99 protein-coding genes, 1 tRNA gene, 1 rRNA gene, 2 riboswitches and 2 other annotated features are annotated in these 106034 nt (G+C 48.4%); of the genes, 86 read left to right on the forward strand and 15 right to left on the reverse strand.

What is annotated here, in order from left to right:
- The 11 genes from BP95_RS0127790 to BP95_RS0127840 all read left to right on the forward strand — a co-directional run.
- Window positions 1-780, forward strand: a 780-nt coding sequence (locus BP95_RS0127790; RefSeq protein ID WP_028533767.1) for a WIAG-tail domain, incomplete at its 5' end; no start/stop codon positions are given.
- A 204-nt stretch (window positions 781-984) separates the two neighbouring features.
- On the forward strand, window positions 985-1815 hold the full coding sequence (locus BP95_RS0127795) for a glycosyltransferase family 2 protein (protein ID WP_231515216.1): 831 nt from the start codon (window positions 985-987) through the stop codon (window positions 1813-1815).
- A gap of 195 nt (window positions 1816-2010) precedes the next feature.
- A complete protein-coding gene (locus tag BP95_RS31555; protein WP_021252381.1) occupies window positions 2011-3000 on the forward strand; it encodes a glycosyltransferase family 2 protein in 990 nt (329 codons plus the stop codon).
- 122 nt (window positions 3001-3122) lie between these two features.
- Complete coding sequence (locus BP95_RS0127805; RefSeq protein WP_028533769.1) at window positions 3123-3854, forward strand: sugar phosphate nucleotidyltransferase; 732 nt, start codon at window positions 3123-3125, stop codon at window positions 3852-3854.
- Window positions 3851-4843 carry a dTDP-glucose 4,6-dehydratase gene (rfbB, locus tag BP95_RS0127810; protein ID WP_028533770.1) on the forward strand — a complete coding sequence of 331 codons (993 nt, stop codon included), beginning with the start codon at window positions 3851-3853 and terminating at the stop codon, window positions 4841-4843. Before BP95_RS0127805 ends, rfbB begins: the two co-directional genes overlap by 4 nt.
- Window positions 4844-4908: 65 nt before the next feature.
- Entirely contained in the window at window positions 4909-6018 is a 1110-nt protein-coding gene (locus BP95_RS31560) for a GT-D fold domain-containing protein (protein ID WP_231515217.1), read from the forward strand.
- 62 nt (window positions 6019-6080) lie between these two features.
- Window positions 6081-7463 (forward strand): glycosyltransferase family 2 protein, encoded by a 1383-nt coding sequence (locus BP95_RS0127820; protein WP_028533772.1) that lies wholly within the window; start codon window positions 6081-6083, stop codon window positions 7461-7463.
- A 47-nt stretch (window positions 7464-7510) separates the two neighbouring features.
- On the forward strand, window positions 7511-7798 hold the full coding sequence (locus BP95_RS0127825) for a hypothetical protein (RefSeq protein ID WP_021252376.1): 288 nt from the start codon (window positions 7511-7513) through the stop codon (window positions 7796-7798).
- Between the two features lie 23 nt (window positions 7799-7821).
- A complete protein-coding gene (locus BP95_RS0127830; RefSeq protein WP_021252375.1) occupies window positions 7822-8166 on the forward strand; it encodes an alpha-helical endospore appendage domain-containing protein in 345 nt (114 codons plus the stop codon).
- Entirely contained in the window at window positions 8166-8471 is a 306-nt protein-coding gene (locus BP95_RS0127835) for a hypothetical protein (protein WP_021259107.1), read from the forward strand. Before BP95_RS0127830 ends, BP95_RS0127835 begins: the two co-directional genes overlap by 1 nt.
- Entirely contained in the window at window positions 8464-8763 is a 300-nt protein-coding gene (locus BP95_RS0127840) for a hypothetical protein (protein WP_028533773.1), read from the forward strand. Before BP95_RS0127835 ends, BP95_RS0127840 begins: the two co-directional genes overlap by 8 nt.
- A gap of 193 nt (window positions 8764-8956) precedes the next feature.
- Here BP95_RS0127840 and BP95_RS0127845 read toward each other — a convergent pair whose 3' ends face one another.
- A complete protein-coding gene (locus tag BP95_RS0127845; RefSeq protein WP_028533774.1) occupies window positions 8957-9349 on the reverse strand; it encodes a hypothetical protein in 393 nt (130 codons plus the stop codon).
- 376 nt (window positions 9350-9725) lie between these two features.
- Window positions 9726-9915, forward strand: a riboswitch (cyclic di-AMP (ydaO/yuaA leader).
- A gap of 70 nt (window positions 9916-9985) precedes the next feature.
- On the opposite strand from BP95_RS0127845, the gene BP95_RS0127850 reads away from it, so the two are divergent.
- From BP95_RS0127850 to BP95_RS0127900, 10 genes are all read left to right on the forward strand, one after another.
- Window positions 9986-10393 (forward strand): hypothetical protein, encoded by a 408-nt coding sequence (locus BP95_RS0127850; protein WP_028533775.1) that lies wholly within the window; start codon window positions 9986-9988, stop codon window positions 10391-10393.
- A 14-nt stretch (window positions 10394-10407) separates the two neighbouring features.
- Window positions 10408-10585, forward strand: a riboswitch (cyclic di-AMP (ydaO/yuaA leader).
- Window positions 10586-10887: 302 nt separating this feature from the next.
- Window positions 10888-10965: a K(+)-transporting ATPase subunit F gene (gene kdpF, locus BP95_RS34670; protein ID WP_227775128.1), complete on the forward strand. Its 78-nt coding sequence runs from the start codon at window positions 10888-10890 to the stop codon at window positions 10963-10965.
- Window positions 10966-11019: 54 nt separating this feature from the next.
- Window positions 11020-12699, forward strand: coding sequence for a potassium-transporting ATPase subunit KdpA (gene kdpA, locus BP95_RS0127865; protein WP_090513570.1), 1680 nt, complete (start codon window positions 11020-11022; stop codon window positions 12697-12699).
- 94 nt (window positions 12700-12793) lie between these two features.
- On the forward strand, window positions 12794-14803 hold the full coding sequence (kdpB, locus tag BP95_RS0127870; RefSeq protein ID WP_227775126.1) for a potassium-transporting ATPase subunit KdpB: 2010 nt from the start codon (window positions 12794-12796) through the stop codon (window positions 14801-14803).
- Window positions 14804-14986: 183 nt separating this feature from the next.
- On the forward strand, window positions 14987-15571 hold the full coding sequence (gene kdpC / locus BP95_RS0127875; RefSeq protein WP_028533778.1) for a potassium-transporting ATPase subunit KdpC: 585 nt from the start codon (window positions 14987-14989) through the stop codon (window positions 15569-15571).
- A 9-nt stretch (window positions 15572-15580) separates the two neighbouring features.
- Window positions 15581-17950 (forward strand): histidine kinase, encoded by a 2370-nt coding sequence (locus BP95_RS0127880; RefSeq protein WP_028533779.1) that lies wholly within the window; start codon window positions 15581-15583, stop codon window positions 17948-17950.
- A 235-nt stretch (window positions 17951-18185) separates the two neighbouring features.
- A complete protein-coding gene (locus BP95_RS0127885) occupies window positions 18186-19136 on the forward strand; it encodes an ABC transporter ATP-binding protein (protein WP_021252366.1) in 951 nt (316 codons plus the stop codon).
- Window positions 19123-19830: an ABC transporter permease subunit gene (locus BP95_RS0127890; protein ID WP_021252365.1), complete on the forward strand. Its 708-nt coding sequence runs from the start codon at window positions 19123-19125 to the stop codon at window positions 19828-19830. The genes BP95_RS0127885 and BP95_RS0127890 overlap by 14 nt, the downstream gene beginning before the upstream one ends.
- Window positions 19831-19833: 3 nt before the next feature.
- Window positions 19834-21222 carry a GldG family protein gene (locus BP95_RS0127895; RefSeq protein WP_231515218.1) on the forward strand — a complete coding sequence of 463 codons (1389 nt, stop codon included), beginning with the start codon at window positions 19834-19836 and terminating at the stop codon, window positions 21220-21222.
- A gap of 5 nt (window positions 21223-21227) precedes the next feature.
- Window positions 21228-22256: a DUF4340 domain-containing protein gene (locus BP95_RS0127900; RefSeq protein WP_231515223.1), complete on the forward strand. Its 1029-nt coding sequence runs from the start codon at window positions 21228-21230 to the stop codon at window positions 22254-22256.
- Between the two features lie 224 nt (window positions 22257-22480).
- Here the strand turns inward: BP95_RS0127900 and BP95_RS0127905 are convergent, their stop codons facing one another.
- Window positions 22481-23491: a ketoacyl-ACP synthase III gene (locus BP95_RS0127905; RefSeq protein WP_021252362.1), complete on the reverse strand. Its 1011-nt coding sequence runs from the start codon at window positions 23489-23491 to the stop codon at window positions 22481-22483.
- Window positions 23492-23825: 334 nt separating this feature from the next.
- Here BP95_RS0127905 and BP95_RS0127910 point away from each other — a divergent pair, with 334 nt between their 5' ends.
- Together BP95_RS0127910 and BP95_RS0127915 are read left to right on the forward strand one after the other, a co-directional pair.
- A complete protein-coding gene (locus tag BP95_RS0127910) occupies window positions 23826-24731 on the forward strand; it encodes a YhcN/YlaJ family sporulation lipoprotein (RefSeq protein WP_021252361.1) in 906 nt (301 codons plus the stop codon).
- A gap of 240 nt (window positions 24732-24971) precedes the next feature.
- Window positions 24972-25196, forward strand: coding sequence for a helix-turn-helix domain-containing protein (locus tag BP95_RS0127915; RefSeq protein ID WP_005547175.1), 225 nt, complete (start codon window positions 24972-24974; stop codon window positions 25194-25196).
- Window positions 25197-25485: 289 nt separating this feature from the next.
- On the opposite strand, the gene nagA is transcribed toward BP95_RS0127915, so the two are convergent.
- The 4 genes from nagA to BP95_RS0127935 form a co-directional block, all read right to left on the reverse strand.
- Window positions 25486-26664 (reverse strand): N-acetylglucosamine-6-phosphate deacetylase, encoded by a 1179-nt coding sequence (gene nagA, locus BP95_RS0127920; RefSeq protein ID WP_021252360.1) that lies wholly within the window; start codon window positions 26662-26664, stop codon window positions 25486-25488.
- Window positions 26657-27385, reverse strand: a complete 729-nt coding sequence (gene nagB / locus BP95_RS0127925; protein ID WP_021252359.1) for a glucosamine-6-phosphate deaminase — start codon at window positions 27383-27385, stop codon at window positions 26657-26659. The genes nagA and nagB overlap by 8 nt, the downstream gene beginning before the upstream one ends.
- A gap of 8 nt (window positions 27386-27393) precedes the next feature.
- The gene (locus BP95_RS0127930) at window positions 27394-28251 is read right to left on the reverse strand and encodes a MurR/RpiR family transcriptional regulator (protein WP_021252358.1); all 858 of its coding nucleotides are present in this window, start codon (window positions 28249-28251) and stop codon (window positions 27394-27396) included.
- Between the two features lie 158 nt (window positions 28252-28409).
- Entirely contained in the window at window positions 28410-29279 is an 870-nt protein-coding gene (locus BP95_RS0127935; RefSeq protein WP_028533781.1) for a helix-turn-helix domain-containing protein, read from the reverse strand.
- A gap of 201 nt (window positions 29280-29480) precedes the next feature.
- On the opposite strand from BP95_RS0127935, the gene BP95_RS0127940 reads away from it, so the two are divergent.
- The 8 genes from BP95_RS0127940 (at window position 29481) to BP95_RS0127975 (ending at window position 38108) form a co-directional block, all read left to right on the forward strand.
- Window positions 29481-30248 (forward strand): sugar phosphate isomerase/epimerase family protein, encoded by a 768-nt coding sequence (locus BP95_RS0127940; protein WP_090513566.1) that lies wholly within the window; start codon window positions 29481-29483, stop codon window positions 30246-30248.
- A gap of 101 nt (window positions 30249-30349) precedes the next feature.
- The gene (locus BP95_RS0127945) at window positions 30350-31432 is read left to right on the forward strand and encodes a Gfo/Idh/MocA family protein (RefSeq protein WP_021252355.1); all 1083 of its coding nucleotides are present in this window, start codon (window positions 30350-30352) and stop codon (window positions 31430-31432) included.
- A gap of 56 nt (window positions 31433-31488) precedes the next feature.
- Complete coding sequence (locus tag BP95_RS0127950; RefSeq protein ID WP_021252354.1) at window positions 31489-32457, forward strand: sugar phosphate isomerase/epimerase family protein; 969 nt, start codon at window positions 31489-31491, stop codon at window positions 32455-32457.
- Window positions 32458-32615: 158 nt separating this feature from the next.
- Window positions 32616-33335 carry a ThuA domain-containing protein gene (locus tag BP95_RS0127955; RefSeq protein ID WP_021252353.1) on the forward strand — a complete coding sequence of 240 codons (720 nt, stop codon included), beginning with the start codon at window positions 32616-32618 and terminating at the stop codon, window positions 33333-33335.
- Between the two features lie 87 nt (window positions 33336-33422).
- Window positions 33423-34478: a Gfo/Idh/MocA family protein gene (locus tag BP95_RS0127960; protein ID WP_021252352.1), complete on the forward strand. Its 1056-nt coding sequence runs from the start codon at window positions 33423-33425 to the stop codon at window positions 34476-34478.
- 447 nt (window positions 34479-34925) lie between these two features.
- Window positions 34926-36086, forward strand: a complete 1161-nt coding sequence (locus BP95_RS0127965; protein ID WP_028533783.1) for a glycosyl hydrolase family 8 — start codon at window positions 34926-34928, stop codon at window positions 36084-36086.
- 212 nt (window positions 36087-36298) lie between these two features.
- Window positions 36299-37036, forward strand: a complete 738-nt coding sequence (locus tag BP95_RS0127970) for a class I SAM-dependent methyltransferase (RefSeq protein ID WP_028533784.1) — start codon at window positions 36299-36301, stop codon at window positions 37034-37036.
- Window positions 37037-37130: 94 nt separating this feature from the next.
- Window positions 37131-38108, forward strand: coding sequence for an MBL fold metallo-hydrolase (locus BP95_RS0127975; RefSeq protein ID WP_036667652.1), 978 nt, complete (start codon window positions 37131-37133; stop codon window positions 38106-38108).
- A 1-nt stretch (window position 38109) separates the two neighbouring features.
- Here BP95_RS0127975 and BP95_RS0127980 read toward each other — a convergent pair whose 3' ends face one another.
- Window positions 38110-38655 (reverse strand): phosphatidylglycerophosphatase A family protein, encoded by a 546-nt coding sequence (locus BP95_RS0127980; protein WP_021252348.1) that lies wholly within the window; start codon window positions 38653-38655, stop codon window positions 38110-38112.
- 272 nt (window positions 38656-38927) lie between these two features.
- Between BP95_RS0127980 and BP95_RS0127985 the strand changes: the two genes are divergently transcribed.
- The 4 genes from BP95_RS0127985 to BP95_RS0128000 all read left to right on the forward strand — a co-directional run bounded on the left by BP95_RS0127985 (window position 38928) and on the right by BP95_RS0128000 (window position 43078).
- The gene (locus tag BP95_RS0127985; protein ID WP_021252347.1) at window positions 38928-39986 is read left to right on the forward strand and encodes a GerMN domain-containing protein; all 1059 of its coding nucleotides are present in this window, start codon (window positions 38928-38930) and stop codon (window positions 39984-39986) included.
- A gap of 81 nt (window positions 39987-40067) precedes the next feature.
- Window positions 40068-40853, forward strand: a complete 786-nt coding sequence (gene rph, locus BP95_RS0127990; protein WP_021252346.1) for a ribonuclease PH — start codon at window positions 40068-40070, stop codon at window positions 40851-40853.
- On the forward strand, window positions 40837-41496 hold the full coding sequence (locus tag BP95_RS0127995) for an XTP/dITP diphosphatase (protein ID WP_028533786.1): 660 nt from the start codon (window positions 40837-40839) through the stop codon (window positions 41494-41496). Before rph ends, BP95_RS0127995 begins: the two co-directional genes overlap by 17 nt.
- Before the next feature lie 274 nt (window positions 41497-41770).
- Complete coding sequence (locus BP95_RS0128000) at window positions 41771-43078, forward strand: homocysteine synthase (RefSeq protein WP_028533787.1); 1308 nt, start codon at window positions 41771-41773, stop codon at window positions 43076-43078.
- A 99-nt stretch (window positions 43079-43177) separates the two neighbouring features.
- On the opposite strand, the gene asnB is transcribed toward BP95_RS0128000, so the two are convergent.
- Window positions 43178-45025: an asparagine synthase (glutamine-hydrolyzing) gene (asnB, locus tag BP95_RS0128005; protein WP_021252343.1), complete on the reverse strand. Its 1848-nt coding sequence runs from the start codon at window positions 45023-45025 to the stop codon at window positions 43178-43180.
- A gap of 205 nt (window positions 45026-45230) precedes the next feature.
- Here asnB and BP95_RS0128010 point away from each other — a divergent pair, with 205 nt between their 5' ends.
- The 3 genes from BP95_RS0128010 (at window position 45231) to BP95_RS34370 (ending at window position 46122) form a co-directional block, all read left to right on the forward strand.
- A complete protein-coding gene (locus tag BP95_RS0128010; RefSeq protein ID WP_021252342.1) occupies window positions 45231-45539 on the forward strand; it encodes a hypothetical protein in 309 nt (102 codons plus the stop codon).
- A 7-nt stretch (window positions 45540-45546) separates the two neighbouring features.
- Window positions 45547-45897 carry a hypothetical protein gene (locus tag BP95_RS0128015; protein ID WP_036667653.1) on the forward strand — a complete coding sequence of 117 codons (351 nt, stop codon included), beginning with the start codon at window positions 45547-45549 and terminating at the stop codon, window positions 45895-45897.
- A 96-nt stretch (window positions 45898-45993) separates the two neighbouring features.
- Complete coding sequence (locus BP95_RS34370) at window positions 45994-46122, forward strand: hypothetical protein (RefSeq protein ID WP_260612424.1); 129 nt, start codon at window positions 45994-45996, stop codon at window positions 46120-46122.
- A 180-nt stretch (window positions 46123-46302) separates the two neighbouring features.
- Here the strand turns inward: BP95_RS34370 and BP95_RS0128025 are convergent.
- Window positions 46303-46379: transfer RNA gene (locus BP95_RS0128025), tRNA-Arg, on the reverse strand.
- A 259-nt stretch (window positions 46380-46638) separates the two neighbouring features.
- On the opposite strand from BP95_RS0128025, the gene BP95_RS0128030 reads away from it, so the two are divergent.
- The 5 genes from BP95_RS0128030 to ispG all read left to right on the forward strand — a co-directional run bounded on the left by BP95_RS0128030 (window position 46639) and on the right by ispG (window position 52400).
- Window positions 46639-47589: a hypothetical protein gene (locus BP95_RS0128030; protein ID WP_021252340.1), complete on the forward strand. Its 951-nt coding sequence runs from the start codon at window positions 46639-46641 to the stop codon at window positions 47587-47589.
- Between the two features lie 172 nt (window positions 47590-47761).
- Window positions 47762-49048: a trigger factor gene (gene tig / locus BP95_RS0128035; protein WP_021252339.1), complete on the forward strand. Its 1287-nt coding sequence runs from the start codon at window positions 47762-47764 to the stop codon at window positions 49046-49048.
- Window positions 49049-49401: 353 nt separating this feature from the next.
- Entirely contained in the window at window positions 49402-49998 is a 597-nt protein-coding gene (gene clpP / locus BP95_RS0128040; RefSeq protein ID WP_021252338.1) for an ATP-dependent Clp endopeptidase proteolytic subunit ClpP, read from the forward strand.
- A 13-nt stretch (window positions 49999-50011) separates the two neighbouring features.
- Window positions 50012-51259, forward strand: a complete 1248-nt coding sequence (gene clpX, locus BP95_RS0128045) for an ATP-dependent protease ATP-binding subunit ClpX (RefSeq protein WP_021252337.1) — start codon at window positions 50012-50014, stop codon at window positions 51257-51259.
- Between the two features lie 43 nt (window positions 51260-51302).
- Complete coding sequence (gene ispG, locus BP95_RS0128050; RefSeq protein WP_021252336.1) at window positions 51303-52400, forward strand: flavodoxin-dependent (E)-4-hydroxy-3-methylbut-2-enyl-diphosphate synthase; 1098 nt, start codon at window positions 51303-51305, stop codon at window positions 52398-52400.
- A gap of 115 nt (window positions 52401-52515) precedes the next feature.
- On the opposite strand, the gene BP95_RS31565 is transcribed toward ispG, so the two are convergent.
- Together BP95_RS31565 and BP95_RS0128060 are read right to left on the reverse strand one after the other, a co-directional pair.
- Window positions 52516-52920 carry a bactofilin family protein gene (locus tag BP95_RS31565; protein WP_021252335.1) on the reverse strand — a complete coding sequence of 135 codons (405 nt, stop codon included), beginning with the start codon at window positions 52918-52920 and terminating at the stop codon, window positions 52516-52518.
- Between the two features lie 27 nt (window positions 52921-52947).
- Window positions 52948-54009, reverse strand: coding sequence for a M23 family metallopeptidase (locus BP95_RS0128060; RefSeq protein WP_028533789.1), 1062 nt, complete (start codon window positions 54007-54009; stop codon window positions 52948-52950).
- 341 nt (window positions 54010-54350) lie between these two features.
- On the opposite strand from BP95_RS0128060, the gene BP95_RS0128065 reads away from it, so the two are divergent.
- From BP95_RS0128065 to hemB, 13 genes are all read left to right on the forward strand, one after another.
- The gene (locus BP95_RS0128065; protein ID WP_051249836.1) at window positions 54351-55712 is read left to right on the forward strand and encodes an alanine/glycine:cation symporter family protein; all 1362 of its coding nucleotides are present in this window, start codon (window positions 54351-54353) and stop codon (window positions 55710-55712) included.
- A gap of 102 nt (window positions 55713-55814) precedes the next feature.
- Window positions 55815-57551: an ATP-dependent protease LonB gene (gene lonB / locus BP95_RS0128070; protein WP_021252332.1), complete on the forward strand. Its 1737-nt coding sequence runs from the start codon at window positions 55815-55817 to the stop codon at window positions 57549-57551.
- Between the two features lie 96 nt (window positions 57552-57647).
- A complete protein-coding gene (gene lon / locus BP95_RS0128075; protein ID WP_021252331.1) occupies window positions 57648-59984 on the forward strand; it encodes an endopeptidase La in 2337 nt (778 codons plus the stop codon).
- Between the two features lie 123 nt (window positions 59985-60107).
- Window positions 60108-60701: a ribosome biogenesis GTP-binding protein YihA/YsxC gene (gene yihA, locus BP95_RS0128080; protein ID WP_021252330.1), complete on the forward strand. Its 594-nt coding sequence runs from the start codon at window positions 60108-60110 to the stop codon at window positions 60699-60701.
- Between the two features lie 157 nt (window positions 60702-60858).
- Window positions 60859-61443: a hypothetical protein gene (locus BP95_RS0128085; RefSeq protein WP_021252329.1), complete on the forward strand. Its 585-nt coding sequence runs from the start codon at window positions 60859-60861 to the stop codon at window positions 61441-61443.
- 338 nt (window positions 61444-61781) lie between these two features.
- On the forward strand, window positions 61782-62180 hold the full coding sequence (speD, locus tag BP95_RS0128090) for an adenosylmethionine decarboxylase (protein WP_021252328.1): 399 nt from the start codon (window positions 61782-61784) through the stop codon (window positions 62178-62180).
- 151 nt (window positions 62181-62331) lie between these two features.
- A complete protein-coding gene (locus BP95_RS0128095) occupies window positions 62332-62871 on the forward strand; it encodes a hypothetical protein (RefSeq protein WP_028533791.1) in 540 nt (179 codons plus the stop codon).
- Between the two features lie 196 nt (window positions 62872-63067).
- On the forward strand, window positions 63068-64453 hold the full coding sequence (gene hemA, locus BP95_RS0128100) for a glutamyl-tRNA reductase (protein WP_021252326.1): 1386 nt from the start codon (window positions 63068-63070) through the stop codon (window positions 64451-64453).
- A 27-nt stretch (window positions 64454-64480) separates the two neighbouring features.
- Window positions 64481-65308, forward strand: coding sequence for a cytochrome c biogenesis protein CcsA (gene ccsA / locus BP95_RS0128105; RefSeq protein ID WP_021252325.1), 828 nt, complete (start codon window positions 64481-64483; stop codon window positions 65306-65308).
- 3 nt (window positions 65309-65311) lie between these two features.
- Window positions 65312-65956 carry a precorrin-2 dehydrogenase/sirohydrochlorin ferrochelatase family protein gene (locus BP95_RS31570; RefSeq protein WP_021252324.1) on the forward strand — a complete coding sequence of 215 codons (645 nt, stop codon included), beginning with the start codon at window positions 65312-65314 and terminating at the stop codon, window positions 65954-65956.
- Between the two features lie 38 nt (window positions 65957-65994).
- Window positions 65995-66927, forward strand: coding sequence for a hydroxymethylbilane synthase (gene hemC / locus BP95_RS0128115; protein WP_021252323.1), 933 nt, complete (start codon window positions 65995-65997; stop codon window positions 66925-66927).
- A 5-nt stretch (window positions 66928-66932) separates the two neighbouring features.
- Window positions 66933-68519: a uroporphyrinogen-III C-methyltransferase gene (gene cobA / locus BP95_RS0128120; RefSeq protein ID WP_021252322.1), complete on the forward strand. Its 1587-nt coding sequence runs from the start codon at window positions 66933-66935 to the stop codon at window positions 68517-68519.
- Window position 68520: 1 nt separating this feature from the next.
- Entirely contained in the window at window positions 68521-69525 is a 1005-nt protein-coding gene (gene hemB, locus BP95_RS0128125) for a porphobilinogen synthase (RefSeq protein ID WP_021252321.1), read from the forward strand.
- Between the two features lie 115 nt (window positions 69526-69640).
- On the opposite strand, the gene BP95_RS0128130 is transcribed toward hemB, so the two are convergent.
- The gene (locus tag BP95_RS0128130; protein ID WP_021252320.1) at window positions 69641-70318 is read right to left on the reverse strand and encodes a Crp/Fnr family transcriptional regulator; all 678 of its coding nucleotides are present in this window, start codon (window positions 70316-70318) and stop codon (window positions 69641-69643) included.
- A 78-nt stretch (window positions 70319-70396) separates the two neighbouring features.
- Here BP95_RS0128130 and hemL point away from each other — a divergent pair, with 78 nt between their 5' ends.
- The 3 genes from hemL to BP95_RS0128145 all read left to right on the forward strand — a co-directional run bounded on the left by hemL (window position 70397) and on the right by BP95_RS0128145 (window position 74418).
- On the forward strand, window positions 70397-71701 hold the full coding sequence (gene hemL, locus BP95_RS0128135) for a glutamate-1-semialdehyde 2,1-aminomutase (protein WP_021252319.1): 1305 nt from the start codon (window positions 70397-70399) through the stop codon (window positions 71699-71701).
- A 132-nt stretch (window positions 71702-71833) separates the two neighbouring features.
- A complete protein-coding gene (locus BP95_RS0128140; RefSeq protein WP_028533792.1) occupies window positions 71834-72721 on the forward strand; it encodes an RluA family pseudouridine synthase in 888 nt (295 codons plus the stop codon).
- Between the two features lie 143 nt (window positions 72722-72864).
- Window positions 72865-74418, forward strand: a complete 1554-nt coding sequence (locus BP95_RS0128145) for a LysM peptidoglycan-binding domain-containing protein (RefSeq protein ID WP_028533793.1) — start codon at window positions 72865-72867, stop codon at window positions 74416-74418.
- 98 nt (window positions 74419-74516) lie between these two features.
- Here the strand turns inward: BP95_RS0128145 and BP95_RS33660 are convergent, their stop codons facing one another.
- The gene (locus tag BP95_RS33660; RefSeq protein WP_162833933.1) at window positions 74517-74681 is read right to left on the reverse strand and encodes a hypothetical protein; all 165 of its coding nucleotides are present in this window, start codon (window positions 74679-74681) and stop codon (window positions 74517-74519) included.
- A gap of 423 nt (window positions 74682-75104) precedes the next feature.
- Window positions 75105-75397: a binding site (T-box leader), on the forward strand.
- Window positions 75398-75587: 190 nt separating this feature from the next.
- Here BP95_RS33660 and BP95_RS0128155 point away from each other — a divergent pair.
- From BP95_RS0128155 to murC, 3 genes are all read left to right on the forward strand, one after another.
- Window positions 75588-78224, forward strand: a complete 2637-nt coding sequence (locus BP95_RS0128155) for a valine--tRNA ligase (RefSeq protein ID WP_175460816.1) — start codon at window positions 75588-75590, stop codon at window positions 78222-78224.
- A 93-nt stretch (window positions 78225-78317) separates the two neighbouring features.
- Window positions 78318-79703, forward strand: coding sequence for a bifunctional folylpolyglutamate synthase/dihydrofolate synthase (locus BP95_RS0128160; RefSeq protein ID WP_028533795.1), 1386 nt, complete (start codon window positions 78318-78320; stop codon window positions 79701-79703).
- A gap of 7 nt (window positions 79704-79710) precedes the next feature.
- Window positions 79711-81081, forward strand: a complete 1371-nt coding sequence (murC, locus tag BP95_RS0128165; protein WP_036667654.1) for a UDP-N-acetylmuramate--L-alanine ligase — start codon at window positions 79711-79713, stop codon at window positions 81079-81081.
- A 150-nt stretch (window positions 81082-81231) separates the two neighbouring features.
- Here the strand turns inward: murC and BP95_RS0128170 are convergent, their stop codons facing one another.
- Window positions 81232-81477, reverse strand: coding sequence for a hypothetical protein (locus BP95_RS0128170; RefSeq protein WP_028533797.1), 246 nt, complete (start codon window positions 81475-81477; stop codon window positions 81232-81234).
- Window positions 81478-81654: 177 nt separating this feature from the next.
- On the opposite strand from BP95_RS0128170, the gene BP95_RS0128175 reads away from it, so the two are divergent.
- From BP95_RS0128175 to obgE, 17 genes are all read left to right on the forward strand, one after another.
- Window positions 81655-83019 (forward strand): SPOR domain-containing protein, encoded by a 1365-nt coding sequence (locus tag BP95_RS0128175; protein WP_028533798.1) that lies wholly within the window; start codon window positions 81655-81657, stop codon window positions 83017-83019.
- A gap of 280 nt (window positions 83020-83299) precedes the next feature.
- Window positions 83300-83908, forward strand: a complete 609-nt coding sequence (locus tag BP95_RS0128180) for a Maf family protein (protein ID WP_021254215.1) — start codon at window positions 83300-83302, stop codon at window positions 83906-83908.
- A gap of 166 nt (window positions 83909-84074) precedes the next feature.
- A complete protein-coding gene (gene radC / locus BP95_RS0128185) occupies window positions 84075-84761 on the forward strand; it encodes a RadC family protein (protein ID WP_021254216.1) in 687 nt (228 codons plus the stop codon).
- 43 nt (window positions 84762-84804) lie between these two features.
- Complete coding sequence (locus tag BP95_RS0128190; RefSeq protein ID WP_021254217.1) at window positions 84805-85839, forward strand: rod shape-determining protein; 1035 nt, start codon at window positions 84805-84807, stop codon at window positions 85837-85839.
- 188 nt (window positions 85840-86027) lie between these two features.
- Complete coding sequence (gene mreC / locus BP95_RS0128195) at window positions 86028-86930, forward strand: rod shape-determining protein MreC (protein ID WP_036591306.1); 903 nt, start codon at window positions 86028-86030, stop codon at window positions 86928-86930.
- Window positions 86927-87454 (forward strand): rod shape-determining protein MreD, encoded by a 528-nt coding sequence (gene mreD, locus BP95_RS0128200; RefSeq protein WP_021254219.1) that lies wholly within the window; start codon window positions 86927-86929, stop codon window positions 87452-87454. The genes mreC and mreD overlap by 4 nt, the downstream gene beginning before the upstream one ends.
- Before the next feature lie 128 nt (window positions 87455-87582).
- Window positions 87583-88239, forward strand: coding sequence for a septum site-determining protein MinC (locus tag BP95_RS0128205; RefSeq protein ID WP_021254220.1), 657 nt, complete (start codon window positions 87583-87585; stop codon window positions 88237-88239).
- Window positions 88240-88243: 4 nt separating this feature from the next.
- Window positions 88244-89041 (forward strand): septum site-determining protein MinD, encoded by a 798-nt coding sequence (minD, locus tag BP95_RS0128210; RefSeq protein WP_021254221.1) that lies wholly within the window; start codon window positions 88244-88246, stop codon window positions 89039-89041.
- Between the two features lie 7 nt (window positions 89042-89048).
- Window positions 89049-90206 carry an FtsW/RodA/SpoVE family cell cycle protein gene (locus BP95_RS0128215; RefSeq protein WP_021254222.1) on the forward strand — a complete coding sequence of 386 codons (1158 nt, stop codon included), beginning with the start codon at window positions 89049-89051 and terminating at the stop codon, window positions 90204-90206.
- A gap of 216 nt (window positions 90207-90422) precedes the next feature.
- Complete coding sequence (locus tag BP95_RS0128220) at window positions 90423-91355, forward strand: M23 family metallopeptidase (protein WP_021254223.1); 933 nt, start codon at window positions 90423-90425, stop codon at window positions 91353-91355.
- The gene (locus tag BP95_RS0128225) at window positions 91348-92217 is read left to right on the forward strand and encodes a site-2 protease family protein (RefSeq protein WP_028533800.1); all 870 of its coding nucleotides are present in this window, start codon (window positions 91348-91350) and stop codon (window positions 92215-92217) included. The genes BP95_RS0128220 and BP95_RS0128225 overlap by 8 nt, the downstream gene beginning before the upstream one ends.
- A 146-nt stretch (window positions 92218-92363) precedes the next feature.
- Window positions 92364-93629 carry an Rne/Rng family ribonuclease gene (locus BP95_RS0128230; RefSeq protein ID WP_021254225.1) on the forward strand — a complete coding sequence of 422 codons (1266 nt, stop codon included), beginning with the start codon at window positions 92364-92366 and terminating at the stop codon, window positions 93627-93629.
- A 53-nt stretch (window positions 93630-93682) separates the two neighbouring features.
- Window positions 93683-93763: a sequence feature (ribosomal protein L21 leader region), on the forward strand.
- Between the two features lie 13 nt (window positions 93764-93776).
- Complete coding sequence (gene rplU / locus BP95_RS0128235) at window positions 93777-94088, forward strand: 50S ribosomal protein L21 (protein ID WP_021254226.1); 312 nt, start codon at window positions 93777-93779, stop codon at window positions 94086-94088.
- A gap of 11 nt (window positions 94089-94099) precedes the next feature.
- The gene (locus BP95_RS0128240) at window positions 94100-94426 is read left to right on the forward strand and encodes a ribosomal-processing cysteine protease Prp (RefSeq protein WP_021254227.1); all 327 of its coding nucleotides are present in this window, start codon (window positions 94100-94102) and stop codon (window positions 94424-94426) included.
- A gap of 22 nt (window positions 94427-94448) precedes the next feature.
- Window positions 94449-94760 carry a 50S ribosomal protein L27 gene (rpmA, locus tag BP95_RS0128245; protein WP_021254228.1) on the forward strand — a complete coding sequence of 104 codons (312 nt, stop codon included), beginning with the start codon at window positions 94449-94451 and terminating at the stop codon, window positions 94758-94760.
- Window positions 94761-95192: 432 nt separating this feature from the next.
- Complete coding sequence (locus BP95_RS0128255; protein ID WP_021254229.1) at window positions 95193-95948, forward strand: Spo0B domain-containing protein; 756 nt, start codon at window positions 95193-95195, stop codon at window positions 95946-95948.
- A gap of 12 nt (window positions 95949-95960) precedes the next feature.
- A complete protein-coding gene (gene obgE / locus BP95_RS0128260; protein ID WP_021254230.1) occupies window positions 95961-97277 on the forward strand; it encodes a GTPase ObgE in 1317 nt (438 codons plus the stop codon).
- Window positions 97278-97368: 91 nt separating this feature from the next.
- Here the strand turns inward: obgE and BP95_RS0128265 are convergent, their stop codons facing one another.
- Window positions 97369-98238, reverse strand: coding sequence for an aldo/keto reductase (locus BP95_RS0128265; protein ID WP_021254231.1), 870 nt, complete (start codon window positions 98236-98238; stop codon window positions 97369-97371).
- A 308-nt stretch (window positions 98239-98546) separates the two neighbouring features.
- On the opposite strand from BP95_RS0128265, the gene BP95_RS0128270 reads away from it, so the two are divergent.
- The 7 genes from BP95_RS0128270 to BP95_RS0128300 form a co-directional block, all read left to right on the forward strand.
- Entirely contained in the window at window positions 98547-98984 is a 438-nt protein-coding gene (locus BP95_RS0128270) for an ACT domain-containing protein (protein WP_021254232.1), read from the forward strand.
- 83 nt (window positions 98985-99067) lie between these two features.
- Entirely contained in the window at window positions 99068-100354 is a 1287-nt protein-coding gene (locus BP95_RS0128275; RefSeq protein ID WP_021254233.1) for a homoserine dehydrogenase, read from the forward strand.
- 35 nt (window positions 100355-100389) lie between these two features.
- Window positions 100390-101457, forward strand: a complete 1068-nt coding sequence (gene thrC, locus BP95_RS0128280) for a threonine synthase (protein WP_028533801.1) — start codon at window positions 100390-100392, stop codon at window positions 101455-101457.
- Window positions 101457-102416, forward strand: coding sequence for a homoserine kinase (gene thrB, locus BP95_RS0128285; protein WP_021254235.1), 960 nt, complete (start codon window positions 101457-101459; stop codon window positions 102414-102416). Before thrC ends, thrB begins: the two co-directional genes overlap by 1 nt.
- A gap of 21 nt (window positions 102417-102437) precedes the next feature.
- Window positions 102438-103307, forward strand: a complete 870-nt coding sequence (pheA, locus tag BP95_RS0128290; protein WP_021254236.1) for a prephenate dehydratase — start codon at window positions 102438-102440, stop codon at window positions 103305-103307.
- Window positions 103308-103541: 234 nt separating this feature from the next.
- Window positions 103542-105497 (forward strand): LysM peptidoglycan-binding domain-containing protein, encoded by a 1956-nt coding sequence (locus tag BP95_RS32185; RefSeq protein WP_051614210.1) that lies wholly within the window; start codon window positions 103542-103544, stop codon window positions 105495-105497.
- Between the two features lie 357 nt (window positions 105498-105854).
- A 16S ribosomal RNA gene (locus BP95_RS0128300) occupies window positions 105855-106034 on the forward strand; the annotation flags it as partial.

Genomic DNA, 106034 nt, shown 5'->3' on the forward strand with positions numbered 1-106034 from the left:
ATAAGCTCAGAGCATGTGAGCCACGGGGCAATAACAGCGGAGCATGTGAGCCAAGGAGCAATAAGCTCAGAGCACGTGAGCCACGGGGCAATAACATCGGAGCACGTGAGCCAAGGAGCGATAAGCTCGGAGCATGTGAGTCAAGGGGCAATAACATCGGAGCACGTGAGTCAAGGGGCAATAACATCGGAGCACGTGAGCCACGGGGCAATAACATCGGAGCACGTGAGCCAAGGAGCGATAAGCTCGGAGCATGTGAGTCAAGGGGCAATAACATCGGAGCACGTGAGTCAAGGGGCAATAACATCGGAGCACGTGAGCCACGGGGCAATAACATCGGAGCACGTGAGCCAAGGAGCAATAAGCTCGGAGCATGTGAGCCAAGGAGCGATAAGCGCGGAGCACGTGAGCCAAGGAGCAATAACATCGGAGCACGTGAGCCACGGGGCAATAACATCGGAGCACGTAGGCCTTGGGGCAATAACGCCAGAACATTGTACGTTCTCGTCTATTCGTACTACATCGACGAGAACCTCTGCACTGCAGCAATTCGGGATGTCGTCTTTCGCTTTCCGTGAACTAGACGAGAAGATTGAGTTAACGATACAGTTCGAAGAATCCTATCCGCATGAAAACTATGTTTTCGTCGCAATGACCAATCATCCTTCTTGTTATGCAGTTCTGAAGTCGCAGTTCACGGATCATGTCGTCATTGAAATTATCCGTACACGCATTGGTCCGCAGCCGGAAGGATTCGTATCATGGATCGTGATCGGATAGAAAAGGATCACTTCGCGAATGCCGATTCGTGATTATGAGTGACCGTCAGCGTCAACATGGCTGCTGGCGGTTATTCACCCACATATTTCAGCCGTTTATCCCCGCTAATCCCTCGTGTATGTACAGATGCCGTTACAACTTATCAGGTAGGCACATACAATGTGGTGGTTACACAGGCATAACTGTCCTAGGGGGTGAAGCGAATTGCGGAGAGTGAAACTGCGTCGGCGTCGGATCCGTTCTACAAAAAAGCGTAAACGGAGAATGCGCAGATGGAGTCCCAAGCTAAAAATACCTGCACATTCTTATCCGGTCTTATCTGTGATCATTCCTGTCTTAAATGAACGCCGCACGCTGTCAAAAGTCATTGAACAGGCTGCCCGAGTCCATCCAAGGACAGAAGTTATCGTGGTATCTAACGGCAGTACAGACGGATCAGATCGGATTGCTGAGTCAATGGGAGCCCGGGTGCTCCGATATGATCAGCCATTAGGGCATGACATAGGTCGAACCGTCGGGGCACAGGCAGCTCGGGGGAATATTTTATTATTCTTGGATGGCGATATGGTGATCGCATCCTCGAAGCTCAGACCTTATATACGGAAGGTTGAAGAAGGCAAAGACATTGTACTTAATGACTATTCAGGACCTGTGAATCGCCACGAAGTGCATCAGGTCGTCTTGGCCAAGCATGCGCTTAACGCGCTGCTATCACGTCCTGACTTGAAGGGAGCATCAATGACAGCGGTGCCCCACGTCATTAGCCGTCGGGGATTGGAAGTTATCGGAGCGGATGCGTTGTCCGTACCGCCGCTCGCACAGGCCATGGCCATCAACAAAGGGCTCGCTGTCACGACCGCTCCTTCCATCGATGTAGGGAAATTGAACCGAATTCGCACCAAAGGGCACATAGCGGATCCATTAGAACAGCTCATCAATGACGATCATATGCGGGCAGTTTGCTGGCTGCTCGAACAGGCTGGAGATCGTGGTGGACATACTGACTTGACTAGACAACGATGGCGGGTGAATTAAGTGAAACTAAGGAGAAAGCGACAACGGCGCATCAAGATACGGCGTAGAACCCGGCAAGTATTCAGCGTGGCCAGTCGGCGGCGACGCAAAAAAATCCGCCAGCGGAAATCCCAACGGAGGACGAGGAGGAAGCCTCACCCAATTGCTCCGAAGGTTAGCATCACGGCTGTTCCCCGCGTCCCACGGGAAATGTGCATGGAGGCCTCAAGGGCTGGACAGGTGCAAGGCATCGAATACGCTATGCAACAAGAAGTGTCGACAGAAGTCCCGCGTCCAATCGTCAAGAATGAGATGCAGAGGCGGTTTGCATCGTTTATGGAGCCTTATCGCCCCATCCTGCGGCACTTTGAGTGGATAAGGGCTATGGCTGAATCGTTCCGAGACGGGTTCGTACAGAGTCGTTTCCCTCAGGCTGCAGATGCGGTGCTTGTGCCGACAACGAAGCGTGTAGACGTCGTGCTCAGCGCATGCAATGAGGAGAGAAGCATTGGAGCTGTTCTGCAGCAATTGCAGCAATTGTCGCTAAATGCTCTCTTTGTCATCATCAATGGTTCCAAAGACGGTACGCTGCAGGTCGCCAAAGAGCAGGCCCAGGAGGCAACCATTGTTCATTATACCGATCCGCTAGGGCACGATATAGGCCGCTCAATAGGGGCAAGGCTGTCGGACGCTGATATTGTATTGTTTATGGATGGGGACTTTCCAGTACCTGCTGATAATTTGGCTCCGTTCATATGGGCAATTGAGACGGGGGTCGATGTTGCACTGAATAATATTACTCCATTACTTCATCATTTCGGACAGCAGGATGGAATTACGCACTGCAAGCAATGGCTCAATCGCTGCTTGGGGAGAGAAGATCTGTATGCGAACTCAATGACAGCAGTTCCGCATGCCCTTAGCCGCCATGCCATCGAGACGGTGGGTGAAGAGGCGCTCTGTGTTCCACCTAAGGCGCAGGCACTTGCTATCGTACGGGGGCTCCATGTTCAGGCCGTACAGGTCGTGGACGTCATTCATAATAACCGAATTAGACAAACGAATGTCGGAGCAAGCAATCCGGTTGCCACATTAATTCTTGGCGATCACATGGAAGCCTTCCAGGCGCTAATGATGGAGAGGGATACAGTTCAAACAGACAACGTGGAGCGAGAGCGCATTGCAAGGGGAAGAAATGTTGGTTGAAGAAATCATATCCGTATCCACACACCAGTATGATCATTTCAACATATAATGCGCGCAAGTAACGGATAAATGTGCGAGATCAAGTATCGAACGCATATGTTCATGTAGGGAGGATGTACGTCATGAAGGGCATCATATTGGCTGGGGGGACTGGAACCCGTCTCTATCCACTGACCAAGCTAATGAATAAGCACTTAATACCTGTAGGCAAACATCCTATGGTTAGCTATGGGATAGAACGATTGCGCTCAGCGGGCATAACCGACATTTTCATGGTGATTGGTAAAATGTCTGCTTCGTTGTATACCGAGTATTACGGCAGCGGCCAGTCTATGGGGGTGCGCATAACGTATGCAATTCAGGAGGAAGCAGGGGGCATCGCGCAGGCGCTGTCGTTGGCAGAGCCCTATTTGACGCGGGATGAGAAGTTTGTTGTGTTGCTGGGCGACAACTTATTTTTGGACAATTTAACCCCTTATGTAGAAGCGTTTCATCAACAAGATGCTGGAGAGGCTCGTATTCTGCTCAAAAAAGTCAAGGATCCGCATCGATACGGCGTCCCTAAATTCGATAGAGAGCATCAAGATCGAATAGCATGCATTGTAGAAAAGCCAAAAAGCCCCCCATCATCCTATTGTGTCACAGGCATATACATGTACGATACTCAGGTGTTCGAACATATTCGCGCAATTGAGCCATCCGCGCGAGGGGAACTGGAAATTACCGACGTGAACAACTGCTATGCGCAAGCTGGCAAGCTGCAATACAATACGCTTCAGCAATGGTGGATCGATGCGGGGACATTTGATTCCTTATCAGAGGCTTCGCAGCAATTGTGGGAGGTGCGGTTGTGACGCATTTGCTCGTAACCGGCGGCATGGGATTTATCGGGAGCAACTTTATTTCATATATGCTCTCTCAATATGAGGGATTGCGCATTACGAATTTGGATGCACTCACTTACGCTGGCAACCCAGATAATGTGGGGGATGTTGTAACATCCGGTCGTTATCGTTTTATTAAAGCGGACATTACAGATCAGGCGCGTCTCGAACAGATCTTTGCGGAGACGGCGTATGATGCGGTAGTCCATTTCGCGGCCGAGTCCCATGTTGATCGCAGCATTTCTGATCCAGAGGCATTTGTCCGTACGAATGTATTCGGAACATTTCAGTTGCTTGAGGCTGCGAAGCGTCACCAGATCTCGAAGTTCATTCATGTATCTACGGATGAAGTATATGGATCGCTAGACAAGACAGGTTATTTCACAGAAGAGTCTCCATTGGCGCCGAACAGCCCCTATTCTGCATCGAAAGCGGGATCTGACTTGCTTGTGCGAGCTTATGCACATACGTATGGAATGCCTGTTGTAATTACTCGATGCTCCAATAATTATGGGCCAAGACAGTTCCCAGAGAAGCTTATTCCGACGATTATCCTGCGTGCATTGCATGATGAACCGATTCCTGTATATGGTGACGGGATGTACGTGCGGGATTGGCTGTATGTTACAGACCATTGTGCGGCAATTGATGCGGCATTGAGAGCGGGCAAGGCAGGGGAAGTCTATAACATTGGCGGGCATAATGAGCGTACGAATATTGACATCGTGAAGATGATTCTTCAAGTGCTGGATAAACCGGAATCACTCATTTCCTTTACCTCAGATCGTCCTGGACACGACAAGCGTTATGCCATCGACCCAGCAAAAAGTGAGCGTGAGTTGGGATGGCGCCCAACCGTCAATCTGGAGCAAGGGATGCAGGATACGATCGATTGGTACTTATTCAACCGAACTTGGTGGGAGAGGGTTCGCACCGGCGCTTATTTAGGCGCACACTGATTCAGGCTTCAGGCATATAGGCTTTGTAGGCAGATAACTGCATGATGATAAGGGAAGGTGAAGGCATGAGTACGACTGTGGGCCGCAAGAGGCCGCTGCTTATTCTAACTACAGCTTCTATTCGTACTCCACGCAAAAGAAAGCGTCGCCCGCTTGGCAAGCGATTGCGAACAAAGAATGGTCGAGCGGGCAGTCTGAGACGCAAAGGGGCGCGAAGAGGGTTATGGAAAAAGGGGGTTCTGAGATCGAGGCTATCGAAGCTATCGAAGCAGTCGAGGCTGCCGAAGCTAGGAAAAAGCGACCCTGTTATTCATCAATTCATTCCGACCATCCCCAATCTGGAGGATGAGAAGCGGCTTAGCTTTGAAGATGGATACCGTCATGGAAGGTATGAGGGAGGCGAGTTGATTCTGGCGAATTTATTGCCTGAGAATACGTATCTCCCTGATATATCCGTAGAAGACGTCATCACTGCAGGCTTCGAACAGTTCCGGCATCAGTTGCAGTCGTTCATAGAACCGGAGGCAGTATGCGCAGAGCTTCATAAGGCGCTGGAAGAGCGAAGACCGATGTCCCTTGTCCGACTTGGTGATGGAGAGATGTTCGCCTTGGCACATGATAAAGTCGTTTCGACTGAACTCGTGCGGAGACATGGCGATTTCCTGGCCTATGCAGGACTTGAAATTCCTGATCATAATTGTCGGGAACAATTGGCTGAAGCTGTGCGCAAAGCGTCATTTGTCGGTGTACCTACCTTCCGTTCTCCGAATTTCCATGGCCTCCTCTTGCCGGTGCTTCGTGCACATGGCTTACACATGGGTGATATGAGGCTGACCGTTTCGACAGTGAATTACGCTATTGCATTGCAGGGACACCTTTATGGCTTGCTTAGAAGGCGCCGCGTATTGACTGTGGGCAATGCCGCCGTGGGATTAGCATCCATGTTGAGGAAGCGAGGAATTACAGTAACCGGTACAATTGCTCCTGTTCGGGGGACAACGGATATCCCACGCATTCTAGATGAGGTGTCCCGATATGAATTTGATATCGCTTTGGTAGCGGCAGGAATTCCAGCGGTCATCCTGGCACAGCAAATAGCAGAGCGATACAACAAAGTGGCCATTGATTTCGGCCATTTAGCGAATAAGATCGCGGATGGAGTCATTGCAATATGAAGTTGAGATTGGATTCGGTAGTGTGAACTTGCATTAAGGGGAAGGGGAGGTGTGACACGTTTATGACTCGACATCGTCGGCCGGTACTGCAGAAGACGCGGAGGGCAGGAGCTCGAACATCAAACAGCACACACCAGCTATCAGGGAAGGGCAAGGGTGACCGGAGGCAAGACCGATTCGATCATGGTTATTCGTTAGGTTATGTCAGAGGCTTTCAGGCAGGTCAAGAACGGTATGGCACCCCATTCGACGGAACGAGCATCATTTTACCTGTTTATAATCAACGGAATCAGTTGGAGCAGTGCTTGGACAGTATTTTCTCGAATACGGACAGACCGATCGAAGTGATCGTTGTTGATGATGCCTCCACCGATGATACGCTGGCCTATCTGCAAAGGCTTAGCGGACAGATTAGATATCACAGCCATGAGACCAATCGAGGTCTGGCAAGTGCAATCAATACTGGATTGATGATGTCCAAAGGCAGCACGATATGCATATTGAACAGTGATACGCTCGTAACGCCGAAGTGGTTGTCCGGTATGCTGAATTGCTTACACAGCAACATAGAATTTGGTATGGTTGGATCAGTGTCGAACCGTGTTGACGGCGAACAGCAGATACCTGTGCCTTACGAACATGTCCAAGATATGTATGACTTTGCTGCTGAATATAATATCCCAGATGCAAGCCGGTGGCATAGCACAGATCGTTTGTTCCATGTGTGCCGCCTTATGCGCCGCAGCACATTTGAAGCGAATGGATACTTTGATGAGCGATTTGAGAATAGCGGATTTGCAGATGAAGATTATCATTTGCGCATGCGGCTGCTAGGGCTCAAGCTTATCGTATCGAGGGACGTATTTATCCATCGCTCGTTCCAAGCAAGCCTGCAGGAGCAGGGCGGTCACACTCAATCTAGTCAGGATAAGCATGCGGCTTTCTTTCAAGAGAAGTGGGGCAATGCTTATGATTGGCTTCAGCGTATTCGTACGCAGCATGGGATGCTTGCGGGCCGGCAATGTCAGGCATTTTATCCGTCTCAGGTGGCAGTTACTGGACTAAACGATGCAAATTATTGGATTGAAAATGGGGCAAAACGTCCTGTTCAAGGGGAGTTGCGTATCCCGATTGTAAGGGTAAGTCAGCTTGAATTGCGAGGCTGGCCAACAGGAGTACCAATTGAGGCTGCTGCGGTTGCGGAGAAATGGAGTAAACAGCATGCAACAGAGGGAAAGATTCCTGACGGTGCTGTATTTAAAACGGAACTAGGAAAGTATTATCGTCGTGAGGGTGAAGCATGCAGAGAGCTTGTTAGTGATCATGCGCTGAACCGCTGGGGATTCGCTGATAAGGTAGCAATCCGTACGGAACAAGAGAGAAGCAACCTTACGGAACAGTTGCCAATTATGGCGCACCCGGTCATTCATTCCTATCACATTTGAGGAATTGAAGAGTGGAAGTTAGGCCTTGTGCTTGGGAGGGGAGAATATTGCAACATTTCATCACGGACATGATTGGTCAAATGTCATATACACAGCGGCATATGGCGCGCGTGCTTGACGCAGAGCGGCAAGTAGCGGTTCGCATGGCGCAAATCGTGCATGCACTGCCGGATGTTGACCCTCAATTCGGGGGGGAGAACGATTATAAGGAATACTCCCAGGCATTAACGAAAAGTATCGTAGCTTATCTGAACGGAATCGCCGAGCTAGAGGAAGCGATGGCGGAACAGCTGCAGCATGTGTTGAAGGAGATTTCGGATGATACAGAGGAATAATGCGCATGCAAGGGGGGATCTGCATGAATAGAGAACAGTCCTATCACGTCATTCTGGAGGCTATGGCCAAGATGCAGGGCAATGTAGCGAAGATCCTAGAAGCTAAAGCAGTAGAGGCCGAGAAGATGCGCAACTGGACGTTGAATCATATGACAGAGCATTCGTTCACGAATCATCGGGAACAGATTGTCGAACCTCTTGACGTGCATGCGCAAGTGGTTGAAGTAATCGAGAGTTTGACGAAGCTGCAAGTCAGTCTGTCCCACAATATGAAGGTACTGCTCCGGCGTGAGGAATCCGAGGGTTACGGGGATAGCCTCGGAGGGGGCATGTTGAATGGGGAGTTCGGAATAGGAGACAAAATGTAATGGCTGCAGCGCACGAGGAGCAGCAGGTGCAGATTGAAATGATCAAGGCTATTGTGCAGAGCCAATCCGCATTGGCACGTATGTTGAATCAAATGGCTGACCTCACAGCACATTCAGAAGCTGCAACGAAATTGCTCAAGGACAATATTCGTCTGTTGTCCATGTATCAGCTTGCACTATGCGGCATGGTCACAGGTTTTCAGACCCGTATTCGCAAGACAGGCACAGCTGCGCCTCCATGGCTGCATCCGGATTGTCAATTCGAGGAGATGAGAGTGGAGGAGGGAGAAGTTGCAAGTGAATAAGCTGAAGCGAGCACGGAGATCCCGGCGGCAAATAGGACAGCAGAAGTTGGTTAGCGGCATTGGATCAACGGGAAGCGTAAGGAAAGCGGGCAAGCAGGTTCCGCAACGGAAATCGCAACGCCGTCTTCAGGTTGTGAAGCAGCCCGATCGTCGGCGTACAACGAAGCAATTTGCCTCAACACATTCGACTCATCATCGCATTCAGCATCCTGCATATCAAGATGGATATCGGGTGGGGTATGCGAAAGGATATGAAGATGCACATCAACTGTCCTATGCCAATCAAGCATAACGAAGTGAACAGTCTGACACTTGCATGGGCAAGAGGAGGGCTGTTTTTTAATGGCTATCGAGTGATAGGATTCGGGCAAGAAGGAACTTGAACAAGTATCACGTTTGGGTAAACGGGGTAGAACGATGCGCAGTTGTATGCCTGCGCATCGTCAGAAACTTGATTATCGATTACAGCTCTCTATAAATTGGTTTCAAGGGGAGAGACATAGCTTCCTGCTTGAATGTGGCTCCAGTTGTATGACGTCAAGCGTGGTTCCGCCTACCAGGGGTAGATCGAGCCACATGCGCATAACGCTTACTCCCCATGCACGAGGAATGATCGTATCCCACATGATTCCACGCTGCTGCACTTCCCATTGGGAGATCGCCTTGTGAGCTCGTAGACGAGTGCTGCCGCTATAGTTGTGTTCCGTACTGTCGAGTAGCTGTTCACGCGGTTGAAGTCGAATATAAACAAGGTCGGAAGCAAGATGAACGTCCATCTCTTCTGGTTGAAAGATTCTGTCTCCATGCTGCTCGCTCCATTTTCCCCAGTGTTCAGATAGCTTGTGACTTAGTAATTGTGCAAGTTCTAGGTCTTGCATATCGTGCCTCCTCTCGATGAGATGCAATATCTGCCGTGCAGATCGAAATCGATTGCAAGCAGCGTCTCAGTTGTTGTGCGTATCCTACCTTTTGGAATAGAGATTGTAAATAGAATCCAATCCAGGAAATCCAAACAAATGGTCAAACAAAGCGTTTACATACAGGTATTTATTTAAATTTCTTTGTTTTTCTCATGAAATCATCGCCGCATAAGCAAAGTTGAGAAATTGCGAGGTAATGATGCTGTAATGGGAGATAAGATGGGATTAGTTGATCACAATTGCCCGGAAATGGAGAAATTATGGTTTTCATTTCATTTACAGCAGGAGGGGGAAAGGCGTAAGATTCAGTTCAGCAACAACAACGTTATCCGTTGCGTCTCAATCGCTGAATTCCGCAGGAAGCGGAAGCGGGGGAACCAATCAAGTGAATGGAGCTGAGTGGACAGTCAGCAGCCACCGTTCGCATGGGGTGAATCCGGCACAGGATTACTGTCCTGGCTGGTAGGGCGACTCTTCGCGCCCGAATCCGTCAGCTAACCTCGTAAGCGTACGGGAGAGGCGCGCCTGATCATATGGCGACGCACCTCTTTCTTGCAAGTAGGGCTTCGGACAGATGAACAGGAGGAACTGGATATGTACGATGCGGACCGGGTCATTACAGTGTTCGCAGGCTGTGAGACGGGGATTGAATTCATACGTCAGTTGAAAGGAGCAGGATATTCGGTGGCGGGAATTGCCCATAATGGGCGATTGGCAAAGCGATTGGAAGGTATTGGCGTTCATTCCATATGCCGAATCAATACGACGGAGCCGAAGGCGTGGGCCGTCCCTCATGTCCCGATTGGCCGAATCTATGTGTTTGAACAGAGCTTTGCGCTTTCCTGCCGGCTGCTTCAAATATGCCGGCAATGGACGACGGATCCGATCACAATCGTGACGAAGCGTCATCATCCGCAGTCGATCTACCGATTGCTTGGTGCAAATTACGTCATTTATACGCAATCGGATCAAGTTTCATTTTTACTATCAGATATCATCTAATTTATCCATATAGGCAATGCTCACCGCTGAATCCCATTCATGGGAACGGGGGAACCAATGTTAGTGCGCCAGCTGTACATCTGCAGTTCGCGCAAGGGGTGAATCCGGCACAGGAATCCGTTCCTGGCTGGTAGGGCGACTCTTCGCGCCCGAATCCGTCAGCTAACCTCGTAAGCGTCCAAGGAGGCAGCCTTTATTTCGTCGTGGAACATTACGCGCACGTTTATTTGACGACGCGCGAAAAAAGCCACACGGAAAGGGTCCCTCTTTCCGTGTGGCTTTTTGTGTTGCCTGCGCGTTCCTACAGAGCGAGAAGTCTTGGTAGGTCGGGATCGCGGCAGCATTGCCTGGAGAGATGAGAACCTTATTCAGGAGGAGGAAGGGACTATGTTTGATGCAGTCATGATGATTCTTCTCGCACTGCTTGGACTAAGCGTAATGGGCATTCTCCATTGGTGCAAGGCGGAAGTGGATGAACGGGGTGATCGCTCATGATGATCGTGTTATTCACCTTGATTACGGCGCTGTTCATTTATTTGTTATATGCCTTAGTCAAGCCGGAACGATTTTAGTTTGGGCAGAGTGATTGTTGATATTTGTACATTAGAGAAGGGTGGAACGGAACAATGAGTGCAATCGAATGGATCGCCATTGGAATTACCTTATTGCTTGCCTTGGCGATAGCGCGTCCGATCGGAATATATATGGCAGGGGTGTTTGATAATAGCGGAGCTCCAAGACCGTTGGACCTTGTATTTGGTCCGATAGATCGTTTTTTATTTAAGTGTTTCGGCATTAAGGATCAATCGCAAAGCTGGAAGGCATACGCCTTTACAGCAGTTGCCACGAACGTGCTAATGATTGTGGTGACGTATGCAATATTCCGCCTTCAAGGGGTATTGCCGTTGAATCCGAATGGCATTCCTGGCATGGAACCGGGAGTAGCATTCAATACGGCGATCAGCTTCATGGCGAATACGAACTTGCAGCACTATAGCGGTGAAAGTGGACTGTCTCCGCTGTCACAAATGACGGGCATTATTTTCTTGATGTTTACGTCACCTGCTACTGCGCTTGCGGCAGTAATGGCGATTATTCGCGGTTTGACTGGCAAGCCGCTCGGCAACTTCTTGGCAGACCTTGTGCGTTCGATTACGCGCATTTTCCTGCCTATTGCGATCGCTGCCAGTGTACTGTTCATCTGGAATGGGGTTCCGCAATCCTTAAGTCCAATGGAAAGTGCAGTAACCGTTGAAGGAGCAGAGCAGCACATTCCGCTCGGCCCTGTAGGAGCTATGATGTCGATTAAGGAGCTTGGCAACAATGGCGGCGGCCACTTTGGAGCGAACTCCGCACATCCATACGAGAATCCGAACGGTGTGACGAATTTAATTCATATTTTACTCATGCTGATGCTGTGCACGGGGCTGCCGTTTGCCTACAGCCGCATGGTCGGCAACAAGAAGGAAGGGCGAGTGCTGTTCGTCTCCATGGCGATCTTGTTCCTCATTATGCTCGGATCATCGCTTACGGCCGAACATATGGGCAATCCTGTGCTGAACGCAGCAGGATTAAGTGGAACAGGCAGCATGGAAGGGAAGGAAGTGCGCATTGGCGTTGTGCAATCGTCACTGTATTCGGTCGTTACGACTGCATCGGAGACGGGCGGAGTCAATAATATGCATGACACGCTGACACCACTCGGTGGCTTGATCCCGATGGCGAATATGATGCTGAATACCGTATTCGGCGGCGTCGGTGCTGGATTTATGAACGTGCTGCTGTACGTCATGATCGCCGTATTCCTATCCGGTCTCATGGTCGGACGGACACCTGAATTTTTGGGCCGCAAGCTGGAAAGTAAGGAGATGAAACTGCTGGCGGTTACCTTGCTGGTGCATCCGATATTGATTCTAGTACCGACTGCAATTGCAGTTGCTACACAGGCGGACACCCTGTCCAATCCAGGATTCCACGGATTGTCGCAAGCATTATATGAGTTTACATCATCTGCGGCGAACAATGGATCCGGGTTTGAAGGGTTGGGAGATGCAACGCCGTTTTGGAACATTTCCACAGGTATTGTCATGTTCTTAGGGCGCTACGTATCGCTCGTTACGCTCCTTGCCGTAGCAGGATCGATGGCGAAGAAGCAGCCAATTCCGAACACAAGTGGTACGTTCCAGACGAATACGGCGCTGTTCGGTATCGTATTTGTCGGCACAGTACTTATTGTGGGTGCTCTGACGTTCTTCCCGGTAGTCGTGCTCGGTCCGGTCGCAGAACATCTGACGTTGTGGAAATAAGGGGGAACGGAAAATGAAGACGGAAAAACAGATGAAAACACCTGCGCCATTTGAACCGGCGCGTACGCATACACATCAAGACAAGGAACGGAGCATGTTCCAAGGCAGCTTAATGCGGGCAGCATCGATCGATGCGCTGCGGAAGTTCGATCCGCGTCAGATGGTTAAAAACCCGATGATGTTTATTTGCGAGGTTGGCTTCGTTATTACACTGCTGCTTACGTTCGTGCCGGATGCCTTTGGTTCGCCAATGCCACGTTGGTTCAACGGCGCGGTCAGCTTCATCTTATTCATTACGGTTTGGTTCGCGAACTTTGCTGAGGCTCTCGCTGAAGGTCGCGGCAAGGCACAGGCGGATTCGTTGAAGCAGGCGAAGCGGGATTTGTGGGCGAACAAGATAACTGAAGGTGGAACGGTTCGCGTATCCTCATCCGAGCTCCGTAAGGGTGATGTCGTAGTCGTTCGTGAAGGGGAGACGATTCCTGGCGATGGCGAGGTCATCTCCGGATTGGCCTCTGTGGATGAATCAGCGATTACTGGGGAGTCTGCGCCAGTATTGAAAGAAGCAGGCGGGGATTTCTGCTCGGTAACTGCTGGAACGAAGGTAATTAGTGATGAGATTCGTATTCGGATTACAAGCGATCCGGGAGAATCGTTCTTAGATCGAATGATTTCATTAGTTGAAGGCGCGCAGCGCAAGAAGACTCCGAATGAGCTTGCTCTTCATACTGTACTTGTCAGCTTGACGCTTATCTTCTTGGTTGTCGTTGTGACCTTGCCTGTATTCAGTCATTATTTGCAGGTCGAATTGAATGCGGCGGTGCTAATTGCCCTGCTGGTCTGCTTGATTCCTACTACGATTGGGGGGTTGCTGTCCGCGATCGGTATTGCAGGTATGGACCGCGTAACTCGGTTCAATGTCATTGCAACGTCAGGTAAGGCGGTTGAAGCCTGCGGGGATATTCATACAATTATTCTAGATAAGACGGGAACCATTACGTTCGGGAATCGCTTGGCTCATGAACTCATTCCGGTGCAAGGAACGAATGTAAACACATTGTCTCAGTGGGCAGCTGTTGCCTCTCATCATGATGAGACACCTGAAGGTCGCTCTGTCGTGGATTGGGTATCCAAGGCAGGAATTAAGTATGAAGCAGAACTTGCTATACAAGGGGAATTCATCCCGTTCAAAGCGGAAACACGCATGAGCGGTGTTGACCTGAAGGATGGGCGCAGCGTGCGCAAAGGGGCTGTTGATGCGGTGAAACGCTGGGTTATCGCCCAGGGAGGTACCGTTCCGCAGGATTTGGATGCCAATTCAGATGCGATTGCTTCTGCTGGCGGAACGCCGCTGGCTGTGGCCGTCGGACGCGATATTTATGGGCTGATCTACTTGAAGGATACGGTGAAGCCAGGCATGCGGGAACGGTTCGAACAGCTTCGCCGCATGGGCATTCGCACCGTCATGTGTACAGGGGATAATCCACTGACGGCAGCAACCATTGCTCGGGAAGCGGGGGTAGATGATTTCATCGCAGAGAGCAAGCCAGAAGATAAGCTGGCTCTGATTCGCAAGGAGCAGGCGGCAGGGAAGCTGGTAGCAATGACTGGAGACGGTACGAATGATGCTCCGGCACTGGCACAGGCGGATGTCGGCATCGCGATGAACAGCGGCACGGCAGCAGCGAAGGAAGCGGCAAATATGGTCGATCTCGATTCTGATCCGACGAAGGTCATTGAGGTGGTATCGATCGGCAAGCAGCTTCTCATGACGCGTGGCGCATTGACGACATTCAGTATTGCGAACGATGTGGCGAAATACTTTGCTATCATTCCAGCAATGTTCATGATTGCCATTCCGCAGATGTCAGCCCTGAATATTATGGGCTTGCATTCGCCCGTATCGGCCATTTTGTCGGCGCTTATTTTTAATGCCATCATCATTCCGTTATTAATTCCGCTGGCGGTCAAAGGCGTGGCGTATAAGCCGATGTCTTCGGCTAAGCTGCTGCAGCGCAACCTGTTCGTATACGGCTTGGGCGGATTAGTAGCTCCGTTCGTCGGCATTAAGCTGATCGATCTAATTGTGGGCATCTTAGTGTAACCTTGCAACAATTGTAACTGCAAATAGCCGAATAACAACTTTAACTGTAATAGCTGAGTAGCTGTCCCAAATTGTAATTAGCGGCAATAACTGAAATAACGCTAATGGTTGGTATGTAGATAGAGAAAATTGTTGAAATAATCATATCGGGTTCAAGCAAGGAAGAAGAGAGGATGAACGAACATGACAGAGCGTATGAATATTGGTGGAGCGATGGTGCGGACGACAATCGGCTTGCTGCTGCTGTGCGGCCTTGCTTATCCATTTGCGATGACGGGGCTTGCACAGGCGGTAATGCCGAATCAAGCGAACGGCAGCATGGTATACAATGAGAAGGGGCAGTTGCTGGGCTCGAAGTTGATCGGACAGACATTTACAGAACCGCAATATTTCCATGGGCGAATATCTAGCATCGGGAACGATGCTGCTGGCTCTGGTTCGCCGAACTACGCTCCTTCGAATCCAGCGCTTAAAGAGAGAGTTGAGAAGTCAGTTGAGGAATGGGGCAAGGAGAATCCAGATGCGGATGTGAAGCGGATTCCACAGGATTTGCTGACGAACTCTGCCTCGGGACTGGATCCGCACATTACACCGGAGGCGGCACGTGTACAGCTGCCTCGTGTAGCGAAGGCTAGCGGAATCTCGAAGGAACGACTTGAACAGTTGATTACGAAATATACAGAAAGAAGAGACTTGGGAGTATTCGGTCAACAGCGCATCAATGTATTGTTGCTGAACCTGGAAGTACAGCACGAAATGAAAGGTTAGGTGTCGGCTGTGAATGAAGGGGATGAGTACCGTAGGCAATCGCCGGAAATGATATTGCGAATGCTTGAGCAGATGAAGCGGGGAAGGCTGCGGATTCTTATGGCTGTTGCCAGTGGGGCGGGCAAGACGACACAGCTGCTGCTGGAAGGGGTGAATTGTACCAAGCAAGGGCTGGATGTGGTGTACGGCACAGTGCTGCCGACGCAGGAAATATGGAATGAGGCTGGGCTGCACGTTGGCATTGATTCTTCCCCCATTCAAGCCATTCCGATGATCGCATGGCAGAGGGATGGACAGGATCGTTACGACATCGATGTGGAGGCCATTACAGTTCGGATGCCGGATGTGGTGCTTATTGATGGACTTGCTCATCGTAATCGACCGGAAGCCTTACGTTCAACGAGGCTGGAAGACGTAAGAGAATTGTTGAAACGGGGCATGAACGTAATTGCGACGATGAATGCTTATGAAGAGGAAAGTGTTCAAGCTGCGGCAAAGAAAATGACCGGCGTCGTCAGCGAATGGACGATACCAAGTGAGGCACTGAAGGAGGCAGACGAAGTCCGCCTCCTTGATGTGTCTGCAGAGTCTTTAATGGAGCGTAGAATGCAGGGGCAGTTCAGTCGAGCTAAGCATTCGCGGAAGCATCGAGAGGAAGAGCGAAGCCGTATAAGTATATTGCGCGAGCTCGCGCTCCGCACGATGGCGGAGCATGTCAACGGCTCACTTGAGCAGCATCGGAATGAGATGGGCCTTACAGGCCCTTCGGGAGCTTCCGAACGGATTCTTGTTCTTGCACAATACGGCTGGAATGGATCGATTCATATTCGAAGAGGGCAGCAAATTGCGAAGCGGCTTAACGGTGAACTGTATATTGTGACCTTTGTTCAGCCAGATATGGAATTGACGACGGAGCAGGCTGCATTCCGCCGCTCGCTGAAGAAGATGGCGATGAAGACGGAAGCGGTATGGGAGGAGATTGCTTCCCGATCGCGCCGCGATATGGCATCTGCACTGGCTGAATATGCGAAGATGCATGGGATAACCCGCTTCGTACTCGGCCATTCTCGTCAGACGCGGTGGCAGGAGCTGTTGAAAGGTTCGCTGATTGGAGCTCTGCTGAAACGTATCGAGATGACGGACTTGTTCCTCATTGCCGATCACTCGATTGCAGAAGGGGAGCGGATACTGCCTGCCCGCCTATCCGGCGCAGCTGAGGCTGAGACGCCATTTAAGCGGGTGACGGAACAGCGGGTTCAAGAGAAGGCAGCCGGACTAAAGCGAGGGAAGCTGAAAGTGATTATTGGTGCGGCACCCGGGGTAGGGAAAACCTATCATATGCTTCAGGAAGGCAACCGCTTGCGGGAGCAGGGCGTTGACGTCGTCATTGGCTTGCTGGAAACGCACGGGAGAGCGGAGACAGCCGGTCAAGTAGGAGGGCTTCCGGTTATTCCTCGCAAGCGCATTGCGTATAATGGCAAGATGCTGGAGGAGATGGATACGGAGGAGCTGCTCCGCATTCATGCAGAGGTTGTACTTGTCGATGAGCTGGCGCATACGAATGTGCCGGGAAGTATTCGAGCCAAGCGATATGAAGATGTCTTATGTTTGCTTGAGGCGGGGATATCCGTTGTGACGACGGTCAATGTCCAGCATATTGAAAGCTTGAATGATGCAGTAGAGCATGTAACAGGAGTGCGCGTGCGTGAGACAGTTCCGGATATCGTGCTTCGGCAGGCGCGGGAGATTCAATTGATTGATGTAACGCCGCAGACGATCCAGGAACGAATGCGCGCTGGGTTGATCTACAAGGCGGATAAGGTAGATCAAGCCTTATCGAATTTCTTCCGTACGCCGAATCTGATTGGCCTGCGGGAGCTTGCACTGCGCGAGGTTGCTGACGATGTGGATGAGCGATTGGAGTCATGGGAACGAAGAGCACTGTTCCGTGGACCGTGGCGGAGGCAGGAAGTGATATTCGTATGTATCGACTCTGACGTGCGGCCCGAGAGATTGGTGCGCCATGGCTTCCGCATTGCCCATCGCTTGAAGGCACCTATGCATGTGGTACATCTGCCTATTGCTCCATGGAGAAGAAGAGGAAAGACGGCAGATATGGAGAAGGAGATGGCCGCTGTGCAGGCATTGACCGAACGGCTTGGCGGTACGTACCAAGAATATGAGGCAGTTGCACGCATAAGATGGGCCAGTACGGCTGTGTATGTAGCAGATCAACTGCGGGCAAGCCAAATCATCGTAGGGATGCCGAGTCGTGTACGCCGCTTGGGCAGGTTAGGAGCTATGAAGGCGTTGGTGCGTCATGCGAGGCATATGGATGTGCTAGTTCTCTCTGAATGGGAGGACTTGCGAGTGCGATAACCTATTATCTATCCCTCTATTTATCTATTTTTATATCAATGTCATGAATCATAGCCTTGCCGGGCTATGATTTTTTTGTTCACAAATTAGACACGGGTTTTTAAGTTACCTTTCAGCCTCTTTTCAGCTTGATTTAGAGTTGAATCGTTAACATGAGTATAGCGATTCATACAGACTTACTTAGTTAACATGGGTGAGGTATGTCTTGGATGAAGTCTGGACAAGGGGGATACAGATGTTAGAAGTGAAGGACGTTAGTAAGCTGTACAACGAGCGTCGTGGTGTTCAGCATATCGACTTCTCTATGGCGCGCGGCGAAGTTGTGGGCTTTCTAGGCCCTAACGGTGCGGGGAAGACGACGACGATGCGGATGATTACGGGATATTTGCATCCGACAAGCGGGAGCATCTCCATTGATGGCGTTTCCATGGCAGACCATGGAGGTATGGCCAGAAGCAAGATTGGTTATTTGCCGGAAAGCCCGCCGCTGTACCCAGATATGACGGTGAAGTCGTATTTGCGTTTTGTAGCGGATATAAGAGGTGTATCGGTACGAGAACGCAGCGTGCGAATTAGTGAAATGGTAGACAGATTGGGCCTACAAGGCAGAGAGAATCAGGCGATTCGGGGGCTATCCAAGGGCTACAAGCAGCGGCTAGGACTTGCGCAAGCCATCATTCACAAGCCGGAACTGCTTGTTCTGGACGAGCCTACATCAGGGCTAGACCCGAATCAGATCGTGGAAATACGCCAGCTCATTCGAGAGCTCGGGGAGCAGCATACGGTATTGCTCAGTACACATATTCTCCCGGAAGTGAACACACTATGCAACCGGGTCATTATTATTCATCAAGGGCAAATTGTGCTTGACGAGCTGCCTGAACAATTGGGAACTGCACTTGGTCAAGAATCGAAGCTGCATCTCATTGTGAAGGGAGCAGCTGCTGAGGTGGTTGAAGCGATAACGGTTATTCCCGAGATCGCCCACATCGAATCTGAAAGCAATGATCAAGAGGTTCATCTTCAGGTTACTGCGAAGGAGCAGGCGGATATAAGGGAAGCTCTTTTTTTCACTTTGGCTAATGCAGGGTATCCCCTGCTAGAGATGAAGCGGGAATCGACAAGTCTGGAGGATGTATTTACGAGATTGACGACAGAGGAGGAGTCTGGTGATGCGCAGATTTAGCGCGATATTTCGCAAAGAAATGCTCGCATATTTCACATCGCCGACATCTTATGCGGCTTTCTCGGTGTATGTGTTGATTTCAGGGATTATGTTTTATTTGAATTTTGTATTGTTCCAACCTAGTATCGTTGATTTCCGGCTTGTAACGGGCAATACCACATTTATGTATATTTTTATCATTCCCTTGTTGACGATGCGGCTGTTCGCAGATGAATTCCGCCACGGTACCGATGAGCTGCTGCTTACTTCGCCTGCCCGTCTGAGCGAGATTGTTCTTGGCAAATATGCTGCAGCATGTGTCTTGATGGTTGTGCTTGTCGGGTTTAGCTTGGTGTATCCATTCGTCATGTCGTTCTTCGGAACATTGGATATGCGTGTGCTGCTGACTTCTGTACTCGGATTGCTGCTGCTTACGATAGCAATGGCTTCTATTGGCTTATTTGCATCTGCACTGTCTGAGCATCAGATGGTAACCGCCATCGCTGCATTCGTGATCCTGCTCATGTTCTGGCTGCTGGATGCCATTCCTTCTTCTGCCGTCGGTGATTGGATTGCTCCATTTTCGATGAACAATCGATTGCAGTCCTTTATGAAAGGGGTACTGAATGGGCCGGACGTACTCTTTTTCCTAACACTCGCGATTGTATTTGTCGTGCTGAGTATCCAAGTACTTGAAAGAAAACGGTGGAGGTAACGAATGATGAACAAGTGGCTGCGAAGAACGAATGCGGCAGTACGATCAGTCGCTGTCCTCGGAATTTTTGTGTTGTTGACCTATTTTCTACAATCGATGACGGGGTGGCAGTGGGACTTCACGAAGAATAAGTCTTTCACGCTATCGGAACAAACGATTGCCGCTCTGACTTCGGTCGAAGATAAGGTCAATCTGAAGCTGTTCTATACGCCGCAGGATGATCCTGTGCTAATTAGGGAAGTTGCTGACATGGCAGAACAGTATGCACTGCGAAATAAACATATTAAGGTCGAACAAATTGATTTAATGAAGGAACCCTCCCTTGCACAGCAATATGGCTTAGCGGGGAGCTCCCTTGTGTTCGAGCGCGGAACGAAGCGCAAGACTGTTGGACTGTATGAGATGTTCAGTGGTGGAGAGGACTATGGGGCTTATCGTTTTAGTGGCGAGGAAAAAATGACCCAAGCACTTAGAAGCCTAACATCTGAGCGCAAAGCAACAGCTTACGTATTGTCTGGCCATGAAGAGCTGCCGTTGTCGCAAGTAACTGCCCTCCGCTCCAGCTTGGAAGAGGACAATATCCAAGTCAAAGAGCTGAATTTATATCGAGAAGGTGCAGTCCCACAGGATGCGGACATGGTCATGATACTAGGCGCCAACAAAGATATTACGGATAAGGAAGCGAAGCTTCTGCAACAGTATGTGGATGACAAGGGGAAGTTGTACATTGCGCTTGGCTTCAATCCAGACATGTCGAAATCTTGGAAGAACATTGACAGCTTGCTCAAGCATCTTGGTGTGACGAACAAGCATGCAGTCGCAGTCGAGCAGAAGAAGAGCACATTGTATGATCCATTTACGATTGTGCCTGAATACGGAGAGCATGAACTAACATCCAAGCTGTCGCAGTATAATTTGCTTACTTTGCTGACGTTGGGGCTGCCTTTAGAAGCTTCGTCTACCGATAAGCTGTCAGTGGAGCCGATCTTGAAGACTTCTACAACTTCTTATGGGGAGACAGATATTCCAAGGCTAATGCAAGAGGGAAGCGAACGCGACGATAAGGATCTTGCTGGACCATTAACGCTGGGCGTAGCCGTAACGACAACAGACGGGAAGCCAAAGGCAGTTATTATTGGTGGATCGAGTTATATTGAAGATCAGAATCTATATACGCAGGGTAATCGGGACTTCGCGCTGAATAGCATGAACTGGCTCCAGGGGAATCAAGAACAAGTGACGATCAGACCACGGGAGAATGCAGCCTATCCAATTGCATACCTGACTCCTGGACAGGGCAAGGCAATTCTATGGACGACTGTTATCGGCTTCCCGGTGCTATTGCTTGGTATAGGGGCAGCATTATGGTGGAGAAGGAGACGGGCGTCGTGAATAATATGAGACAGATGAGAAGGCTCATCCCAACCTTTCTACTACTGATTGTATTCATAGCCGGTTATGTGTACGCCTCTACACACGATTTCTTCCGCACCAAACAGGAGAATACGGAGGCCGTGCCGCTCATAACGATGCAAGCGCAGGATATTGATTCTATTATGATAGCGGGGGAAGGTTCCCGAGTATCGCTTCATAAGAAGGGCGAACAGTGGGAGATGTTAGAGCCGCGTCCGTATCCGCTCAATTCGTATCCGATTAATGACTGGATCTCTATAGTGACAAAGGCGAAGGCAGATTCGATCGTTGAGGGAGAGTCAGCGAACCTTGGGAAATATGGCTTGGATAAGCCAACGTGGGTATTCCAGGCAACTGGTGCTAACGGGATAAGACATAATCTTAAGATCGGCAATGAAACCCCGATTTCAGGAACTTACTATGCGATGGTAGATGACAATAATAAGGTATATCAAGTCCCTGCTACTGAATGGTCGGGATTGAAGCGGAGCGCGTATGATTTTGTGTTGAAGGAACCGATAACATTCCCAATTGAACGGGTGGAACAATTCAGTTGGAGCTATGCGGGGAAAACATATAACCTAAGTTCAAATGATGATCCAGGATCCGTTCCAACGAATGTGAGTGAGGGAGAATCTTCAGCAGGGAATTCAGATTCAGGCAATCAAACAGAGATGAATTGGCGGCTTCAGGACAAGTCTATTACGGAAGATAAAGCTAATGTGCTCATCAATCAATTCCGAGATTGGTCGACAACCGAATTGCCGAAGCAGAAGAAGGAGTTATTGGCAGGATCATCTCACGAGCCAGGTTGGAAGCTGGAACTCTCATTGAAGCCAGATGCCATCAATGCTACGGAGAAGAGGATATTTGAAGGATACGTGATTGGAGAGAAGGTATGGATAATCCCTCAAGACGGGCAATGGGCATATGCTGTCCCGATGGCGAAGCTTGATGAAGCAATCAAAGAATGGGAAATTGAAGGAAATAGTGCATCTGCAACAGGTAAATAGAGTTTGTACGTGTTCATGATATAAGTAGGAATGCATGTGGGTCTGTCCCAAGAAATGTGAGCTAGTCCTGCTAGATGAACAAAGACGCTTCCGGAACCACTGTATTGGTGGGGATGGAAGCGTCTTTTTATGCATGCTCATTCAAAATTAGGGGTACCCTCTGGTTCCATTGTGTAGGAGTTATAAGAGAATTAGGTGAATCATAGAGATGCCCAATCCGAGCCTTATGCTTGTAAATCCGGCCAGCGCAGCAGCAAGATCGATTGCGAGAATCCGCCGCCGAATCCATACAGTAAAGTGAGTGCTCCCGGTTTCAGACGGCCGTTTGCTAATCCTCCCGCTATCGCCAGCGGAATACTGGCTGCAGATGTATTACCATAATATTGGACACTAGTAAGCGTGCGCTCAAGCGGAATCCCACTTCGTTCACATATGGACTCTATCATCCGTAGATTAGCGCTGTGTGGCACAAAGATGTCAATTTGCTCTGTCGTGTAGCCAGTGTCTTGAAGCAATTGCTGAATGCCTACCGGAACTTGGCGGAGCGCCCACTTAAGGACTTCGCGCCCATTTTGAACTAACGTGCTGTCAGGTTTCATCTCCACATCGCCAATCCGATCGGCGACAGCCTTGCGATGCAAGATCCCGCCTAAGTCTCCTGTCGTTAATGATGCAGAAGCAAGGAAACAAGATTGCTGCTCAGCAGTCCCAGCTTCTAGAAGAATCGCTCCAGCCCCATCTCCGAATAAGATGCAAGTGCTGCGATCCGTGTAATCAACCGTGCGGGTCAGCACTTCCGTTCCAATTACTAATACTTTGCGATGCATACCAGCATCAATGAGTCCTATCGCCAATTGCATGGCACTAACAAATCCTGCACATGCATTCGATATATCAAGCGCCATTGCTTGAGGGATGCCAAGTCTTCCTTGAATGATGCCAGCCGTGCTTGGGAAGAAGGCATCTGGTGTTGATGTTGCTACAAGTACTGCATCAACCGTTTGCAGATCAACATGATACGTGTCTGCCAGATTCTTAGCAGCTTTGAAAGCAAGATCGCTGGCATATGTTCCTTCATCTACAATCCGTCGTTCAATCATGCCCGTTCGTTGAACAATCCATTCATGGTTCGTATCAACCATGTGCGACAGATCCTCATTTGTTAAGCGGCGCTCAGGCACATAGGTGCCGAATGCTGTAATTTGCGCTTTGGTGTGCAGTTTCACCGTTTGCATGCTTGTCCTCCTTCTTTATGTTCGGACCGAAAGGGAGCGTGCGATCCAAGTAAATCGAGATGAATGAACGCCTAAACAAAAATTAGTGTATATAATATAAATTAGTACCAGGTACTATAGTCTAATACTAATATGATAATACGTCAGGTAAAAAATTGTCAATCCATGCTTTATAATTTGCCGATTGGGGAATTCGTCATTCTTTTTAGGACAAGCTGATAACAAGATGCAAGGAGTGGAAGTATCGGAAAAACCTATCGGCATAACATCAGGCAGTCAGCGCATGCTAACATTGTTGGCACCTCAATTATGAACTGAACAAGGAGGAACATTGATGCGAGCAAAAGCAGTTTTGCTAACGTTGACGGCAGCATTAGTGATGACAATGGGGCTTACAGGTTGTGGAAATCGGGACAATATGTCCACGAAGAGTGTGCGTCAGCATAATATGAATTATGGCAATGATGGTGTAAGACCGCTCGGAACGGATCATCGTTATAACGCGAACCGCTACAATACGAACTTCTCGGGTGATGGACTACGTTCCTATAACATGAATCAGTTCAGCCCAGATGGTTATACACGCGGTTACGGTTATGATGGAGGTTACCGCACCAATAATTTCAACAATGGTACGTATGGACAGTATGGTACGTATGGTTACAATGGTTCGTATGGTAATGGTACGTATGGTAACAATGCCTTTAATGGAGGGCGCTACGGCACTCATTCCGCGAACAAGCTGGAAATGAACCAAAAACTGGCCAAAAAAATCGCTTCCATTAAGGGTGTGAAGTCGGCACATGTCATGATGACGAACAACAACAATGCTTATGTTGCTGTTGTGACTGATCATACATCTAAAGGAGTTCACAGCAAGAGCGTTAAGCCTGGACATGGACCACGGCCATACTCTGCTGGTAGCCTCGGTTCTTATGATGGTACATCTAATGTGAATGATAACATATCTGGTGACTTGAAGGCACATATTGCCAACGCGGTGAAGAAGGAAGATCCGAGCTGCAATAATGTGTATGTATCTGCCAATCCAGACTTCGTCAACCGCATGAATGAGTACAGCAAGCAAGCAGGTGCAGGCCACCCGATTGCAGGATTTGCTAATGAATTCTCTGAGATGGTGTACCGTTTGTTCCCAACCAATGTAACAAATCAATCGTACAATCATCCAACTCGCTTGCACAATATGGCTCCAGGAACAGGAACAACAGGAACTCGTTAATTTCAGGCTTCGAACGGACTTCATTCCTCACTCTGTTGAGGGCGGAGTCCTGTTTACATACTCGGATAAGGGTAGCATTTGACGAACATAAGGAATTATACTGTTTTAGCCAAACAAACACGTTAGTTAGCCCATTTTTGCGCATTACCGCACCAAGTGTAATGGCCCTTCATAGTATAAATTTGACTGTATCCCTAAACCTTGTTAAATTACAAAAACTCGGGCAAGGAGGGGTGACACTTGAAGGGTAGCGATCACAAAAATAAGTTTCTACTGACTAATCGTGAGCGCGAAGTTTTTGAATTATTAGTTCAGGACAAAACGACCCGTGATATTGCACAACAATTGTTCATTAGTGAGAAAACCGTTCGAAATCATATTTCGAATGTGATGCAGAAATTGAATGTAAAAGGTCGTTCGCAAGCGGTAGTCGAGCTAATCAAGCTTGGGGAGTTAAAAATCTAACAATAAGCTAAGCCCATCGCCCTGACAATTCAGCCTTCTGGAACACATCGGTTGATGTGGGAAGGAAGGTCTTTGATGAGTAGGTCCGGATGACAGACTCGGATAGATTCGAGCGTATACCCATGCTGCATAGAACGAGCATCGTGGCAAGTACGCTTTATTTTTTGTTCCGATGGTCATGCCCTGCAATCAACAAATGGCTTCCCGAATACGATGCAGGTATCGTTTCGGAAAGCCATTCTTTTTTATGCGGATATGGTTGTAAACAAGGTATGATGACAACAGCTGCTTACATATGCGTGCTGCCTTTTACCCATACGCGTTCAATGTTCAGATCAGCATCTGTCCATACCAAGTCAGCTTGCTTGCCAACTTCGATGCTGCCTGTATAGCCGTCGATTCCAATTTGCTTCGCAGGATTCAAGCTTGCAAGGCGTGATACTTCATGCAGCGGGAGTCCTGTAAATTGAATCATATTCTTCACGGCCTGAATCATCGTAAGCGTACTGCCTGCGAGCGAACCGCCGTCAGTCAATCGGCATACGCCTTCCTTCATCGTTACAGCGAGACCGCCAAGATCATACTGTCCATCAGGCATACCAGCTGCGGACATCGCGTCTGTAATCATTACGAGCTTGCCGGAAGCCTTCGTACGGCTCAGCATTTTGATGCAAGCAGGGTGTACGTGAATTCCGTCGGAGATAATCTCAGCTGTAATGCGGTCATCGGTAAGCACGGCTCCGGCTACACCTGGATCACGATGGTGGATTGGAGTCATTGCGTTGAACGTGTGAACCGCTTGGTTCAGACCAGCATTGGCTGCGGCCGTTACTTGATCGTACGTAGCTGCTGTATGTGCTGCAGCAGCATTTACGTCGTGAGCGCGAAGCCAGCGGATGGCTTCCGTAGCGTTGTTACGCTCAGGCGCTAAGCTCACTTGCTTCATTAGGCCAGGGAAGCGTGCATGCCAATCCTCGAACCAGTCGATTTGTGGATCGATCATGTAGATATCGTTCTGTGCGCCCTTGTACTTCGGATTCACGAACGGACCTTCCAAGTGAACGCCTGCCAATTGAGTATACTTCATGCCTTGCTTGATGTAGGCATCAACCGCTACCATAACACGATCCAGTGCTTCATGAGATTGTGTCATCGAAGTAGCGAGCATAGCAGTTGTACCGTGCTCCATATGGAACTTCGTAATTTTATCGTAAGATTCGGCATTTGCATCCATGAAGTCTGCACCGAAGCCGCCATGAATATGCAGATCGACAAAGCCTGGTAGCACCCAGCCGCCCTTAGCGTCTACTGCTTCCTTGCCCCAAGCATCCTGCTCAGGCTGTGCCAATTCTGACCACTTTCCAATAAAGGAAATAAGGCCATCTTCTACCCGAACGACTCCATCATACAATACGCCGTTCGGTGTTACGACATTTGCATTGGTTAGGGTAAACGTTGAATTAGCCATGGAAATGTTGTGCCGCCTCCTTGTCAAGCAAAACTACTACATTCGAATGAGTTTGCAACAATGATGCCGGAACTTCTGTTGTAACCGGGCCAGTCAAAGCGCGATGAACAATGTCAGCCTTGTCCGCACCGCGAACAACGAGCATAATCATTTTAGCCTTCAAGATCGAGCCAACGCCCATTGTTACCGCTTGTGTTGGCACTTCATCAATAGAATCGAAGAAGCGCTTGTTCGCTTGGCGAGTCTCTTCTTTCAATTGGACAAGATGTGTGCCTGCATGCAGATTTTGGTCTGGTTCGTTGAAGCCAATGTGACCATTGTGGCCAAGGCCGAGCAGCTGCAGGTCGATGGATGCATCAGAGAGCATCTCATCATATTGCTTGCACTCTTGTTCCAAGTCGGCTGCATTGCCGTTTGGTACACGAGTGTTCTCTTTATTGATATCGATATGATCGAACAGTTGCTTGTTCATGAACGACATGTACGATTCTGGATGGCCTTCAGGCAGACCAACGTATTCGTCCAGGTTGAAGGAACGCACATTTTTGAAGCTTACATACTTTTTCTCATTCAGGCGAATCAGCTCTTGGTAGATGCCGATTGGCGTACTGCCAGTTGCCAAGCCGAGTACGGCATTAGGCTTTGTCTGGATGAGGCTTGCAAAGATGCCTGCAGCGATTTGGTTTAATTCCTCGTTTGTTTGGAACGTTAAGATGTTCATGAACTGAGTTACCTCCCTTTATCTTTACGGTACTTGCGTACCATGCGATACGACTGTTCTAGCTTCGGAATATGATCATCGAACTGCTCCGTGACCATTCCCGCGAACAAAATATCAATTATATGGAGCTGTGCGATACGGGAAGCCATGTCACCGCGACGCATGCCTTCTTCGAGAGAAGAAGCAGATAAATGAATATCAGCAAGACTAGCGAGGCGATTAGAACCAACCTTCGTTAGTGAGATGGTGGTCGCGCCGCGCTCCTTGGCGCATTGCAGCGCATCGATCGTCTCGGGTGTCTCTCCAGAATAGGAAATGGCGAATGCCACATCAAGCTCATTCAAGTTGGCGGCAGATGTAATCTGCATATGCGGATCGGAGAAGCAGGTCGCGCGTTTGCCAACACGAATCAGCTTCTGGTAGAAGTCCAGTGCTACGATACCGGACGTTGCCATTCCGTACAGATCAATCTGTCTTGCCTGCTGAAAAGCATGCATTGCCCGCTCCAGCGTAACCATGTCTAATAGCCGCGTCGTGTCGGATATCGAGCGTATATGATTGGACTCGATGGCCGTAATAATATCGCGCAGCGGATTACCTGCGATAATGTCCTGATAGGATAGTGGTGTGGACTGCTGTGCCATGTCGGCCGCCAGCTTCGTCTTGAAGTCCGGGAATCCACGGAAATGAAGGGTTTTACAAAATCTAGTGACGGTTGCGGGTGAAGTGCCGGATTGTTCAGCCAGCTCTGTGATGCCCATCGTCACTACATTGCCCGGAAACTGCAAAATATAGTCCGCCACTTTGCGCTCCTGCGGGTGAAAATCTTGAACCTGCTGCCGGATCGCATGCAAAATGCTCGACAAAAATATCATCCTCTTACATGAAAAATGGTGAAAATAATTTTAACCATACATCTAATCTTGATGAAAATTATTTCAATATCATCATAGTCAATCCACAGCAGAAACACAAGCTGATTATGCAAAATACCACAATTTCCTCACAAATCATTTCACGACCGTCAATTGCTCGAATCCGCATGGTTGTCCAGCTGCCGTTGCTCCCGGAAATCACGTGGCGCTATGCCAAGGCGAGTTTTGAACGTTCGATGGAAATAGGAGTAACTTTGAAATCCACACATTTCAGCGATTTGCTCTAGCGGCATATACCCATGCAAAATCCGTTCGCAAGCCATCGTCAATCGGAGTTGGATGGCATAGTCCATGACGGATTGATGGAATGTTTCCTTGAAAATATGTGATGCTCTGGACACACTTAGCTGCACGCGGGTTGCAACATCCTGCAGCGTAAACGGCTCCGTAACATTCATTTCAATATAATGCTTCATTTGATGGGCGACCTGCTCACTGCGATTGCGATTCAAATAAGAGGGATGTGCGCGTTCATTTAAGGTTCTCTCCAACATGCGGAAGTAAGCAAAGCTTAGGTGTCTAACAATATCGTTCATGTTGTGGCTTCCATAAAGCCGCTGCTCCTGCATAATCTCCCGCCATATCGACAGAAGACGATCGTCGATTCCGATGTCTACCTTGCCGTGAGTGGTAATCTGGTTCCACCACGCTTGTATCCATGGACCATTCAATATGAAGTAGTAGTCGAGGCTGTGCACTTTTTTGTGAGGGATGCCTGATTCGGGGTGGCGGTACCCTATTTTCAAATCATAATGAGAGCCCGGTGACAGCATGAGCATATCGCCAGGTGTAATTTCCGTATATTGATCATCCATCCAGACATGAGCATTGCCTTCCAATTGTATGCGGATGAGGTAATGCTCCAGCCTGGGGATGACGAGAGTGAATGGCTTCGTATGTCTCGCATGCCCGGAGTACATAATCGTAAATTCTTCTTGATTGATAGCAGATTGCGACATATTCTCCTCCATCATGTCCATATATAGGTGTCTACGCTCTTTACAAAGAGTATAGCAAAGATAGCAAGATTGTTCATGTTAAAAGGATATCCTTCATTCACACCCCGAAAGCAATGTGGCACAATGAAGTCAGTTCATTGAAAACCTTTTCAAAAAGTAAGCCGATATCATAATCGTTCATAACGATTTATACAAAATGAGGTGGATCCATTGAAAATTGGAGTACAGCTTTATACATTGCGCGATGAGATGCAAAAAGACTTTATCGGAACACTGGAGCAAGTGGCGGCTATGGGCTATGAAGGTGTAGAATTTGCCGGCTACGGCGGATTGGCGCCGGAGAAATTAGCAGGTGAACTGAAGCGCCTGAATTTGAAGGCGGCCGGGTCTCATGTCAGCATCGAGCAATTGACTGAACACCTAGATGAGCAAATTGAAATGAATCTTGCCATCGGCAACCGTAACATCATTTGTCCGGGAATTCCGAAGCTGCACGAAGCCGATGAAGACATCTTGGAAGAGTCGGTTCGCGCGCTTGCAGCTGTTGCAGAGCGACTTGCAGCGCATGGAATTAAGCTGGGCTATCACAATCATGGATATGAATTTGAAGCAAAGATTGGGCGGGAGACGGTTTTTGATTTGCTGTTCGGCAAGCTGCCTGAAGACAGTCTCTTCGCGGAACTGGATGTTTGTTGGGTGAAGCATGGTGGTTTCAACCCGTTGGAAGTAATCGCTCAATATTCAGGTCGTGTTCCGTTCATTCATTATAAGGATCTCAAATATGATGGAGACGGCAAGCCAATGACAATGGAGCTTGGTCAGGGTGAACTCGATTTAGTGGGTGTAGCTCAAGCTGCTCGAGAAGCAGGAACGGAATGGCTTATCGTAGAGCAGGATGATTGTCAGCGTGCACCGCTTGATAGCGTGCGCGGAAGCCGTCAATGGATTAAGGACAATCTCGGACTTTAATAGAAGACTTCAAGAGAAACTTCAAGAGGTATGACCTCTACACATAGTACGGTTGAATACATGACCTACACCATCAATCTAAACTCGGGAGGAATAGATTCATGTCAAAAGTATATAAAATTGCGATTATCGGATGCGGCGGCATTGCCAATGCCAAGCACATGCCTAGCTTGGCCAAGCTGAAAAATGTTGAAATGGTAGCATTCTGCGACATTGTTGAGGAGCGTGCGGTTGAGGCGAAGGAAAAGTACGGCACACCGGATGCTAAAGTCTATACCGATTATAAGGCTGTATTGGAAGATAAGAGCATCGACATCGTTCATGTATGTACGCCGAATGATTCCCATGCAGAGATTACAATTGCTTCGCTGGAAAGCGATAAGCATGTATTGTGTGAGAAGCCAATGGCGAAGAAGGCGGAAGATGCACGCCGCATGGTTGAAGTGGCGAAGCGTACAGGCAAGAAGCTTACAGTAGGCTACAATAACCGCTTCCGCAGTGACAGCCGCTATTTGAAGAAGCTGTGTGAAGAGGGCACCTTGGGTGAGATTTATTTCGCCAAAGCGCATGCGATTCGTCGCCGCGCGGTTCCTACATGGGGCGTGTTCCTGGATGAAGAGAAGCAAGGCGGAGGCCCGCTTATCGATATCGGCACACACTCGCTGGATATGACGTTGTGGATGATGGACAACTACGAGCCGCATATCGTGCTTGGCAAGGCTTATCATAAGTTGAGCGGCCGTGAGAATGCAGCGAACGCTTGGGGTTCATGGGATCCAGCGAAGTTCACGGTTGAAGATTCCGCGTTCGGGATGATTGTGATGAAGAACGGAGCGACAGTTATTTTGGAATCCAGCTGGGCGCTTAACGTAACATCCAACATCGAAGCGAAGTGTACGCTATGCGGTACAGAAGGCGGCGCAGATATGAATGACGGCTTGACGATTAACGGGGAAAGACACGGCCAACTGTACGATCAAAAATTCCATTTGACTGCAAGTGGCGTTGATTTCTATGAAGGTGATTCTGATAATCCGCCAGATGTAGAGATGCATATGTGGATTGATGCGATTGAAAATGACAAGACGCCAATCATTACGCCGGAACAAGCGTGCGTCGTTTCTGAGATTTTGGAAGCCATTTACGAATCCTCGCGCACAGGCAAAGCAATTTACTTTGACTAATCGGAATAAGCAGCACGAATGCACATGAATCGTACCGAAGGAGGCAAAGAACACTCATGAAATTAGGCGTATTCTTAGTTCTGTACGGACAATTGCCATTAGAAGAGGCATTGGATACAGTAGCAGCTAAAGGTGTGGAAGCTGTTGAGATAGGTACTGGCGGGTATCCAGGTGCGAAGCATTGCAACCCGCATGAACTGTTAGCTAGTGAGGCGAAGCTCAAGGCATTTAAGGAAGCTGTTGCTTCCCGGGGCTTGACGATCAGTGCGCTAAGCTGTCATGGCAATCCGCTTCACCCACAGAAGGATATTGCGAAGCAGTATCATGAAGATTTCATGGCGACGCTGGATCTCGCTGCGAAGCTGGAAGTGCCAGTTGTGAACGGCTTCTCCGGCTGCCCGGGTGACCATGAAGGCGCGAAATACCCGAACTGGCCTGTGGCACCATGGCCTACAGATTATCAGGAAATTCTGGACTGGCAGTGGAAGGAAAAGGTTATTCCGTACTGGACAGAGGTGGGCAAGTTAGCCACTGAACGCGGCTTGAAGATCGGACTCGAGCTGCACGGCGGCTTCTCCGTTCACTCGCCAGGTACGATGCTTCGTCTCCGCGAAGCGGCAGGCGAGGCAATCGGAGCGAACCTTGACCCGAGCCATATGTGGTGGCAAGGCATAGATCCGGTACAGGCAATCCGTATTCTGGGGCAGGCGAATGCCATTCATCACTTCCATGCCAAGGATACGACCATTGATCCTGTGAACATCCATAAGCACGGGATAACAGATATGCAGTCTTATACGATGATGTTGGATCGCGCTTGGCAGTTCCGTACTGTTGGTTATGGTCATGATACGAAGACATGGGCAGATATAATTAGTGCCCTTCGCCTTGTCGGTTATGACTATGTTGTGAGCATAGAACATGAGGATGGCTTGATGTCCGTTGATGAGGGTTTCACGAAAGCTGTTGAGAATTTGAAGCCGATCTTAATGAAGGAACCGATTGGCGAGATGTGGTGGGTCTAGGCCTCAAATCATGCACGCCAAGTAACGTGATATAGGCATCGCATCTTCCTCGTTCTCGTGCATCAATGGATGAATGGAAGGTGCGATTGCTGTTCTAAATAAGATGATATCAGTAATGAGAAGCTTATCTATATGAATGGACAAAGGAGCATGCAGCGATGACAAAACAAAACGTAACGATCTGGAATGAATACAGACATGAACAACACAACAAGACCGTAGCTGATATTTATCCGCAAGGGATTCATACAGCGATCGGCGAGGGACTGGGTCAGGAGTTTCATGTGCGCTATGCAACGCTCGATATGCCTGAACATGGGTTGACAGAGGAAGTATTGAATGAGACAGACGTATTGATTTGGTGGGGGCATAAGGCACACGAAGAGGTGGACGAGGCGATTGTAGAGCGTGTCTATCAACGCGTGCTCCACGGGATGGGACTGATTGTCCTTCATTCCGGTCATTTTTCGAAAATTTTCAAGAAGCTTATGGGAACCGGCTGTGATTTGAAATGGCGTGAAGCGAACGACAAGGAACGGCTGTGGGTCGTATCTCCTGGGCACCCGATCGCAGAAGGAATTGGGGAGTATATTGAGCTTGAAGCGGAAGAAATGTACGGCGAGCACTTCGACATTCCGGCACCGGATGAGCTTGTATTCGTCAGCTGGTTTACTGGCGGAGAAGTATTCCGCAGCGGTTGCTGCTATCAGCGCGGCATGGGCAAAGTTTTCTACTTCCGCCCAGGTCATGAGACATATCCGACCTATTACAATGAGCAAATCCGTCGTGTCATCGCCAATGCAGTGAAGTGGGCTAAGCCGTCGGAACGCACATATCCGAAGTATGGCAACGCTCAACCGCTTGAACCATTGAATTAATGGGACAAGTTAGACAACATGCACGGATTTCGTTGGAGTTATCCTCATACAGCCTAATGTAATTTGAAAGAAAGAGTGGGTATAAACATGACATCATTTAAATCATCACAACCATTACGCGTCGGAGTTGTTTCAACAGGCAACATATTCCGTGGGGCGCATATGCCTGCATTTCTCTCAAATCCGCATGTTCAGATCGTCGCTGTATGCGATCCGCATAAGCCATCTGCTTGCGAAGTTGCGGATCAAATTGGTCAGGTTCGAGTCTATGAAGACTGGCAGGAGATGCTTGAACACGAGGAGTTGGATATTGTAGATATTTGCTCCCCGAACTATTTGCACGCTCCAGTTGCGATTGCTGCCTTAGAAAAAGGGTTGCACGTATTCTGCGAGAAGCCTGATGCGACGAATCCAGAAGATGCGGTACGTATGCAGCAGGCTGCCGAGAAGTCGGGCAAAGTGCTGATGGTCATGCGGAATAATCGCTTCCGCTCGCGTTCTCAATTTCTAAAACAGTACATTGATGAAGGACAGATGGGGCAGATATACACGGGAAGATGCGGCTGGGTGCGCAGATATGGCATTCCAGGTGCAGGAGGCTGGTTCACAACCAAATCCAAATCTGGAGGAGGGCCTCTGATCGATTTGGGTGTGCATATGATCGACTTGGCCATCTGGCTGATGGGCAATCCGAAGCCAGTTGCAGTATCAGGAGCGACATACGGCCATTTCATGGATAAAGCTGCTCCATCAGGCAGTCGGGATACGTTCAATGTGGAAGATCTGGCAACTGGATTCATTCGCTTTGACAATGGGGCGACGCTCCAGCTGGAAGTAAGCTGGGCTTCACATATCGAGAAGGAACAATCGTTCGTGGAGCTGCGCGGGACACAAGCTGGCTTCAGCCTGCATGATAATGAGCTTCAGATGTTCACAGTTGCAGCTGGCAAGCATATGAACATGAAGCCGGAAGGATTTACAGACGGATCAGGACATAAGGAGAATGTGGATCACTTTGTCGATGTGATATTAGGCAAAGCTGATCCGATATTCACACCAGAACAGGGTGTAGACATGATCCGCATACTAAATGCGATTTATGAATCGGCGAAGCTTGGCCAAGAAGTAAGATTGTCTCTATAGCCATTCATGCTGATGTAAACCTGAGAACAAATGTGCTGTACGCTCATTTGTACTCAGGTTTTTTTTGTGTTCAACAAGCACATCCTAAAAATTACGTTTGGTTCATGGTGTGACAACTTGCGTCAATTGCCGGGAAGCCGTGTTGCCTATTCTGCCGTGAAGGCGTCGGAGTTCCAGTTTGCCCAGCAGCAGGACAAGCATTTCATCTTCACCGGCCCGCCGTAGGGTGGACACTAGAGGGGAAAGTATGGCATCCTGAGAAGGATGGATGCATTCATATAATGCCATCTCCTTGAAATGCAAATCGTTCCGTACTGACGATCAGATCTAGGTTCGATTTGAGATAGAGGCTGTCTTTGGATTGCGCTATTTGCAATCACTGTACTTAAATGGAGAGCGATTCAGCGGAGACGGAAATAACGGAAACTAAGGGAGGAGCCATCTCCAATGAATTTGAAGAGAAATCGATCGATAGGTGTAAAGATCATAGGGGGCGCCTTATTCATTGTATTAATATGGGTTGCTGCGGATATGTGGTATTCAGACACGAAACAGGTTGCTGCTGTTCCTCTGCAGCTAACGGAGCAGCAATCGCCGCTCCTGTTGTTTGTCGCGAAACACATGATGAGCAGCGATGGCGGAGTCTTTACGAATTTGCGTGACGACTTGCCCGAGTCAGAGCATCAAGCAGCCAATCATCAGATGCTCTCAGAATCAACAGGGCTGATGATGTTGTATGCAGTACAGATGAACAATCGTAACCTGTTCGATAATCAGCTCGCGTTCTTGCAGCGGCGTCTATTAGCGGAGAAAGGCTACGTCCGCTGGCGCTACTCCCCTAAGCATGAACAGACTGACGTTAATGCGGCGGTCGATGATCTGCGTATTGCTCGGGCACTGCTCGATGCGGATCAATTATGGGGGGTCGAGGAAGCAAGACGGATCGCGAAGGGAATCAGCAAGACGCTGTTGGATGGCAATGTGAGCAAGGACTACATGTTCGACCATTATGATTGGAAGTATAAATCCCGCTCAGACCGTGCAACGATCTCCTATATGGATATTCATACGATGGGAATGCTGGCTGTGTTCGATAAGAAGTGGGAGACGGTTCGGAATAACAGTTTGCAGCTAATGAAGAAGGGCTCGCTTGGGAACGGGTTGTTCAAGACGTACTGGACACCTGATCAAGGTTATTCCTCAACGGGATCCATCAATATGATCGATTCCTTATACACTGCGTTGTACTTGGCGGAAGAAGGCGAGGATGTAAGTGCGACAATCCGATTTCTGAAACAGGAATGGAGCCTCCACAAAGGGAAGATCCCGAGTGTATACGCAGAGGATGGGAGTGTCCGAGAAACCTTTGAATCTCCATCAGTTTATGCGCTTGCTGTTCGGATCCTCCAGCTGAAGAATGAGCATGGACTTGCGGAGCAATTGAAGCGGAGAATGTATGAATTTGCCGTGCAGCGCTCCTCCTCGCCGAATTTCGGCGGTTTCGTCGAAGAGAAGGACAATAGTGCCTTCTCATTCGACCAGCTGCAAGTATTGTTGACGGAAGTCAATCTTGTAGGAAGCAAGAAGAATGAAATTAAGGGAAAATGAAGTAAACGGAAACGAAATCTACAAGTAGATACGATGATGGATGAACTGGTTTAGGTTATAGGAAAGGGACTGCCCTGGCAGATAGTCACTTATCTGCTGGGCGGTCCTTTTACATAATAGAAATAGGTAATGCTGTAGGAATCAGTAGGAATCATTGCTTTTAGATCCTAACTCGATACAATGAAATGGAGAAATAAATTGAGGTGACAGGTATGAAAGAATGGTACGAGCGTAGTTTCGGTCGCGACTATTTAGTTGTATATAAACATCGTGATTTTCAAGGGGCCGCACAAGAAGTGCATCGGATGATGAAGTGGCTGGAGCTGCCCGAAGCAGCCTCTGTGCTGGATCTATGCTGTGGGATGGGCAGGCACTCACTGGCGCTCGCGGAAGCTGGGTACAAGGTGACAGGAGTAGATTTGTCGGAGGTGCTTCTACGAGAGGCGGCGAAGCTGGATGAAGAGCATGTCGTAACCTTCTTGGCAGGGGACATGAGAGAGCTGCCAGTGAAGGGGGCGTTTGATGCCGTTGTGAATTTATTTACGTCTTTTGGATATTTCCAAGCGGATGAAGACAACGGCCAGGTATTCCATGAAATACATCGGGTGCTCCGGCCGGGCGGGCAATTTATTATAGACTTCTTAAATCCGAGCTATGTTATGCAGCATCTGGTTCCAGTATCTGAGCGCCAAGATAAAGGGACATGGATTCAAGAGAAGCGGCATATTGAGAATGGATTCGTGAAGAAGGAAATTACGTTGACGGATGAGGGCACAGGGGAACAGCGCCATTATGAGGAGCGTGTTAGACTGTATGAATTAGGCGATTTCCATCATATGATTGAAGAGGCAGGGTTGCAAATGGAGAAGGTATATGGTGGGTATGATGGTTCCTTATACAATGAAGCCGTTTCTTCTCGACTTATCATGGTTGGAACACGTCCGGAGTAAGTCCGAACTAGCAATTGGCAGCGATAACATGGGTGCATTAGACCGGTATAGATGATTAAATGTGACTCAATCTGTGGATGAGGGGGAACAAGTAATGAAGTTGCAGCAGGTGAATGCGAATATTTATGTAGCCAGAATGCCGCTCCCTAACTCACTTCGGTGGGTGAATACCTATTTGCTTCATGGCTCAGCAGGCTGGACTATCATTGATCCGGGGCTTCGTAACAATGAGACAGAGAGTGGATGGGTCAGCTTAATGGGGGAAATGGACATTCATGCTGGCAACACGGCTTCCATTGTGCTGACGCATTACCATCCAGATCATAGCGGGATTGCCGGCTGGCTTCAGCAGCAGTTGTCCGTACCCGTATGGTTGTCGGAAATAGGCTGGAATCACGTTGAGAGACTGTGGGATGGGAGATCTCCTATGACTGTGGACATGCAGCAGTTGTACCGTAAGCATGGGGCGCCGATAGCGGTAGTGGAATCCATCGGAGTTCATATGGATAGCTTCATTCCCCAGGTAACCCCGCTGCCCGAAATATCGTTCTTTAGCGATGGAGATTTGGTGACGCTAGGGGATGATGCTTGGCAGGCACTTGAGACAGGAGGGCATGCTCCAGGCCATATGAGTTTCTATCATGCGGAAGAGCGTATAATATTGTGCGGTGATCACGTTCTGCCGCAAATAACGCCGAATGTCAGCTTCATGCCGAATAGTGATCCCGAGCCACTGCAGTCCTTCCTCATCGGGCTTGAGCGTCTTGCTGCTCTGGATGTAGAACTGGCGCTTCCAGGGCATCGACATCCATTCCAACATTTCAGGAGTCGTGCGGAAGAGTTAATCCAGCATCATGAAGCACGTCTGCAGGAGATGCAGGCCGTGCTCCACAAGCCGATGACAGCCTACGAGCTGTGCTGTATCAGCTTCGGTACGCTGGATCGTCTAACTGTGCACCAATTCCGCTTTGCAATGGGAGAGACTCTGGCTCATCTCGTCGAACTTCAACGGCGCGGCTTAGCGATGACTACTTCTGCTTCTGGCGAGTTCATGCTGTGGAAGTCATCATAAACTACAAAGATTGCATTTCTTGCTCGCGTTCCGCCTGCTTGCGGTGAGCAATTCGACTGCTTGCCGCAGCGGCAATGGCGCCTACGATATCATCAAGGAACGTATGGATCTGCCCGCTATCCTTATTGTTTAATCGTTCCAAGACTCCTGGCTTCAGTTTATCGACATATCCGTAATTGGTGAATCCGATGCTTCCATATACATTAACAATGGAGAAGGCTAGAATTTCGTCCACGCCATACAGTCCCTCATCATTCTCAATCATTTCTTGCAGCGCGGGTGTCAGCTTCCCTTCTTCTGCCATGATATCAAGCTGGATACCGGTCAGAACCGCATTTTGAACCTCGCGTTTGCGCAGCACCTGTTCCACATTGTAGATACAATAGTCGATTGTCAATTCAGGGAAATATTTTTGCTGCAAGAACATGACCAACTCTGCAATTTCTTCTACGCGAACTCCCCGTTTGCGCAGCCACTCGCGTGTCTCAGCTTCGACTTTCTCACTGTCTAGGCTATACGCCTTGGCAGTATGTTTATGATCTGTCACGGAAGTCACCTCTATCTCTTGTCATCATTCCTATACCTATCATTTTGCACCATTGCATGAGGAAAGTATACGACAATGATATACCCAATCCCTGCTTTCCTTACTCTCTTTCTCTTGTATTTTCTCGTTGCAATATAGAAACCTCGTCATGTTTTGGACAGCCCTCTCGTATATATAGGTGTATGACGAAGGGACGCCTTATGCACGCATTATATAAGGAGACGGGCTCCCGCTGATCACACGATAGATGCATAGAGGAGGTTGCTTCGCCTATGGTGCGGACACAATATTTCCGACAAGGTGTACTGGCAGCAGTACTGACGCTGCCCTTGCTATTAACAGCTTGCAATGGCACGAGCGGTGCGATTGATCCGCCGCCAGCAGATGTTGAGGCTAAGATGATGACTGCAACAGATGGTAAGAGCGAATTAACTGTTAATCCAAAGGATGCAGCGCAGCAGCAAGCGAATATGACGATATATGCACAGGATCGCCATGGCTACTTGGCTCCAATATCGTATCAATGGAATTCCGGGGATCCGGCGGTAGTGGCGCAGGCCTCGCTGGAGATGCTGGTGAAAGACGGGGTGCATAAGGGAATGCTGCCTCCAGGCTTTACGGCCACGCTGCCGAAGGGGACGAGCTTGAAGGTAACGCTCAAGCCGGAGCAGAAGACTGCATTTGTGGAATTATCGAAGGAGTTTGCCGCTTACGACAAGAACGATGAGCGCAAGGTGATGGAGTCTATCACGTGGACGCTTACTTCTCTGCCGAATGTAGATCAGGTGCAATTATGGATGGATTCTAAGAGGCTGTCTGAGATGCCAGTAGACCACACCCCAATGGATACGCCGCTTTCCAGACAATTAGGAATTAATTTAGAGAAGGATTTGTCGGTCAATTATCTGCGCTCCATGCCGGTTACGTTGTATTTTTCCAGTTACAGTGAAGAGGGGAAGGCCTATTTTATTCCTGTGACTAGACTGGTTGAGCCATCATCGGATTCAGTGAGAGCAACACTGGAACAGATGATATCCGGGCCGTTGAATAAGAAAGCGATGAACATGGTCATGACCAAAGAAACGAAAATTAATGATATTACGTCTAACGGCGATACACTGACAGTGGATCTCGCTGATACGATGTTCGAAAAAGGGGATCAAGTTCCTGCAGAATTGGTGAAGGCGGTTGTTCTATCGCTTACTGAACGGCAAGGTGTGAAGAAGGTTCAGTTGAAAATAAACGGCAATATGGATATTCAAGGAACAGACAAGATAAACTATTCGGAGCCGGTCACGCGGCCTGTTGTAAATATGGCTTGGAAAGGATAGATGCTTTTCGCCAAGCTCTTTGGTAGAATAGGGGATGTTACTTTTTACGGACGACAGTGGAAATGTAGGAGGCACTATTAAATGAGAAGCAACGGACGCAAGGCGGATGAACTCCGCCCGGTTACGATTCGAACAAACACGAACAAATACGCGGAAGGATCCGTATTCATCGAAGTAGGCGACACGAAGGTGCTGTGCACGGCTACGGTTGACGAGAAAGTTCCTCCTTTTATGAAGGGGCAAGGCAAGGGCTGGATTACGGCAGAATATTCTATGCTCCCACGTGCAACGCAGACACGCAACCAGCGTGAAGCGAACCGGGGCAAGTTAACTGGCCGTACGATGGAAATTCAACGGCTGATTGGGCGGGCTCTACGCTCGGTTGTTGACTTGCATGCATTAGGTGAGAGAACAATTACGCTTGATTGCGACGTTATTCAGGCTGATGGTGGTACACGTACCACTTCCATCACCGGTTCCTTTATTGCGATGGCAATGGCGATTCATAAAGTGGCGAACCAGCATTCATTGAACAAATACCCGATTACAGATTTCCTTGCTTCGGTTAGCGTTGGTGTCATTCAAGGAAATACCCTTCTTGACTTGAATTACGAAGAAGATTCTTCAGCGAAGGTCGATATGAATGTTGTGATGACAGGACAAGGCAAGTTCGTTGAAGTGCAAGGTACGGGGGAAGAGAGTCCGTTCTCCCGTGAAGAGCTTAACCAACTCCTTGCCAGCGCGGAGAAAGGGATCTTGGAGCTTGTTGAGATGCAGAAGGAAGCACTTGGCCCTATTGCAGACAAGATCGCTGCACGGGCAGCATTGGAGCGTGGGGAGGCAGCCGGTCATGCATCTAGCAAGTGATACGATCATTATTGCGACGAGCAACCAAGGCAAGCTGAAGGAATTTCAGCTTGCTTTTGCCTCGCTTGGCAAGCGTGTGCTCAGCATGGCAGACTATCCGCAATTGCCTGAAGTAGTAGAAGACGGAGATACCTTCAAGGCAAACGCACTGAAGAAGGCGCAGGAAGTCGCTGAAGCGATTCAACTTCCTGTTCTTGCTGATGATTCAGGACTTTGTGTGGATCTCTTAGAGGGCGCCCCTGGCGTGTATTCTGCACGATATGCTGGTGGGCATGGCGATACGAAGGCGAACAATGCCAAGCTTCTCGAAGAGTTGGAGAAGCTGCCGGTATCCCGTACAGAACATGAGGAGCTGGGAGAAGTAGCAGAGCATGTACGGAGTGCGGCTCAATTCGTCTGCTGCCTCGTGCTGTATGATCCAGCAGAGAAGCGGTATGTCGATGTCACGGGCACATGTGATGGATTCATCATTGATGAGGCGCGTGGAGAGCATGGATTTGGCTACGATCCGCTCTTCTATGTTCCTGCATTCGGCAAGACGATGGCGGAGCTGTCTTCAGAGCAGAAGCAGAGCATTAGCCATCGCGGCAACGCGATTCGCAAGCTGCTTGAAGTGATGAAGGCGGATCAAGCGGAAGTATAGCGGGTAGCCGCAAGATGCATCTTGATCCGCATGCTGAATCCTGATTACTGCATGTTACATAGCTGCATAATGTATGTTCCTCTTGTAGAGAACAAACGCACAGAAGCATTTTTAACCTATTTACAACGGAATAACAAGCATCGGAGGGCACCTGACTACATAGTTAGTTAAGTTGTCCTTTTTTTCATATCAAAATACTCAGGATTTATACTTTCCAACAACGGAAAAATATGAGAAAATAATGGGCAATAAGGCGAAGGAGGATTGGTTGAAGATGAGTAAAGCTCCACGTGAATTCGGATTGGAAACTTTAGCTGTGCATGCTGGACAGGAGGTTGACCCGACTACATTGTCCCGCGCGGTTCCGCTGTATCAAACAACGTCTTACGCGTTCAAGGATACTGATCATGCTGCGGATTTATTTGCTTTGAAGGAATTTGGCAACATTTATACACGGTTGATGAACCCTACAACAGATGTGTTTGAGAAGCGGGTTGCTGCTTTGGAAGGCGGTGCAGCGGCGCTGGCTACTGCCTCTGGTCAGGCTGCGATTACGTACGCTATATTGAATATCGCGGGAGCAGGGGATGAGATTGTCTCTGCGACGAGTCTGTATGGCGGAACGTATAATCTGTTCTCGACAACATTAGCGAAGCTCGGCATTACGGTTCGGTTCGTTGATTCCAGCGATCCGGAAAACTTCCGCAAGGCGATTACGAGCAAGACGAAGGCGCTGTATGCGGAGGTCATCGGCAACCCTAGGGGCGATGTTCTCGATATCGAGGCAGTAGCCGATATCGCACATGATCATGGTATTCCGCTCATCGTAGACAATACATTCCCAAGCCCATTCCTGCTTCGCCCCCTTGAGCATGGTGCGGATATTGTTGTTCATTCCGCAACGAAGTTCATTGGCGGTCATGGCACCTCGATTGGCGGAGTAATCGTAGATGGAGGCAAGTTCAATTGGGCTGCCAATGATAAGTTCCCGGGATTGACAGAGCCGGATCCTAGCTATCATGGAGTTGTATACACGGATGCTGTTGGGCCAATCGCATACATTATTAAGGCACGTGTGCAATTGCTGCGAGATATGGGAGCTGCCATTTCTCCATTCAACGCATTCCTGCTTCTTCAAGGGCTCGAGACGCTTCACCTGCGTATGGAGCGCCATAGTGAGAATGCATTGAAGGTTGCTCAGTTCCTTGAAGCACATGAAGGTGTACAGTCGGTCAGCTACAGTGGTCTGTCTAGCCATCCATCTTATGAGCTTGCACAGAAGTATTTGCCGAAGGGCCAGGGTGCCATCTTAACATTTGAGATTAAGGGCGGAATCGAAGCAGGACGCCAAGTAATTAATCACGTCAAGCTCTTCTCTCATCTTGCGAATGTTGGTGATTCGAAGTCGCTCATTATCCATCCTGCCAGCACAACGCATCAGCAATTGAGTGAAGATGAGCAAATTGCTGCAGGTGTAAATCCAGGACTTATTCGTTTATCTATCGGTACGGAATCCATTGACGATATCTTATTTGATTTGGATCAGGCGATCCGTGCAAGTCAGCCTGCTGCTGTCAAATAAGAAGCCATAAAAAACAAAGACACACGGGATACGCTGCTGCGTATCCCGTGTGTCTTCTTTTTATTGGATGATGAGCTCTTGTGGGCTTCAGGTTTCAGGTTACCATGCTACACGAATGCGGTATTCTCGCAGCCAAGTGTCCATTTGAAGCAAATAAGCAAATAATTGAGGGCCGGACATCAGTTGACCGAACCAAGGAAAGTTCGAGCTCGCTTCCTCAGAGGCTGCGATACTGCGGATTCGCTCCACATTCACAAATTGATGGAGTGGGGATGATGTGTCATCCAGCCGCTCCAACGCAAGACGACGAACGGTATTCAAGTAGTTCGGATTGTGGGTTTTCGGATAAGGGCTCTTCTTGCGGTACAGCACATCTTCCGGCAATACGCCTTCAAGTGCTTTGCGAAGCAGACCCTTCTCTCGCCCACCATATGTCTTAATGCTCCATGGAATGTTGAATACATACTGGACGAGGCGGTGGTCTGTATAAGGTACACGAACTTCTAATCCTACCCCCATGCTCATTCTGTCCTTGCGATCCAGCAAGGTAGGCATGAACCGGGTAATATTGAGATAGGACATGACCCGCATCTTGGCGGCTTGTGCATCTTCGCCAGGCAGCACAGGGACTTCGCGAACGGCATCTGCATACCGATCGGCTACGTACTGCTCTGCGCGAAGCAAGGAAGCGACTTCAGGCTTCAGGAGGCTGGAACGCAGTGGGGTAGCTAGTGCCCACGGGAAGGTACCGGCATTCAGGGCATCTTCTCGATGGAACCAAGGATATCCGCCGAATACTTCATCGGCCGCCTCGCCGGAGAGAGCGACAGTGGCGCCTTGCTTGATTTCCTTACAGAATAAGAGGAGAGAACCATCAATATCGGTCATGCCTGGCAAATCACGAACCTTCACAGCCTGCTCTAGGGAGGCGACAAGCTCAGGGGTATCGAATTTGATCCAATGATGGGTAGTGCCAAGTTCCTCCACCATACGGTAAATCCAGGGCTCATCGGCATTGGGCTGAAATGCATGAGATTGGAAGTACAGATCGTTATCAACATAATCGACCGAGTACGTATGCACTTGGCCAAGATTATGCCGCTCGTAATGTTGAACGGTAAGGGCCGTCAGCGCACTGGAGTCCAGCCCGCCAGATAACAAGGTGCAGACGGGTACATCAGAGATGAGCTGCCGCTCAACGGTATCCTCCAGCAGCTCACGCACATGTCTAGCTGTCTGTTCGGCGTCCTCTTCATGCGGGATGCTCTCCAACTTCCAGTAGCAATGAATTCTAAGACCATCCGGACTGTACTTCAAGGTGTGGCCTGGCCGCAGTTCTGATAGCGCTTGGTATATACCGTGTCCCGGGGTTCGAGCGGGACCAATCATCCATAATTCAGCGGCTCCCTCCAGCCCGATAACCGGTTCGATGTCCGGGTGAGCAAGCAATGATTTAGGCTCAGAACCGAATGCGAACCAGCCCTCGCCCTGTGAATAGAACAATGGCTTCACCCCGAGCCGATCACGAGCTATGAACAGATGTCTTTCCGTTTCATCCCATATTGCAAAGGAAAAGATACCGTTAAATCGTTCAACACAAGCCTCTTTCCACTCCAAATAGGCAACAAGCAGCACTTCCGTATCACACTGCGTGACAAATGAATGCCCGCGGCTGATTAATTCTTTTCTTAATTCCTTCATATTGTACAGTTCGCCATTATATACAATGGCAAACACCCCTTGCTCCGTGTGCCGAATCATCGGCTGGGCGCCATTCGCGGGATCAATGACAGATAAGCGCCGGTGCCCCAGCGCACATGAACTGGTTAACCATGTTCCCTTCGCATCCGGCCCACGAGCGGATAATGTTGCGGTCATTTGTTCGACAACACCAGAACATTGGGTCAAATCACGGTTCCAGTCAATCCATCCTGTAATTCCACACATGTTACGTTCATCCTTTCCGCACCAATCTGTCCAACCGGAAGAACGAGCACCGGCATGCTGGAAGATTGAGATAATACCATGGGTATGCGCAAATCGGCATAAGATGTATGTCCATCGGGAGATGATAAAAAAAGCTTCACATAAAAGCTGAACCCCGAAGTAAACAGGGCGAGGCAATGGCCCTTAAATGGAAAGGAGGTGCTCCATGGAGCGTCAGCCTTATTATGTATCCGTACAGAATCATTCTGTTGTTGCGGAACAACATGCAGGGAGTTATGAATTTGTAGTCCATGTAAATGAAGCGGAAAGGGATGAGCTTCAAAGGCTGCTGAATGAAGTGGGGGATGCCGAAACGGATCAGATGCGGGATAGCCTCTTGTTATTGACAAGCCTATCGGATGATACGATTAACGTTCCGTATCAGCATAACCTCAACAAAGTATATGCCTACATATACAAATTCGGGACTACTGATACCAAGCGGTTTGTGGAGCAAATTTTAAATAAGGAGTGAGTCAATAATGGAATTTAAGGCTGCGAAATTTCGTCGTCCTGTTGAAATCGAAGGGCGTCTGTGTGCAGAAGTAGGACTTATCCCTGATGATGACAAGGAGACTCCTCTGCTTGCGTATGTGGCTCCTGTACGAAATGGTGGTTATGAGATTGTTCGCCTTCTGCACAACGATGCGCATTATGAAGCAGATTGGTATGACAACAATTTGCATAACGCCTTCGAGGAAATCGCTGCGGAGGAATTCATGATAAGCAATAACGAAATCAGCTGCAGTGATCGCGATTCGATTGTTGATGCTGTCTTAGGTTCCACAGAAGTTCGAGCAGCAGTGGATGAGTTGTTTCAATTAGACACGTAATGCTATCCGTTATCATGCAGCGGAAATGGTTCGCTTTCTTATCATCGGCTTCGTGGAAAGAAATGATCAAGGAACGATGAAGGGAGGTGAGAAACGATGTCAGAGCAATTCAAGCAAAACAAGGGCAATAAATATGCCCATCAAAAGAAACATGCGGATGCCGTATTATCGAAAAACTTCAAGCATCCAGGCGAGAAGAACCATTGGGAGTTTCACAATAAGTAAATAAGAAAATAAGTAAGTTCTGTATCAAAAGAAGGCGGCAATTATACAAGGCTCTGCGATAAGCAGAGCCTCTCATGCAGAGGTATTCTGGGATCGATGTGAGTGGGAAATAAAAAAAAGCCTCACCAACCAATAAAAGGTTCTGTGAGGCATGTTCATGTATATTAGTAAGCAAATGAATGGCGTCCCAGGAGGGATTCGAACCCCCGACCGACGGCTTAGAAGGCCGTTGCTCTATCCAGCTGAGCTACTGGGACATGAATAAGTTAAATTTAGAACATAAATGATTGTATCAAAGAAATTGACTCTTAGCAATAGGAAAATGAAAAAAATATTAATTTACATATCTTTTACAGTTTGAGTGTTAGGAAAGCACATATGGTGACCGCGCAGGATAAAGAGTGAATATGGTATAATACATCATATAAGAAGCTCACCTAATTGAAGGAGAACGAGCTGCATACATAGGAGAGATTATCGTAATACATAGGCGCAGTACAGAAAGCAGGTGTTCGTATGACAGAAGATTACAAAGAGCCGGCAAAGAATAATGTCATCCTGTTTCCGAAAACTCATGATTACTACCAAATTGAGTTGACACGGATGCTGGAATCTGAGCGTTACGGCGAAGCAATTGCCCTTCTTCAATTCCTGCTGACATGTGATGGTGAGGACGAACGGATTCGGGAAGAGTGGGACGCGCTGCTGCAATGGCTCGTGTCGGCGTTCCCGGAGGCAGAACGTGCTGCCCGTGATTTGAATATGGCTGAGGGAATAGCCAGTTGGCCGGAGTCCACACCGGAAGAGGAGTCTGAAGAGACCGAACAAGATATCCTGCGACGCCAATTCCAGCAGAAGCTGAATGCGGACGGACAATATACAGAGCGATTGTTTGCTACCCTTGTAGAGGGAGAGATGGATGACCGCAAGCTCCTTATTCTTGAGCAGCTTGCAGCAGCAGAAGATCCGGGTGTTGATGAAGCTTTGGCTAAACTGCTCAAAGAGGAGAATCTTAACTCCTTGCTTCAATTCGGAATTCTTCAAGTTATGAAGAGACGGGGAATGCATGGAGAAATCCGCTTCCCTCGCGGGCAGGAGTCGCTGGTCGTACAAATAGAGGATACTCCGCTTGATAATTCGGGGTTCCCAGAGGCCACCAAGGCACCAGCGGTGCGTGTGAACGAGGCTGCTTCTGTAAGAGAGCCTTCTCTCGCTTATTTTGCTCAGGAGATATGGCAGCAGTATTTGAAGCATATATACGGTTCTCCATCCTATGAACAGTTGTGCGGGCATGGGCAAGAGGATTCGAACGCTTGGGCGGCGGCGCTGCATTTCATCGTGGCTCGAATGCTGCGTGTCGACGAAGAAGTGGAAGTGAAGCAGCTGTACGGTGTCACGAATGAACTGCGTGTGCAATATGAGCTAGCGCTCCGATCATTAAATCGATCATTGCGCGTACAGTCATAGGATCTGAGGCTAAGCAATGAACGGTCGATAGCGCTTTCGTGGAAGGCCGAATGTGGGAATGACGCCCTCCTTGAAAAAGTTATCGTAGTCGGCTATACTAAAATGGTTATTCTGGACGTGTTATGTTAGGTACACTCTAGCCATGATCTTTTTTTGGAGGGGAAGGCATAAAATGAAAGCAACTTGGGAAAAAATAGAGAAGAACATTGGGGTATTGGAAGTAGAGGTTAATGAAGATCGCGTAGCAGAAGGATTGGACTTGGCATTCAAAAAAGTGTCCAAGCGTGTTAACGTTCCTGGCTTCCGCAAAGGTCGCGTACCTCGCCCAATTTTCGAAGCAAAATATGGTGTAGAGAGCTTGTATCAAGATGCGATTGACATCATCTTGGGCGAAGTTTACACACAAGCTGTAAAAGAAACAAACATCCAACCGGTTGATCAGCCGGAAATCGAAGTTGAACAATTTGCAAAAGGCAAAACGTTCAAGTTCAAAGCAAAAGTAACAGTTAAGCCTGAAGTGAAGCTTGGCGACTACAAAGGTCTTGAAGTAGAAGCTAAAGAAGCTGAAGTTACGGAAGAAGAGCTTGACGCTGAATTGAAGCGTCTGCAAGAGCGTCATGCTGAACTCGTTATCGTTGACGAAGAGACAGCACAAAAAGGCGACAGCGTTGTTATGGACTTCGAAGGATTCGTTGATGGCGAAGCATTTGAAGGCGGCAAAGGTGAGCGCTACACATTGGAGCTTGGCTCTAACACGTTCATTCCTGGATTCGAAGATCAATTGATTGGTCTTGGGACAGGCGACTTCAAAGATGTTGAAGTTACATTCCCTGAGCACTACCATGCAGAGAACTTGGCTGGCAAGCCTGCAACATTCAAAGTGAAAGTTCATGAAATCAAGCGCAAGCAGCTTCCACAGCTTGATGATGAGTTCGCTAAAGATGTTAGCGAGTTCGAAACTTTGGATGAGTACAAAGCTGATCTTACAAAACAGTTGAAAGAGCGCAAAGGACGCGAACTGGAAGCAGCTCGTGAAGCTGAGCTCGTTGAAAAAGCATCTGCAAATGCAGAAGTAGAAATTCCACGTGCGATGATCGAGACTGAAATTCAGCACATGGTTAAAGACTTGGACAACCGTCTTCGCATGCAAGGCATGAACATGGATATGTTCTTGACATTGTCTGGCCAAACGATTGCAGACTTGCGCGAGCAAATGCAACAAGAGGCTGACAAGCGTGTGAAAAACAACCTCGTTCTTGAGCAAATCGCGAAAGAAGAGAACATCACAATTTCCGAAGAAGAGCTGCAAGAAGAGCTTGATAAAATGGCAGCTTCTTACCAACGTTCTGCGGACGAAATCCGCTCCATCTTGGAGAAGAACGGCACGATTGAAAACTTGCGTGAAGAGGCAGCTCTTCGCAAAACAGTTAAGTTCATTGTGGACAACAGCAAGAATTAATTGCATATCGGCTGCAACTGCATCATGCATGTGAGAGCGGCGTAACAGGATAAGGCACGTTACTTTTTAAGGGCGTGCCTTATTTTTTACCACCTGTCTGGTGAAAGTTTGCTGGATTGTAAGTTCTTGATTTACTACATAACGTTTCACCACCCAGTAAAGGGTGTACATAATCAGTATGTAACATATTAGGCGATTCCGACCCGCGAGAAGTCACGAATATAGAGCTTATTTGCAGGGATTACGGGCATTTGCCGCACATAGAATAATGGTAATCGGTGTAAAAATGACACCACGTTCAGAAAATGTTAGAATAGAAATGTAAAGCTATGTAAAGAAAAGAGGTCGGTACCATGAATTTAATCCCGATGGTCATCGAACAGACAAATCGCGGCGAACGCTCTTATGATATTTACTCGCGTCTGCTGAAAGATCGCATTATCTTTCTGGGCAGCGCCATCGATGATGACGTAGCGAACAGCGTCATTGCGCAGTTGTTGTTCCTTCAAGCAGATGATCCAGAGAAGGACATTTTCTTGTATATCAACTCACCGGGCGGTTCAGTTACGGCCGGCATGGCAATTTACGATACGATGCAGCATATCAAACCTGACGTATCTACAATCTGCGTAGGCTTGGCTGCAAGTATGGGTTCGCTCTTGCTGACGGCTGGGGCACCAGGCAAGCGTATTGCTCTGCCGAACAGTGAGATCATGATTCATCAGCCGCTGGGTGGCGTGCGCGGTCAAGCGTCCGACATTAAGATTCATGCGGACTGGATCTTGAAGACAAGACATAAGCTGAACCAAATATATGTGGATCGCACAGGTCAGCCGATTGAGAAGATTGAACGCGATACGGATCGTGACAACTTCATGAGCGCTGATGAAGCGAAAGAATACGGTCTTGTTGACCAAGTTTTACATCCGGCAAGCCCGGGGCTTAAGTAAGGGGGGACACCGATTGTTTAAATTTAATGATGAGAAGGGGCAATTGAAGTGCTCGTTCTGCGGCAAGTCGCAGGAGCAAGTACGCAAGTTGGTTGCCGGTCCTGGCGTATATATATGTGACGAGTGCATCGAGCTGTGCAATGAGATTGTAGAGGAAGAGCTCGGTCACGAAGAGGAAGTTGATCTGAAGGATATACCGAAGCCGAAGGAAATTCGTGCGATTCTGGATCAATATGTCATTGGTCAAGAAATAGCGAAAAAGTCGTTGTCCGTAGCGGTATATAACCATTACAAACGGATTAACACCCAGAACAAGATCGAGGATGTTGAGCTGCAGAAGAGTAACATCTTGCTTGTGGGGCCTACTGGTTCCGGTAAGACACTTTTGGCGCAGACCATGGCTAAAATCTTGAACGTGCCATTCGCAATTGCGGATGCCACATCGCTTACAGAAGCAGGTTATGTGGGCGAAGATGTTGAAAATATTCTGCTGAAGCTGATCCAAGCGGCAGACTATGACGTGGAGAAGGCGGAACGCGGTATTATTTACATCGATGAAATCGATAAAGTAGCTCGCAAATCCGAGAATCCTTCGATTACACGCGATGTATCTGGTGAAGGGGTACAGCAGGCATTGCTGAAAATTTTGGAGGGAACCGTTGCTTCTGTTCCGCCGCAAGGTGGCCGTAAGCATCCTCACCAAGAATTTATTCAAATTGATACGACGAACATCTTGTTCATTTGCGGCGGTGCGTTTGACGGACTGGAGCAAATTATCAAGCGTCGTGTAGGGAAGAAAATTATTGGCTTCAATGCTGATGGTGGTCAGAAGGATTTGAAGCCTGGCGAATACTTGACGATGACACTTCCGGAGGATTTGCTGAAATTCGGACTTATTCCTGAATTTGTTGGGCGTCTTCCAGTCATCTCGACGTTGGAGCCGCTTGATGAGCATACATTGGTTCGTATCTTGAGCGAGCCGAAGAATGCGCTGACGAAGCAGTACCAGAAGTTGCTTGAGATGGACAATGTGAAGCTTGACTTCGAGTCTGGTGCACTGGAAGCCATTGCTCGCGAAGCGATCAAGCGCAACACTGGAGCGCGTGGATTGCGTGCCATCATCGAGGGCATTATGCTTGACGTGATGTATGAAGTGCCATCGCGCGATGATGTAACAACATGTGTCATTACGGAGCAAGTAGTAAAAGAACGAATGATTCCGGAACTGACGACAGATAAGAAACAAGAGGAAAGCGCCTAATAGGCGCTTTTCCGTCCGTTTCCGACATGGGAGAGAATGTATCATGTATTTGCGACATCAGACTAGAGCTGTAAAAGTGGGCGATGTAACGATTGGCGGCAACAATGAGGTTGTCATTCAGAGCATGTGCACGACGAAGACGGCAGATGTAGAAGCCACTGTTGCGGAAATTCATCGACTTGAAGAAGCTGGATGCCAGCTTGTTCGGGTTACGGTCAACAATGAGGAAGCAGCGGATGCGATTAAGGAGATTAAGAAGCGTATCTCGATTCCGCTCGTTGCTGACATTCACTTTGACTACAGGCTCGCTTTGAAGGCGATTGAGAACGGTATTGACAAGGTTCGGATCAATCCGGGCAATATTGGCCGCCGTGAGAAAGTGGAAGCAGTCGTGAAGGCGTGCAAAGAGCGCGGCATTCCGATTCGAATCGGTGTTAATGCAGGATCGCTGGAGAACCACCTGCTCGAGAAGTATGGATATCCAACGCCAGAGGCGATGGTCGAAAGTGCTCTATTCCATATCGGAATTTTAGAAGAACTTGATTTCCACGATATTATTGTCTCGTTGAAGGCATCAGATGTGCCTATGGCCATCGCTGCCTATACAAAGGCTGCTGAGGTAATTCCGTACCCGCTTCACTTAGGGATTACAGAAGCTGGAACACTGTTCTCAGGGACGATTAAGAGTGCGGCAGGGCTCGGAGCCTTGTTATCACTTGGAATTGGCTCGACGGTTCGTGTCAGCTTGAGTGCGGATCCAGTAGAAGAAGTGAAGGTTGCGCGTGAGATGCTGAAGTGTTTCGGCTTGATTTCCAATGCAGCTACACTTGTATCATGTCCAACATGCGGTCGACTTGACATCGATTTATTCTCGATTGCGAACGAAGTAGAGGAGTATATCTCCAAAGTGAAAGTTCCAATTAAGGTATCGGTGCTTGGTTGTGCGGTAAACGGTCCGGGCGAGGCTCGTGAAGCGGATATCGGCATCGCTGGAGCTCGTGGTGAAGGGCTGTTGTTCCGCTACGGAGAAATGATTCGTAAAGTACCGGAGGCAGAGCTTGTCTCTGAGTTGAAGAAGGAAATCGACCATATCGTCGCTGAATATGAGCGTACGGGTCAGATTCCAGGGCGTAAGCACTAATCGAAATATAAGAAGCTATCTTGTTATCGTATGATACAAGAACACCCACATGCAGCAGTGGCGCATGTGGGTGTTTTCTTTGTCTGTATCCAAGTTTCTAATTCAATGATCTCGTTCATGTGTCAGACGAGTTAGTAACCTCAGCGATAGGAGCATTGGTTAGTGAGGGAGCATTTTGCTGCATTTTGCTGTTTCCGTTGAATTTGCCGCCTTCTTTGATAATGAAGGATTGGCACAATACATTGCCTTCCAATCTGCCAGAGCTCTCGATGATGACACTTTCTGTGACGTTGACATCACCTTGCATGAACCCTGCGATAACTAGGCTGGAAGCTTGAATATGGGAATAGGCTTTGCCCGACTCTCCAATAATTACGTTCTGACTGCAATGAACATCACCAGTAATGGTTCCCTCGATCCGTAGGTCAGTTTCGCATACAAGCTTTCCTTCAAATGTAGTAGCCTGTCCAATTAAGGTGTCGGTTCCGCTAATTTTTTTGCCAGAGGATTTGGCGAACATATCGTGCTCCTTTCTTATATAAAAATCTTATTCAGGAGTGTTTACATAAGTCATTGGATCAATAGGCTGTCCGTTCTTACGAATTTCGAAATGTAGATGAGGTCCTGTGCTCCGACCTGTTGTACCGATTTTGCCAATGAGTGTCCCTTTTTTCACCGAATCTCCGCTGGCCACAACTCTCTCGCTTAGGTGCAAGTAACGTGTAGTAAGTCCGCTGCCATGATTCACGATGATATAATTCCCCTTCAGTTCATCCCTGTCGGAATCAATGACGACCCCTTCGGCAGTAGCGTAGACCGGATCGCCTGTATCTCCGCCTATATCTAATCCAGCATGGAATGCTTCATTGCGTTGAAACGGATCACTGCGTTCTCCGAAAAGAGAGGTGATTCGTGTGCTACCTGTTGGCCATAAGGTTGGAGTAGCGTTCAACTGCTGCTGGAAGGCTTCGGCATTCTTAAATAGAGGAGGCATTGTTCGTTCCCAATCCTGCCACTTCTTATTCATATGATGGAGCTGCTTATTCACGTTCTCCCATGCTTCAAGTGGTGAGACAGGCTTTTGGTCGCTGCTGTTCACTTCTGTAGCGGCAGAACGAAGCGTCGACAACTTAGATGCAGGAAGCATAATATACTCACCACCTAGCGGCAAAGGCAAGGATGCCGTGTCGCGCTTGGTTGACATAGAATTGGGCTTACCCGTGCCAGGTGATAGCTTGCTATTCTTTGGAGGGTTAGTGCCAGATGGGACTTGTAAATAGGATTGCAATTGCTGTTCCCATTGTGAGATTCTGTCCATTTTCTGTTTCATATCGTTGGAAGAAGCGGTAATAATGGATAATTGCTTGTCCATCTCTGCTAACAGTTGATTCTTCTCCTGCAGTTCAAGCTGTAATTGTTCATGACGAGCAACAAAATCATACATGGTAAATCGTTGAATGACTAACGATAAAAGTAATGCGCTAATCCCGCCAATGACAATAAACATGACAAGTTTAACCACAACAGTTGGAATACTGTATTGAATAACTGGCCGATTTGGTCCTCGCATGAGCATCCATGTCCAGTGGCGATCGTTTGATTTCGTCATAATTCAAGGATTCCTCCTTAACGACACAAAGGTAAAATAAGCTAGAAACGTTTACATAACATTCCTATTGTACATGATTTTCGGTGAAAAGTAAGTAGATAATGCAACGATTCGACATAAAAATCGGTTTGTGTCGAATGACGAAAAGGTAAATTTTATCACAAATTGAAAAATGATAAAAAACATTTTGCCATTGCCTGCGATTTAGGCTACAATCAGATAGTACGTGTTAGCAAAGTTAACATATAGCGTGCAACAGGACTAGACAATAAGAGAGGTGCGATATATTGATCGATCAAATTCAGGATTGGATCGGAAAGTTTAATGATTTGTGGTATTTGATGCTTATATTTGTCCTGATAACAGCAGGATTATATTTTTCATTCCGAACAGGCTTCGTGCAGCTTTCCGCGATTAAAGAAACATTCCGTCTTATGTTGGGGCGGGATAAAGGAAAGTCTTCCGGTGAGAAACAAGGCGTTTCCTCCTTCCAGGCATTCGCAATGAGTACGGCCTCGCGTGTTGGTACGGGGAATTTGGCCGGAGTCGCTATTGCCATTTCGTTAGGTGGCCCTGGCGCTGTATTCTGGATGTGGATGATTGCCATTATTGGCGCGGCTTCGGGGTTCGTCGAATCCACATTGGCACAAGTGTATAAAGTGCGCGATGGCAAGGATTTCAGAGGCGGCCCAGCTTACTATATGGAACGAGCGTTGAACGCACGCTGGCTAGGCATTATTTTTGCAGTCCTCATTATTTTCAGTTTCGGATTCGTTTTTAATTCTGTACAGGCCAACACAGCAAGTGCTGCATTCCAGGATATATTTAACTTGGATCCGATTTGGATGGGGGTTATCTTGGCAGTTCTTGTCATCCCGACGATATTCGGTGGGGTTCAGCGGGTTGCTAAGGTTTCTGCGACTGTAGTTCCGATCATGGCACTAGCCTATATAGCGATTGCCTTGTTCGTCATGTTCGTGAATTTTAGAGAAATTCCGGGCGTGTTTGCTTCTATTATTCAAAATGCCTTTGGATTTGGGGAGGCGTTGGCTGGCGGTGTAGGTGCAGCAGTAATGAACGGAATTAAACGCGGTCTGTTCTCGAACGAGGCCGGAATGGGTAGTGCTCCCAATGCGGCGGCGACAGCCCATGTTAGTCATCCAGTCAAGCAAGGTTTGATCCAGTCGTTTGGGGTATTCGTCGATACATTGCTTGTTTGTTCGTCAACAGCGTTCATTATCCTGTTCTCCGGGATTTCGACGACGGGCGAGCAGAACGGCATTCGATTGACTCAACATGCGCTTGCGGCTCAGGTTGGAGATTGGGCGCACATTTTTATTGGCTTAGCTGTCTTTTTATTCGCATTTACTTCGCTGATTGGAAACTACTATTACGGTCAAAGCAACATCGAATTCATTACGAAGAAAAAGGGTTGGATGCTTGCCTATCGACTAGGTGTCATAGCGATGGTTCTCTTCGGTTCTGTTGCGAAGATGACCCTAGTATGGAATTTGGCAGACTTGTTCATGGGCTTCATGGCGTTTATTAATCTCATTTCCATTATGCTGCTTGGTAAAGTGGCATTTGCGGCTTTGAAAGATTATATGGGTCAGCGTAAGCGTGGCGAGGAGCCAGTCTTCTATGCAGATTCTGTTCCAGGACTGAAGCATGCAGAATGTTGGGAAAGAAATAATAACTCATAATCACATACGCTTATAATGCATCCGGCAAAGGGTAATACTACCAAGTAGTAAACTTTGCCGGATTTTTTTGTCCTTGCGAGGGCGTTATGGGAGGATGAAACGATGAATTTAAGCGTAATATTGATGCTGATCAATGCGTTCTTTGCCGTAGTTATTGGCATATACTTCTGGAATCTGCTGCGCAGTCAGAAAGGAAATCGCACAGCTGTTGATCGAGAATCGCGCAAGGAGATGGATAAGCTGCGCAAGCTAAGGTCTATTTCCTTGACGAAGCCGCTAGCAGAGAAGACAAGACCTGCGATCATGAGTGATATTGTTGGGCAGAAAGATGGATTGAAGGCGCTCAAAGCTGCTTTGTGCAGTTCGAACCCGCAGCATGTGATCATCTATGGCCCACCAGGCGTAGGTAAGACGGCTGCTGCGAGAGTAGTGCTGGAGGAAGCGAAGAAGAATGCAAGCTCGCCATTTACAATGGAATCCAAGTTCACTGAAATCGATGCGACGACAGCAAGATTTGATGAACGTGGCATTGCCGACCCATTAATAGGCTCGGTTCATGATCCAATTTATCAAGGTGCTGGTGCGATGGGAGTCGCTGGGATTCCACAGCCGAAGCCGGGAGCGGTGACGAAGGCACATGGGGGCATGCTGTTTATTGATGAGATTGGAGAGCTTCATCCGATACAGATGAATAAACTGTTGAAGGTACTTGAAGATCGTAAAGTATTTTTGGAGAGCGCTTATTACAATTCGGAAGACTCGAATGTACCTTCGTATATTCACGATATTTTTCAGAATGGATTGCCTGCGGACTTCAGGCTTGTGGGAGCGACGACCCGTTCTTCCCAAGAACTCCCGCCAGCGCTTCGTTCACGTTGTATGGAAATCTACTTCAGGCCGCTGCTTCCTGATGAAATCGGAGCTATTGCAGAAAATGGGCTGAAGAAAATTGGCTTCCCGCACTCGCCAGAAGCGGTAGATATGGTGAAAAAGTACGCGACCAATGGGCGTGAGGCGGTGAATATTGTCCAACTGTCGGCTGGACTGGCGATGTCAGAAGGGCGGACATCGATTGATGCGGCTGATGTTGAATGGGTTGCCAACAGCAGCCAGATTGCTCCGCGTCCTGATCGCAAAGTTCCCGCAGAACCACAGGTAGGTCTCGTGAATGGCTTGGCTGTATACGGTCCTAGCATGGGAGCGCTGCTGGAAATTGAAGTGAGTGCGATCCGCGTGAAGAGTGGGCACGGCAAGTATACAATTACGGGTGTTGTCGAGGAAGAAGAGCTGGGCGGTGGAAGCCGAACGCTGCGCCGCAAGAGTATGGCGAAGGGGTCTATTGAGAACGTATTGACCGTGCTTCGCAGCCTGGGACATGAGACGTCCAATTTCGATTTGCACATTAACTTCCCAGGTGGATCGCCAGTAGATGGTCCATCCGCGGGCATGGCAATGGCGATTGCCATCGCATCAGCATTGAATGGATGGCCTGTGGACAATAAGCTTGCGATGACAGGTGAAATCAGTCTTCATGGGCGCATTAAGCCGGTCGGCGGCGTACTTGCCAAGGTGGAAGCGGCTTTTCAAGCAGGAGCAACTCGCGTGCTTATTCCGAAGGAGAATTGGCAGGATATCTTCGCAGGCTTGGATGGAGTGCAAGTCATACCCGTCGAACACATTGAGGAAGGCTTCCAACATGCATTCGGCAGTGAATGGAAGGGAGATGCACAGCATAAGCCGCAACCGTTCGAACGTGCCGCGGGCACCTCGCTGCCGTTGCTGCATGCAGAAGGATCGGAGAAGAATAGCAGTTCTTCTGATGGGAGCAGCTATAGCTGATCGGCCTGTGGAAAATTGGTGTTTTACTTGAACATTTGATAAAATGTTGGATGCAATGTACTAGATAGATCATGATAGCCATGGGGGTGCCGAACGATGGGGCTTAAATCGAACAAAGACCGCCGCCTGCCTCTGCTCCCGCTACGAGGCTTGCTCGTGTACCCGAGCATGGTGTTGAACTTGGATGTGGGGCGCGATAAGTCGGTACGGGCACTTGAACATGCGATGCTGGAAGATCAATTGCTGCTGTTGTGCACGCAGTCAGAGGTCAGCATCGAGGAGCCTTCTCAGGATGATATTTTCCGTATAGGCACGATAGCGAAGGTTCGTCAAATGTTACGTCTGCCTAATAACACAATACGTGTGCTTGTTGAGGGTGTTGAGCGCGCTGAGATCGTTGAATATGTGCCTAATGAGGAGTTCTATGAGGTTCAGGTGCATGTATTGCATGAAGAGACGTCGGGTGATCCTTCAGAGACAGAAGCACTCATGCGCATGGCATTGACCCAGTTCGAGAACTATGTGCAAATGTCGAAGAAGGTGTCGCCAGAGACACTAGCTTCCGTAACGGACATCGAAGAACCGGGTCGGATGGCGGATGTAATCGCCAGCCACTTGTCCATCAAGCTCAAAGATAAACAGGCGCTTCTGGAGACGGTGGATAGCAAAGCCCGTCTGCATAAGCTGCTTGAGCTGCTCAATAATGAGAGCGAAGTGCTGGAGATGGAGAAGAAGATTGGCCAGCGCGTGAAGAAGCAGATGGAGAAGACACAGAAGGAATACTATTTGCGTGAGCAAATGAAGGCGATCCAGAAGGAATTGGGAGATAAAGAAGGCCGCGCGGGCGAGGCCGAGGAGCTGCGTGCCCAATTGAAGGAGCTCGAGGCTCCGGATAAAGTTCGTGAGAAGATTGGCAAAGAAATCGATCGATTGGAGAAAATGCCGGCTTCTTCCGCAGAAGGTTCGGTGATTCGAAACTATATCGATTGGCTACTTCAGATTCCGTGGGCTCAGCTCTCGGAGGATGATCTGGATCTGAGCAAGGCAGAATCCATTCTGGAGGCCGATCATTATGGACTTGAGAAGCCGAAGGAACGTGTCCTTGAATATTTGGCTGTACAGCAGCTAGTCAAAGAAATGAAAGGGCCGATTCTATGCCTTGTTGGCCCTCCGGGTGTCGGGAAAACGTCGCTTGCAAGGTCAATTGCGAAGTCGCTTGAACGGAAATTTGTTCGTATCTCGTTAGGTGGGGTGCGTGACGAGGCGGAGATTCGCGGTCATCGTCGTACCTATGTAGGTGCAATGCCAGGACGAATTGTTCAGGCGCTTAAAAATGCGGGCACGATGAACCCAGTAATGCTGCTTGATGAAATCGACAAGATGGCATCTGACTTCCGTGGGGATCCGGCGTCTGCACTGCTGGAGGTATTGGATCCAGAACAGAATAATGCATTCAGTGATCATTTCGTTGAGCTCCCGGTCGATCTGTCCAAGGTTCTGTTCGTGACAACTGCCAATGCGGTTCACAATATACCGCGTCCGCTGCTGGATCGGATGGAACTGCTGTCCTTGTCTGGATATACGGAGCTTGAGAAGCTGGAAATCGCGAACAGGCATCTGCTTCCGAAGCAGAAGGAAGCCCATGGATTGCAGGCGAATCAGCTGACGGTTCAAGAGGACTGCCTTCTGAAAGTGATTCGTGAATATACACGTGAAGCGGGAGTTCGCCAACTGGAACAGCAATTGGCTGCGCTATGCCGCAAGGCTGCAAAGCGAATTGTATCTGAACAGGTGGAAGACATACAGATTCACGCCCAGCAATTATCCGAATATTTAGGTGTAGCTCGATATCGCTATGGTCTGGCAGAACAAGATGATCAGATAGGAACGGTGACAGGTCTTGCGTGGACCGAAGCGGGAGGGGATACGCTTAATATTGAGGTTACCGTTGTTCCTGGTTCCGGCAAGCTGCAATTGACAGGCAAGCTAGGCGATGTCATGAAGGAGTCAGCACAGGCTGCATTTAGCTACATCCGCTCGAAGGCGGCGCAGTGGGGATTGGAGCCCGACTTCCATGAGAAGCTGGATATTCATGTCCATGTCCCTGAAGGAGCGATTCCGAAGGATGGCCCTTCCGCCGGAATCACAATTGCGACGGCACTTGTATCGGCGTTCACTAATCGGTATGTATCCAAGGATGTTGCAATGACCGGTGAGATTACATTGCGCGGGAGAGTACTCCCGATTGGTGGATTGAAAGAGAAGTCGCTGGCCGCGCTTCGTGCAGGAATCAAGACGGTACTGTTCCCGCATGACAATGAACGCGATCTAGCGGATATCCCAGATACAGTACGGCGGGAGCTGACCTTTATACCAGTAGCTCATATGGATGAAGTGCTGCAGCATGCGTTGCTGGAGGCGACTTCATCATAATGGCATAGCAACAAGACGGATGCGCGTGCAGCGCATCCGTTTTTCTTTTTTTTTGTGAAATGACGGGAATCGTGTACAATTGTACAATAGACAGAACAGAATGTAAGGTGAGGATAATCGCGTATGAAAATAACAAATGCTGAATTTATTATTAGTGCTGTTGGATCTGCACAGTATCCAGATGACGGGTTTCCGGAGATTGGTCTGGCAGGCCGATCAAATGTAGGGAAGTCATCGTTAATCAATCGTATGATTATGCGCAAGAACTTGGCGCGTACAAGCTCGCAGCCGGGTAAGACACAGCAGTTGAACTACTATCGCATTAATGACAATATGTATTTCGTGGACGTACCGGGATACGGGTATGCAAAGGTATCGAAGACGCAGCGCGCTGCGTGGGGACGCATGATTGAAGCGTACTTCCAAGAGCGTGAGACACTTCGCCTTGTGCTGCTGGTTGTTGATTTGCGCCATGCGCCTACAGCAGACGATTGCATGATGCATGACTGGCTTACGCATTACGGCGTCCCGGTATGTGTGGTTGCGACGAAGGCTGATAAAATATCGAGAAACCATCTTCCGAAGCATGTGAAGCAAGTTCGTACCACCCTTGGGTTGTCATCGGATGCTCCGTTTGTCATGTTCTCCGCGGAGACAGGACAAGGCCGTGAAGAGTTATGGGACATTATTAATCAGCATGCAAGCGTTAATTCGTAAGCATGTTGGATAAAAAGCGGGGTAGTTCCGGCCTCAGTCCGTTTTTTTGCGAAATGCACCATAAAATGGCGGCTCATGAACAGGAATTCATATTCTCCCTGTAGTATAATAAACATGTATAAATATTATATGTTGAATACAGGTAAGGAGAGTTTTTATGGCTCGGCGGTTAGCCACAGAGTATGTGAAAGCCAGTTTACAGTTAACGGAAGCTCAATTGACCCGATTTGTGCAATCGCTCGCGAAGCAATCTATTGTGGGGCGGGTGAAAGTATTAGAAAACGGTAATCAAGAGGTGGTTCTTGAGGACGGCCAGGGTGATGAGATCATATTCCTGTTCGAGAAACAAGGCAATCGGTATGTCTGTGTAACGTCTTGCCGCTTGGTTCATCCGAAATTGACACAAGTGATGCATAAGCTTGTGGCGACATTCCGTGGCGAAGCGGTAGTCAATCGGATTTTTGCGGGATTTACAATCACTTATTATTACGCAGATGGGGCTGTTCGCAAGATTGTAGAGCAGAAGGAAGAGCCTCGCGTTATTTTCGAACATAAGGATACGGTGCAGGACTTGCATAACATGTACCGAAACGAACATGTAGAAATACGAATTGCGAGTATTAAGGAGCGCATCAACAGTTTGCTCGATAAGCGCAATCGAAGCCTGTCAGCAGATGAGGTTCAAGCTGTAGATCAGCAGCTAACAGCACTGGCAAAGCAATTGTTCATCTTGGAAGCCTGAGCGGCACTTGAATATGAAAGAACTTAAGGCGTATGCCTTAAGTTCTTTTTTTGTTCTGCAGCGAATATTGGGCGGGCGTACTAGACACCTATTAGAGGCTTTCGCCATATAGTAGACAGGGAAAATGGAATAGTCAGGGGATAAGTGGATAAAAAAGTGTTGCATTTATGTGAGTAAGATGTTATTTTTAATCTCGTTGAAAACAATATAGGAACCAGGATTCACTCAGGACATTGCATGTTGCGAGAGATTTTTCCCTCGGGAAGTGAATGACGTAGGTCCTAGCGGATGAAATTATTTTTTCAAACATTTTATTCCTAGGAAGGGGGAACCGAAAGATGGAATACTCAACTTTCGGAAGACATGTTGCTGTTGACACGTGGGGAGTCGACTTCGATTTGCTGAACAATGCTCAATTGCTTGAAGCACAACTGGTAGAAGCCGCTGAAGCGTGTGGTGCAACGGTCTTGTCTGTTCAATCTAAACAGTTTGACCCACAAGGGGCAACAGTTCTAGTTATGTTGTCAGAAAGTCATCTTTCAATCCACACTTATCCTGAACGTGGATTTGCAGCAATCGATTGTTACACTTGCGGAGAAACAGTAGACCCGCAGCTAGCCATTGATTACCTGGTCTCTGTGTTGAAACCGGAGAAAACGTACGCGAAGAAACTTATTCGCGGATTAGGCGAATTGCAAGTGGTTACTCCGGATATGAAAGTATCCGAATTGGTATAAACGACAATAAAGTCCCGCTCATCCTCGTGCTTGGCACAGGGTGGAGCGGGCTTTTTTTATTCTTATAGAGAGTCAACCTCATAGCTCGGTTATTTGTCCACTTGTTGCTCCATAAGCTATATACATAATCATATATAGTAGGAGAATGCTGATGAGACCTAGACGATTTCGAGGCGGTATCGTATGGATGGTTGTGTTGTTCATGCTGTTAATATGGCCTTCCATTCAAGTGTACAACTTATTCTCTCCGAAGGCAGAAGCGTCCGATCCGCTTAAAATGCTGTACGAAGTAGCTCAATTTCAAACGAACCTGTTAAAAGGATCATTGCAGGAAGCGGCGCGATATGACTCGACAGAACCACTTCAAAAATTGAAGCTTGTTGCTTATTCAGCAGCATTTGCACATGAAAGACTGGTTCGTGCGGCAGGGAAGAAGCAGCTGCCAGAGCTGCCAAGTCTGAATAAGGTTGTAGAAACCATCACATTGATGCAGTTAAATGGCGATCGCCCATTAACGGACAGTGAAAAAGAGATGATCAGCATGAGCGCTGAGGCAATGAACCGACTCTATGACAGCTATGCGCTCGTCTATAGCAGCAGCGGGGGATGGGTCACATCCAAGCGTGAAGAACTGGTTAGCGCAGACAAGGATTTGAAGGAAGTGCTGGAATCTAATTTTACACCGAAGTGAACTGGCAAAAAGTACATAAAAAAAGAATGACATTGGGGCGTTGCAATGATAGTATAAGGTGCAGTTAGCCCGTACAAACTAAAATTTGACATGCATTTCATAATATTTTCAAATTACGAACGAATGTTCTTGTTGATCTATGTTATAATGATTATCATCTGAGAATGTACTAAATTTTGAAAAGCAGGTGAAATGAATGCACATCATCGTCGTCGGCATGAACTATCGTACGGCGCCCGTAGAAATTCGGGAGAAGTTTGCGGTGCCCGAAAGTGATTGGCAAGAGGCGCTGAGACAATTGAGACAGACGAAGAGCGTGCTCGAATGCGTGATGGTGTCGACATGCAATCGCACAGAACTGTATGTGGTTGTCGACAGATTGCACATGTGCGGTCACTTCATCCGCAGCTTTATGGAGACGTGGTTCGGCATTTCCAGACAGCAATTTACACCGTACCTCTATATATATGAAGATGATCAGGCTGTCGAGCATTTGTTCCGGGTCAGCTGCGGCTTGGATTCCATGGTCATCGGCGAAACGCAAATTTTAGGCCAAATCCGTAATGCCTTCTTGTTCGCGCAAAATGAAGGGGTAACCGGGACGTGGCTGAATACCGTATTTAAGCAGGCAATAACACTCGCGAAGAGAGCACATGCCGAAACAAGCATTAACGAAAATGCGGTTTCGGTCAGCTATGCCGCAGTGGAGCTTGGCAAGCGAATATTCGGATCGTTCCAAGGAAAGAAGGTGCTCATTCTAGGCGCAGGCAAAATGAGCGAGCTGACTGTGAAGCACTTATATGCCAACGGTGCTGCGGAGGTAATGGTGGCAAACCGTACCCTATCTCGCGCGGAAGAGCTGGCGAAGCAGTTTAACGGCCGGGCAGGTACGCTTGATGCGGCCGAACAGATGCTGGTTGAGGCTGATATTGTGATTAGCTCAACGGGTTCGAAGGAATATGTGCTTACAGCGGATGATGTGAAGCGGGCGATGAGCAGGCGCAAATCTCGGTCGCTGTTCTTCATTGACATTGCCGTGCCGCGTGACCTGGATCCGGCGATTAGTGACGTGTCGAATGTATTCTTATATGATATCGATGATCTGCAAGGTATTGTGGAGAGCAATCTGGCACGTCGCCGCAAGGAAGCGGCGAAGATTGAAGCTTTCATCGCAGATGAACTCGAGGAGCATCGTTATTGGCTCAAAATGCTGGGTGTAACTCCGATGATTCGGTCTTTACAGTCCAAAGCAGAACGTATCCACCAGGATACGCTGCAAAGCTTGTTCAATAAGCTTCCCGAGCTGTCTGAACGGGAAGAAAAATTGATACGCCGTCTGACGAAGAGCATGTTGAACCAAATGATGCACGACCCAATTAATCAAATTAAAGAGCTCGCCGCTGAGAAAAATGGGGACGAGGCATTGCGGTTATTTTCGCAAATTTTCGCACTGGAGCAGCCAGAAGCGGGTGGCATGGAGGAGCGAGGCAAGGAACAGCCCTCACCCCAAGTCACCGTGAATCGAAATACGGAACCCGAGCGGGGGAAGTCTGTGCTGTCTTGGGCAGCCGTCACATGGTAGAGGAAGAACAGGAGGCGGCAGGCATCGATGGTTACGAATAGTTGGATTTACGATGCGATTATCTACACATACGCCCTGAGCCTTCTGTTTTATTTTTCCGATGTGGTAGGAGTCAATCGGAAAGCGAAGCGGATGGGCGCAGGGCTTCTTACTTTTGTATGGGTACTTCAGACGATCTTCTTGATTGTAAGAATGGTGAGGCATCAGGATGTGCCCGTTTTTAGTAGTTTTGAATTTATGTTTTTGTTTTCATGGTTCCTCGTGACCGTATCCATTGTCATTAGCAGGTTCTTTCATATCGAATTTATCGTTTTTTTCGTCAATCTTATTGGGTTTGCCTTATTGCTCGTGAATATGCTTAACGACCCGACAATGCCTGCATCGATGAAGGAATGGGAGATGATGCGCAATTTGCTCTCTTTCCATATCTCGCTTGTAGCCTTTGGTTTCGCGGCCTTAACGATTAGTGCCGTATTCGCGGGCATGTATGTATTTCTCCATCATAAGTTGAAGGCTAAGCAATGGTCTGACGCGGTGCGGCGCTTGCCTAGTCTTGAACGAATTGAACGCTTTTCGTTTCTAGCTGTCGTAATTGGCATTCCGATGATTTTACTGTCGCTTGCCGTAGCAGTTGGGGCTATTCTGCTCGACAATCGTACGGAATTGCTGATTGATTTTAAGATATGGTTTACGTTATTAGCGCTTTTATTCTATGGCTCTTATATTGTGAAACGCTCGCGTAATGATTCAACAGGATTTCGACTTTCTTTGTTGAATTTAGGATGTTATGCGGTAATGATGCTCAATTTCGCATTGAATTCATTGTCGACATTTCATCGCTGGATTGGAGTGTAGCGAATGGGTGATTCCCCTCTGTATCCGATTATGCTGAAGCTTGTTGGCAAGCCATGTACGGTGATTGGCGGCGGCAAGGTAGCTGCGCGCAAGGTTCGTCACTTGCTGGCGAGTGGTGCTGAAGTGAAAGTGGTCAGTCCCGTATTGACTGCAGAGCTTTGGCACTTTGTCCATGAAGGCAGCATTGTTCATATCGCAAGAGAGTATGAAGAGGGGGACGCCATTGGAGCGCTGCTTGTATTTGCTGCGACAGATCATTGTGAAGTGAATGAGCGAGTAGCTGAGGAAGCAAGGCGCTGTGGGGCGCTCATCAATATTGCTCATAGTCCGGAACAGAGTGACTTCGCCAATCCTGGGACGGTGCAGCACGGAGATGTCCATCTCGCTGTATCGACTGGCGGCGCTAGTCCAACCTTGACGAGAAGCATATTAGCCAAGCTGTCCAAGTTAATGGATGATGAGTTGGCGCAAGTAGCAGAGATGCTGCTGCATGCACGCAAGGCTTCGCATGATGTGCTGCCAGACACGGTAGATCGCCAGCGAGCAATGCGGCACTATGCAGAAGAATGCTGGCGGGCCTATGAATGTAATGTCACACTTCCCAAATGGGAGGACTGGGTCATGGCGTGGCTCGCCCAATATCAATAAATGAATGAATAATTTAGGCAAGCAGGAGGGGCAACTAGATGCGTACTATCATTGTTGGGACAAGGCAGAGCGCCTTGGCGTTGACGCAGACCGGGCATGTGATTGCGGCGTTGGAGACCATTTGCAAAGAGAACAACCTTCCGTTCCGATTCGAAATTAAGAAGATCGTAACGAAAGGAGATCGCATCCTGGACGTCACCTTGTCCAAGGTAGGCGGCAAAGGGTTATTCGTGAAGGAGATTGAACAAGCGTTAATGGATAAGGAAGTGGATATCGCGGTTCATAGCATGAAGGACATGCCTTGGGAACTTCAGGATGGACTGACGGTTGGCGCTGTGCCCAAGCGGGAAGATCCAAGAGATTGCTTGATTATGAAGTCTGGCACCTCGATTGAGGATTTGCCTATAGGTGCGAAGGTAGGCACGAGCAGTCTGCGCAGAGCTTGTCAATTGCAGGCGTATAGACCGGATTTGCAGATCGAGCCATTGCGCGGCAATATTGATACACGGTTGAAGAAGCTAGAGACGGAAGGATTCGATGCAATCGTTCTTGCTGCAGCAGGACTTCATCGGATGGGATGGCAGGATCGTATCACATCCTATTTGCCGACAGAACTGTGTCTCCCAGCGGTAGGGCAAGGGGCATTGGGGATTGAATGCCGTGCAGATGATGAGGAAGTATTGTCGCTGCTTGCGCGTTATCACGATGTAAATACTGCTCGTACCGTTCAGGCGGAGCGAGCTTTTTTAGGCCGTTTGAATGGCGGGTGCCAAGTGCCGATCGGAGCGTATGCAGAGCTTCATAAGGCAGATGACACGATACGCTTGATTGGTCTTGTCGGATCGGCGGAAGAGAATACGATACTGAGTGACACAATGGAAGGTGGACAACCAGAGGAGCTTGGCATTGCAGTTGCAGAGCGGCTGCTGGATCGAGGGGCGGAACAAATGCTATCCCAATTAAGGGGCTGATATGAATGGAGCGGCATTCCTCTGGAATAGGTATTGTCTATCTGGTAGGCGCTGGGCCAGGTGACGTAGGGTTGATAACGGTCAAAGGCTTGAATTGTCTGCAGGAGGCGGATGTTGTTGTCTATGATCGTCTCTCTAGCCCTCAATTGCTCAGATATATGAAGCGGGGAGCTCGTAGGATCTATGTGGGCAAGCTGCCTGATCGACATGCGATGAAGCAGGCGGATATTAACCAATTGCTTGCTGATCTAGCACAGGAAGGAAACAAGGTCGTTCGCTTAAAGGGGGGCGATCCTTGTGTGTTCGGAAGAGTGGGAGAAGAAGTAGCTGTACTGAAGCAGCATGGAGTTCCGTATGAGATCGTTCCAGGGGTCACCTCTGCTGTTGCGGTTCCTGCATATGCAGGCATACCTGTGACTCACAGGGATTATGCGTCTTCCTTTTGTGTAGTGACAGGTCATGAGAACCCGGACAAGTTGGATGAGTTCATCGAGTGGGAGCAGATGACCCAAAGTGCTGGAACTTTGCTGTTCCTTATGGGTATCGGCAAGCTGCGTGTAATTGCCGAACGATTGATGAGTCATGGACGGGCAGCGGATACGCCTGTTGCATTAGTGCGCTGGGGAACAAGGGCTGAGCAGCGCACGCTCGTAGGGACTCTAGCGACGATTGCGGATGAGGCAGAGCGTGCTCGCTTCGAGTCGCCGGCAGTCATTGTCGTAGGGGATGTTGTGAAGCTGCGAGAACAGCTAGCTTGGGCAGAGGAGCGCCCGCTGTTCGGTAAGAGAGTACTTGTCACGAGGAGCCGTTCGCAGGCTAGCGAGCTTGTTAAGCCCATTGAACAGCTTGGAGGGGAGACGTATGAATACCCGGTCATTGAGATGCGGGCGCCTGTCTCTCTTGGGAAACAGCAAGCGATTCATCAGGCTTTTATCCATGCACAGCAATATCAATGGCTAGTTCTGACAAGTGTGAATGGCGTCAAGTATTGGTTCCAACACTTGCAGGAGCAAGGGCAGGATATTCGCCAATGGGCGAATGTACGAATCGTAACGGTAGGCCCCAAGACTGCTGAAGCGCTTCGCGAATATGGAGTGCAGCCAGATGTATCTGCTGCTCAGTATAGTCAAGAAGGGGTATGGGATGCCCTTCGTCCATTAATCTCGCCAGAAGAGCGCGTGCTTCTTGCGCGGGGTGATCTGGCGCGCCCTTGGCTGAAGGAGATGCTGCAGCAGCATGGCCTTCTTGTGGATGAGGTGGATTTGTACGAGACCGTACTGCCGGAGTACGATGATCCTTATTTAGTGGAATTGCTGGAAGAGAACGCGATTCATCTGATTACGTTTACAAGTTCCTCGACGGTTACGAACCTGATCGCCGCACTCGAACGCATGGGGGTTCCTGACCCTGTAGCGAAGCTTGGTGGCGCTCAAGTGGTGTGCATCGGGGAGATTACAGCGCGCACGGCGCGTGATGCAGGCTTGCAGGTTGCTGCAGTCGCAGAACGATCTACCATTAGCAGTATGGTGGACGAGATGTGCAGACTTAGCAGTGCTGACAAGGCGCATATACACATTCAAGGAGGTTGCTAACATGGTATTTCCAACTACAAGATTACGCCGCCTACGGAAGACGGCAGCTCTCCGCAATATGGTTCGCGAGACTGTATTGACAGTCAATGACTTGATTATGCCTATATTTGTGACGCATGGTACAGGGATTAAGGAAGAGATTAGCTCCATGCCGGGAGTTTATCATTTCTCCCTTGACCGTATGGATGAAGAAATAGACGAAATTGTTCAATTGGGTATACCAGCTATTGTGCTGTTTGGTGTCCCAGCTTCGAAGGATGCTGTCGGAAGCTCTGCATTCGCCGCGGATGGAATCGTCCAACAAGCGACAAGACGAATTAAGGCGGCTCACCCTGACCTGCTTATTATTGCGGATACATGTCTATGCCAATATACCGATCATGGGCATTGTGGAATGGTTCATGTGCATGAAGTGAATGGATGCGAGGTAGGCGAGATTGATAATGACGAGTCGCTCGAGTACTTAGTGCGTACGGCGGTGTCTCAAGCAGAAGCGGGGGCTGATATTATAGCGCCATCCAATATGATGGATGGATTCGTGCATGCGATTCGTGTAGGTCTTGACGAGTCAGGTTATCATGATGTGCCGATCATGTCCTATTCGGTGAAGTATGCATCGGCATTCTATGGTCCATTCCGAGATGCGGCTCATTCCGCGCCTCAATTCGGTGATCGCAAGACTTATCAGATGGATCCTGCCAATGTGCGCGAAGCAATTCGTGAAGCAGAAGAGGACGTTCTGGAAGGTGCGGACATGCTTATGGTGAAGCCAGCCATGGCATACATGGATGTTATCCGTGTGATGAAGGATCAATTCGATTTGCCGCTAGTGGCTTACAATGTGAGCGGCGAGTATTCCATGGTGAAGGCAGCGAGCAAGCTTGGATGGGTTGATGAACGCGCTATTGTGAGCGAACTGCTGCTTGGTCTGAAGCGCGCGGGAACAGATATGATTATTACGTATCATGCGAAGGATGCTGCACGTTGGCTGTCTGAGCGAGCGTAACAATTGTTGCAGTGGGGCTTGATTAAAAGAAGCGACTTCTGTATAAATAGCAATCTCCCCGTGGCAAAGTTCGTTGAATGTGCCGACGGGGAGATTGTCTACCCGATGTATGGAGCTAGCTAACGTAAGGACTCTGGAACAGTCGGGATACGTCCAGCGTGTATTCGGTCGGCTGCAGCGTCAGGATACGCTGATGCTCGAGATCACGAATCACTTGTTCTAATACGTTCCGATGTACGCCAGCAAGACCTGACATGGCATCAGCGTCGAAGGCGGCACGGATGTAGATTTTATCTCCGCGGCGCTCGCCTTGCTGCTGAGCGATGCGAACGATGTTCTTTACGATGCGGCTTGGTGCATCTAAGAACGTTAAGTCATAGACATATCCGTTCGTCGAGCGCAGTCGACCGCATAGTTGAATCATAACCTGCTTCGCAATATCGTAGTGGGCGCGCAGCAGTAAGTGGAAGCTCTCGGATGTGACGGTAAAGAGAACCGTATCCTCTAATGTCTCTGCTGTTGCAGAACGCGGCTTGCCATCAATAAGCGCAAGCTCGCCGAAGTTGTCGCCGCTCTGAAAGACAGAGAGGATCTTCTGCTGGCCTTTCTTGTTGGATGTGTATACTTTGACGGCACCGCGAAATACGATGCAGAATGTGTGCCCTGGATCTCCCTGCTGGAACAAGATCGTATGTGGGGCATACTCCCGGCGGGATGTGATGGACGATACGATTTCCAGCTGTTCATCAGTCAAATCAGAGAACAGTGGGACGCGTTTGAGCAATTCAATCATGACTTTCCCCTCTTTGCCAAGCCGATTTTTTATTAGTGTAACATAGAACAGAGGAATAAATAAGAAGGAGCAACCAACATGTCTGAAAAAAAATCTGGCCGTGTAGACACACGTTCGCAGGCAGCATTTGCAGAAGCAAAGAAATACATACCTGGCGGTGTGAACAGCCCTGTACGCGCATTCAAATCCGTCGGTCTGACACCCGCTTATATTGAACGGGCGGAAGGATCCCGGCTGTATGATATCGATGGCAATGTATTCATAGATTATGTATGCTCATGGGGACCGCTAATTATGGGTCATGCGCATCCCGAAGTTGTGCGTGCGATCCAAGAGACGGCAGCGAAGGGGACAAGCTTCGGTGCGCCTACGGAGATTGAGACGGCTATGGCGAAGCTGGTATGTGAGCGTGTACCTTCCGTAGACATCGTTCGTATGGTGAATTCCGGAACGGAAGCGACGATGAGTGCAATACGATTGGCGCGCGGTATTACAAAGCGGAGTAAGATTGTTAAATTCGAGGGCTCCTATCATGGTCATGGAGACAGCCTGCTCATCAAGGCTGGATCGGGTGTAGCGACATTGGGACTACCAGACAGCCCGGGGGTGCCTGAAGGGGTTGCCAGCAATACGATTGCGGTTCCGTATAATGATCTGGAAGCAGTGAAGCTGGCCTTTGATCGATATGGCGAAGATATTGCCTGTGTCATTGTAGAGCCGGTTGCAGGCAATATGGGGGTTGTACCGCCTCAGGAAGGGTTCTTGGAAGGCCTGCGGCATTTGACGGAGCAATATGGAAGTCTGCTTATTTTCGATGAGGTTATGACAGGATTCCGTGTGGGCTACAGCTGTGCGCAAGGGTTGTTTGGCGTCACACCGGACTTGACTTGCTTCGGCAAGGTTATCGGTGGTGGACTGCCAGTAGGTGCATACGGAGGCAAACGCGAGTACATGGAGCAAATTGCACCGAGTGGCCCGATCTATCAAGCAGGTACGCTTAGCGGCAACCCGCTGGCTATGGCTGCCGGTTATACGACATTGTCTTTGCTTACGCAGGAGGTGTATGCAGAATTGGATCGTAAGGGTGCCAAGCTTGAGGCAGGCTTTATCCGCAATGCGCAAGAACTGGGAGTGCCGTGTACAATCAACCGTGTTGGCTCGATGGTATGCCCGTTCTTTACGAATGAGCCGGTAACGAATTTTGATACGGCTCGCACGTCCAATCAAGAGCTGTTCCGCACGTACTTTAAGCATCTACTCGATGAAGGGGTTAATGTAGCGCCTTCGCAATTCGAGGGGATGTTTGTGTCGGCGGCTCATACCGATGAGGACATTGAATTTACAATTCAAGCCAACTATGCTGCACTAAAGAAATCGATCTAAGAATATGCAGGCTTGAATATAGGATGGTATGGTCAATCTATACGCATAAATAGGACGAATACGAGCCCGGCGATTCCGCGTTAGAAGTGGAGTGCCGGGCTTTGAAATGGATAGAAACGGAGGAGGTGCGTTATGACACGATATTGGAGACGACAAGGAGAATGGATAGAATTCATGCCTGGCAAAGCAGCGCTTCAAGATGAACAATCTACACTGGCATGGCTGATTAGCGAGCTGCGTTTGCCGAAGAATTTCGTTCATAGAATGAATCATGCGGGAGATATTCGCACTGCAGGAGATAGGCTGCGTGTGAAATGGTTTGTTGCTGAATCGGATGCTTATGAGCCCGCTGACGCACCTGCCGAGGTGCTGTATGAAGATGATGCTTGCTTGGTTGTATATAAGCCTGCAGGTATGGCGGTTCATCCAACGACACCGGAGCAGGATAAGAGGCGGGATAGTCTTGCCCATGCTGTGGCATGCCACTATCTATGGACGGGGCAGGCTTCCAAGGTGCTGCATATACATCGCTTAGATGTTGATACAACCGGGCCGGTGCTGTACGCGAAGCAGCCGTGTACACAAGTGATTCTGGATGAGATGATGCGCGAGAAGAAGATTGAGCGCATCTATCATGCGATTGTTCAGGGAACGCTGACGCCGGCTTCTGGAACGGTAGATGCGCCCATAGGGAAGGATCGTCATCATCGCGGCAAATATCGGGTAAGCGATAGCGGAGCTCCTGCGATTACCCACTATGAAACACTGCAGCCCGGCTCAGAACTGTCCCTCGTGCGCCTAACGCTGGAGACGGGTCGGACACATCAAATTCGGGTGCATATGAGTGCGAAGGGGCATCCGCTTGCGGGAGATACGCAATATGGGGGCGATGGCAAGCTCATTAGCAGACAAGCGCTTCATGGGGAGAGTTTGCGCTTCATTCATCCGCTGTCAGGAGAACAGATTGTTGTAGACGCCCCGTGGCCTGAGGACATGTTGCGCTTGCGGCAAAAAATATAGTCATGCTCCTCTCTTTCCTCCCATATAGATGAAGTAGTGATACGAGTCTGACTTTGCGACTGTAGCTTAACATCGTTGCCATATCGCATGTACGCTGGTCACAAGGGAAGATGGCATATGAACTGCGGGAGGAGGAGCGGTCTGTGAACGAAGAATCATATGGATTGCGCTTTGATATTTATGAACGTGTGCACTTGTCCGACGAAGTGGTCGGCATTGATCAATTGGAAGAAGTGGAGTTGACACCGCACATTCAGGTCATTCCTGCTGGTGACCAGGTGACAGTGCGTGGCAGCTTGCTGCTGGCTGGGGCATATGTAGGTGCTGATGAACTGCGCAGCAGTCATTCGCTTGAGCATTGGATCCCTGTTGAAATCACACTCCCCTTAAATCGGGTGCGCAGCTTGGATGATATTTCGGTCGATATTGAGCACTTCGATGTAGACCTTTTATCAACACGTACATTAAATATTACAGGAATTTTATCGCTGCGCGGCATCTCAATGGAAAGTATAGAGCCAGCGGCTTGGGAGCCGGAGCAATTTACAGTTGTACATCAAACGGAGCTCGAGCACGATGGGGAAGAGCCAGCGTGGCTGCGTGACTACGGTACATACACACCGGCGTTCACGAAATCAGCAGAGCATGTGACTGAAGAAGTTGCAATTGAATCGGAAGTTGCGACTGAATCGAAAGTAGAAACAGAAGCTGATTATAGAGATTTCAGTCCTGTTAGGGCTTCAGAGGAACAGGAGCAAGAAGAACAAACAGAAGAACAGGCAGAGGAACAGATGGAGGATCAGGCAGAAGAAGAGTTGGAAGAGAACTTCGATCGAGCTGCTGAAGACGTGGAGGTTCGCGAATTCGAAGGGGAGAGGCTGCTGCCTGCACAAACCAATCATGATGCATTTGATGGAGATACTCCCCAATCTGAACGTATTCCGCTCACATGGAGTGGTTCTCAGTGGGCCAGAGAGACGCGAGATGAGGAGGAGCGGTTAGAGGTTCAGAGTGCCGAGGGGCAAGGCGAAGCAGGGCGAGCGCTGGGCAGAGCAAGTGCTGCCACGGATAGCGCAGAACACGAGCAAGCAGCGAAAATGACTCAGTTGGAGTCTCATTCACCGACCCTCTCGAATGATGCAAATACGAATGAGCCTGTTGCGAGAAAGGAAAGTGTGCAATCCATCGAAGTAGATGCAGCTGTTCAATCAGAGGGTGAAGGTGAATCGCTCGCCTCGAATCAGGAAGTGGAGCGGGACGATATTGAAGCAGCTGCTCCATTGAATGAGCCGGAGGATGTTCCAGCAGCTGCCAAGCAGGAGATGAAGGTTGCAATCGGCAAGTCGAAACAAAGTGAGCCGGAAGCAGCGGAACCAGTTGGATTCAGTTCGTTGCTGCAGAAGAAGCGGGAGTCTCAAGAACTGGAACGTATCCAGAAGGAAGAAGAGGCAGCGCAGCTAGCAGCAATGAATGAGGAGACAACTGGTGAGGAAGTAAAGTGGCAGTCGCTATTCCTGCAGCGTATTGATGATGAGCGGGCTTTCAAGAAGGTGCGCTTGTGTATTGTGCAGCGTTCTGAAACACTCGATACAATTGCTGATCGCTATTGCATGAACTCGAGAGAAATTGCGCTCTACAACCGCTTAGCGGAATCGGATATATCCGAAGGGCAAGTTCTGTATATTCCCACCTCGTAACGATATCTCCACTCCCTATAGATAGGCAAGAAACCCGTATGGCTCAATGAGCGACGGGTTTCTTTGTGTCTGAATGCAGTTGTACAAGAGTACAAGCTTCAATATACATCCCACAAAAATCCAATGAAGATGAGGAATAATACAAATAGCAAAAATACGTCAAATGCTGTTGGCAGAAGCAACGTGCGAACAAATTGCAAGCAAATGATGGGGAAAAGAACCCCTTTAATGGAACCTCGAACACGACACCACCACCGTTCCATGTAAAACACCTCCTATAGTACATGTTATGAAAAATGAAAAACAGGATATGACTAATAGTGCGAGTTCAAAAAGGCCGGTTTTCAGCACCGAAGCTTATGCTTCCGATGTGCGTTTTTTCAAAACGCCTCAGTTGGATGAAGCTAGGGCCTGAGGAGCGGAGCGTACGTTTTGGGTACATGAGCACCTGAGATGTTTCCGCAGGAAACATACTTCGTAAGCATCTGCTTAGGCCCGGCTGAATTCAAGATTCGATGCCGAGTCCACTTCATGATTTACTTCGTGATCAAAAGCGGACTTTTTGAACATCCTCTAATAGGGAAAGCATTTGTCAGTATCCTTTTGTGCTTCGTCTATTGACTCGCTCGGTATGCGAAGGTACAATATATCGTAAATGTTATTGTTTATTTTTATAAAGATCTGATTGAAAGACTATGAACAGGATTAGTAAGCGATTGGCCCCTTACAGAGAGCAGAGCGACACGGTGCAACGCCTGCAGGATTGTCCCGCGCTGAAGTCACCTGGGAGTTGCCCTTTTGAACGTGTCACGGTAATGTATGAACACGATGTTCATCATGTTCCGGATACGCTAGAATAGGCCGGCCGCAGCCGTTATTTGCAACTGAAGTGCCGCTCACACGATCTGTAAGATGTAAGGATCTTTACTGGGAGCGGAATAAAGGTGGTACCACGGAAGCTAAACCTTTCGTCCTTTGTGGCGTAAGGTTTTTTTATTTGCCTACGTAAGCGAATTGTCCTTGCAAATACCGAGCTATGCGCTTAGAGAAGCATGCATGGATCGAGCAGTATGATTTGCTTCGATTATATAGGCTGAACATTGTCGATTAGATACTCATGATTATGTAACGGAGGGATTTGCTTGGCAGAGAATCAAGAGCAACTGTCTATGCCTACGACGTATGATCCGAAGGCAGCAGAGCAGAAATGGTATGATTTCTGGATGAAAGGCGAGTATTTTAAAGCAGGTGAACGCAAGGATGCTGAACCGTTCACAATCGTAATCCCGCCTCCGAACGTTACGGGTATGCTGCATATTGGTCATGCACTTGACTTTACATTGCAGGATATTTTGATTCGTTTCAAGCGGATGCAAGGATATGATGCTTTGTGGCTTCCAGGTTCTGACCATGCAGGTATTGCAACGCAGACGAAGGTAGAGCAGAAGCTGCGCGAAGAAGGAATCACACGCTATGATCTTGGGCGTGAAGCATTCTTGGAGCGTGTATGGGATTGGAAAGAGAAGTATGCGAATACGATTCGTGAGCAATGGGCGAAGATGGGACTGTCATTGGACTTCTCCCGTGAGCGCTTTACGCTGGACGAGGGTCTGTCTCGTGCGGTTCGCCAAGTATTCGTGAAGCTCTATGAGAAAGGTCTCATCTACCGCGGTAAGTATATTATCAACTGGGATCCGGCAGCACGTACGGCATTGTCTGATATCGAAGTTGAATATAAGGAAGTGCAGGGGCATCTCTATCACCTGCAATATCCTCTGAAGGATGGCAGCGGCACAATCACTGTGGCGACAACACGTCCGGAGACGATGCTTGGCGATACAGCAGTAGCTGTACACCCTAAGGATGAGCGCTATAAGCATATGATTGGCAAAATGCTGGTACTGCCGATTGTTGGCAGAAAGATTCCGGTCATTGCTGATGATTATGTAGATAAAGACTTCGGAAGTGGTGCGGTTAAGATTACGCCAGCCCATGATCCGAATGACTTCGAAATGGGACTCCGCCATCAACTGCCGCAAATTACGGTAATGGATGAGTCCGGTAAAATGAACGAGCTGGCTGGTCAATATCAAGGGCTTGATCGTGCAGATTGCCGCAAGCAGATCGTGAAGGATTTGCAAGAACAAGGCGTGCTGATCAAGATTGAAGATCATGTGCATCAAGTTGGTCACAGCGAGCGCAGCGGCGCAGTTGTAGAGCCGTATTTGTCTACGCAATGGTTCGTGAAGATGAAGCCGCTCGCGGAGCGTGCAATCGAAGCACAGAAGTCTGGCAAAGGTGTTAATTTTGTGCCTGATCGCTTCGAGAAGACATATTTGCATTGGATTGAGAATGTACGCGACTGGTGTATTTCCCGCCAGCTATGGTGGGGACATCGCATCCCTGCATGGTACTGTGAGGATTGCGGACACATTCATGTTGCAGAAGAAGACGCGACTGCATGTACGTCATGCGGAAGCAACCACTTGAAGCAGGATGAAGATGTACTCGATACATGGTTCAGCTCTGCATTGTGGCCGTTCTCCACACTTGGATGGCCGGAACAGACAGAAGATCTGAAGCGCTACTATCCAACGAATGTGCTCGTTACAGGCTATGACATCATTTACTTCTGGGTATCCCGCATGATCTTTACGGCGTTGGAATTTACAGACGAAATTCCGTTCAAGGATGTGCTGATGCACGGCTTGGTGCGTGATGCTGATGGTAAGAAAATGTCCAAATCGCTTGGGAATGGTGTCGATCCGCTTGAAGTTATCGAGAAGTACGGTGCTGATGCAATGCGCTTCATGATTTCGACGAGCAGTACACCAGGCCAAGACTTGCGCTTCCGCTGGGAACGTGTAGAACAGGCTCGCAATTTTGCCAATAAGATTTGGAATGCATCCCGTTTCGCTTTGATGAACTTGGAAGGGTTCACTTATGCGGATATCGACATCACAGGCGAATTGGGCACAGCTGACCGCTGGATTCTCCACCGTATGAACGAGACTGCCCGCGAAATTACACGCTTGATGGATGCTTATGAGTTTGGAGAAACAGGCCGTGTACTCAATAACTTCATCTGGGATGATCTATGCGATTGGTATATTGAATTTGCGAAGCTTAGCTTGTATGGCTCGAATGAGCAAGCGAAGAAGAAGACGCAATCCGTTTTAGCTTACGTGCTTGACCATACAATGCGCATGATCCATCCGTTCATGCCGTACATCTCAGAGGAAATTTGGCAGCATCTGCCGCACTCCGGCGAGACGGTAACACTTGCGGAATGGCCAGTATACCGTGCTGAATTCGAAGCGCCTGAGGCGGTTCGCGAGATGACACTTCTTATGGATATGATTCGCGCAGTACGCAATATTCGTGCTGAAGTGAATGTTCCGATGAGCAAGAAGGTAGAATTGATTGTGAAGCCGACTGATCGTATGGTAGAAGCGAACATTACGAACAACCTTGAGTTCGTGGAACGCTTCTGCGGTACTTCGAAGCTGGAGGTAAGCATAGAAGCTGCTGCTCCGAACAAAGCGATGACCGCTATTGTGACAGGAGCCGAGTTGTACTTGCCGCTCGCTGGCCTTCTTGACATTGATCAGGAGATTGCACGTCTTCAAAAAGAAGTCGAGCACCTGAACAAAGAAGTGGAGCGTGTCGATAAGAAGCTTGCTAATCAAGGTTTCATCGCGAAGGCGCCTGCTTCGGTCATTGATGAAGAGCGTGCCAAGCAGCGTGATTACAGTGAGAAGAGAGACAAAGTACTGGCGCGTATTACCGAATTGAAAGAAGCGTAAACAACCTGTGCGATATGTACGACCGATCCGGACGTGAGCGCTGTCACATGCCGGTTCGGTCGTTTAATGACATCTGATAAAGGATGAGGAACTATGCCTACGACAAGCGAGACGGAAGCAACCGATTTTCCTTTTGTTCGGGTAGAAGACGCAATTGATTGGATTAATTCTTTAATTCCTTTTGGAATCCGTCCTGGATTGGATCGGATCGAACTGTTGATGGAGCGGTTAGGTTCTCCGCACCGTCGCTTGAAGTTCATTCATGTTGCGGGCACAAATGGTAAAGGCTCGACCTGTGCGATGTTAACAAGTGTCTTGCTTGCTAACGGATATGATGTCGGCACATTTACTTCTCCTTATATTGAGAAGTATACGAATCGTTTAAAGTACAACAACGAGGACATTCCTGAAGATACGCTGCTTCAACTTGTGAACAAGCTGAAGCCGTTGGTGGATGAAATCGCACAAACGCCGCTCGGTTCGCCGACGACGTTTGAAGTATCAACTGCGCTCGCCATTATGTACTATGCGACAGTGACGTTCCCGGATGTCGTCGTATGGGAAACAGGACTTGGCGGACGGCTTGATGTAACGAACATCGTGACGCCGATCGTATCGATTATTACGAATATCGGCCATGATCACATGGACATACTTGGGGATACGATTGAGAAGATTGCTGCCGAGAAAGCAGGAATTATTAAACCAGGGGTGCCAGCGGTGACGACGGTGGAGCAGCCAGAAGCGCTTGAAGTGATTAAGCAGGCTGCTGAGAAAAACCAATCTACACTGTATGTCATGAACGAACAGTTCCGGGTGGAACTGCTCCATGCGATTGAAAATGAACAGAACTTCACATTCTTCGGCCCATTCCGTTCGATGGAAGGAATGTCGCTCACGATGAACGGGGCACATCAGTTGAAGAATGCGGCCGCCTCATTAATGGCGCTTGAAGTGCTGCGACAATATATGGCTTTCATGTTAGAGGATGCTACCACGCAAGAAGGACTGAAGCGTGCAGCATGGCCAGGGCGCTTAGAGATGGTATGCGAGAAGCCTCGCATGCTGCTCGATGGAGCGCATAATCCGGAGGGGGCAGCGACGCTTGCACAAGCGCTGCGCGATACGTACCGGTATGAACGGCTTCATATTATGATGGGTATGCTGTCGACAAAGCATCATCCCGATGTTCTACGACATATACTACCTTTAGCAGATACCGTTATTTTTACAGAACCAGATTTCCGCAAGAAGATGGATGCGGAGAGCTTGAAACATATTGCCGAGCAAGTGATGGAGGGCGAGGGCGATATACAATGTCCAACCATTCTTGTAGAGCCGGATTGGCATAAGGCTTTGGAACAGCTACAAGCGATAACAGAGCCTGGAGATTTAGCAGTAGTTACGGGGACATTATATCTGATTGCAGACGTGCGTTCTTTCGTTCTGCATCGGACCGAATCTGAAAAGGGTTGGTGAGTTCGTTTTGAATACGACGGAACATATTCATTTTATCGGCATCGGGGGCTATGGGATGAGCGCCATCGCTCGTGTCATGCTGGAAATGGGGTACACCGTCACGGGGTCCGATGTGGCCGAACAGGATTTGACGGAAAAGTTACGCAAAAAGGGAGCGACTGTACATATCGGGCATGACCCTGCCTATGTTCAGAACGCAGACACAGTAGTATACTCTACGGCTTGTCCGAAAGATAATGTAGAGCGAGTTGCAGCTGAACAGCAAGGGATTCCAGTCATTCACCGCTCACAGATGCTGGCGCGCTTGCTGAATGCTAAGAAAGGCATCGCTGTAGCTGGTGCTCACGGGAAGACGACGACATCTTCCATGATTGCTTTTGTCATGGAACGCTGTGGCGTAGATCCGACTTATATTATTGGTGGCGAAGTGACGAACCTAGGAACAAACGCCCAAGCAGGAAATAGTGAATATGTAGTAGCTGAGGCGGATGAGAGTGATGGCTCCTTCTTGAATTATCACCCTCATATAGCGGTTGTACTTAACATAGAGGCAGATCATTTAGAGAATTATGGCGGGGATTTCGAGCGATTGAAGGAAGCTTATGTACAGTTCCTGTCACAAGTAAAACCGGAAGGATGCTCTGTAGTGTGTGCGGATGATCCAATTGTTGGCTCTATGCTTCCGAACTTGGGCGCAGGTGTTGTGACATACGGCATTGAGCAAGCGGCTGATTATACAGCTACAGAGATTATTGCGGAAGATCGCGGCATGACCTTTACGATGAATCATCAAGGCAAGGCGCTTGGCACAGTACAATTGTCTATTCCAGGTACGCATAATGTGTTGAATGCAATGGCGACCATTATTGTTGCTATGCGTGCAGGCATTCCGTTTGAACAGGCATCTGCTGCTATCGTGGACTTTATTGGCGCTAAGCGCCGTTTCCAAGTAATTGGGGAAGAGCAGGGCGTACTTGTTGTAGATGACTATGCTCACCATCCGACGGAGATTGAGGCAACACTTACTGCTGCCAAAGCAACAAACCGTCGTATTGTTGCCGTATTCCAGCCGCAGCGTTATTCGCGGACTTATTTCCTGTTCGATCAGTTCAGCCGGGCATTTGAGGGTGCAGATGAACTGATTCTGACAGATATCTACTCTCCAGCTGGGGAGAAGCCGATTGAAGGGGTACACTCTTCGAAACTGGTTGACCGGATTCGCGAAAACAGCAACAGCAACGCACAGTACATTGCGGATAAGAATGATGCATTAGAGCATCTGAAATCAATTGTGAAGTCCGGAGATTTGGTAATCACAATGGGTGCAGGTGATATTTGGAAGACAGCGCGTGACTTAACTGAGGCATTGAAATCGTAGTATCTCTGGCAGTAAGTCAGCGATGTTCCAACAGTGGGATGTAAGTCTGTAAACAACTAGAATAGCAAGAAAAGATCGAGCTGGGGGTCAGGATTTTGGCCCTTCGTTCGATCTTTTTTTCTGTTGACTTATTGTCTTTGTCTGAGTGGATTACACAAGTCTAATAGCAACTACAGCTGCAAATAGAATACGACGAATAAAGAAAAAGCCCCGGCGCTGTACACGTAATCGGAAGGAGATAAGCCCCGAGGATAAGATTCTGCCAACCAGTACTTCTCCAGTAAAAAGAACGACAATCACGCGACGGCCGATATTTCGTCTAACGAATCGACGTACCTCAGCTGGGGTCAAACGCAAGTTGCTTTTCTTGCTTTTCTTGCTTTTCTTGCTGTTCATTCTATTCCCTCCTTTGCTGCGGGATTGTATATCATATGCTAGCGTTGCAAGATTTGATAGGACGCATATAGGAGGACGGACGCACTTTCTAGTCAATAATTTGTAAGGTAGGTTCTATTGGATTCGAATCTAGCATAAATCTACTAGTAACCAATAGGACAAGGTAGGTGTTCGGATATGACCAACATGCGAACGAAGATGACGTTTCGATTCGATGATTCCCAGCCTGTGAAGGATAAACATGAGATTCAGGGCATAGAGGCGAGCAAGAAGAAAGAGCGGCTTACAGATTGGGAGGAGATGTCTGATGGTACGATTGTGAATGGGGTTTCAGTTGAGCGGGCGAGCGTATCAGAACTTGAAGAGTATAGTGAATCAACTCCCATAGAGAATCGGCATCATATAGAAAAGGTCGAAATAGATGCTCCGAACAATGACCGGGAACAAGAAAAGGCAGAGAGCGAAGATGAACGAGTGGAGCGCTGGATTCGGGAGTCGGATCGTCAGCCTGAATATGACATTCCGAAGAACGGTTATGCGATCCCAACCTCTATTGAAGATCCTGCCTCTAGTTCACTTAGTGATCAAGGCGAGTTGTTATGGCATGGTATTCATACACGTTCTCGCAAGCCCCCGGTGTGGAGAGTCGTTGCTTCCGTTGCGGGCGCGCTCGCAACGGGTGCCTTGTTCGGATTTCTCGCTCTGTCTCTATTCAAGGGCGAAGTATCGATGCCTAATCCAAGTGATGCTATTCCAGTATTCGCGAATGATAAGCAAGGAAAAGGTGGAGAGCTGGCATCTAAGGACACGGCATTGAACGAACAGGGAACGGTGAAGGCAGGGGATTCAGGAAGCAAGTCCTCATCTACTAGCAATGGAGAGAATTCGGCTGCAGCCGCAGCAGGTCTGTATGTGACGGATGTGAATATTCCAGAGAAAGTGTTTTACATGCTGCAATATGGTGTGTTCGCCCAGGAAGAAGGGGCTCAGAAGGCAGCGACGGAGCTGAGAGAACTCGGGCTGGCTGCGATGGAGGAGAAGTCAGAGCAGCATCGCGTGTATGCCGCGATCGCACCTTCGAAGGAGGATGCGATGGGGTTGAGCGCGTTGCTGAAGAACAAGCAGGTGGACTTGTATGTGAGAACCTTGAACCGTCCGGCGATTACAAAGTTGGCATTCCAAGGTGACTCAGCCTCCGTGGAGCAATTTTTAGGCCAAAGTGACGTGGTGAATGAATGGTTAATGTCTCAATCGATTGCGTATTTAGAAAAAACCAATACCGAAGCATTCACTCAAGAGATCACGGAACAGCTTCGGAAGGAGCATCAGAAGTGGACACAGCAAATGAGCAACGTGCAAAAAGGGATTCCTGACCAGTCCAAGAAAGCTTGGACGGAGCTGGTTCAGAGCATGAACACAGCAATCAGTGCAGTGAATGAGTATAATAAGCAGCCTTCGTCCTCACATTTATGGAGTATCCAGCAGGCGGTTATGCATTATCGGAATGCAGAGGCGGTTTGGTTGGGTACGATGAAGGTGTAGCTGAGAGCGGAATAGATCACATGCCAATTATATTGTTGGGAACAGAGTCTTTTGATAGGAGCGTAGCTCTTTGAAGGGGCTCTGTTTTGTATATAAGAACTTGCATTCGCATTGTTGTGAGGGGAAGGATAGAAAACTGCATGAATTTGGGATTGTTGCATAGATTACCATAAATTGTTCATCTAAATCTTGCAAAGATCCTCATTTGAATGTTTGTTTCGACAGCCAGTTACGCGTATAATAGAACAGTGTCAAAAAATGGCGAGGAGCGACTACGAAAATGAGTATATCCAAATTCGAGCGACCAACGATCGTAATGGCTTCCTCCTCACCACGGAGACAAGAGCTTGTCCGTTCACTCGGTCTTCCTTATGTCGTACATCCTAGCGATGCAGACGAGACAGTGGATCCCAATCTGGATCCTGACTGTATTGTTGAGACGCTGGCACTGCGCAAGGCACAGGCGGTAGCAGATGTCCGCAAGGCGGCTGGTGAGCACGTTATTGTCATCGGTTCCGACACCATTGTCGTCTTGGATGGCGAAGTGCTGGGCAAGCCAGTGAATGAAGAGGATGCGGTTCGTATGTTGACTAGGCTGCAGGGAAGATCGCACAAGGTGTATACCGGCGTGGCGATGATTGATTCAGCGGACGAACATACAGAAGTTGCGCATGGTGTAACCACAGTCCATATGAAGCCATGGACAGATGAACAGATACATCGCTATGTTGCAACTGGTGAACCAATGGACAAGGCAGGGGCCTATGGGATTCAAGGAATTGGCTCAACACTTGTCACGCAAATTGAAGGCTGTTATTTCAACGTAGTTGGATTGCCGTTGTCGCTTGTTAGCGACATGCTTGCTTCGTATGGCATTATCATCCCGTAATGGGCGCTGCCAGTACGGAGCAGCAAGGTGGAGCAGTAATTGTAAATGAGATAAGATGAGTATGAAATGTTGAATGCAAGACGGTCCTAGGAACAGCGGATGCCGACCAATGGTGCTTCGTCGGTGCATGATGGCGACCGGACAATCGACTACAGGGGGTTGTAAGATGGGACATAGTCCACTTCTACGCGATCTTCCCCATGAAGAACGTCCGAGAGAACGCATGATGCAATATGGGGCAGAGTCATTAAGTCATGCTGAATTACTTGCAATATTACTGCGTACAGGCACGAGAAATGAATCGGCCATTACATTAGCGCAGCGAATATTGAATCACGTAGGACAGCTTCGGCATTTGCACGATATGTCTGTGACAGAGTTGACAGCGATTCGTGGTATTGGCGACGCTAAGGCACTGCAGCTAAAAGCAGGATTAGAGCTTGGACGCCGTATGTCGCGTTCTCGTCTTGAGGATGCACTGCAGGTACGACGGCCGCAAGATGCAGCCGATCTGCTTATGGAGTCGATGCGATACTATGACAAGGAACATTTTATTTGTTTGTTTCTGAATACGAAGAATCGAATTATGGCACAGGAGACGGTTACGATCGGAATCCTGGATGCATCTTTGGTACATCCCCGCGAAGTTTTCAAGGCTGCCCTGAAGTGTGGTGCAGCTTCCATCATTTGTGCTCACAATCACCCAAGCGGAGATCCAACACCGAGTCCAGAGGATGTAGCGCTTACTAGGCGGCTCATGGAAGCTGGAGAAATTGTTGGTATCGAACTGCTGGATCACTTGGTTATTGGCGATAACCAATATGTGAGTTTGAAGGAACGCGGGCTCATGTAATATAATGATTGAGATTGAAGGTTATAAAAAGGAGATTAACATCATGTTGGGTGGCTTTACGAAAGATTTAGGTATTGACTTGGGAACTGCTAATACATTGGTCTATGTACGCGGTAAAGGTGTCGTCGTGCGCGAACCGTCTGTGGTAGCAATCCGCACAGATTCGAAGACGATTGAAGCGGTAGGAGAATCAGCGAAAAATATGATTGGACGTACGCCGGGGAATATCCGTGCAATCCGTCCAATGAAGGACGGCGTCATCGCTGACTTCGACACAACTGCTACTATGATAAAATATTTTATTCGGCAAGCTCAGAAGCAGCGTTCGCTGTTTCCGCGTCATCCGAACGTAATGGTATGTGTGCCTTCTGGTATTACTGCTGTTGAACAGCGTGCAGTTGAAGATGCTACGAAGCAAGCAGGTGCTAGAGAAGCTTATACGATTGAAGAGCCGTTCGCGGCAGCAATTGGTGCTGACTTGCCTGTATGGGAACCAACAGGAAGTATGGTCGTAGATATTGGTGGCGGTACAACTGAAGTAGCGGTGATCTCCCTTGGAGGTATTGTGACATGCCGTTCCGTTCGTGTTGCAGGCGACGAAATGGACGAAGCAATTATTCAATTCATTAAGCGCCAATACAACTTGATGATTGGTGAGCGCACAGCTGAACAGCTGAAGATGGATATCGGCTCGGCTATGGGGCTTGATGAAGAAGAGCAGATGGAGATTCGCGGTCGCGACTTGCTGACAGGTCTTCCGAAGCCGCTCACGATCTCCTCGAACGAAATTACAGATGCTTTGGCTGATACAGTGAGCTCTATTGTTGAAGCTGTTAAGGTAACATTGGAGAAATGTCCTCCTGAGCTTGCAGCTGATATTATGGATCGCGGTATTGTATTGACAGGTGGCGGCGCTTTGCTTCGCAATTTGGATAAGCTGCTTGCTCGTGAGACTGGCATGCCGGTCATCGTGGCAGAGAATCCGCTTGATTGCGTAGCGATTGGTACTGGACGCGCGCTTGATAATATTCATTTGTTCAAGGGACGCAGCAGCTCTGCGCTTCGTTCCAAACGATAAGAATACGCCCATGAGGGAGTCTGATACCCGCGTCGATTCGTTCCAACGACGCGGGCATTGTTATCACTGAAGGTTGCTGCCAAGCCTGATGCTTGGGCATAAGCTTGCGGAAACGACTTCATGATGGCATGTGGACATCGTGAGCGACCTCTTTTCTGAGGGAACGAGTACCTCTTTACGATGAGAAGGTGTTAATACTGTTTAAGCTTCTGGGGAACAAACGTTTATTTTTGATGTTGTTTGGCCTTATTTTGTTTATTGCGTTAATGGGGTTTACACTAGGCGGACGCCTAAACCTTACTTGGCCAGAGAAATTTGTGCATGATACGGTAACCTTTGTGCAGCAAATATTCTACAGACCGGCATCGTATGTATCGAATTTCGTGAAGGATGTCTCCAGTCTGAAGGAACTGCACGAAGAAAATGAGCAATTGAAGACGATGCTCGCGCAATATACAAGGGATAAGGCCTACTACAATTCGGTTGCGGCAGAAAATAAGAGACTTCTAGACGATCTGGAATTTACGGAGCGTCAGAAGCAGATGAATATGCCTTATAAATACCGAATTGCACAAGTGACGTCGATCAATGTGGCCGATCCATTTAACCAGACGTTGAACTTGAACCTTGGCTCGAAAAATGGAGTTCGTCAAGGAATGCCGGTTATATCGACGGAAGGCGTAGTCGGGATTGTCAGCCGCGTATTCGAATTCTCCTCCACAGTCCAGTTGTTGACGAATATGGATGAGAAGGATCCGAACTCACCAGCAATATCAGCTACTGTACTTGGAAAAGAAAACAAGTCTTTCGGCGTGATTGAGTCTTATGACCACAGCAGTGGTACATTCTTAATGACACGTATTCAAGAGGATGATGAGCTGGAAGAAGGAGATACCATTGTATCGTCCGGCCTTGGCGGTTCATTCCCGAAAGGTCTCGTTCTCGGCCAAGTTGTATCGCGGCAAGTAGGGGACATCGGATTGACGCATTCTGCTACGGTTAAGCCTGCTGCAACCTATCGTGACTGGCGTGAGTTGTTCATCGTTATCACACCGGACATGAAGGAGACGGGGAAAGAGGCGCAGCAATGAATCGAAACTGGATGATCGTATTTATGTTCATTCTCTTCCTGCTGGAAGGTTCGCTGCTGCCTGTATTTATTCCAGATGCGTGGCAAGGACGGATTGTCCCGCAACTGGTATTCATCGTAATACTGTATCATGCCGTATATCATCATCGGCATGCTGCGTTGATGATGGGATTGGGATTCGGGTTTCTGCAGGATATTGTATATTATGGCCATATGCTGGGCCCACACACATTTAGCATGGGGCTGCTCGGATATTTGACAGGATTACTTTTTGCGTCTCGCAACACATCCATGATTACGATGATAATCATTTCTGTATTCGGCAGTTTTGCCTATCAGACGATGCTGTATGCAGCTTACCGACTGTTTGGCTTGCATGGAATGACATTCGAATATGCGATATTCGATTTTATGATTCCAAGCTTGATTGTACAGCTTGTCTTCTCGCTGGCCATATATGTTCCGATGCGAAGATGGTTCGACCATTTGTCTGGGAAGAAGTCTGCCGAAGATGAACAGGGGTAATAGCCGTCTTGGAATATGTTTCCAGACGGCTTATGCCTTTTTGTTATCGATAATTTCTTTTTCAACCCGGTGTTGCAGGAACTTTCCTCTTCCATCTCGAAAAAGATAAAATTGGGGAGGGACCTTTCATGACGGCCAAGTCACTGGTAACGATTAAAGGCATGAAGGACGGCCTAGTGTTCCTGCTTGACGATAAGTGTGAATTTGCAGTCTTGTTGGGCGAATTGCGCGACAAGCTTGAACATACACCGCATTTTTTCGACGGACCGATTGTATATGTCGATGTCAAGTTAGGAGCCCGCGCTGCAACAGACGAGCAGAAGACTGAAGTGCTGGATGTACTGCGTCAGCGGGGGAATTTACTCGTACGTTCGATTGAATCTTTTGAGGACAAGAAGGCGGAGCAGAAGGGGTATCGTATTGAGACGAGAACCGGTATGGTACGTTCTGGACAGGTGCTGCGCCACGAAGGAAATTTATTGTTTTTGGGAGATGTCAATCCTAGCGGAATGATTATATGCACTGGCGATGTAATGGTCCTAGGAGCGCTGCGTGGAATGGTTCATGCAGGGGCAGAAGGAGAGCTATCTGCCGTTATTGGGGCCTCGTTATTTGCACCGACGCAACTGCGCATCGGGGAAATTATTAGCAGACCGCCAGATGAATGGGGTGTAACCCAATCGCATATGGAATTTGCTTATGTGCATGAAGGTGTCATGCAAATTGATAAAATCTCGCAGCTACATCGCGTTCGCAAGGACATCAATATGTTCAAAGGAGTGTAGAAGGATGGGAGAGGCAATCGTCGTCACTTCGGGCAAAGGCGGCGTCGGCAAGACGACGACATCCGCGAATATTGGTACCGCGCTTGCTTTGCTCGGCAAAAAAGTGTGCATGATCGATACAGATATCGGTCTTCGCAACTTAGACGTCGTGATGGGGCTCGAAAATCGTATCATCTATGATATCTGCGATGTTGCGGATGGCCGTTGCCGATTGAATCAAGCACTTGTGAAGGACAAGCGCTTTGATGAGTTGTATATGCTGCCTGCCGCTCAGACGAAGGATAAGTTGGCAGTGTCTCCAGAACAGATCAAGGATATCGTTCTGGAACTGAAGAAGGAATTCGAATACGTTATTATTGACTGTCCAGCAGGCATTGAACAAGGATTCAAAAACGCGATCGCAGGAGCAGACCATGCCATCGTTGTTACGACGCCTGAGAATGCTGCGGTTCGTGACGCTGATCGGATCATTGGACTGCTGGAGAATTCGGAAGTCTCCTCGCCGAAGCTGATTGTGAACCGTGTTCGCGCCAATATGATGAAGAAGGATGGCGGCATGCTTGAGCTGGATGATATTTTGCAAGTGCTCAATATCGACTTGCTAGGCGTTGTTCCTGATGATGAAATGGTTATTAAAGCGGCTAATTCTGGTGAACCTACGGTCATGAATCCAGATGCTCCTGCTGCTGTGGCTTATCGGAATATCGCGCGCCGCATCTTGGGGGATACAGTACCACTGATGCCGCTTGAACAGAAGAAAGGCGTGCTAGACCGTGTGAAGAAGTTTTTTGGAATGGGATGATTAATCAGTGTTTAACAAGCTGAAACGAATTGATTGGATTATAGTCGGTATTTTGCTCGTGTTCTCGGTGTTCAGCCCACTGGTCATCCTAAGTGCAACGCATGGGGATGCAATGTTCAGCGATACATCCATGATGATGAAGACGATTATATTCTATATTCTCGGATTTATCCTTATGTTTGCCGTAGCGCTGTTCGATTATCGATTGCTATTGAAGAGCTGGCCGATTTCAATGGGGATCACAATCCTGCTTCTTGTTGGCGTGTTTTTCCTAGGGGCGGATCTTAACGGGGCTGTTGGCTGGTATAAGCTTCCCGGTGGGCAGACTTTTCAACCAGCTGAGCTCGCAAAGATTACGCTCATATTTGCGTTAGCGCAATTGCTAGGAAGACGGAATGGTGATCCACTCTCACTTACGAAGGACTTGCTACCAATTGGATTGGTAACGATCCTTCCATTTGGACTAGTAGTGATTCAGCCTGACCTTGGTAACGCCATTATTTATATTGTAATACTGATTGGTATGCTATGGATCGGAGCGGTGAAATACCGGCATGTCCTTGTGGCGCTCCTCTGTGTTGCGGTCATAGGGGGAGCGGTCTACGTATCGTTCACGACCTTCAATAAAGAAGTCAAGGATTTCTTCGTGAATAAGATCGAGAAGAAGCATTGGTATGAGCGGATAAACACATTTATCAACCCAGCGGAAGCAACCAACGATGCGAAGCATCAATCCAACTATGCCATGATTGCGATCGGTTCAGGCGGACTCAGCGGTGATGGCTACATGAAGGGCGAATTGAAGCAGCGCAGCTTCATACCGTATACGTATTCGGATGCCATCTTCGTGGTAATCGGTGAGGAGTTCGGGTTCCAGGGCTCGGCCCTGCTGCTGCTGCTGTACTTCCTGATGATATACAGGATGATTCTCATTTCCTTCCAGTGCTATGACTTGCGAGGGTCGTACATGATAATCGGCATTGTGTCGATGTTCGTGTTCCAAATATTCGAGAACATCGGAATGATGATCGGTCTTATGCCGATTACCGGGATTACGCTGCCATTCATCAGTTATGGCGGTACATCACTTCTCTTGAATATGATTTGTATTGGACTGGTGATGAGCATACACATTTATCAAGAGAAATATCAGATTGAGCCTTAATGGAGTCGAAGATTAGGGTCTTGGTCTCATCATTTACGAAATTAGCGCTAAGGCGGCAATACGTCCATAACGGATGTAGTGCCGCTTTTTTGCGTACATCTGCTTGTTCTCAGGCTCACTGCTCATATCTGCTGTAGGCTTGTCATACACATGTGATAAGCACATCATTCAGCTGATGCATATTGTTGAAATGGGTTAAGAAGGGATGAGACGAGCATGAAAGAAGATATTCGGCGCCGAAGAGAAGAACGAATCCGTGATATTCTAATGGCTGAAGAGATGAAACGTAAGTCGCATGCGAAGGAAGCTGTGGAAGGTAATCTGTCTTCCCATTCACTTGTTCAACCGGATGTCGTGTTGAATGTTCCCTCTGCAACGGCTGTCTATAATAACGGAGAGCAGCATGTGGACTACGAATTCAATCAAGAGTATACGTATGATCCAGAGCAGCAGTGGAAGATAAGCCGTTCGAAGTGGAATGAACGCTACGGCTGGGAAGATCCTCCTACAGGAAGAGGCAATGTATGGCGCTCCTTGCGCTCCAGACTTCTCGTATCCATCTTGTTGTTCGCTGCAGCTTATGGAATCACATCCTTCCCGGCGGAATGGAATGCACCTATGCGCGCTTGGATTCAATTGTCCCTTCATGATGAGATGGACATGCGGCCGATTGCGGCGTGGTATGAGCGAACTTTCTCCGGAACACCTGTGTTCATCCCTTTGTTTCCACGAGATAAGGAATCAACGAAGGCTGTACAGTCCACACATACCTATCCATCCCCGATTAAGGGGCAGATTGTGCAGCCGTTTGCTATGAATCTGAAGTCTGTCGCGATTGCTCCCGATCATGCGAGTGGTGCGGCGATTGAGGTTCAGAATATTGCTACGGGAAAAATTGAACGGGTAACTTCAGACGAGAAGTCAGGAATTACAGTAACTGTCCAACATGCCGATGGTCTTGTTACGGTGTATAGTGGGCTTACAGCGACTTCCGTGCAACAGGATGACTGGCTTGAGCCCGGAGCAACAATTGGTACGATACAGAGTCAGGAGAACCAGTCGGGGGTAGGTGCTGAGCCTGTACTTACATTTGCGATGCAGCAGCGCGGCGTTTATATTGACCCGGCGGATGTGATACGAATTGATTAAATGGGGGGGGACCACCTACTCACTTCATCCGCTATTTGTGATCCTTATGGCTGCAGCTGCAGCTACAGGCTATATATTTGAATTGCTTACGTTATTTACGATCGTGCTGATTCATGAACTGGGACATGTAGCTTGTGCTAAGGCGTTTGGATGGACCATCACGGAAGTGAAGCTGCTGCCCTTCGGAGGGATGGCGGAGACGGATGATGGAGCACTATCGCCTGCTTGGCAAGAGTGGATTGTAGCGGTAGCGGGGCCATTACAAAATGGTCTCATGATATTAATTGCATGGTATGCGGAAGCGATGGGTTGGTGTAGTCCAGAATGGGCGAAAGGGTTTATTCAGGCCAATGCGTTCATTGGATTGTTCAATTTGCTGCCGATTCTTCCGCTTGACGGCGGACGGATGATGCAAGCAGCATGTTCGTTGTGGATGAGCTATCATCGAACCTTGCTTGTTGGTGCGAGGGTCAGCCTTGGATGCAGTGCCATTATGCTGCTGTACAGTGTGTGCCCGGTAGTTGTGGGAGGCAAGCTGAATATTAATCTCTTGATGCTAGCTCTCTTTTTGCTGTGGACCAACTGGGTGGAACATCGGAATGTTCCTTTTCGTTTCATACGATTTTTGATGAATCGTCCAACGAGGTTGCGCGAGTGGGAGAGTTCGGTCGCACTAGGACGCCCAATTGTAACAGAAGGGGGGCGTTCGTTGTCTCGAATCGTTCGTCTGTTCCGCAGAGATGACTACCACTTCATTTATGTAATGGGTGATGAAGGGCGAATCCAACGGATCGTTCCAGAACAGCAATTAATTGATGCCTTCTTCGATGAGCCTCCGCCTCAGAATCGTATGAAATCATGAGCGCTATCTAGGTAAGTTCGGTCACAATATTGGAGGTGAAAAGAAACGGTTATCATTTTTTCTAGCCTGTTCCATAAACCGGCATGTTCACCTTATCCTGCTTCATGTTACAATGGAAGATGACGCGCTGTAGTAGAGGTGATACCATGAATCAGATGATTGTTCACTGTGAGGAACAAGTGACGCAGATGGCGTTGCTTGAACATGGTCGGCTCGTCGAATTTGCAGTCGAACGTGCAACTGGCACAACGCTGGTCGGCAGCTTATTTAAGGGGCGGGTAGTGAATGTGCTTCCTGGAATGCAGGCTGCGTTCGTGGACATCGGGCAGAAGAAAAATGCATTTTTATATGTCGATGATTGTTTACATCCTCATTTGGAGAAGCAGCCTAAGCAGAAACCGCCGATAACGAGTCTGCTTCGAGTTGGACAGGAACTTATCGTGCAAGTGATGAAAGATCAGCTAGGAGGCAAGGGGGCGCGTGTAACCACGCATTATTCTCTACCTGGCAGATATTCGGTGTTTATGCCATATGCCGATTATATCGGTGTATCTAAGAAGATTGAGCAGGAATCAGAACGCAATCGATTGAAGCAGCTTGCTGAACAGCTTCGCCAGGGCGAAGAGGGGCTGATCATTCGAACCGTTGCTCAAGGTGAATTGACGGAGACGCTTGAGGGTGATATTGAGTCACTCCGCGAATTGTGGGAGACGATTGGTTATCGTGCCAAGGAAGCTCAGGCTCCCGCGTTGCTGCACCGTGATCTAAGCATGGTGGAGCGGCTTGTTCGGGATGCGTTCTCACGCGAGATTGACCAACTGCTCATTGATGATGTTCGCCAATTGAAAAAGGTGCAGTCGTTTGTTCGTTCGTTTGACCCTGAATTGGAAAATCGGATTCATGTATACAAAGACAGTGAGCCGCTATTTACCCGTTATCGGGTGAAAGATCAGCTAGATAAGGCTTTCCAGCGTAAGACATGGCTGCAGAGCGGAGGATATCTAGTATGGGATCAGACGGAAGCACTGACGGTTGTTGATGTGAACACGGGAAAATATACGGGGACAAGCGATCTGGAGGAGACCGTATTCTTAACGAATCTGGAGGCGGCCGAAGAGATTGCGCGTCTTATTCGTCTTCGCGATATCGGCGGCATTATCATTGTTGATTTCATCGATATGGATACGGAAGAACATCGAGTGCGTATTGTGGAGCGATTGGAAACGATGATGCGGAAGGATCGTACGAAGTGCTTGGTTGTCGGTTGGACGAAGCTTGGTCTAATGGAACTGACACGCAAGAAGGTTCGTGAGCAGGTCATGCATCAACTGTTCCAACCCTGTGCCGAGTGCGAGGGAAGCGGAGTTGTTTTGTCCTCGCTTTCTCAACGGGAACCGGAAATTATACGTTGATTTTTATTGCAGAGTGTGCTAAGATCTACGGGTATGTGTTAAGTCTAGTGCTGCACATGCTGTAACCGCTCCAGACAGGTATGAAGTGTGAAGCGATGCTTCACCACCTGATTTAGGCGAGTCTGAGACATGAGGAGGTGCAACACAATGTACGCAATTATCGAAACAGGTGGCAAGCAGTACAAAGTTCAAGCTGGTGATGTATTGTACATCGAGAAGCTGAACGCTGCTGAAGGCGAAAGCGTGACATTTGACCGTGTATTGGCAGTATCCAATGACAACGGCTTGGTCACAGGTACTCCGGTAGTATCCGGTGCTACTGTTACGGCGAAAGTTGAAAAGCATGGAAAAGGCGCGAAAATTGTCGTGTACAAGTACAAAGCGAAAAAGAACTACCGTCGTAAGCAAGGTCATCGTCAACCGTATACAAAAGTGACGATTGAGAACATTCAGGCGTAAGAAGGTGCCATATGATTCGCATTACAATACGGCGCAAGCCGGATCATTCAATTGAGAGCTTCTCCATTGAAGGACATGCGAATTATGCTCGCCACGGAGAGGATATCGTATGTGCGGGAGTCTCTTCGGTATCGGTGGGTACGGTGAACGCCATTGAAGCATTGACGGGCATTGAGCTGGAATGCAAGATGAAGGATGGATTTTTGAGTGGACGTGTTCCACGCATTAATCAGCCGGATATCGAAGCTAAGGTTCAATTGCTGTTGGAGTCGATGATCGTCAGTTTACACACGATCGAAACTTCATACGATTCGTATCTTCAAATAGAAGACAATTAAGTGAGCAAGGAGGTAGACTATAATGTTGAAACTGAACCTTCAGTTGTTCGCATCCAAAAAAGGGGTAGGTTCCACAAAGAACGGCCGTGATAGTATCGGTCGCCGTCTTGGTGTGAAGCGCTCCGACGGTCAAGTAGTTTCTGCTGGCAGCATTTTGGTGCGTCAACGTGGTACGAAAATCCACCCAGGTAACAACGTGGGCATCGGTAAGGACGACACTCTGTTCGCGAAAGTGGATGGCGTTGTTAAGTTCGAACGTTGGGGCCGCGATCGCAAAAAAGCGAGCGTCTACCCGGTTGAAGTTGCACCTGTTGCAGCAGCTGTGGAGAACTAAGACGACTGAAGAACCCTCGGCTTGAGCCGGGGGTTTTTTTAATGAATAAGAGACGACAATGCGTTGTTTGGCAAAGTGCAAGATATGTCGAGCCTGTGCACAGCTTATGTAGAGCTTATGCCAAGCTTGTACCAAGCCTGTGCAAAGCCGAAGTTGTTGTTCGTTCGAGAGATAACATAGTCGCTCATCTGAGGAAATGCTTCGAAGGGGCTATGCCACATCAATTCCTTTTTGTCTGCTCATTATTTCCCGCATAATGCCGCCATCAGCGCGGTCCACATTGTTTCTAATTCTGTTGTTACTGGAATGATTTGTGCAAATCCTTTATTTCTTAGTATGATTTTGTTTGGACGAGGTTTCAGGCGCGTGATATACTGAAATTCGGGGAGTTTGTACATAACTGGAAATGTGTGAGTATCGGGGAGCGAAGTGATGAATAGGACAAGCTTATGGATCGGCTGTTGCTGGGCTGTCGCTGCAGCTGGGACAGCAGCTATCATTGGTTGGAATATGCACATCGGGTGGCGTATTGGACTCGCATTCGTTGTGGCTGCCAGTATTGGCGGAGCATTTTTGCTATTCTCGCGACAACAACAACGACAAAGAGAACGAATGCTTCAAGAAACCCAATTAGCGGCAATTCACTTAATGAATCATCAGCGGCATGATTGGATGAACGACTTGCAGCTTCTGTATGGATATGTTCGTTTGAAAAAGTACGATAAATTACCGGACTGCGTGGAAACAATAAAAGAAAGAATGGCGGAGGAAAGCCGAATTGCCAAACTTGGTTTTCCGGAACTCGTTATGTTTTTGATGCAGCACCGTACCTCTGGCGGTACGATGCCGCTCAAGGTAATGATACCAGAGCCTCTTGAACTCGACCGATTGAACCTGGAAGTGGACACTGTCCGCTTGACGAATATGATTATCGAGACGGTTAACACATTCCGCTTCGCATCCAAGGAGCAGGGGGACGCTTATTGCCCGCTGCAGCTTGCGATATGGTGTGAATCGAGCCAGCTTAACATTCAATATCAATTAGAGGGTAAACTGCTTCGGCCGGGCGAAGTGGCCGAGAAGCTGAGACGAATTGCGATGGAACGCGGCGTGCGGCTGGAGCAGTTGTCGGCGAATCATCATGATGGGCAGGACGCCTACCAAATAGTCGTGCCATGCAGTGCATAATGAGGTGACAGCATGTTTGTAGATAAGACGAGGATTTATGTTAAAGGCGGCGACGGAGGCGACGGAATCGTCTCGTACCGCAGAGAGAAGTATGTGCCAATGGGTGGTCCCGCTGGCGGTGACGGAGGACATGGCGGCGACGTTATTTTCCGTGTAGATGAAGGATTGCGTACGCTTGTCGATTTCCGCTACCAGAAGCACTTTAAGGCAGATCGCGGGGAGAAGGGCCGGAATAAGAGCCGGCATGGAGCGAATGCGGAGGATATGATTGTCCGCGTTCCCCCTGGTACGGTAGTCATCGATGATGATACGAAGGAAGTTATTGCTGACCTTACCCGTCAAGGCCAAGAGGTTGTTATTGCCAAGGGCGGCCGTGGAGGACGAGGCAACATCCGCTTCGCAACAGCGAACAATCCTGCACCGGAACTTGCAGAACATGGAGAAGAAGGTCAGGAGCGCTGGGTTATCCTTGAATTGAAGGTCATGGCTGATGTCGGCTTGGTCGGATTCCCGAGTGTCGGCAAGTCAACTCTCCTGTCTGTTGTATCTGCGGCGCAGCCGAAGATTGGTGCTTATCATTTTACGACGATTACACCGAACTTAGGCATGGTGGATGTCGGAGAAGGACGCAGCTTCGTTATGGCCGATCTTCCTGGGTTGATTGAAGGAGCTCATACGGGTATTGGATTGGGTCATGAATTCCTTCGTCACGTTGAACGTACCCGCATCATTGTTCATGTTGTGGATATGGCGGGCATGGAAGGTAGAGATCCATTCGATGATTGGGTGAAGATTAACGAGGAATTGAAGTTATACAATGAGAAGTTGTCCGAGCGGCCGCAAATTATCGCTGCTAATAAGATGGATATGCCTGAGGCAGAAGAGAATTTGGCGGTATTCCGTGAGAAGGTTCGCGAGATGACGGGAAGCGATATTGAGATTATGCCAATCTCCTCGCTGACACGGCAAGGTATTCAAGAGCTGCTCTACCGAGCGATGGAGTTGCTTGAGCAGTTGCCTGATGCTCCTGAAGTCGAAGCAGTGGCAGAGGTTGATGAGCGTAAAATCTATCGCTTCGAGAAGACAAGACATGATTCAGAATTTACAATTCGCCGCGAGAACGATACGTTCGTAGTTGAGAGCGAAGCTGTTGAGAATATGCTGAAGCGCATGCAAATGAACTCTCATGATGCGATCTTGCGCTTTGCGCGGACACTGCGCCACATGGGAATTGATGAAGCGCTGCGCAAGCGTGGTGCAGTTGATGGGACGATTGTCCGCATTGCTGATTTTGAATTTGAGTTCGTAGAAGGCAGCAGCTACTATTGAAGTTCATAAGAAAATGATTAGAACGCCTGACCCTTTTGGGTCGGGCGTTCTTTTTTTTGTTTATTGAGCCAATGGAAGTGGCGCGCTTCGATCAAGTAGGAGTATTGGCCTGATCAATATTCGTAAGACGAAGCAGGTCAGCTTCATCCAGCAGAATATCCATTCCGCGTACACTGTCTTGAATAGAGGAAGGCTTGGTGGCTGCCGGTATGGGAATGAGATTAGGGGATAGTGCAAGCAGCCACGCAATCACAATCTGATAAGGGCTTGCCGAATACTTCTGTGCCAGTTCTGACAATACAGGATGGTTCTGCAAATGGATGGAATTGCTCGGCCCACCGAATGGGCTATACGCAATGAAGCTGATGCTATGCTCATCACAGTATCGAAGCACGTCATTCGAGTGTCTGTCATGAAGATGGAGACGGTTCTGAATACAAGTGATGGGTGCGATTTGCTGGACACGCTGACACTCGCTCACAGTAACATTAGATAGGCCTATATGGAGAATTTTGCCTTCTTCCTGAAGTCGGCTTAACGCTCCAACAGATTCTTCAATAGGAACAGAAGGATCGGGAGCGTGCAAAATGTATAGAGGATGGCATTCCCGCTTTAGAGTATGTAAGCTGAGCTCGCATGCAGAGCGAAGAGAATCGGGTCGGCCGTCGCATATCCAGGACCCATTCGGACGAGCTAGCCCCCCTTTTGTAATAATTAGGTACTCTTCCGTGGAGTAGGCAGATAGTGCTTCTTGCAGCAATTGTTCATTGTGGCCGAGATCGTGATCATCAAGGCAGTACGTATCGGCAGTGTCAAATAACGTGATTCCGCTTTCGAAGGCAGCTTGGATGGTCGCGATCGCTTGCCCTCGGTCAGGTCTGCCAGCTACAGATAGTGGAGCGCATCCTAGGCCGAGCTTTGACACCTGTATTTGAGTAGTACCAAGCAGTGTGTGCATCATGAATAACTTTACCTCCTCTATGGAAAAATGAAGCAGTTTCAAATTTAATCATTTTATACTGTTACTGTGAAGGGAAGAGAAGGTTTCTTTTTTTTTTTTTTTTTTTTTTTTTTTTTTCGTCTTTTCATTACTTTAAAATAAAAACAAGGAAGACGATAGGGATAATCGTGTATAATAGATTAAACTTTTTATGCCTGTAAAATGGATTAGAGAAAATATTTATAGATTGGCCTATTGCCAACTTGCGCACATATCCGCTATAATGTCCTCTATAAATAAACAAAAGTCTTTATACGGAGGACTCAATCATGGCAGAGCGATATTACTTGGTGAGAGAAGACATATTGCCAGAGGCGGTAGTGAAGACGGTAAGAGCGAAGCAATTGCTCGCGACAGGTGAAGTGAAGACGGTTCATGAAGCTGCAGAACGAGTTGATTTGAGCCGCAGTGCTTTTTACAAATATAAAGACGGTATCTTTCCGCTCAATCAATTGGAGCGCGAACGGATTGTAACGATCTCAATGGATTTGGATCACCGTTCAGGCATTTTATCTAAAGTGCTTGGTTCTGTCGCTTCCTATGAGGGAAACGTATTGACAATCAATCAGACGATACCCCTGCAAGGAATTGCGAATGTTGTAATCTCGGTTGAAACGTCACTTATCGCAGAGCCATTCGGCAATATGCTGGATGCGCTTCGGGATATCCCTGGGGTAAAGCGTGTGACGATCATCGGACAAGGGTAAGTGTACTTGCTTAATTACATCGGTATTACTCTATAACTACATTAGATACAGACAGCTGCTGGGAGAAGGGGAGGAACTGATTTATGAAGCCGATTAAAGTTGGATTGCTAGGATTGGGGACGGTAGGAACTGGTGTTGTACGTATTGTGGAGGGGCATCAAGAGGATTTGTCCAGCCAAGTGGGCTCGCCGATTGTAATTGAGAAGGTACTCGTGAATGACATTCATAAGGAGCGCAGCATTAGCATTCCTGAACATAAGCTAACAGAACATGCAGAAGATATTATTAACAACCCGGATATTGATATTGTGATTGAAGTCATGGGTGGTCTTGAGCCAACGAAGCAATATATCATGGATGCGCTGGAGCGCGGCAAACATGTGGTTACGGCGAACAAAGACTTAATGGCGCTGCACGGGCGTGAAATTATGGCCAAAGCGAAAGCGAATCATTGCGATGTATTGTACGAGGCAAGTGTAGCTGGAGGCATTCCTATTATCCGCACCTTGATGGAGAGCTTCTCATCTGACCGGATTAAGAAGATTATGGGGATTGTGAACGGAACGACGAACTTCATTTTGACGAAGATGAGCAAGGTAGGCGCGGGCTATGAGGAAGTGCTGAGGGAAGCGCAGCAGCTTGGATATGCAGAAGCTGACCCTACTTCGGATGTAGAAGGGCTTGATGCTGCACGCAAGATGGCCATCTTAGCAACACTTGGCTTCCACGCGGACGTGGCGTTGGAGGATGTTGAAGTTCGCGGAATTTCACAAATCAAAAAAGAAGACATTATGTTTGCGAAGCGTCTCGGTTATGAGATGAAGCTGCTCGGTATCGCAGAACGTCAGGATGATCAGATAAGTGTTGTTGTGCAGCCTACGATGGTCAGCAATGCTCATCCGCTTGCTTCGGTCAATGGCGTCTTCAACGCTGTATATGTGTATGGCGAAGCCGTTGGCGAGACGATGTTCTATGGCCCTGGTGCTGGTGAGATGCCTACAGCCACTTCTGTTGTCGCAGACTTGGCGGCTGTCATCAAAAATATGAAGCTCGGCGTGAACGGATTGCGGGCGCTGACTCCATATAAGGAAAAGAAATTAAAAACAGATGATCAAATTTCATATAAGAACTTTATTCTTCTTCATGTGGAAGATAAGGCGGGGGTATTGGCACAGATTACGCAAGTATTCGCGGAGTACGATGTGAGCCTTGATTCCGTCGTCCAACAGCCGAATTCGCATCATCCAGATGCTGAAATTATCATTATCACACATCAAGCCAGCCAGGCGAACATGAAGAAAGTGTTTAAGCATTTTGAAAACTTGGATGTTATTAAATCCATCAAGAGTGCATATCGGGTAGAAGGCTAATCCACTAATCAGGCAGCAGAAAAGGGGTTATTTCGATGAGATACATGGGACTACTAGAAACATACAAATCATATTTGCCTATCAACGACAATACGCCAAAGCTGACACTGCATGAGGGGAATACACCGCTCATTCGCGCGGATCGTCTATCCGAAGAGCTTGGATTGAATTTGTATTTCAAATATGAGGGATTGAACCCTACTGGATCGTTCAAGGATCGCGGCATGGTTATGGCAGTAGCGAAGGCAGTAGAGGAGGGGAGCCGCACAATCATGTGTGCTTCTACAGGCAATACATCTGCTGCGGCTGCAGCTTATGCAGCTCGTGCTGGCTTGAATTGTATCGTTCTCATACCGAACAATAATATTGCGCTCGGCAAGCTCGCTCAAGCAATGATCTATGGTGCCAAAATTATTGCGATTCAGGGCAACTTCGACCGTGCGTTGGAGATCGTGAGAGAGATTACGGCCAAGCACCCGATTACACTCGTGAATTCGGTAAATCCATATCGAATCGAGGGTCAGAAGACGGCGGCTTTCGAAGTGTGTGATCAATTGGGGAAAGCGCCCGATGTGCTTGCAATTCCGGTTGGCAACGCTGGCAATATTTCGGCTTATTGGAAAGGGTTCAAGGAATATCATGCTGCCGGCAAGACAGACTCCCTGCCGAGAATGGTAGGGTTTGAAGCAGAAGGTGCAATGGCGATTGTAAAGGGTGAACCGATTTCGGATCCGGAGACGGTGGCTACTGCTATCCGAATCGGTAATCCGGCAAGTTGGAAGACAGCAGTAGAAGCTGCTGAACAATCGGCTGGCCAAATTAATTACGTAACCGACGAACAAATCCTTGAAGCTTATCAATTAATGGCTGCGAGGGAAGGGGTATTTGCTGAGCCGGGCTCTGCTGCTTCGCTTGCTGGTGTGCTGAAGCTTCATAAGGAAGGATACTTCAAGGGCGGAGAGACTGTGGTGAGCGTGCTTACTGGACACGGTCTGAAGGATCCGAATATCGCAATTAAGACAGTAGCGAAGGAACCGCTCGTCGTTCAGGATACAGAAGAAGCTGTTATGGAAGCAATTGCGAAGCTGGAGCGTGAACAATAATGTGGCGGGAAGAAGGGGTGCTCGTGCGTGTACCGGCGAGCACCGCGAATTTAGGGCCAGGATTCGATACACTGGGCATGGCGCTTCAACTTCATCTGTGGGTTGCGATGAAACCAGCGGATCAAGCTATCATTCGATTGCACGGCTCTGATCTTGAGGGGGTACCGACGGATGAGAGCAATCTTATCTATCGAATTGCACAATCAGTATTTGATGAAGCGGGAATTGATCGTCGCCCGATTGAAATGGAAGTATATAGTGAAATCCCGTTGACAAGAGGACTCGGAAGCAGTGCCTCAGCTATTATTGGCGGTTTGGTAGCGGCGAATCAGCTGATCGGTGAACCGCTCGATGCGGGTCGTCTCTACGACATGGCGACGGCTATTGAACGCCATCCTGACAATGTTGGAGCATCCCTCATAGGCGGGATTGTAGCAGCTGCATGGGATGGAGAACATACGACTTATGCTCGTGTTGAGCCGGATAGATACCTATCCACTGTGGTCGCTATCCCTCAGTTCCAGCTTGAAACAAAGCAAGCTCGAGGTGTGCTGCCGAGCCAAGTAGACATGGCCAAAGCCGTATTTAATATCAGTCGGTCTTCACTTCTTGTAGCTGCGTTGAGCAGTGGGAGATACGACATCTTGTCTGAAGCGATGAAGGATTGTCTCCACCAACCATACCGTGCTCCGATGATTCCAGGTATGACTCATATTTTGGAGCATGCTGTGCAGCATGGTGCTCTTGGTGTCGCGCTCAGCGGCGCGGGCCCGACTCTGCTTGCGTTTATTGACAAGCGCAGTGACAGCCAAGAACTCATTTCGTTTATGCGAGATACATTTAGTGAGCATCGAATCGATGTTGTTGTAAAGGAATTGGAGCCGAGTCATGAAGGTGCAGTATGTATTGGTACATGGAGCGATATGGAATCAATCTTATCTGCGCGCATGCTTGAATAGTCTACGAAGGAGTTAGCATACATGGCACGAATTGCATTATTGCCGGAAGGCTCCGTTTCGCATGAAGCGGCATTGCATTTAGCAGGACATGATCATCAATTTGTACACTATAAGCTGATTTCGGATGTGTTTCTTTCGACTGCGCGTGGCGATTCAGAATATAGTGTCATCCCCATTGAGAATACAATTGAAGGTTCGGTCAACCTACATATGGACTGGATTGTTCATGAGGTGGATTTGCCGTTTCAAGCGGAATGGGTCTTTCCGTCTATTCAGAATTTGATTGGACGCCGTGAGGAACTGCAGGGAGATTGGGGAAGTATTCAAAAAGTAATGTCACATCCTGTAGCGATGGCACAGTGCATGCAGTACATTCGCAAGTATTTGCCGCATGCGGAACTCGAACATGTGAGCAGTACAGCTGAAGCAATCAATATTGTGAAGCAGAATCCAGGTCGCGGCTGGGCAGCTATTGGAACGACTGTAGGTGCGCATACGCATGGGTTGGATATATTGGCGCCAACAGTGACGGATCATAATAACAACTTTACTCGATTTGTGCTCATTGGGAGGAAACCACTAGAATTACCTCCTTCAACTGCACATAAGACGACCATTTTGGTTACCTTGCCTGAGGATTTCCCGGGGGCGCTTCATCAGGTTTTGTCTGCATTTGCTTGGAGACGGATTAATTTATCTCGCATTGAGTCCCGTCCAACCAAGAGGAAATTAGGCAGTTATTACTTTTACATTGATGTAGAAATGGCGTTAGATACCGTTCTGCTCCCTGCTGCCATCGAAGAAATTGAAGCGATCGGCTGCCAAGTTCGTATTCTTGGTTCTTATCCAAGTTATTCGTATGAGTTCTCATTAGCGGATTCAAATGGGTGAGGGAAAAGATATATTAAAGACAAATAACAGCGCTGCAAGCTGCAATGATATAAGTAGTTTTGTAGTGCTGTGCGAGTATTCCGGATCGTTGTCCTCCCTAACAAGGGAGGATTTTTTTTGATTTTATTGCACACATGGATGTCAAACGCCTATTTGCTGCATAGGATAAAGTAGGTGATTTCGGGCTTATGTCCGGTAAGAGTAGGATGACGAACGTGTGGGAGGTTGCATGAAGTGAAAATACACATTGTCAAGAAAGGCGACACGCTATATGCGCTGGCGAAAAAATACGGAATTACTTTAGAAGAACTTATTGCTATGAACAGTCAGCTTGCTAACCCGAACGAACTGGATGTTGGCATGAAAATTAAAGTCCCGTCGACTCCGGTTCCCTCAAGTGGACATGAGATCGTTCACAAGCACGTTGTAAAGGAAGGGGACACCCTATGGAAATTGTCTAAAGCGTGGGGAATACCTCTTCAAACTTTAATCGATGCGAATCCGCAGCTCAAAAATCCGAATGTGCTGGTGATCGGTCAAGTTGTAAACATCCCTAAAATGCAGTCAGATAGCAATGTTCCGGCCCCTAATGTTAATAAACCGCCATCCTCTAAGGAAGAAATGACGAAGCCCAAGTCTGAAGTAACGAAACCGAAAGAAGAAGTAACGAAACCGAAAGAAGAGGTCATGAAGCCGAAAGAAGAAGTAACGAAACCGAAAGAAGAGGTCGTGAAGCCGAAAGAAGAAGTAACGAAACCGAAAGAAGAGGTCGTGAAGCCGAAGGAAGAAGTGGAAAAGCCAAAGGTTGAAATCACGAAGCCAAAAGTAGAAATTGTAGAGCCGAAAAAAGAAGTTATGCCGCAAACCAAAGTTCCTCAACCGAACGAAGAGAACAAGCAAGTGAATGAGCTAAAACCTATCCAAGAGATTGTACAGCCCAAGAAAGAGGTCAAGAAACCACACCATGCAACTCAATTTGTATATGAAATGGAAAAGGTGGACTATGGAAGTACCCAACATGCGCATCCATGGGTAGGGTACAATCAGCCTATGAACTACCCGTCAAACTTTGACCCATCTATGGGGAATCAATCTTTTCTAAACCAGCCAAACATGCAACAACCTTATGCCGCCCCAGTTCCATCATTTCCGCCAAGCTACGAAATTCCTGTCCCAGTTATGCCGCAATATGTGTCCCCTGTACAGTATGAGCCTTGTGGTTGTAATCATATAGCTAGTAATTGGTACCCTACCAACATCCAACCGAATATTGAACCTTACGTGCAATCGGACATCCAACCGAACATTTATCCAAATGTACAACCGAACATCCAACCGAATATTGAACCTTACGTACAATCGGACATCCAACCGAACATTTATCCAAATGTACAACCGAACATACAACCGAATATCGAACCTTACGTACAACCGAACATCCACCCGAACATCTATCCAAATGTCCAACCAAACATTCAACCGAATATCGAGCCTTACGTACAATCGAATATACAGCCGAATGTATCGCCGATCACAGAGTCGAATCAACCGTTTTCTCCTTATGAGTGTTACTGCCCACCGACACCCGTCTTCTGCAATCCTGGCTTTCCGCCTGTACCAACTGCTATCTATCCGCCATATCCTCCTGTGTATGGTGGTGCAGTATCGACGGTTCCGGGATATATTCCTTCTGCAATTCCGGCTGCAGTACCAACAGCAGTATGGGGGCCGATTGCTCAACCATTTGTGTATGCTTGTGGTTGTGGAGAAGAGCATGGCAAGCATCCATATGCGAATCAGTCATTAATGAATGCCGCCCCAGTAGGTGCACAAGGAAACGATTCTTATGAGCAGCCAACAGGGTATGGTTCGGACGGTATGCACTTCTACAATCCAAACTTATACGGATCCATTCCGGGATTCGCCAATTCGTCTTTGGGGAGTAACGCTTCAATCGGAGCGGGTGGTCATGGCAAACGTGCAGAACATGAAGTGGAGTTCAACAGAGAATCGGCATCCACAACGGACAAAGAAGGGCATGTATCCAGTGTAGGTACAAAAAAGGAACAACAGGCGAGGATTAAAGGGTCGCCTTCCCGGACGACAAAAAAGAAGAGCACGGAAAAAAAGAAAACGGCGCAGAAGCGTTCTAACGTGAACTCGAGAAGCATTCCGTGGATCAACGGATAGTCCAAAGGAAGCTGGAGTATCAACTATGAGAGAGACTGCATTAAGCAGAATATTCATGGTTGATATTTCCTGTTGTCAAGATGGGACAGGCCATGATATATTATAAATCCAGTCGCGAGATGCGGCGGCGCAGTAGAGCTTCAACGCTTCAAACGAATCTTCTAAAAAAGATTTTTAAAAAAAGTGTTGACAACAAATTAGCTCCTGTGATAAGATAAAGTTCCTGTTGCGAAAGATGTTGAAAAATGTCGGAGCAGCAAGAAATGAAAATTGTTCTTTGAAAACTGAACAACGAGCAACGTTTGTGAATGAGGTAGCAATACCTCGTCAAAAGATATGAGCAGTTCAAACTTAACTTTAACGGAGAGTTTGATCCTGGCTCAGGACGAACGCTGGCGGCGTGCCTAATACATGCAAGTCGAGCGGACTTGATGGAGTGCTTGCACTCCTGATGGTTAGCGGCGGACGGGTGAGTAACACGTAGGTAACCTGCCCATAAGACTGGGATAACCCACGGAAACGTGAGCTAATACCAGA

The organism is Paenibacillus sp. UNC217MF (assembly GCF_000686865.1).
GTDB classification, from domain to species: domain Bacteria; phylum Bacillota; class Bacilli; order Paenibacillales; family Paenibacillaceae; genus Paenibacillus_B; species Paenibacillus_B suaedae.

Coding starts and splice junctions, on each gene's coding strand:
- BP95_RS0127960 (WP_021252352.1), top strand. CDS start 33,423: ATGACATCATTTAAATCATCACAACCATTACGCGTCGGAGTTGTTTCA.
- BP95_RS0128085 (WP_021252329.1), top strand. CDS start 60,859: ATGGCTCGGCGGTTAGCCACAGAGTATGTGAAAGCCAGTTTACAGTTA.
- nagA (WP_021252360.1), bottom strand. CDS start 26,664: ATGGCTAATTCAACGTTTACCCTAACCAATGCAAATGTCGTAACACCG.
- kdpA (WP_090513570.1), top strand. CDS start 11,020: ATGAGTGCAATCGAATGGATCGCCATTGGAATTACCTTATTGCTTGCC.
- ccsA (WP_021252325.1), top strand. CDS start 64,481: ATGGTTACGAATAGTTGGATTTACGATGCGATTATCTACACATACGCC.
- rplU (WP_021254226.1), top strand. CDS start 93,777: ATGTACGCAATTATCGAAACAGGTGGCAAGCAGTACAAAGTTCAAGCT.
- BP95_RS0127900 (WP_231515223.1), top strand. CDS start 21,228: ATGAGACAGATGAGAAGGCTCATCCCAACCTTTCTACTACTGATTGTA.
- rpmA (WP_021254228.1), top strand. CDS start 94,449: ATGTTGAAACTGAACCTTCAGTTGTTCGCATCCAAAAAAGGGGTAGGT.
- BP95_RS0128230 (WP_021254225.1), top strand. CDS start 92,364: ATGAATCAGATGATTGTTCACTGTGAGGAACAAGTGACGCAGATGGCG.
- kdpC (WP_028533778.1), top strand. CDS start 14,987: ATGACAGAGCGTATGAATATTGGTGGAGCGATGGTGCGGACGACAATC.
- BP95_RS0128240 (WP_021254227.1), top strand. CDS start 94,100: ATGATTCGCATTACAATACGGCGCAAGCCGGATCATTCAATTGAGAGC.
- BP95_RS0128175 (WP_028533798.1), top strand. CDS start 81,655: ATGACCAACATGCGAACGAAGATGACGTTTCGATTCGATGATTCCCAG.
- BP95_RS0127995 (WP_028533786.1), top strand. CDS start 40,837: ATGCATCTAGCAAGTGATACGATCATTATTGCGACGAGCAACCAAGGC.
- tig (WP_021252339.1), top strand. CDS start 47,762: ATGAAAGCAACTTGGGAAAAAATAGAGAAGAACATTGGGGTATTGGAA.
- BP95_RS0127935 (WP_028533781.1), bottom strand. CDS start 29,279: ATGTCGCAATCTGCTATCAATCAAGAAGAATTTACGATTATGTACTCC.
- BP95_RS0127975 (WP_036667652.1), top strand. CDS start 37,131: ATGAAGTTGCAGCAGGTGAATGCGAATATTTATGTAGCCAGAATGCCG.
- BP95_RS31555 (WP_021252381.1), top strand. CDS start 2,011: ATGGAGGCCTCAAGGGCTGGACAGGTGCAAGGCATCGAATACGCTATG.
- BP95_RS0127835 (WP_021259107.1), top strand. CDS start 8,166: ATGGCTGCAGCGCACGAGGAGCAGCAGGTGCAGATTGAAATGATCAAG.
- mreD (WP_021254219.1), top strand. CDS start 86,927: ATGAATCGAAACTGGATGATCGTATTTATGTTCATTCTCTTCCTGCTG.
- BP95_RS0128155 (WP_175460816.1), top strand. CDS start 75,588: ATGCCTACGACGTATGATCCGAAGGCAGCAGAGCAGAAATGGTATGAT.
- BP95_RS34370 (WP_260612424.1), top strand. CDS start 45,994: ATGTCAGAGCAATTCAAGCAAAACAAGGGCAATAAATATGCCCATCAA.
- BP95_RS0127905 (WP_021252362.1), bottom strand. CDS start 23,491: ATGCAAACGGTGAAACTGCACACCAAAGCGCAAATTACAGCATTCGGC.
- BP95_RS0127950 (WP_021252354.1), top strand. CDS start 31,489: ATGAAATTAGGCGTATTCTTAGTTCTGTACGGACAATTGCCATTAGAA.
- BP95_RS0128205 (WP_021254220.1), top strand. CDS start 87,583: ATGACGGCCAAGTCACTGGTAACGATTAAAGGCATGAAGGACGGCCTA.
- BP95_RS0128255 (WP_021254229.1), top strand. CDS start 95,193: ATGAATAGGACAAGCTTATGGATCGGCTGTTGCTGGGCTGTCGCTGCA.
- BP95_RS0127945 (WP_021252355.1), top strand. CDS start 30,350: ATGTCAAAAGTATATAAAATTGCGATTATCGGATGCGGCGGCATTGCC.
- BP95_RS0127830 (WP_021252375.1), top strand. CDS start 7,822: ATGAATAGAGAACAGTCCTATCACGTCATTCTGGAGGCTATGGCCAAG.
- BP95_RS0128095 (WP_028533791.1), top strand. CDS start 62,332: ATGAGACCTAGACGATTTCGAGGCGGTATCGTATGGATGGTTGTGTTG.
- lon (WP_021252331.1), top strand. CDS start 57,648: ATGGGGCTTAAATCGAACAAAGACCGCCGCCTGCCTCTGCTCCCGCTA.
- BP95_RS0128065 (WP_051249836.1), top strand. CDS start 54,351: ATGCTTATATTTGTCCTGATAACAGCAGGATTATATTTTTCATTCCGA.
- BP95_RS0127965 (WP_028533783.1), top strand. CDS start 34,926: ATGAATTTGAAGAGAAATCGATCGATAGGTGTAAAGATCATAGGGGGC.
- pheA (WP_021254236.1), top strand. CDS start 102,438: ATGGCACGAATTGCATTATTGCCGGAAGGCTCCGTTTCGCATGAAGCG.
- BP95_RS0127895 (WP_231515218.1), top strand. CDS start 19,834: ATGATGAACAAGTGGCTGCGAAGAACGAATGCGGCAGTACGATCAGTC.
- BP95_RS31565 (WP_021252335.1), bottom strand. CDS start 52,920: ATGTTCGCCAAATCCTCTGGCAAAAAAATTAGCGGAACCGACACCTTA.
- nagB (WP_021252359.1), bottom strand. CDS start 27,385: ATGAACATCTTAACGTTCCAAACAAACGAGGAATTAAACCAAATCGCT.
- BP95_RS0127970 (WP_028533784.1), top strand. CDS start 36,299: ATGAAAGAATGGTACGAGCGTAGTTTCGGTCGCGACTATTTAGTTGTA.
- hemA (WP_021252326.1), top strand. CDS start 63,068: ATGCACATCATCGTCGTCGGCATGAACTATCGTACGGCGCCCGTAGAA.
- BP95_RS0128060 (WP_028533789.1), bottom strand. CDS start 54,009: ATGACGAAATCAAACGATCGCCACTGGACATGGATGCTCATGCGAGGA.
- BP95_RS0128180 (WP_021254215.1), top strand. CDS start 83,300: ATGAGTATATCCAAATTCGAGCGACCAACGATCGTAATGGCTTCCTCC.
- BP95_RS0127910 (WP_021252361.1), top strand. CDS start 23,826: ATGCGAGCAAAAGCAGTTTTGCTAACGTTGACGGCAGCATTAGTGATG.
- BP95_RS0128220 (WP_021254223.1), top strand. CDS start 90,423: ATGAAAGAAGATATTCGGCGCCGAAGAGAAGAACGAATCCGTGATATT.
- BP95_RS31570 (WP_021252324.1), top strand. CDS start 65,312: ATGGGTGATTCCCCTCTGTATCCGATTATGCTGAAGCTTGTTGGCAAG.
- thrB (WP_021254235.1), top strand. CDS start 101,457: ATGTGGCGGGAAGAAGGGGTGCTCGTGCGTGTACCGGCGAGCACCGCG.
- kdpB (WP_227775126.1), top strand. CDS start 12,794: ATGTTCCAAGGCAGCTTAATGCGGGCAGCATCGATCGATGCGCTGCGG.
- rph (WP_021252346.1), top strand. CDS start 40,068: ATGAGAAGCAACGGACGCAAGGCGGATGAACTCCGCCCGGTTACGATT.
- clpP (WP_021252338.1), top strand. CDS start 49,402: ATGAATTTAATCCCGATGGTCATCGAACAGACAAATCGCGGCGAACGC.
- BP95_RS0127805 (WP_028533769.1), top strand. CDS start 3,123: ATGAAGGGCATCATATTGGCTGGGGGGACTGGAACCCGTCTCTATCCA.
- BP95_RS0128160 (WP_028533795.1), top strand. CDS start 78,318: ATGCCTACGACAAGCGAGACGGAAGCAACCGATTTTCCTTTTGTTCGG.
- BP95_RS0128010 (WP_021252342.1), top strand. CDS start 45,231: ATGGAGCGTCAGCCTTATTATGTATCCGTACAGAATCATTCTGTTGTT.
- BP95_RS0127845 (WP_028533774.1), bottom strand. CDS start 9,349: ATGCAAGACCTAGAACTTGCACAATTACTAAGTCACAAGCTATCTGAA.
- thrC (WP_028533801.1), top strand. CDS start 100,390: ATGAGATACATGGGACTACTAGAAACATACAAATCATATTTGCCTATC.
- BP95_RS0128030 (WP_021252340.1), top strand. CDS start 46,639: ATGACAGAAGATTACAAAGAGCCGGCAAAGAATAATGTCATCCTGTTT.
- hemC (WP_021252323.1), top strand. CDS start 65,995: ATGCGTACTATCATTGTTGGGACAAGGCAGAGCGCCTTGGCGTTGACG.
- lonB (WP_021252332.1), top strand. CDS start 55,815: ATGAATTTAAGCGTAATATTGATGCTGATCAATGCGTTCTTTGCCGTA.
- hemL (WP_021252319.1), top strand. CDS start 70,397: ATGTCTGAAAAAAAATCTGGCCGTGTAGACACACGTTCGCAGGCAGCA.
- BP95_RS0128140 (WP_028533792.1), top strand. CDS start 71,834: ATGACACGATATTGGAGACGACAAGGAGAATGGATAGAATTCATGCCT.
- BP95_RS0127850 (WP_028533775.1), top strand. CDS start 9,986: ATGTACGATGCGGACCGGGTCATTACAGTGTTCGCAGGCTGTGAGACG.
- speD (WP_021252328.1), top strand. CDS start 61,782: ATGGAATACTCAACTTTCGGAAGACATGTTGCTGTTGACACGTGGGGA.
- asnB (WP_021252343.1), bottom strand. CDS start 45,025: ATGTGTGGAATTACAGGATGGATTGACTGGAACCGTGATTTGACCCAA.
- yihA (WP_021252330.1), top strand. CDS start 60,108: ATGAAAATAACAAATGCTGAATTTATTATTAGTGCTGTTGGATCTGCA.
- BP95_RS0128170 (WP_028533797.1), bottom strand. CDS start 81,477: ATGAACAGCAAGAAAAGCAAGAAAAGCAAGAAAAGCAACTTGCGTTTG.
- hemB (WP_021252321.1), top strand. CDS start 68,521: ATGGTATTTCCAACTACAAGATTACGCCGCCTACGGAAGACGGCAGCT.
- BP95_RS0127985 (WP_021252347.1), top strand. CDS start 38,928: ATGGTGCGGACACAATATTTCCGACAAGGTGTACTGGCAGCAGTACTG.
- BP95_RS0128190 (WP_021254217.1), top strand. CDS start 84,805: ATGTTGGGTGGCTTTACGAAAGATTTAGGTATTGACTTGGGAACTGCT.
- BP95_RS0127955 (WP_021252353.1), top strand. CDS start 32,616: ATGACAAAACAAAACGTAACGATCTGGAATGAATACAGACATGAACAA.
- BP95_RS0128130 (WP_021252320.1), bottom strand. CDS start 70,318: ATGATTGAATTGCTCAAACGCGTCCCACTGTTCTCTGATTTGACTGAT.
- minD (WP_021254221.1), top strand. CDS start 88,244: ATGGGAGAGGCAATCGTCGTCACTTCGGGCAAAGGCGGCGTCGGCAAG.
- radC (WP_021254216.1), top strand. CDS start 84,075: ATGGGACATAGTCCACTTCTACGCGATCTTCCCCATGAAGAACGTCCG.
- ispG (WP_021252336.1), top strand. CDS start 51,303: ATGTATTTGCGACATCAGACTAGAGCTGTAAAAGTGGGCGATGTAACG.
- BP95_RS0128015 (WP_036667653.1), top strand. CDS start 45,547: ATGGAATTTAAGGCTGCGAAATTTCGTCGTCCTGTTGAAATCGAAGGG.
- BP95_RS31560 (WP_231515217.1), top strand. CDS start 4,909: ATGAGTACGACTGTGGGCCGCAAGAGGCCGCTGCTTATTCTAACTACA.
- cobA (WP_021252322.1), top strand. CDS start 66,933: ATGGAGCGGCATTCCTCTGGAATAGGTATTGTCTATCTGGTAGGCGCT.
- obgE (WP_021254230.1), top strand. CDS start 95,961: ATGTTTGTAGATAAGACGAGGATTTATGTTAAAGGCGGCGACGGAGGC.
- kdpF (WP_227775128.1), top strand. CDS start 10,888: ATGATCGTGTTATTCACCTTGATTACGGCGCTGTTCATTTATTTGTTA.
- BP95_RS0128270 (WP_021254232.1), top strand. CDS start 98,547: ATGGCAGAGCGATATTACTTGGTGAGAGAAGACATATTGCCAGAGGCG.
- BP95_RS0127885 (WP_021252366.1), top strand. CDS start 18,186: ATGTTAGAAGTGAAGGACGTTAGTAAGCTGTACAACGAGCGTCGTGGT.
- BP95_RS0128275 (WP_021254233.1), top strand. CDS start 99,068: ATGAAGCCGATTAAAGTTGGATTGCTAGGATTGGGGACGGTAGGAACT.
- BP95_RS0127820 (WP_028533772.1), top strand. CDS start 6,081: ATGACTCGACATCGTCGGCCGGTACTGCAGAAGACGCGGAGGGCAGGA.
- BP95_RS0128000 (WP_028533787.1), top strand. CDS start 41,771: ATGAGTAAAGCTCCACGTGAATTCGGATTGGAAACTTTAGCTGTGCAT.
- BP95_RS33660 (WP_162833933.1), bottom strand. CDS start 74,681: ATGGAACGGTGGTGGTGTCGTGTTCGAGGTTCCATTAAAGGGGTTCTT.
- BP95_RS0127890 (WP_021252365.1), top strand. CDS start 19,123: ATGCGCAGATTTAGCGCGATATTTCGCAAAGAAATGCTCGCATATTTC.
- BP95_RS0128265 (WP_021254231.1), bottom strand. CDS start 98,238: ATGATGCACACACTGCTTGGTACTACTCAAATACAGGTGTCAAAGCTC.